The organism is Streptomyces sp. NPDC001507, assembly GCF_042894765.1.
Taxonomy (GTDB): Bacteria; Actinomycetota; Actinomycetes; order Streptomycetales; family Streptomycetaceae; genus Streptomyces.
Genome location: NZ_JBIAVV010000002.1, coordinates 283580 through 397491, shown reverse-complemented (window position 1 = coordinate 397491; position 113912 = coordinate 283580). Strand labels below are relative to the sequence as shown.

Genomic DNA, 113912 nt, shown 5'->3' with positions numbered 1-113912 from the left:
GGGGGTGCCGGGGGGCCCCCCGGGGCGGGGGCCCCGGGGGGGGGGGGGGGGGGGGGGGGCGGGGGGGGGGGGGGGGGGGGGGGGGGGGGGGGGGGGCCGGCCCCCCGCCCCCGTGTTTGGGGGGGGGGGGGGCACCCCCGCGACCAGCCACGACGGCGCGACCGCCGGACGACAACCGGCAGCGGCAGACCTAGCCCTCGTACTTCCGGTACGAAGGATCCAGGTCCCGCACCTCGGCAGAGGCGTGCAGCACGAAGCCCTCCGGCTTCAGATGCTCCCGCAGCAGCTCCAGCGCCGCCTCCGTCAGCTGCGCCTTCGTCTCGTCGGTGCGGCCCGCCAGCAGGCCGAAGGTCACGTGGACGATGACGTGCGTCCCGTCGGCGTCGTAGCCGAAGGCGGTCTCGTCGGCGGCGCGGAACAGCGTCTTGCAGGCCTCGGGCTTGGCCGCCGCGATCTCGACCACGGCACGGTGCAGGGCCGTGGCGAAACCCCGCCGGTCGAAGGCGGGGTCCGCCGTGGCGGTGTAGTCGACGGTGATCTGCGGCATCTGCGCTCCTGTTCTACGGCTACTGAGGTCCAGCCTAGTTCGCCAGGCTCAGCGCGAGGAGTGCGACGTCGTCCTCGCGGTCCCGGCCGAAGCAGGCCAGTAGGGTGTCGCACAGGGCCTCCAGGCCGGGCAGGGCGCCGCCGGCGGCGGCCCGGAGGTGCTCCATGGAGACCGTGAGGTCGGTGCCGCGGGTCTCGATGAGGCCGTCGGTGACCATGAGGAGCCGGTCGGTGGGTTCGAGGACCAGCTCGGTGGGCGGCGGATGCGGCAGGCCCACCCCGAGCAGCGGACCGGACGCCTTCACGTACTCCGCGCTGCCGTCGTCGCCCAGTATCAGCGGCGGGATGTGCCCGGCGTTGGCGACGCGGGTGCGCCCGGTCGCCGGGTCGATCAGGGCCAGGCAGACGGTCGCCGTGACGTCGGCGTGGTAGTGCTGGAGCAGCCGGTCGAGGCGGTCGGCGAGGGCGGCCGGGTCGCTCTCGATGAGGCAGTAGGCGCGCAGCGCGTGCCGCAGTTCCACCATGACGGTGGCCGCGTCCAGCGAGTGCCCCACGACGTCCCCGACCGCGGTGAGCACCCCGTCGCCGACCCGCAGCGCGGCGTAGAAGTCGCCGCCGATCTCGGTCTCCTGGGAGGCGGGCTCGTACCGTACCGCTATGTCGACGCCCGGCAGTTCGGGAAGCTGGTGCGGGCGGGGCAGGAAGCTGTGCTGGAGGGTGAGCGCGACGTGCCGCTCCACCTGGTACATGAGCAGCGGCTCGGCGGCGAGCGCGGTGGCCTGGGCCAGCTGGGCCAGCAGCGCCTCGTTCTCGGGGTCGACCCTGCGCTGCCCGCGGGTGGGAGTGGCCACGCAGACCGGCACCTTGCCGTCCTGGGTGAGGACCAGCGTCAGCCGGGCGTCGTGCTCCACACCGGGCCGGAAGAACCCGGTGGGCCACAGCGGCGTCGGCACGGTGGTGATCCGGACCCCGGACTGCCCGCGGGTGAGCCGCCGCAGCAGACCGGCCACGTCCCGGTGGGCGCCCTCGTCGGGCAGGGCGAGGGAGGTGCGCTCCCGGTACAGGCCGCGGTACAGCTCGTCGTCCTGGTCGACGACGAAGACGGCGGCGGGGCTGCCGAGGAGGCGGGCGGCGCCGTCCGCGGCGGCGTCGGCCAGTTCCTGCAGCGAGCGGGCCGACTGGATGGTGACGATCGTCTCCGACAGCAGTTTCAGCCGCCGTACCAGCGCCTGGTCGTCGGCGCGGAGCCGGGCGGCGCGCACCGCGGCCCGGACCGCCGCCTCGATCTCCTCCGGCTCGGCGGGCACCGTCAGATACGCCTCGGCTCCCGTGTCGAGGCCCGGGCAGCGGTCCGCCGGGGGGACCCGGAGGGCCGAGAAGTGCACGACGGGCAGTGCGGCCATGTGCGGCCGCTCCTTGAGCCGGCGGCACAGCTCGAAGCCGCTCATGTCCGGCAGGTTCACGTCGACGAGGGCGACGTCGGGCAGGGCACCCTTGCGCAGCCGTACGTCGAGTTCGGCGAGCGCCTGTCGGCCGTCGGCGACCGCGACGACCTGATGACCGGCCCGGCGCAGGACGGTGCCCAGCGCGTACCGGCTCGCGGGCTCGTCGTCCACGACCAGCACGGTCGTGTCTGTCAGCTTGCCGTTGACGTCCATTCTCCCAGCCCCTGGACAACACCGGTGGGGCAGTACCCGGTTTCGGGCCCGCCCCACCAACGTAAGGCCTCGGTCACGTGGTCCGCGAGAACACCGCCACCGTACGCCCCGGAACCTCGAACGTACCCGTTTCCCGGTCGTACGATGCCGACTTGACGACGGAGTCCGCCCCCGACGCCTGCACCGGGTGCAACCGGTAACCGGTTCCGGCCAGGGTGCCCACCCGCTGCTCCTGCCGCTCGGGGCTCGCGTTGAACACCACGACGAGGTCGCCGAGTTCCATGGTGATCACGCCGGGCGTCTCGTCCTTCCCGGACAGCGGGAAGGAGAGCCTCGACTGCACCTGCGCGGCCGTGCCGAGCGAGAACGCCTTGTCGGTGGTACGGATCCTCAGCAGGTCCCGGTAGGCGGCCGAGGCCCCGTCGATCTGCGGGCACCCGACCTTCACCGAGGTCAGCAGCGGCTTGGCGTAGGACCACTTGGACTGGTTGTCGGCGGCCGTCGGCAGCCCGCGGCCGAAGCCGTTGCCGTCGGCGCAGTTCCAGTGGATGGCGTTGAACCAGTCGCCGCTGTCGAAGGAGTTGCGGTCCAGGGACTTGGAGCGCAGCAGGTCGGTGCCGGCCTGGGAGAGCGAGGGCCCCTGCGAGAGGGCGGCCGTGGCCATCGCCAGGACCTGCATCCGGGCCCGGTCGGACGCGGAGGTGCCGGCCGGCAGTTTGTACGCCAGCGCGTCGAACAGCGATTCGTTGTCGTGTGCGTCGACGTAGGCGAGGGCGTCGCCGGGCGCGTCGGCGTATCCGGCGGGCGAGCCGTTGTAGTCGATCTCCGCGCCGGTGACCTCCTTGCCGTCGCTGTCGGTGAACCTGTACTTGGCGAGGTTGCCGGTCAGCCCGACCTTGATCAGGTCCTGGTAGTGCAGGAGGCGGGCCTTCTGCTCCGCCTCGGTGCCGTTGGCCGTCGAGGAGTTGGGGTCGGTGTAGAGGCCGGAGGCGAAGCCCTGGATGCCGGGGTCGTTATCGAAGGGGCTGCCGCCGCGTACGGCGTCCCGGGCCCGGTCGGAGAAGGTGGCGATGCCGGTGCCGGCCATGTTCTGCTGGGTGGCCTGCACGAACCGGGCGTCGTTGGCGACCTCGCCGAAGTTCCAGCCCTCCCCGTACAGGATGATCTTCTTGCCGTCGACGCCGTCCTTCTTCAGGGTGAGCGCGTCGAGCGCCTTGCGGACGGCGAGGATGTTGGCCTTCGGGTGGTGGCCCATCAGGTCGAAGCGGAACCCGTCGACCTTGTACTCCTTCGCCCAGGTGACGATCGAGTCCACCACCAGCTTGCCCATCATGGCGTTCTCGGGCGCGGTGTTGGCGCAGCAGGTGCTGTTGGCGACGCTGCCGTCGGCGAGCAGCCGCTGGTAGTAGCCGGGCACGATCTGGTCGAGGACGCTGGTGTCCGCCTCGCCGCCGGCCGCGGTGTGGTTGTAGACGACGTCCATGACGACCCGCAGCCCGTCCTGGTTGAGCGACTTGACCATCTTCCGGAACTGCACGGTACGCGCGGTGCCGTCCGGGTCGGTGGCGTACGAGCCCTCGGGGACCGTGAAGTGGTAGGGGTCGTAGCCCCAGTTGTAGGCGTCCTTCGCGGCCACCGCGGAGACACAGGCCTGCTGCTGCTCCGAGTCGGCCGGGTAGGAGGCGAGGTCGCAGTCGGGGCTCGCCTGGTCGGCCTTCTTCTCGGGCACGGTCGCGAAGTCGAAGACCGGGAGCAGATGGACGTACGAGGTCCCGGACTTGGCGAGCGCCTTGAGGTGCCTGGAGCCGTCGCTGTTCTTGTCGGTGAAGGCGAGGTACGTCCCCCGGTCGGCGGCCGGGACCGTGGCGTCCGCCACCGAGAAGTCCCGGACGTGCAGCTCCTGGATCTGCGCGTCCCTCATCGGGACGGCCTTGGGCTTGGTGTACGTCGACCAGCCGCCCGGCGCGAGGGACTTGTCGTTCAGGTCGACGACGAGGCTGCGCCGAGAGTTCGCGGTGAGGGCGACCGAGTAGGGGTCGGTGACCGTGTTGGTGACGATCTTCCGGACGCTGGGCGCCCAGACCTTCACCACGTACCGGTAGGGCTTGTTCTTCCACGACGCGGGTCCGGTGACGGACCAGACGCCGGTGGCGGGGTCGCGGTGCATCGTCTTCGGCGTGCCGTCGAGTTCGAGGGCGACGGACTGCGCGGTCGGCGCCCAGACGGAGAGCGTGGGCTTTCCGTCGTGGAAGACCGGGCCGAGGTCCGCCGTCGTGGCCTTGGCGTACACGTCGTCGAGAACCCCCGCGATCTGCACACCGGTCGCGGCCAGCACCGCCCCGTTGGCGGCGCGCTGGGAGGCGACGAGCTGCCCGCGGAGCGCCTCGCGCACCCGGCCGCGGTCGCGCGGGTCGACCGACCAGGCCGTGTAGTCCTTCAGGTACGGGAACTTCGCCTTCTGCGCGTCGGTGAGGGTGGTCTTCGTCAGCCGCAGCCACCGCTCGTCGTCGCTGGTCAGGGTCCCGTCCTTGACGGCGATCGAACCGTCGTGGGAGTACACCAGCTGGGTGGAGACCGCGCCGTCGACGCCGTCCCAGGCGACCGTGTCCCGGTCGATCCAGACCGCCTTGGAGGTGGACAGGTCGAGCGCGGCCGCGCTGCCGGCCGGCTGCGGGAGCAGGTACTTCTCCTGGCCGTTCAACAGCCACACCTCGTAGCCGTCGGCCTTGAGGTCGAGTGACTGGTCGGCGGAGAGATCCTTCTCGTCGCCCTTGTGGATGATGTAGCTGAGGCTGGTGGCACCCTCGGTGAGCGGTACCTCGAAGACCGCGCCATAGGCATCAGTCTTCACCGGCTTCAGGGGGTTCGACCAGTCGGTGGGACTGGCCGCGCCCGTCCAGACGTGCAGGCCCCAGCCGTCGTAGTCCCCGTCGGCACGGTGGTAGTGGATGACGGCCTTGGTGGTGTCCTGTGCGGGGTAGGCATCGGCCGGTCTCGTCGTGCGGACGTCCGCCTTCCCCTGCTCGATCCACACCTCGCCCGTCTTGGTGACGTCGATGGAGCGGTCGGCGGAGACGTCCTTGTTGCCCTCCTTGTCGACGACGAGGAAGCCGACGTTCGTGGCGCCGGGCTTCAGCTTGACGTAGGCGAAGGCGCCGTACGCGTCCCGGCCGGTGAAGGGGTGCCCGGCGGGCCAGGTGGTCGCCTCGCCGTCGGCGAGGTCGCCCCAGGCGTACAGGCCCCAGTTGTCGTAGTCGCCGTCGGTGCGCTTGTAGTGGACGACCGCGTAGTCCCGGGAGGAGGCGGTGGGCGTCTCGGCGGCGGGCGGGGTGCCGGAGGTGCTCTCGGCGAGCGCGCCTGCGGTGTGCCCGGCGGAGTCGACGACGACCGCCTTGTAGCGCAGGGCGGTGCCGGCCGGGACGTCCTTGGCGAGGGTCTGGGTGACCTTGTAGGGGGCGTGGTCGACGGAGCCGAGGGTGGTCCACTTGCCGTTGCCGACCTGGGCGGCGAAGACGACGCGGTCGAGCTGTCCGCCGGTGACGTCCGCGGTGAGGTCGACGGTGCCGGTGGCGCCGGCGGCCGGGGCCTGGAGGGTGACCGTCGGTGCGGTGGCGGGCCTGGCGAGGGGGCCGGCCGCCTTGTAGACGACGGCGGACTCGGCGGGGACGGTGACGGTCAGCTTCGCCGAGCCGTCGGAGGTGAGGGTGCCGTCGGTGCCGTAGGCGGCCCGGTAGCGCATGCCGGCGGAACCGGTGGCGAAGGTCGCCGTCTTCGCCGTGTCGGCGTTGTTGAAGGCGACGACGTACTCCTGGCCGGTCTTCGCGTCCGTCCGGGTGAACGCGTAGACGCCGGCGCCGTCGGCCGCGTAGCGCTCGGTTTGGACCCCGTCCGCGAGGGCTGGGTTGGCCGCGCGCAGCTTGGAGAGAGCGCTGATCTGCTTGTAGAGCGGCGCACTCGTGTCGTACGAGTCGCTCGCCGCGGTCCGGTCGGTGCCGATCTCGTCGTCGTCCAGGTAGTCGGCGACCTTCGACGCGAACATGGTCTGCCGGGCGTCCTTGTCGCCACCGGAGCCGGTGAAGCCCTGCTCGTCGCCGTAGTAGACGACCGGGTTGCCGCGGCTGAGGAACATCACCTCGTTGGCGAGCCGGTCCTTGGCCAGCAGCTGCGCGTCCGTGGCCTTCGGGTTGTCCTGCTCGAGGAAGTACCCGATCCGGCCCATGTCGTGGTTGCCGAGGAAGGTGACCTGTTCGTAGGCGTTCGACTTGTCGGTCGTGTACTTGTAGTCGTCGCCGAAGACGCTCGCGAGCTTCTGCGCGCTGCCGCCCTGGGAGGCGTAGGAGCGGGCCGCGTCCTGGAAGGGGAAGTCGAGGGTCGCGTCGAGGCGGCCCTGGGTGACGTACGGGGAGGTGACGGACGTGTCCGAGGAATACGTCTCGCCGAACATGAAGAAGTTCTTACGGCCGTGCCGGGCCGCGTACCTGTCCAGCGCGGTCGCCCACTGCGTCCAGAACTCCATGTTGACGTTCTTGACGGTGTCGATCCGGAAGCCGTCGATGGCGAAGTCCTTCACCCACCGCTCGTAGATCTTCTCCATGCCGCTGACGACCTCGGGGCGCTCGGTCCACAGGTCGTCCAGGCCGGAGAAGTCGCCGTAGGTCGCGGACTCGCCTGCGAACGTCGAGTCGCCCCGGTTGTGGTACATCGTCGGGTCGTTGAGCCACGACGGCACCTTGCTGTCGCCGGCCACGGTCGGGGTGCGCGGGAAGGAGGCGGTGTCCACCGAAGGGAACTTCCTGCCGCCGGCCGCGTAGTCGGCGTCGTCGAACGGCCGCCCGTCCTTGGTCAGGTAGGGGAAGGCGCCCTTGGAGAGGTAGTCGTACGACTTCTCCTCGTAGTCGACGACGTCGGCGGTGTGGTTGGTGATGACGTCGAAGAAGACCTTCATGCCCTTGGCGTGCGCCTTGGAGATGAGGGTCTGAAGGTCCTTGTTGGTGCCGAAGTGCGGGTCGACCTGGGTGAAGTCGGTGATCCAGTACCCGTGGTAGCCGGCCGAGGCGTTGCTCCCGGTTCCCTGCACGGGCTTGTTCTTGAAGATCGGCGCCATCCAGATGGCGGTGGTGCCGAGCCCCTTGATGTAGTCGAGCCGCTTGGTCAGGCCCTTGAGGTCGCCGCCCTGGTAGAAGCCCTTGTCGGTGGGGTCATAGCCGGTGGAGAGCCGGGAGCCCGTCAGGCCGCCCTTGTCATTGCTCTTGTCACCGTTGGCGAAGCGGTCCGGCATGACGAAGTAGAACTGCTCGCGAGTGTCGTCGTGCCGGGCGGGCTCGGCGGCGAGCCTCGCGTCGGAAGGCGGCGCGGGCGGGGCGGCGGCGTGTGCGGCCAGAGGCTGCACCAGCGCGGCGGCGAGGGCGGCGACGGCGACGGCCGCGACCCGTCTGACATGTATCACTGGTGTGAACTCCTAGCGATAGCGACTCTCTTGGGTCCGACCCGGCGCGACGGTATCGCTAACGAAAGGTTTACAGCAAGAGGCTTGAAACTCACAGCAAGAACTTTCACGAGGCGTATTGACGCGATATCTCAACTGGCCCACGCTCCAGGGTTGTTGAAGCCTGTCCCTCTTGCTTCGGAGCCGCACATGACCGGACACCGACCCACGGGTGCCTTCAGACGCACGGCCGTCGCGATCGCTGCGGGCGCCCTGGCACTCGCGGGCGTCGTCGCCCTGCCGGCCACCGCCGCGCAGGCGGACACCACCGCCAAGGGCGACGTGATCGCCAACCTCTGGGAATGGAACTGGAACTCGATCGCGTCCGAGTGCACGAACGTGCTCGGCCCGGCCGGGTACGGCGCGGTGCAGGTCGCCCCGCCGTCCGAATCCCTCAAGCAGTCCAGCTACTACTGGTGGGACGTCTACCAGCCCTACTCGTACACCCTGAACAGCCGCTTCGGGACGGCGACGCAGTTCGCGGCGATGGTCACCGCCTGCCACAGCGCGGGCGTGAAGGTCTACACCGACGCGGTCATCAACCACACGGCCGCGCAGACCGGCACCGGCTACGACGGTACGACGATCACCAACAAGTACGACACCCCGGACTGGGACCCGGGCGACTACCACACCTCCGCCGACTGCCCCACCTCCGACCTGACCATCCAGGACTACTCGAACCTCACCCAGGTTCAGAACTGCGAACTGCTGGGCCTGCCCGACCTCAAGACCGGCGCCGACAACGTCCGTTCGGGCCTCGCCGCCTTCCTCAACAAGCAGATCGCGCTCGGCGTAGACGGTTTCCGGGTGGACTCGGCCAAGCACATCCCGGCCACCGACCTGGCGGCCATCGTCGCCAAGCTGAACACCACCACGTCCGGCGCGGCGCCGTACGTCTTCGACGAGGTCTACCCGGGCTCCACCCCGCAGCCCAGCGACTACTACGGCTCCGGCGACGTCCTCGACTTCACCTACGCGAGCAAGCTGAAGTCGGCCTTCCAGGGCAACGTCAGCGACCTGTCGTCGATCGAGAGCAGCGGCATCCTGCCCGCCGCGAACTCGGTGTCCTTCGTGACCAACCACGACACCGAGCGCAACGGGCTGCACATGTCGTACAAGGACGGCGACACCTACAAGCTGGCGAACCTCTTCGAGCTCGCCTACAAGTGGGCGACGCCGACGGTCTACGCCAGCTGGGAGTGGACGCAGAGCGACCAGGCGCCGCCGAACTCGTCCGGCTTCGTCACGGACACGGACTGCTCGGACGGCGACTGGTACTGCCTGGACCGGGACACCTCGGTCGTCGGCATGGTCGCCTGGCACAACGCGGTCGGCACCGCCGCGGTCTCCGACTGGCAGACCATGTCCTCGAACGTCATCGGCTTCGGCCGCGGCGGCGCGGGCTTCTTCGCCCTCAACAACGGTACGAGCAGCGCCACCTACACCTTCACCACGGGGATGGCGGACGGCACGTACTCCGACGTCGTCTCCGGCGGCGCCACCAGGGTCACCGTCTCCGGCGGCAGCGCGTCGATCACCATCCCGGCGAAGAGCGCGGTCGCCTTCTACAACTCCTCCTACACCTGCACGGTGGGCTGCGACGACACGGGCGGCGGCAGCTCCGGCGACACGGTGAGCGCCACCTTCGACGAGTACGCGTCGACCACCTCAGGCACGAACGTGTACGTCGTCGGCTCCCTCTCGGCACTGGGCGGCTGGGACACCTCGAAGGCGGTCCGGCTCTCCTCCTCCGGATACCCGGTCTGGTCGGGTGAGGTGAGCGTCCCGGTCAACACGTCGTTCGAGTACAAATACATCAAGAAGGACGCGTCCGGGAACGTCACCTGGGAGTCCAACGCCAACCGGTCGGCCACGGCCACCACGTCGGCGCTCTCCCTCGACAACTCCTGGAACGTGGCGAACGCCGACGCCACGGACGTCACCTTCGACGAGTACGCCACCACCGACTACGGCACCAACGTCTACGTCGTCGGCTCCGTCGCCTCCCTCGGCTCCTGGAACACCGCCGACGCGATCCCGCTGTCCTCGGAGTCGTACCCGACGTGGAGCAAGCTGGTGATCGTCCCGAAGAGCACCGCCTTCACCTACAAGTACATCAAGAAGGACAGCTCCGGGAACGTGACCTGGGAGTCGGGCACGAACCGGTCGTACACGACGGGCACCTCGTCCGGCTACACCACCAGCGACACCTGGAAGTAGTCCAGGAAAGATTCCGGCGGCACGGCGCGAACAAATCCGCGGTGTCGTGCATCGAACCTCGTGTAAGGCACCAGAGGACGGCACGGGGCGCAGACCACGCCCCGTGCCTCACGACACGAGTGGAGCGTCGTCGCCGTGAACGAAGACCTGAACACCCACAGCACCGACACCGCCGGGTCCGCGGGCAGGCACCGTGCCCGCCGCGGGATCGGCCGCGCCAAGCTCGCCGGAGGCGCGGCCGCCCTCGCCGGTCTGGGCCTCGTCTGGGCGGGCACCGCCAACGCGGCGACCCCGGCCGCCGCCAATGCCACGCCCACCTGCTCCGCCGCCGCGCTCAAGGCCACCTTCGGCCAAGGGCTCGCCGGCGGCATGAACCACCAGGGTGTGGTCATCAGGCTGCGCAACCTCAGCGGGAAGACCTGTGCGCTGCGCGGCTACCCGGGCCTGGGCCTGGAGAACTCCAAGCACAAGGCGATCACGACCCACACGCACTGGGGCAACACCTGGTACGCCAAGGACCCCGGCAAGAAGACCCTCGTCCTCAAGGACGGCCAGAGCGCCGAGGCCGTCGTCGCCTGGACCCACGCCAACACCGGCACGTCGGGCGCGGTGCACGCCTCCTACCTGGAGATCACGCCGCCCGCCTCGACCCAGCACAAGACGCTGGCGTTCCCCCAGTGGGTCGACCACGCCGACCTCTCCGTGACCGCGCTGGCCAGGCACATCAACGTCACGGACTGACGTCCCGCCCCGTGGAGGGCGGCGCCTACGCCCCGGCCCCGCCGTCCACCTGCAGAATCGCACCTGACACGAAGGAGGCCCGGTCGCTCAGGAGCCAGGCGGCGGCCTCGGCGATCTCCTCGGGGGCGGCCATGCGGCGCAGGGGCGACACGGACTCTATGTGGTCGATGACGCCGGGGGTGGCCGCCTCCCAGTCGCGGATCATCTCGGTGAGCGTGCCGCCGGGGGCCACCGCGTTGACGCGGATGCCCTCGGGGCCGTAGGTGGCGGCGGCCGACTCGGTGAGGCTGTTGACGGCGCGCTTCAGGGCGCCGTAGACGGGCAGGACGGGGTTGGCGCGCAGACTGCCGATGGACGAGTTGTTGACGATGGCGCCGGTGCCGGCGGTCACGCGGATGGCGTGGATCTCGGCGGTCATGGCCAGCCAGACGCCCTTGAGGTTGACGGCGGTGAGGTGGTCGAACTCGGCCTCGGGGAGTTCGTCCAGGGGGCCGGGGTGGTGCTGGCCGATCGCGCCGTTGTTGAAGGCGACGTCGAGGCGGCCGTACACCTCCACCGTGCGGTCGACGGCGGCGCGGACGCTCGCCGCGTCGGCCACGTCGCAGACCGTGTAGTCCGCGGTGCCGCCGGCCGCGCGGATCTCCTCGGTCACCGTCTTGAGCTGGTCCTCCGTGCGGGCCGCCAGCAGCACCCGGGCGCCCTCGCGGGCGAAGAGCCGGGCCGCGGCGGCGCCGATGCCGCGTCCGGCGCCGCTGATGAAGGCGACCTTGCCGCTCAGAAGGCCGGGGCCGGCCGTGTCCGCCGTGTTCGCTGTGTTCACTGTGTTCTCCATGGCTTCGAGCCTGCGTCCGGGCGCGGGGCCCATCCAGGCACCGGCGGTACCTGGATGGGGTCGGGCGGCCGACGCACACTGGACGCGTGGACAGGCAAGAACTCGCAGCTTTCCTGCGCAGCCGACGTGAGCGGATCTCCCCCGCCGAGGTGGGGCTGCCGCGCGGTCCGCGCCGCCGGACGCCGGGGCTGCGGCGCGAGGAGGTGGCGCAGCTGGCGTTCATCTCGACGGAGTACTACACGCGTCTCGAGCAGGCGCGGGGGCCGCGGCCCTCGCGTGAGGTGCTGGGCGGCCTGGCGCGGGCGCTGCGGCTGTCCGACGCCGAGCGCGGGCATCTGCACCATCTCGCCGGGGCGCCGCCGGGGCCGCCCCCCGGGCCCTCGCGCGAGGTCCGGCAGAGCCTGCTCGACCTGCTGCGCAGGCTTCCGCAGGCCGCCGCGTTCGTGACGTCGGCGACCTTCGAGGTGCTGGCGTGGAACGATCTGGCGGCCGCCCTCATGGAGGACTTCTCGGCGCTGCCCCCGCGCGACCGCAACCTGATGCGCCGCGCCTTCCTCACCCCGCGCCCCGCGGGCAGCAGGCTGTACGGGGTGTCTGACGTGGACGCCTTCGCCCGGCACTCGGCGCAGCGCCTGCGGGCCACGGCCGGCCGGTATCCGGACTCACCCGAGGTGACCGGCCTGGTGGCCGAACTCCTCGCCGGGAGCGAGGAGTTCAGGCAACTGTGGGAGCTGCACGACGTGTCCGCCGAGCCCACCCTGGTCAAGACCTTCCGGCACCCGGTGGTGGGCCCGGTCACCGTCAACTGCGACGCGCTCGACATCACCGACCGGGACCAGCAGGTCGTGATCTACACCGCGACCCCGGGCTCACGGTCCGAGGAGGCGCTGCGGCTGCTGTCGGTGATCGGCACCCAGCGGATGGATCCTCAGCAGGTGGACTTCCCGGCGTAGATCGCGAGGGCGGTGTTCGAGCCCAGGGTGGCGGTGAACTGACCGCTCGAACTGACCGTCACCGACGTGTTCGCCTGCACGTTGCAGTACGTCCCGGCCGGCAGCGACGTCTGGTAGGTCCGGGTCAGCGAGCCCGACTCGTGGTTGATGGCGACGTACCCCTTGGCGCCCCGCCCGAAGGCGATCGCGTCGGCTCCGTCGTCCCACCAGTTCGTCATCGCCTGGCCGCGCACCGCGTTGCGGAAGGCGACCATGCGGATGATCTCCGGCCAGGCGTGCTGGCACTTCCAGCCGTCCTGCCAGCAGGCGTTGACGACACCGTTGTTGGGCGGGCCCGCGTCGGCGTCCGACCACTCGTAGCCGGAGTTGATGTCCGGGGCTCCGTACGGGTAGGCGAGCATGAAGACGTTGGCGAGGGTGTAGTTGGCGCCGTCCTTGTAGTTCAGCGTGGAGCCGTTGCGCTCGGTGTCGTGGTTGTCGACGAAGACCCCGGCGACCGAGCTGCTCATGTACCCCCAGCCCTCGCCGTAGTTCTTCAGGTAGGCGAGGTTCTCGTCGTTGAAGACGCGCTTGAGGTCGTAGGCGTACCGGAACTCCTGGACGTCCCCGTTGCCGGTGTACTCGGTGGGCTGGACGGCCTCGCCCGCGCCGTAGATGACCTCCTGCTTCCAGTACACGGAGGGGTTGGTCAGCCGGGTCTTGATGTTGGCGAGGTCCTCGGCCGGGATGTGCTTGGCCGCGTCGATCCGGAAGCCGTCGACCCCCAGACTCAGCAGGTCGTTCATGTAGCCGGCGATGGTCTTGCGGACGTACTCCTCGCCGGTGTCCAGGTCGGCGAGGCCGACGAGTTCGCAGTGCTGGACGTTCCAGCGGTCGGCGTAGTTGGAGACGGGCGAGGTGCAGTCGTCGAAGTCGTAGGAGGAGTACAGGCCGGGGTAGTTGTACTTCGTGTACGACGAGCCGCCGGTGCCGGTGCCGCTGCCCGCGGACATGTGGTTGATGACGGTGTCGACGACCACCTTCACACCGGCCGCGTGGCAGGTGTTCACCATGTTCTGGAAGGAGGCGCGGTCACCGAGTCTGCCCGCGATCTTGTACGACACCGGTTGGTACGACGTCCACCACTGCGAGCCCTGTATGTGCTCGGCGGGCGGGGAGACCTGGACGTATCCGTAGCCCGCGGGGCCGAGGGTGCTGGTGCACTCCTTGGCGACCGAGCCGTAGTTCCACTCGAAGAGGACGGCGGTGACGTCCTTCGTGCCGGGCGGGGAGGCCGACGCGACGGACGGGGTCATGACAACGCTACAGGCGGCCAGCGCCAGTGCGGCGGAGAGTGTCTTACGTGCCATGTGGGGTTCCTTCACCATTGAAGGCTCTTGCAGAAACGTTGCTGAAACCTTGCGGTTGCGCAGATGTTAAGGGCCCGCTCCCCGGATGGGTAGCGGGCCCTCAGAAGTTGCTGCAAGAAGTTACCGATTGACGCCCCGTCAGGCGGCCTTCCGGCGCTGGCCGGACGCTGGTCAGGCGGTGGTCCACCACACGGTGGTGTCGGCCGGCAGCTTCGCCTCGCCGTCCGCCTCGGTCAGTTCGCCGCTGGCCAGCAGCACCCTGCCGTACGCCGGAGTCGTCACCGACTCCCCGCTCGTGTTCGCGACGCACACGAACTCCCCGCGCCGGAAGGCGAGGACGCCTTCCGGGGCGCGCAGCCACTCCACCGCGTCGCCCGCGCCGAGGTCGGCCTGCTCACGCCGGACGCGCAGCGCGCCGCGGTACAGCTCCAGGGTGGACCCGGCCACCCCGGTCTGCGCCTCGATGCTCAGCTCGCCCCAGCTCGCAGGCTGCGGCAGCCAGCTGCCCCCGGACCCGAAGCCGTACGACGAGCCCTCCCGCGTCCACGGGATCGGCACCCGGCACCCGTCCCGGAAGCCGTCCTGACCCGCGCCCCGGAAGTACGCGGGGTCCTGGCGGACCTCGTCGGGCAGGTCCACGACGTCCGGGAGGCCCAGCTCCTCGCCCTGGTAGACGTAGGCCGAGCCGGGCAGCGCGAGCATCAGCAGAGTGGCCGCCCGGGCCCGGCGCAGACCCAGTTCCCGGTCGCCGGCCGTGCGGATCTGGGTGCCGAGGCCGGGCGGGTTGGCGAAGCGGGTCGCGTGCCGGGTGACGTCGTGGTTGGACAGCACCCAGGTCGCCGGGGCGCCGACCGGACGCATGGCTTCCAGGGTGCGGTCGATGACGGCCCGCAGCTCCTTCGCGTCCCAGTCGGTGCTCAGGTACTGGAAGTTGAACGCCTGGTGGAGCTCGTCCGGGCGGACGTAGTTCGCGGTGCGCTCGACCGTCGGCGTCCAGGCCTCGGCGACGAAGATCCGCTCGCCGGCGTACTCGTCGAGCACGTGCCGCCACTGCCGGTAGACGTCGTGGACGCCGTCCTGGTCGAAGAACGGCATGACATCGTTGCCCAGCAGCTTGAGCTGGTCGGCGCCGCCGAGGTCCGGCAGCCCCTCGGCCTTCACCAGGCCGTGGGCGACGTCGATGCGGAAGCCGTCCACTCCCATGTCCAGCCAGAACCGCAGGATGGAGCGGAACTCGTCGCCGACGGCCGGGTGTTCCCAGTTGAAGTCGGGCTGCTCCGGGGCGAAGAGGTGGAGGTACCACTCGCCGTCGGCCACCCGCGTCCACGCCGGGCCGCCGAAGATGGACTCCCAGTCGTTGGGCGGGAGTTCGCCGTTCTCGCCCTTGCCCGGCCGGAAGTGGTAGCGGTCCCGCGACGGCGAGCCGGGGCCCTCCGCCAGCGCCCGCTTGAACCACTCGTGCTGGTCCGAGGAGTGGTTGGGCACGAGGTCGACGATGATCCTGAGGCCCAGCGCGTGCGCGTCCCGGATGAGCGCGTCCGCGTCCAGCAGGTTGCCGAACATGGGGTCCACGGCCCGGTAGTCGGCGACGTCGTAGCCGGCGTCGGCCTGCGGGGAGGCGTAGAACGGGCTGAGCCACACGGCGTCGACACCGAGGTCACGCAGGTACGGGAGTCTGGAGCGCACGCCCTCCAGGTCCCCCATCCCGTCGCCGTTGCTGTCGGCGAAGCTGCGCGGATAGACCTGGTAGATCACCGCGTCCCGCCACCAGTCGCGGCGACGGGCGACGGTGACGGTGGCGGGGGCCGGTGCGGCGGATGGCTGCTGGCTCATGGCGTCCTTGATGCGTCGTAACTGGGTCATCGGGTCAGAGGTGGGTGTTGAGGCGGCCGTGGTCACAGCGGGGTCGGATGGAGACCACGGCCGCCTGCCCGCGCGTTCGGGCACGCGGGAGTTGCAGCGCCCCGTAAGGGGCGCGGGGAACTGCGCGACCAGCCACGACGGCGCCGCAGACGAAAGACGGCGGAGGCGGCTTTTCGGCGACCGGCGTCAGCCCTTGGTGCCGCCCGCGGTGAGGCCGGTCACCAGGTTCTTCTGCACGAGGTAGAAGAACACGGCCACCGGTATCGCGATCAGCACCGCCGTCGCGGTCATCAGGTTCCGCTGCGCGTCGTGCTCGCTGATGAAGCTCTGCAGCCCCACCGCGAACGTGTACTTGTCGTCACTGAGCATGAACGTCGACGCGAACGCGACCTCGCCGAACGCGGTGAGGAAGTTGTAGAACGCGGCGACCGCGAGGCCGGGCTTGGCGAGCGGCAGGATCAGCCGGCCGAACGTGCCGAACGGCGAGAGCCCGTCGACGCGGCCGGCCTCGTCGATCTCGAAGGGGATCGTGTCGAAGTAGCCCTTGAGCAGCCAGGCCGTGTACGGCACCACCGTCGTGCAGTAGACGAGGATCAGGCCGAGGTAGCTGTCGATGAGGCCGAGCCGCGACATGATCTGGTACATCGGCACGATCAGCACGGCGATCGGGAACATCTGGGTCACCAGCAGCAGCCACATGAACTTCCGGTAGCCCGGGAAGCGCATGCGGGAGACCGCGTAGCCGGTGGTGGAGGCGAGGATCAGGCCGATGACCGTGGTACCGCCGACGACGATCATCGTCGTCCTGAACCAGTCCCAGAACCCGGTGTGCTGGAGGACGAAGGAGTAGTTGCTCAGCGTCATCTTGTGCCAGATGCCGCCCGGGTGCAGGTAGTCGTCCTTGTCGGGGCCGAGGGAGAGGAAGATCAGCCAGCCGACCGGGAAGAACGCGACGAGGCTCGCGACCCCCAGGACGCCGTGGATGACGGCGCTGCCGAGCGGGCCGCGCTCGCCCCTGCCGCGGACTCGGGGGGTGGTCGTCACGGGGGCCTCCTCGGCGACCTGGGCGGAGGTCTGGACAGTGGTCGTGGTCATGGGAACTCCTGCCTCAGATCGCGAGCTGCTGGTCGTTGCGGTTGAGCCAGCGGCGGTAGAAGGAGGTGAAGACGATCAGGATGGCCAGCAGCAGCATGCCGTAGGCGGCGGACTGGGCGAAGTCACGCGGCTGCTGTCCGAAGCCGAGGTAGTAGGCCCAGGTCACGAGGATCTGCGCGTCGGGGGCGGTGTCGCCGAAGAGCAGGAAGATGACCGCGAACTGGTTGAACGTCCAGATGATGCCGAGGAGGACGACGGTCGAGCTGACGGACCTGAGGCCCGGCAGGGTGACGTACCGGAAGCGCTGCCAGGCGCTCGCGCCGTCCATCTCGGCGGCCTCGTAGAGCGTGCCGTCGATGGCCTGGAGGCCGCCGAGCAGCGAGAGCATCATGAAGGGCACACCGCACCAGGTGTTGACGAGGATCGCGGCGGCCCGCTGCCAGAACGTGTCCTCCAGCCATGCCGGTTGCGGCAGATGGAGGAAGTGCAGGGTCGCGTTGACGATGCCGCCGTCGGCGAGCATGAACCGCCAGCCGAAGACGGTGACGAAGGTCGGCACCGCCCACGGCAGGACCAGGACCATGCGGTAGAAGGTGCGGCCGCGGAACTTCTCGTTGAGCAGCAGGGCGAGGCCGAGGCCGATCGTGTAGTGCAGGGTGACGCAGAGCGCGGTCCAGACGATCGTCCAGATGAAGTGGGACCAGAAGCGGTCGTAGGACGTCGGGCCGAACAGGATGTCCTTGTAGTTGCCCAGGCCGATGAACTTGTAGGTGGCGTCGATGTGGTTGACGCCGATGGTGCGGGCGGTGTTGAGGCTGTTGGCGTCCGTCAACGTCAGGTAGAAGCCGTACACCAACGGGTAGATGACGAGGGCCCCGAGGACGATGGCGACGGGGGCGATCATCGCGTAGGCGTACCAGTACTTCTGGTAGCTGTTCTTCAGCCGCTGGCCCAGCCCGGGGCGGGGCGCGCGGTCACCGTGGCGTTTGCCGGTCGCGCGGTCGATGGCGACTGTCATGGTTCGACACCTTCTGGTCTTCCGGGATCTGGCTGGGCACAGGCCGGTGGCCGCCGGACCCCCTCCGTGTCCCGGGGGAGGTCCGGCGGCCGTCAGCGGCTTACTTGCTGAAGTCGGGGACGAGCTTCTCGATCCCGAGTTCGGCGGTGCTCAGGCCCTTGTCCAGGGATTCCTTGCCACCGGCGATCTTGGTCAGCTCGGTGCCGACCGGGCCCCACAGGGAGGAGTACTCGGCGAGCGCCGGGCGCGGCTGGGCGGAGGAGAGGACGGCCTGGTAGCCGGCGATGCCCGGGTCGGCCTTGACCTCGGCGGTGTAGGCGTCGGAGCGGGTCGGCAGGGTGGAGTTCTTCAGGGCGATCTCCGTCTGCGTCTTCGCGGAGGTCATGAAGGCGACGAACTTCTCGGCCGCGGCCTGGTGGGCCTTGTCGCTGCCGGCGTAGACCGAGAGGTTGTGGCCGCCGGTCGGGGCGCCCGCCTTGCCGGTGGAGCCGGCCGGGACGGTGGCGATGCCGAGGTTGGACTTGTCGCTGAACGCGGAGCCCTTGTAGAAGTTGGTGATCTCCCAGGGACCCTCGATGGTCATGGCCACCTTGCCGTTGACGAAGGCGTCCTGGCGGTGGGCGTAGGCGTCGGCGGTGACGTCCGCCTTGTGCAGGCCCTTGCCGGAGTAGAGGTCCAGCCAGGTCTGGTAGCCCTTCTTGGCCGCCGCCGAGGTGATGGTGATCTTCTTGGCGGAGGCGTCGACCATGTCGGTGCCCTCGCCGTAGAGGAAGGGCTGCGTGTAGTACGCGGCCTCGGGGCCCCAGTAGCCGGTGGTCCCGGCCTTGTCCTGGATCTTGGCGGCGTCGGCCTTGACCTCGTCCCAGCTGGTGGGGGCGGCGGTGATGCCGGCCTTCTTGAAGAGCGCCTTGTTGTATACGAGCGCGAGGGTGTCGGTGACCAGCGGGACGCCGTAGGTCTTGCCCTCGTACTGGGCCTGGGTGATCAGGCTGGACTGGAACTTGTCCTTGTCGGCGAGGGCGGCGGTGCCGTCCAGCGGCACGAAGTAGCCGGCCTTGGCGAAGGCGGGGGTCCAGCCGACCTCGGAGCGCAGCACGTCGGGGGCGCCCTTGCCGGACTGGGCGGCCGTGTCGAACTTGTTCTGCGCCTGGTCGAACTGGACGTCGACGTAGTTGACCTTGATGTCCTTGTTCGCGGCTTCGAACTCCTTGACCAAGGCCTTGTACGTCGGCGACTCGTTGGTGGCGTTGGAGGTGTCCCACCAGGTGATGGTGACCGGGCCGTCCGACTTGCTGTCGCTTCCGCTGCCGCCGCACGCCGTCGCCGTGAGGGCGAGGGACGCCACCAGCGCGGAGGCCGCTATGCCACGCCGCATGAGTTCTCCTTGAGGGTTAAGCCCGAGTGATGCGGGGGCGGTCCCGTCCACCGTCCCGCTGTCGTGCCGACTGCGCCGTTGCTGCGGCGGCCGGGCGTCAGGGAACGTAACAGCGATGTAAGCCTTGCGAAAGACCTTGCAGCAAAAAAGTGCAAGGGATCTCCGAAGTTATCCGGGCGTGACCTGTCGGCGACCGCCGTGAGACGCTTGTTTACGGGGGTAGAGCGCTACGGCGGCCACTTGTGCAAGACTCTGCAAGCTCTTGCCGTCATGTTTCAGTAGGGAGTGCGATGACGCAGCAGCCCACAGCGGGCCGCCCCCCAGGCCGCATCAGGCGCTCGATCGGTGTGCAAGGGGACATACGGCCGGTACAGTCCAGTGCCGTGACCACACGGCTTGCCGACATCGCAGCGCAGGCGGGGGTGAGCGAGGCGACGGTGAGCCGGGTCCTGAACGGGAAGCCGGGCGTCGCCGCCACCACCCGCCAGTCCGTGCTCGCCGCCCTGGACGTCCTCGGCTACGAGCGTCCGGTCCGGCTGCGGCAGCGCAGCGAGGGCCTGGTGGGCCTGATCACGCCGGAGCTGGAGAACCCGATATTCCCGGCCCTCGCGCAGGTCATCGGGCAGGCGCTGACCCGGCAGGGCTACACCCCCGTGCTCGCCACCCAGACCCCGGGCGGGTCCACGGAGGACGAGCTGACCGAGATGCTGGTGGACCGCGGGGTCGCCGGCATCATCTACGTCTCGGGCCTTCACGCGGACACCACCGCCGACATGCAGCGCTACGAGCGGCTGCGGGCGCAGGGCGTGCCGTACGTCCTGGTGGACGGTTTCTCGCCGAAGGTGCAGGCGCCGTTCATCTCACCCGACGACCGCGCGGCGATGACGCTGGCCGTCACCCACCTCGTCTCCCTCGGCCACACGCGTGTCGGGCTCGCTCTCGGCCCGAAGCGGTTCGTGCCCGTGCAGCGCAAGATCGAGGGGTTCGTGCGGGCGATGCAGGACCAGCTGGGCCTGCCGGCGGACACCATCGAGTCCGACCTCGTCCAGCACTCCCTCTACACCCTGGAGGGCGGCCAGGCGGCCACCACGGCGCTCATCGACCGGGGCTGCACGGCGATAGTGTGCGCGAGCGACATGATGGCGCTCGGCGCGATACGGGCGGTACGGCAGCGCGGCCTCGACGTCCCCCGGGACGTGTCCGTCGTCGGCTTCGACGACTCCCCCCTCATCGCGTTCACCGACCCGCCGCTCACCACGATCCGCAAGCCGGTGCCGGCGATGGGCCAGGCCGCGGTGCGCACCCTGCTGGAGGAGATCGGCGGTACCCCGGCTCCGCACAGCGAGTTCGTTTTCATGCCGGAATTGGTGGTACGCGGTTCCACGGCGGCAGTACCTGGGAAGTAGTCGCCACGCCGTAGAACATGCACCGTGAACCCAACCTTGGGATGATCTGTCGACAACGTCTTTTCTGGCAGACTCTGTGCCTATGAGTGACTCGACCGTGACAGAGCCGGAAGGTCGCGCACAACAGACCCTTCCGCGGACCGTCACGGGCGAGGGAGAACAGGGGTTCCTGGGTCGGCTGCGGACGCCGCGGCGGCCCCGGCTCTGGTTCGAGATCCTGCTGATCGCGGTGAGTTACTGGACCTACTCGCTGATCCGCAACGCGGTCCCGGAGCAGAAGGCGCAGGCGCTGCGCAACGCCGGCTGGATCTGGAAGGCCGAGCAGCGGCTGGGGGTCGCCGTCGAGGCCTCGGTCAACCATGCCGTGAACTCGGTGAATTGGCTGATCGTCGGCATGAACTACTACTACGCGACGCTGCACTTCGTGGTGACGCTGGGCGTCCTGGTGTGGCTCTACCGCAGCCACCCCGGCCGGTACGCGGCGGCCCGCCTCGCCCTCTTCGCGACGACCGGCGTGGCCCTTCTCGGCTACTACCTGTTCCCGCTCGCCCCGCCCCGTCTGATGAACGGCGGCCGCTTCGTCGACACGGTGACGGTCCACCACACCTGGGGCTCGATGGCCTCCGGCGACCTCAAGCACATGTCCAACCAGTACGCCGCGATGCCGTCCATGCACATCGGCTGGTCCCTGTGGTGCGGCCTGACGGTCTTCGCCCTCGCCTCGGTCCCCTGGGCCCGCCTCCTCGGCCTCCTCTACCCCACCGCCACCCTCCTCGTCATCGTCGCCACCGCCAACCACTTCTGGCTCGACGCGGTGGGCGGCGCCCTCTGCCTCACCTTCGGCTTCACAGCGGTACGCCTGTGGTACGGCGCCCTCCCGTACACCCTGCCCCGGCAGCCGACGGGGGTGACCTTGCTGCGGAGCCCCGCGGGCGGCTGAGACGGGGGCCTGCGGGCGGCTGGCCGGGGCGCCTGGGTCCGGGACGCATGGCCGGTTCGGCACCGCCGACCTCCACGGCTGTGGCTGAGCGCCGCTGCGGCGGAGAGGAGAGCGCCGTCGGCTCAAGAACGACCGACACATCACAAGCGGCCTCGACTCAGGACCGCCTCCGGATCAGAACCGCCTCCGGCCCAGCGCTGCTGCCGCCCGAAGCCACCTCCAGCCCGGCGCTACTGTCGGCGCAGAGCGACTACCAGCCCCCTCCACCCGCCGCAACGGCGCCCAGCCACGACGGCGGAACCCGGCGATGCCCGGCCCCACTCAACCCAGCCAAGCCTCACCACCCCCGCCTCAGAAACCCCGCCGCCCCCCCTTCCCCCGCCGCGACGGTGCTCAGACACGACGGTGGAACCCGGCGGTGCCGAAACGCCCTCAGCCCGCTGGCGGCTCACTCTCCCCGGTGCACGACGTGCCCCCCGGTCACCGTCAGTCGTACGGGTGCCTCGGCGAGTTCGTCCGCCGGGACCACCACCGGGTCCAGGGCGAACGCCGTCAGGTCGGCGCGGTGGCCCGGGGTGATGCGGCCTGCCGTCGGCGCCTCGCCTGCCGCTCGGGCCGCGTGGGTGGTGCAGCCCTCCAGGGCCTCGAGGCCGGTGAGGCCCGGGGCGCCGGACGCGGCGCCGCGGGGGGCGCGGGCCGTGGCCAGGACGGCGCGGACGTCGTAGTGGGCGATGGGCCAGTCCGAGCCGAGGGTGACCGTCGCGCCCGCGTCGCGGAGGTCGCGCAGGCGCCAGGCGTGGGCGGCGCGGTCGGTGCCGAGGCGGCGCGACCACTCGTCGGTGCCGTCGGCCCGGGTGTACGCCGTGTGCGGCGGCTGCATCGACGCGGCCACCCCCAGCTCGGCGAACCGCGGCAGCAGCGCGTCCGGCGCCGTCTCGATGTGCTCGACGCGGTGCCGGCCGGCCGCGCCCGGCCCCAGCCCCGCCACCACGTCCAGGACATGCCGTACCGCCGCGTCCCCGATCGCGTGCGTGGCCGTGCGCACCCCGGCCGCGTGCAGGTGCCGTACGGCGGCGGCGTAGGCGTCCGGGTCGGGCCAGAACGCCGCCGTGCCCTGCCCGTGGCAGTCCGCGTGCTCCAGCCAGGCGGTGCCGCCCTCCACGGTCCCGTCCATGAAGAACTTGACCCCGTCGACCGTCCAGTGCCGGCCGCCCCGCCCCTGGGCCGCGACCAGTTCCGCCAGCCCGGCCTCGTCGACCCCCGGCATGCACCAGGGCGCGAAGCGCAGCCGCAGGGGCAGCACGGTCTCCTCGGCCACCGCCGCGACCAGCTCCGGGTCCCCCGCGTCCATGACGTGCGCCCCGGTCAGCCCGGTGGCCGCCATCGCGGCGAGCAGTTCGACCAGGCGGGCCCGGCGGGCGGCGTACGAGGGGCGGGGCATCGCCCGCTCGACCAGCTGCATCGCCGCGTGCTCCACGAGGTGCCCGGTGGGGCGGCCGGCGGGGTCGCAGACGACCTCCGACCGCTGGGAGAAGGCCCGCGCGCCCGTGACCCCCGCCGCGGCCAGTGCCGCGCCGGAGGCGAGGGCGGAGTGGCCGTCGTAGAGGCGGAGGAAGGCGGGCGCGCCGCCGAGCACGTCCTCGACGAGCGCGCGGTCGACGGGCCGGCCCTCGAACGCGTTGTGGTCGAGACCGAACCCGATCACCCAGCCGTCGGTCCGTTCGGCCCCGGCCAGCGCCGCCCGCAGGCCCGCCAGGTCGCTCACGCCCGACAGGTCGGCGCCGGTCGCCATGTCCAGGCCCCACACCGGGTGACTGTGCGCGTCCACCAGGCCGGGCACCAGGTGCGCGCCGTCCAGCGCCACGACCTCGGTGCCGGGCCCCCGCCAGTCGCGTACGTCCCGCTCGTCGCCGACGGCGGCGATCACCCCGTCGCGCACGGCGACGGCGGTGGCGTGCGGCCGGGCGGGGTCGAGGGTGCGGACCTCGGCACCGGTCAGGATCAGGTCGGGGTGGGCGGTCGACACGCGGTGAACTCCTTCTTGCGTACGGTCATTCGGTCGGCTCGGACGCGAAGTCCGCGTACACCGCGGGCCGTTCGCGGCGCAGCCACCACGCGAGGCCGAGGCCCGCGACGAAGACGGCCGGGGCGATGACGATCAGCAGGGTGTTGACCGTGCTGGACGCCCCGGTGAACAGGTCGATGTGGGTGATGACGAGGCCTATGGCGGTGGCGAGGAGTACCGCGGCGACGGTCGGGGCGACCACGGTGCGCAGGGTGCCCTCCTCGTGCCGTACCCGCCGGAAGTAGCAGGGCACCGCGATCGCGGCGAGCAGCTGGAGCGCGAACAGGCCGATCATTCCCGGGGTGTTGACCCACAGCAGCAGCTGGTCGTACGGGTCCGCGCCCGCCGCCCAGAAGGCGAGCACGACCGCGAAGCCGAGGACGGTCTGGGCGGTGCCTGCCAGGTACGGGGAGCGGTGGCGCGGGTGGATCCTGCCCAGGGACCTGGGCAGCACCCCCTCCTCGGCGAGGGCGAGGACGTAGCGGTTGATCGCGTTGTGGAAGGCGAGGAGGGAGGCGATGATGCTGGTCACGATGAAGACGTGCATCAGGTCGGCCGCCCAGCCGCCCACGTAGCCGGTGATGGCGGTGAAGAAGAGCCCGCCGGGGTCCTTGGCGGCGGCCGCGACGACGTCCTGGTCGCCGAAGGCCTGGATGATGATCCACACCATGAAGGCGTAGAAGAGGCCGAGGAAGGCGACGGCCACGTAGGTGGCGCGCGGGACCGTGCGGTTCGGGTCGCGGGCCTCGCGGCGGTAGATGACGGTCGACTCGAAGCCGGTGAAGGCGGCGAAGGCGAAGGCCAGGACGACGGCCGTGCCGGAGACGAACACGTGGTGCGGGGCGAAGGAGGCGCCGGACAGGCCGTGCGCGCCGCCCTTCACCAGTACGCCGCCGGCGAGCAGGACGAGGATGCCGGTCTCGGCGACCAGCAGCACGCCGAGCAGCTTGGCGCCGAACTCGATGGAGCGGTAGCCGCCGTAGCCGATGAGGAGGAGGCCGGCCAGGGCGATCGGCAGCCAGGGGACGTCGACGCCGAAGAGGGCCTTCGCGGTGTCCCGCCCTGCGCTGCCGAGCAGGCCGTAGACGCCGATCTCCATGCCGTTGTAGCCGACGAGGGCGAGCAGGGCCGCGCCGATGCCGACGGGGCGGCCGAGGCCGCGGGTGATGTACGCGTAGAAGGCGCCGCCGCTCCTGACGTGCCGGCTCATGGTGGTGAAGCCGACGGCGAAGACGGCGAGGGTGATGCCGGCGATGAGGTAGCCGGCGGGGGCGCCGATGCCGCCGAGCAGGACGGCGAGGGGGGCGACGCCGGCCATCACGGTGAGCGGGGCGGCGGCGGAGATGACGAAGAAGGCGATGTCGGCGGTGCCGAGCGAGCCGGAGCGGAGCGTGGCCACGGCGGGTGGCGTGCTCTCCTCGCGAGCGGTGACGGACATGGGGAGGGAGCCCTTCGAGCGCGACGGACGGGAGGGTTCCGGGCGTGCGGGATGACCGGCGCTACCAGGGCAGGAGCTGCCCCGGACCCGTAAATCTAAAGCCTTTCGGTTTTGGCAATGTAGCCTCCTCCTGGACATCCGGGAAGACCCGTTTCACACCTCCGGGGGAGAACAGACCCATGGGACGGCCGCGCACCCCGCTCCTCGACCGGGAGCGGATCACCACGACCGCGCTGCAACTCGTGGACGAGCAGGGCGACTTCAGCGTCCCGCAGATCGCGAAGCGGCTCGGCACCCAGGCCGGTTCCCTGTATCACCATGTGGACGGCCGGGACGGCATCGTCGAGCTGCTGCGCGAACGGGTCGCGGCCGCGATCGACCCTGCGACCCTCGACCTGTCCCCCTGGGACACCGCGGTGGAGTCCTGGGCCCGCTCCTACCGGGCCGCGTTCGCCGCCCACCCGCGGGCGATCCCGCTCCTGATGACCTCGCCGGTGCGGGCGCCCCGGGTCCTGGAGCAGTACGAGCGCGCGGTCACGGTGCTGCTGACGGCGGGCTTCGCCGCGGCGGACGTGATGCCCCTGCTGATCGCCCTGGAGAACCTGGTGCTCGGCTCGGCGCTGGACCTCGCGGCCCCGGAGACGATGTGGGAGCTGACCGACCGGACCCCGACCCCGCACCTGGCCCAGGCCCTGGCGGCGGTGGGGGACGGCAGGGCGGACCGCGCGTTCGAGGTGGGCCTGACGGGTCTCATGAACCACGCCCGGATCCTGCTCCGGCAGATGCCCTAGCAGACCGCACGTATCGCGGGCGTATCGAAAAACGCATACGCCGCCGCAACGCACCTCCGGGTCCCATGGACGGCGTGAACCGAAACGCGATCTTCCTCGGCCTGGCGGCCGTCGGCGTGACGGGCGCCGCGTTCGTCCTGCGTCGGCCGCTCCTGATGTCCGCCCCGAGGTGCATGGCCGGGCAGTGGCACGGCTGCCTCGACACGTTCAACGGCGTGGTGCTCATGACGCTGGTCACGCTGCCGCTCGCCGCGCTGGTGGCATGGGCGCTGGCGCACCGCCGCCGTGCCGCCGGTCACGGGTCGGCGTGGCGGACGTCGCTGGCCGAGGTGGGCATGGTGCACGGCACGGTGCCGTTCGTGTGGCTGACCATGATGCCGGGCGGGCCGGCCACCGCCCCGGCCCGGGTGAGCCTCGTACCGCTGCGGGACCTGGTCACCATGGGAACGCTCGGGATCGTCGGCAACCTGCTGGTCTTCGCCTCGCTGGGGTTCTTCGCCCCGATGCGGTTCGCGGCGCTGGCCTCCGCGCCGCGGATCCTGGCGCTCGGGGCGGGCTGTTCGGCGCTGGTGGAGACCGCGCAGTACGTGTTCCGCCTGGACCGGGTGTCCTCCGTGGACGACGTCCTGGTCAACGCCGTCGGTGCCCTGCTGGCCGGGCTGGCGTCGCGCCCCTGGTGGCGTACGGCGATACCGGCGCGGCCGGACCGGCCGAGCGGCGCGCTGACGCCGACGAGCTGAGTCACCCGCCGCGGCCCGTGTCCCGTCCTGCCTACGCTGGGTACACCGTGAACAGACGCCCGAACCTCAGCGCCCGCCTGAAGCTCACCCTCAGCTACGCCGGCTTCCTCCTCGTCGCCGGCGTTCTCCTGCTGGCCGTGATGTGGGTGTTCGTGCTGCGCTGGGTGCCGGACGACGACGTCAGGTCCATCCAGAAGAGGTTCGGCGCCGTGATCATCGTCGGGCCCAAGCGCTCCGACCTCCTGAACGGCTTCGCCCCCGCCGCGGCCACCGCACTGGCCTTCCTGCTCCTCTTCGGCCTGCTGGGCGGCTGGATCCTCGCGGGCCGGATGCTGGCGCCCCTCACCCGGATCGCGGCCGCGGCCCGGATGGCGTCGGGCGGATCGCTCTCGCACCGGATTCGCATGACGGGCCCCAGGGACGAGTTCCGGGAACTCGCCGACGTGTTCGACACCATGCTCGAACGACTGGAGTCCCACGTCGGCGAACAGCAGCGGTTCGCCGCGAACGCCTCGCACGAGCTGCGCACCCCGCTGGCCGTCTCCCGCGCGCTCCTCGACGCCGCCCGCGCCGACCCCACGCGGGACCGGGACGAGCTCGTCGAACGCCTGCGCACCGTCAACACGCGGGCGATCGACCTCACCGAGGCCCTCCTGCTGCTCAGCCGCGCCGACGGCGGGCGCTTCGGCCGCGAGCCCGTCGACCTCTCCCTTCTCGCCGAGGAGGCCGCCGAGACGCTGCTCCCCCTCGCCGAGAAGCGCGGGATCGCGCTCGACGTCACCGGCGAGCCGGCCCACACGGTCGGCTCGGCCGCGCTCCTCCTGCGGATGGTGGCGAACCTCGTCCAGAACGCCGTCGTCCACAACCTCCCCGCCGGCGGCACCGTGACGGTGCACACCGAACGGCGGCACGGCACGAGCGTGCTGCGGGTCGAGAACACGGGCCGTCCGCTGCCGCCGGACCTGGTGCCGACCCTCACCGAACCCTTCCAGCGCGGCACGGAACGCGTCCGCACCGACGAGCACGCCGGTGCCGGCCTCGGGCTGGCCATCGTGCACAGCGTCGTCCGGGCGCACGACGGCACCCTCGACCTGGCGCCGCGCCCGGCCGGCGGCCTCCTCGTCACCGTCCGGCTGCCCGGCTCCGGCTCGGCGGCCGCCGAGCCCCGTCAGGCGCCGTAGAAGAGCTCCTCCACGACGGCCCGCGCCCTGCGCGTGGTCCGCCGGTACGCGTCGAGCATGTCCCCGGCGTGCCCGTCCCCGTACCCCAGGTACCGCCCCACGGCAGCGAGTTCGCGGCTCTCGGTGGGGAAGGTGTCGCCGGCCCGCCCGCGCACCAGCATCACGGCGTTGCGCACCCGTGTCGCCAGCACCCAGGCCTCGTCGAGTATCGCGGCCTCCTCGGTCCCCAGCAGGTCCGCCGCGCGGGCCGCGGCCAGTGCCTGCCGGGTCCGCGTGGTGCGCAGCCCCGGCTCGGCCCAGCCGTGCCGCAGCTGGAGCAGCTGCACCGTCCACTCCACGTCGGAGAGGCCGCCCGGCCCGAGCTTGGTGTGCAGCTTCGGGTCGGCGCCCCGCGGCAGCCGCTCGGACTCCATCCGGGCCTTCAGCCGCCTGATCTCGCGCACCGCGTCCTCGCCGAGCCCCTCCGCCGGGTACCTGAGCGGGTCGACCAGCTCGATGAACCGGCGCCCCAGATCCTCGTCCCCGGCGACCGGTTCGGCGCGCAGCAGGGCCTGCGACTCCCACACCAGCGACCAGCGGCGGTAGTACGCCTCGTAGGACTTGAGGGTGCGAACCAGCGGCCCGGACTTGCCCTCGGGGCGCAGGTCCGCGTCGATGAGCAGCGGCGGGTCGGCGCTGGGGATCTGCAGGAGCCGGCGCATCTCGGCGACGACCTTGTTGGCCGCGTCGGCGGCCTCGCGCTCGGCCACGCCCTCCCGCGGCTCGTGCACGAACAGGACGTCGGCGTCGGAGCCGTAGCCCAGTTCGTGGCCGCCGAACCGGCCCATGCCGATCATGACGAACCGGGTCGGCAGGGTGTCCCCCCAGCCGTCCCTGACCACCGCGCGCAGGGTTCCCGCGAGCGTCGCGGCCGTCAGGTCGGAGACGGCGCCGCCGACCCGGTCGACGAGGGCGCCCTGGTCGGCCTCGACGGGCTTGGTGTCGGTGCCGTAGGAGTCCACGATGTCGGCGGCGGCCGTCCGGAACAGCTCGCGGCGGCGCACGCCACGGGCCGCCCGCACCCCGTCCTCGGCGTTGTCGGCGCGGCCGGCGGCGGCGAGGATCTCCTGCTCCAGCTGGGCGCGGCCGCGCGGCTCCAGGCCGCCCCCGTCGCCGTCGCCGAGCAGGGCCACCGCCTCCGGGGCGCGCATCAGCAGGTCGGGGGCGAGGCGGCCGGCGGACAGCACGCGGGCGAGGTTCTCGGCGGCGGCCCCCTCGTCCCTGAGCAGCCGCAGGTACCAGGGGGTCTTGCCGAGGGCGTCGGAGACCTTGCGGAAGTTCAGCAGGCCCGCGTCCGGGTCGGCGGAGTCGGCGAACCAGCCGAGCAGGACGGGCAGCAGGGTGCGCTGGATGGCGGACTTGCGGGTGACGCCGGAGGCGAGGGCCTCCAGGTGGCGCAGGGCGGCGGCGGGGTCGGCGTAGCCGAGCGCCTCGAGGCGCTCCCGGGCGGCTTCCGCGCTCAGCCGGGTTTCGCCGGGGGCGAGTTGGGCGACGGCGTCGAGCAGCGGGCGGTAGAAGAGCTTCTCGTGCAGCCGCCGTACGACGCCGGTGTGCTGCTTCCACTCTCGGATCAGCTCGGTCACCGGCTCGGTGCGCAGGCCGAGCGAGCGGCCGAGGCGGCGCAGGTCGGCCTCGTCCTCGGGGACCAGGTGGGTGCGGCGCAGCCGGTAGAGCTGGATGCGGTGCTCCATGGAGCGCAGGAAGCGGTAGGCGTCGTCGAGCTGGACGGCGTCGGCGCGGCCCACGTAGCCGCCGGCGGCGAGGGCCTGGAGGGCGTCGAGGGTGGTGCCGGAGCGCAGCGTGGCGTCGGTGCGGCCGTGCACCAGCTGGAGGAGCTGCACGGCGAACTCGACGTCCCTGAGGCCGCCGGGGCCGAGCTTCAGCTCGCGGTCGACCTCGGCGGCGGGGATGTTCTCGACGACCCTGCGCCGCATCTTCTGCACGTCGGCGACGAAGTTGTCGCGCTCGGCGGCCTTCCAGACCATGGGTCCGAGCGCGGCGACGTACTCCTGCCCGAGGTCGGCGTCGCCGGCGACCGGGCGGGCCTTGAGCAGGGCCTGGAACTCCCAGGTCTTGGCCCAGCGCTGGTAGTAGGCGAGGTGGCTGCTGAGGGTGCGCACGAGGGGGCCGTTGCGGCCCTCGGGGCGGAGGTTGGCGTCGACGGGCCAGATCGACCCCTCCACGGTGGTCTCGGAGCAGATCCGCATCATGTGCGAGGCGAGCCTGGTGGCGGACCGCAGCGCCTTGGCCTCGTCGGCGCCTTCCGCGGCCTCGCCGACGAAGATGACGTCGACGTCGGAGACGTAGTTCAGCTCGTGGCCGCCGCACTTGCCCATGGCGATCACCGCGAGCCGGCAGGCGGCGGCGTCCTCGGGCGCGGCGGCCTCGGCGAGGGCGAGGGCGGCGCGCAGGGTGGCGGTGGCGAGGTCGGCGAGCTCGGCGGCGGTCTGGGCGACGTCCGTCGTGCCGCACACGTCCCTGGCGGCGATGGACAGCAGGCAGCGCCGGTAGGCGACGCGCAGGGCCACCGGATCGGCGGCCTCGGCGAGCCCGCGTTCGAACTCCGCGACGCCCGGGTGCAGGTCGCGGGGCTCGTAGGTGACCAGGACCTCCCAGTCGCGCGGGTGCCGGGCGAGGTGGTCGGCGAGGGCGGCGGAGGCCCCGAGGACGCCGAGCAGGCGGTCCCGCAGCGGCTTGGCCGCTATCAGGGTGTCGAGCAGCTCCCGGCGGGCGGTGGGGCCTGGCTGGGCCTCCAGGAGCCGTACCAGGCCGTGCAGGGCGAGGTCGGGGTCGGCGGTGGCGCCGAGGGCCTCGAGGAGCACCGGGTCGTCGCGTACGGCGGCCAGCTCGACGCTGTCCAGCAGCCGCTCGGCGGCCGAGGCATCGGTGAAGCCGTGCCGCAGCAGTCGCGTGAAGGTACTGCTCCTGCGCCCCGGCGTCATGTGCGGCCTCCCCTTGGGATCACGATCATGCTGGCCAGACGAGCCTAGCCGGATCGGCCGCGGCCGGCTTCGGCCGCGCGGTCGGTGGGACACGGCGGCCGCCCGGCGGACGGGGTGCTGCGCTGCTGCGGCAGCCGGGCCGTGAGCAGGTCCGCCATCGTCCGTGCCGCCCGTACGGCGCTGTCCGCGCAGCAGTTGTTGAACAGGACGTGGACCTCTTCGGCCTGCTCGGCAAGGGCCCGCACGCGCGGCAGCCACTCCGTGAGCTCGGGGACGGTGTAGGTGTGGCGGAAGCGGTCCTCCTTGGTGCCGGTGCCCCAGTGGGGGCTGCGTCCGTGGAAGCGGACGACCGCCAGCCGGGGGGTGGTGACCTGGGCCGTCGGAGGGAGGGAGCCGGGCAGGCCCGGGGCCGTGTCCACGGCCACGGCGGTGGCGTCCAGGTCCCGCAGGAACGCCGTCGTACGCTCGCCGCGCCACCAGGCGGGGTCGCGGAACTCCACCGCGAAGGGCCAGTCACGGGCGCGCTCCCGGGCGGCCCGCACGAACGCCTCCGCGTCGGGTCCGGGAGTCAGGGAGGGCGGATACTGGAAGAGGAGGGTGCCCAGGCGGCCGGATCGTCGCAGGGGGTCGACGGCCTCGGCGTAGCGGGCCCAGACCTCCGCGCGCAGGCCTTCGTCACGGGGGCGGCCGCGCAGGTCGGCGGGGAGCGCGGCCGGGCGGGTCGGGTGGCCGGTGAGGAGGGAGAACGCCTTGACGTCGAAGCGGAAGCCGGCCGGGGTGCGGTCCGCCCACAGCCGGGTGGTGCGGGCGGACGGGAGGGCGTAGTAGGGGGAGTCGGCCTCGGCTACGGGGAATTGGCCGGCGTAGTGCCGCAGCCGGCCTTCCGGATCGCGCCGGCCGGGCGGGTACCAGCCGCTCGCCACCAGGGCGCGGTCGGTCCAGCCACAGGTGCCCACGAGGATGCGTGCCATGGGGGCGCAAGTACCCGGCGTTCACCGGCTCTTCACCCCCGGGGTCGGATTCCGTGAGCCATGGGAGTCTTGGCGTGTGCATGCTCTGTCCGCACCGCCAGTCCTTCTTCTCCGTCCTCTCCCCCGGAGGTTGATGTGTCCGGCAGTTCCGCACGTTCCGGGATGCTGCGCCGTGCTCGTACGGCGATGGCGTCCGCCACCGCCTTCACCGCGGCCGCGGTCGGCCTGTGGACCGGGCTCGGCGGCGCGTCCGCGCACGCCGCGAGTGCCGTACCGACCCCGGACCACGTGATCGTCGTGGTCTTCGAGAACCACGCCTACAGCCAGGTCATCGGCTCCTCCAGCGCCCCGTACATCAACTCGCTGGCCACCGGCGGCGCCAACCTGACCCAGATGTACGCCGAGACCCACCCGAGCCAGCCCAACTACTTCGCCCTGTTCTCCGGCTCCACCCAGGGCATCACCGACGACAGCTGCTACACCCCCGGCTTCTCCTCGGCGGCGAACCTGGCCTCCGAGCAGCTCGCGGCCGGCCGCACCTGGGCCAGCTACAACGAGAGCCTGCCCAGCCAGGGTTCGACCACGTGCAGCAGCGGCAACTACGCGCGCAAGCACAACCCGTGGTTCGGCTTCAGCAACGTGCCGACCTCGACCGCGAAGACGTTCGCCCAGTTCCCGACCGACTACTCCACCCTCCCCCAGCTGTCCTTCGTGACCCCCAACCTGTGCAGCGACATGCACGACTGCTCGGTGTCCACCGGCGACACCTGGCTGAAGAACAACCTGGGCGCGTACGCCACCTGGGCGAAGACCCACAACAGCCTCCTCGTCGTCACCATGGACGAGGACAACCGCCTGGCGGGCAACCGGATCCCGACCGTCCTGTACGGCCAGCCGGTCGCCGCGGGCTCGTCCTCGGCCACCACGTACGACCACTACGACCTGCTGCGCACCCTGGAGGACAGCCAGGGCCTGAGCGCGCACGCGGGCAACGCGGCGTCCTCGTCCGACATCACCGGGATCTGGGCGTCCTGACGTGTACGTAGCGGACAGCCGCGCGAGCACTCCGGCGACGGCGTCCGTGGAAGGTACCGCCCGGCCCCCGCGGGCCGGGCGGTACCGCTCCACGATCGCGCCCACCGTCCTCGCCCTCGGCACGGTCAGCCTGGTCACGGACGTCTCCTCCGAGATGGTCACGGCGGTCCTCCCGCTGTACCTGGTGGCGGGCCTCGGCCTGTCCCCGCTGGGGTTCGGCCTCCTCGACGGCGTCTACAACGGCTTCTCGGCGGTCGTACGCCTGGTCGGCGGCCACCTGGCCGACCGCGGCGGCGGCCGGCACAAGTGGGTGGCGGGCGCGGGCTACGCCCTGTCGGCCCTGTGCAAACCCCTGCTGCTGATCGCCCACTCCCTCACCCCCATCGGCCTGATCCTGGCGGCCGACCGCACCGGCAAGGGCCTGCGCACCGCGCCCCGGGACGCGCTGATCTCGCTCTCCAGCACCCCGGAGACCCGGGGCCGCGCCTTCGGCGTGCACCGCGCCATGGACACGGCGGGCGCGCTGCTCGGCCCCCTGGCCGCGTTCCTGATCCTGCGGGCGACCGTGGACGGCTACGACGCCGTCTTCACGGTCAGCTTCTGCGTGGCGGTCCTGGGCGTGCTGATCCTCGTCCTGTTCGTACCGGGCGGCGGCCGTACCGAGGCGGCCACGTCCGCTGCCCGCCCCACCCTGCGCGCGGCCCTCGGCCTCCTCTCCCACCGCGACCTGCGCCGCATCACCGTCTGCGCCCTGCTCCTGGGCCTCGCGACGGTCAGCGACTCCTTCGTCTACCTGCTGCTGCAGCGCCGGCTCGGCGTCCCGGACCGCTGGTTCGCCCTGCTCCCGCTCGGCACGGCGGCCGCGTTCCTCCTGCTGGCCGTCCCGCTGGGCCGCCTCGCGGACCGCTGGGGCCGCTGGCGCGTCTTCCTGGCCGGACACGGCGCCCTGCTCCTGGCCTACGCCCTGCTGCTCACGTCCTGGCACGGCTCGGCCCTGCCCTACGCGGTGCTGGCCCTGCACGGCACGTTCTACGCGGCGACCGACGGCGTCCTGATGGCGGCCGCCTCCGACAGCGTCCCCGAGGCGCTGCGCTCGTCCGGCCTGGCACTGGTCCAGACGGGCCAGGCGGCGGCGCGGTTCGCCTGCTCGCTGGGGTTCGGGGCGGCCTGGACGCTGTGGGGCGACCGTACGGCGCTGAGCGTGTCGGCGGTGGCCCTGGCGGTGTGCGCGGTGTACGCCCTCACCCTCCGCCCCTCCCGGAAGGCCGCCGCATGACCCTGCGCTCCCGCCTCCTGATCCTCCTCTTGGCGCTCGCGGTTCTCGCGGCAGTGGCCCTGGCCTCCGTCCTGCACGCCTCCGCGCGGGCGGAGCGCCGCGACCACACCCAGGCCGGCGGCCCGAAGGTCACCCCGGGGACGGTGACCCTCACGGCCCCCGGTCGCCTGGTCTTCCGCAACATGGCCTGGGGCCCGCACCGCGACGAACTGACCACGGTCCCCGCCGGCGCCCCCGCCGGCCCGCGCACCTCCTCCGGCGTGAAATGCCTCCGCTTCTACGCCGCCGCGGGCACCGGCGTCTGCCTCCAGGCGGTCCACGGCCCGGTCTCGGACACCTACCGCGCCCTGATCCTGGACGCGCACCTCAAGAAGCGGGCCCACTACGACGTGCCGGGCATCCCGTCCCGCGCCCGCGTCTCCCCCACCGGGCACTACGCGGCCTGGACGGCGTTCGTGGGCGGCGACTCGTACGCGGGCACGAACTTCTCGACCCGCACGGCGATCGCCGACACCCGCACCGGCGCCCTGATTCCCTCCCTGGAGGCGTTCCGCATCGTCAGGGACGGCCGTCCGTACCAGTCCTCGGACGTCAACTTCTGGGGCGTGACGTTTGCGCCCGACGACCGCACCTTCTACGCGACCCTGGCGACGAAGGGCTCGACCTACCTGGTCCGGGGCGACCTGCGCACCCGCACGCTCACCACCCTCCACCCGAACGTGGAATGCCCGTCGCTCTCCCCCGACGGCACCCGTATCGCGTACAAGAAGCGGGTGCCGGGCCTGCCGAAGGACGCGCCCTGGCGCCTGTACGTCCTCGACCTCCGTACGATGCGCGAGACCCCGCTCGCCGAGACCCGCAGCGTCGACGACCAGGCGGTGTGGAAGGACTCGCACACCGTCGTCTACGCCCTGCCGGGCGACTACGGGGCGGACCTGTACCAGGTCCCGGCGGACGGCACGGGCACGGCGCGGCGGATCAGCGTCTCGGCGGTGTCACCGGCATACCTGGGCTGACACCGCTCCCGTTGTCGCCGATTCCCTTCCGATGTCCATTCCGATTTCCGGAATAACGGGAATGGGGGGCATGCGACCATGGGTTGGTTGTGGCAGGAACAGCAGCAGCCGAGCACCGGAGCACGACGTGAGCGCAGCCCCGATCACGACATCCGTGGTCGACACCTTGCGGGCCTGGCGCCGCTACGCGCCGGGGCCGCTGCGGCTGGCCGGGCCGCTCCTGCTGATCGTCGCGATCCCGGTGGCGGACGTGTTCCTGCCGCCGGACATCCACCTGGCCCACCTCCTCGTCGTCGCCGTGGCGGTCACCGCGGTCGGCAGCGGGCCGCGTGCCACCGCGCTGATCGGGGCGCTGGCGGTCGTCTCCCTGGTCTGCGCCGGACTGGAGCGGCGGACTCTGTCCACGGAGAGCGTCCTCGTCGAACTCGCCGCCCTGCTGGCCGTCTGCGTCTTCCTCGTCCTCTTCACCCGGCTGCGCGACCGCAGGGAGCTGGAGCTCCTGCGGGCCCGCTCGGTGTCCGACGCGGCACAACGGGTCGTCCTGCGGCCGTTGCCGAAGCAGGCCGGACCCGTCTCCCTCGCCTCGCACTACCGCAGCGCCGAGGCGGACACGGCCATCGGCGGCGACCTGTACGCCGCCGCCCGGGTCCCCGGCTGCACGCGGCTGCTCATCGGGGACGTCCGGGGCAAGGGGCTTCCCTCGATCAGCGACACGGCGATCGTGCTGGGCGCCTTCCGTGCCGCCGCACACCGCCGGATCCCGCTGACGGAACTGGTCGCCTACATCGAGGACGCAGTCCGGTGGGGGCTCGCGGAGTTCTCGGAGCCCAACGAGGACCCCGCCGAGCGCTTCGTGACCGCCGCCGTCATGGACATCCCGGACGACGAGCCCGTGGTGCACCTGGTCAGCTGCGGGCACCCGCCGCCCCTCCTGCTGCGGGGCCGCACCAGGTCGGCGCTGGCGCTGGCGGTCCCGGAGCCGTCGCCCCCGCTCGGCCTCGGCGTATGGCCGGCCGGCGTGGACTGCGCGGAGAGCGCCGGCGGCTGCTACACATCGGCGACCTTCCCGTTCGAGTACGGCCACCGGCTGCTCCTGTACACGGACGGCGTCAGCGAGGCCCGGAACACGGACGGCGACTTCTACCCGCTCGCCGAGCGCGCCACGGCCTGGGCGGACCAGGCACCCGGCCCGCTCGTCGAACAGCTCGCGACGGACGTCCGCGCGTACACGGGCGGCCGCCTCGAAGACGACCTGGCCATGATCGTCCTCCAGCGCGACGGGACGGCCTCCTGACGAGCGCCGCACCCCCGCCCGCGGCTACCCGCGCCTACAGCACCGGCAGGTTCTTCCGCAGCTCGAACGCGGTCACCTCGGAGCGGTACTCCTCCCACTCCTGGCGCTTGTTGCGCAGGAAGAAGTCGAAGACGTGTTCGCCGAGGGTGTCGGCGACCAGGTCGCTGTTCTCCATGAGGGTGAGGGCCTCGCCGAGGTTCTGCGGGAGGGGCTCGATGCCCATGGCGCGGCGCTCGGCGTTGGAGAGGGCCCAGACGTCGTCCTCGGCGCCCGGCGGGAGCTCGTAGCCCTCCTCGATGCCCTTGAGGCCGGCGGCCAGGAGGACGGCGTAGGCCAGGTACGGGTTGGCGCCGGAGTCGATGGAACGGACCTCGACGCGCGCCGAGCCGGTCTTGCCGGGCTTGTACATCGGGACGCGGACCAGGGCGCTGCGGTTGTTGTGGCCCCAGCAGATGTAGGAGGGGGCCTCGCCGCCCGCGCCGGCCGTGCGCTCGGAGCCGCCCCAGATGCGCTTGTAGGAGTTCACCCACTGGTTGGTGACCGCGGAGATCTCGGCGGCGTGCTTGAGCAGGCCGGCGATGAAGGAGCGGCCGACCTTGGAGAGCTGGAACTCCGCGCCCGACTCGTAGAACGCGTTGCGGTCGCCCTCGAAGAGGGAGAGGTGGGTGTGCATGCCGGAGCCGGGGTGCTCGGAGAACGGCTTCGGCATGAAGGTCGCCTGGACGCCCTGCTCCAGCGCGACCTGCTTCATGACGAGGCGGAACGTCATGATGTTGTCCGCCGTGGAGAGCGCGTCGGCGTAGCGCAGGTCGATCTCCTGCTGGCCGGGGGCGCCCTCGTGGTGGGAGAACTCGACGGAGATGCCCATCGACTCCAGCATGGTGATCGCCTGGCGGCGGAAGTCCATGCCGACGTTGGTGGGCGTGTGGTCGAAGTAGCCCGAGTTGTCGGCCGGGGTCGGGCGGGAGCCGTCCAGCGGGCGGTCCTTCAGGAGGAAGAACTCGATCTCGGGGTGGGTGTAGAAGGTGAAGCCGAGGTCGGAGGTGCGGGCCAGGGCGCGCTTCAGGACGTACCGGGGGTCCGCGAAGGACGGGGAGCCGTCCGGCATGAGGATGTCGCAGAACATGCGGGCCGTGCCGGGGGTCTCCGCGCGCCACGGGAGGACCTGGAAGGTGGACGGGTCCGGCTTGGCGATCATGTCGGACTCGTAGACGCGGGCGAAGCCCTCGATGGCGGAGCCGTCGAAGCCGATGCCCTCGTCGAAGGCCTGTTCAAGCTCGGCCGGGGCCACGGCGACGGACTTGAGGAAGCCCAGCACGTCCGTGAACCACAGGCGTACGAACCGGATGTCGCGCTCCTCCAAGGTCCGGAGCACGAACTCCTGCTGCTTGTCCATCTTCCGCTTCCCCATCCTTGCTGGTCAGGCCGCCTGTCTTCCTGTCGCGCAGGAGGCGGTCGGGCACCTGAGCATCACACCACAACAGCATTTCACGCGCGTTGCGCACCTTGATCGCGCCGGCGACCTCGGTCTGAACGGCTCTCGTCCGGCAGGTGTCCTGCCCTGCCGCCCATCTTGCCTGCTCGGACCGACATCCGTAATGGCCGATCCGGTTTCCCGGGCGTCAGGCCGGTGACCGACACCACGGCACCTCGCCCCGGTCACCACCAAGGGCGTGGCCCCGGCCGGCATGAGAGGGGCCGGCCACTCCCGGAGGAAGTGGCCGGCCCCGCGTCGGACGGACGGGATCAGCTCAGGCCGAGGTCGGACAGCGCGGTCGTCCAGTCCGTGACGATCGCGTCCTGGGCGTCGGCGAGGGTGACGGTGCCGGCGCAGACGGCCTTCTTGAGCTTGTTCTCGACGGTGTCCTTGTTGGCGGCGGTCTTGGTGCCGTACTCCGGCTCGGGCCAGAGGTTGAGCTCGCTCTTGGGGGCGCCGCCGAGTTCGAGGGGGACGAAGTGGTCCTCCTCGTAGTCGGAGGTGCTGGTGTCCGTGTAGCCGTACTCGACGATCTGCTTCTTCTTCAGCGCGGTGGTGTAGGAGCTGGACGGCCGGACGGTCGCGGTCCATCCGGAGACGCAGATGGTGGAGTCGATGGTGGACTGGGTGACGTCCGGGTTGAAGTCGCCGGGCTGGCAGCTGGGGTCGGGCAGGGGGAGGTAGCCCTGGCTGCAGCTCTGCGCGTGCGCGGTGCCGGCGGCGACCGTGAGGCCGGCGGCGGCCAGGGCGAGGGAGGAGAGGGCGGTGACCAGGGAGCGGGATATTCGGGGCATGGGGGATCTCCCGGTGGGGGTGCCCGGCAGGGATTCCGGGCGGTCGTGAGCATGACAGCACCGGAGTCATCTATGCGGGTAGAGCCCTTTGTCGGCCGCGGGGATCCCTTTGTTGAACGTTTGAACGTGGCGGGGCGTACGGAGGGCAACCCATGGCCCGCGCTTGGTTGCGGGCCGATAGCCGGGCCGGCGGCCGAGCCGAGGGGGCACGAGGTGGCACCCCTCCGTCATTCAAATTATCGGTTTCCTGTCGGACCCCGGTCTTTACAGGACTTTCCTGTGCCCTGCCTACGGCTGACCCCATCTCCCCCATTACGATCAGCAGGCCTCACCCTCCACGTCGCTTTCCCCCAAGAAGGACACGGCCCATGGCTACCGCCAAGAAGAGCACCACCGCCGCCCGCAAGGCACGTATAGAGGAGATGCGGCGGGCCGAGCAGGCGCGTGAGCGGCGCAACCGGTTCCTGACGATCGGCGCGAGCGTCGTGGTCGTCGCCGGTCTCGTCGTCGGCGGTGTGGTGCTGGTCAACTCGCAGTCGGCCAAGAGCGACAGCGCGAGCGACGCGAAGGGCGGCTCCGGGGACTCCGGGCACTTCGTCACCGGCAGCGACGGCGTGCGGACCTGGACGGGCAAGCTGTCCCGCACCCACGTCACGGGGACCGTGAAGTACCCGATGCACCCGCCGGTCGGCGGCAACCACAACCCGGTGTGGCTGAACTGCAACGGCAACGTCTACACCAAGGCCGTGAAGGACGAGAACGCCGTGCACGCCCTGGAGCACGGCGCGGTCTGGGTGACGTACACCGACAAGGCGCAGAAGTCGGACGTGGACAAGCTGGCGGCGAAGGTGAAGGCGACCCCGTACTCGCTGATGAGCCCGTACGCGAACCAGACCTCGCCGATCGAACTGTCGGCGTGGGGGCACCAGTTGAGCGTGACGAGCGCGGACGACCCGAAGGTCGGCACGTTCTTCGAGACGTACGTGCAGGGCAAGCAGACCCCGGAGCCGGGAGCCTCCTGCACCGGCGGGACGATGTGACGTGAAAAAGCACATCGGCTGGGTCGCCGGGGCGACGGCCGCGGTGCTCGTCGCGGCCGGCGCCATCACCTACGCGGTGGCCGAGGACGGCGACGGCGGTGGCGGCAGCGGTCTGAAGGTCCCGAGCGCGGACGGGGCGGACGCCGGGTTCGCGCGGGACATGGCGGTCCACCACCAGCAGGCCGTGGAGATGTCGTACATCATCCGCGACCGCACGACGAACACCGAGGTGCGGCGGCTCGCCTACGACATCGCGCAGACGCAGGCCAACCAGCGCGGCATGCTGCTGGGCTGGCTGACCCTGTGGGACCTGCCGAAGGTGTCGGCGAAGCCGCCGATGTCGTGGATGGGCATGGGCGACATGCCCGAGCGCGGGGACGGTTCGCTGATGCCGGGCATGGCGACCGACACCGAGCTGAAGAAGCTGGGGACCCTGAACGGCAAGCAGGCGGAGATCTTCTACCTCCAGCTGATGACGGACCACCACAAGGGCGGCATCCACATGGCCGAGGGGTGCGTGGCCAAGTGCACCGTCGCGGTGGAGAAGAGCCTCGCCCAGGGCATGGTGGACGCGCAGCAGTCGGAGCTGACGACCATGAAGCAGATGCTGACGGAGCGGGGCGCGAAGCCGCGCGACTGAATCCCCTTGCACAGTGGGCGATTTGTCGACATAACGGCACCGCAAGCATTCAACAACAATCGCAACCGATCTGTAATGTTCTGCGCGCCGTCGAAACACGACCAAAAGCCCCTAATCAACGCCCACTTGGGACTTCCTTGGGTTTCTCATTCCCCTGGCATGAACAGTTCACCGAAAGAGTGACGTCGACCGTGTGATCCATTCACGGGCCGTTCCGCCGCAGGCCTCCTGGTGATCACGGATGACCGACCACTCCATGCGTCGAACCGCATAGCAGGGGGCAGTATGAGATCCAACCGTGCCAAGGTGCGGGCCAGCGTGAGCTTGGCAGCGACACTGCCGATGATCGCCGGCGCGCTCGCACTCGGCATACCCGCGGCGCACGCCGCGGACAGCCCGGCCCGTGACAGCCTGAAGGGCACCAAGCCCACCTGGGCCACGGCCAAGGCGGACAAGGGCGCCACCTCGAACAGCGCCCAGATCAATGCCAGGGTCTACCTGGCCGGCCAGGACGCCAAGGGCCTCGCGGCCTACGCGAAGGCGGTGTCCGACCCCAGCTCGCCGCTCTACGGCAAGTACCTGAGCGCCAAGCAGGTCCAGGCCCGCTACGGGGCCACCAAGGCCCAGGTGAAGGCCGTCAAGGCCTGGCTGACCGCGTCCGGCCTGAAGGTCACCGAGGTCACCCAGCACTACATCGCCGTCTCCGGCGACGTGTCCGCCGCCGAGAAGGCGTTCGGCACCCAGCTGCACAACTTCGCCAAGGGCTCCAAGACCTACCGCGCCCCGGCGACCACGGCGACCGTGCCGGCCTCCGTCAGCGACGCCGTCCTGACCGTCACAGGCCTGGACAACGCGCCGCACAAGGCGACCCACGACGACACGCTGCCGCCCCCCGGTGCCGTGTTCAAGAACTCCGGGCCGTTCTCCTCGTACTTCGGCTCGAACATCGCGAGCACGCTGCCGGACGCGTACGGCACGAAGATCCCGTACGCCGTCGAGGGCTACACCGGCAAGCAGCTGCGGGCCGCCTACGGCGCCGGCGACTACACCGGCAAGCACGTGCGCGTCGCGATCACCGACGCGTTCGCCTCGCCGACCATCGCCTTCGACGCCGGCACCTACGCCAAGGCGCACGGCGACGCCTCGTGGAAGACGAGCCAGCTGCACCAGGTGCTGCCGGCGAACTACACGAACACCGGCGCCGACGAGTGCGACGCCTCCGGCTGGTACGGCGAGGAGACCCTCGACGTCGAGGCCGTGCACGCGGTCGCGCCGGACGCCGACGTCACCTACGTGGGCGCCGCGTCCTGCCAGGACAGCGACCTGCTGGACGCGCTCGGCAAGGTCGTCGACAACCACCTCGCCGACATCGTCTCCAACTCCTGGGGCGACATCGAGGGCAACGAGACCCCGGACATCGCGGCCGCCTACGACCAGGTCTTCCAGCTGGGCGCGGTGCAGGGCATCGGCTTCTACTTCTCCTCCGGTGACAACGGCGACGAGGTCGCCAACACCAAGACGAAGCAGGTCGACACCCCGGCCAACTCCGCCTGGGTGACCGCGGTCGGCGGTACCTCCCTCGCCGTCGGCAAGGGCGACACGTACCTGTGGGAGACCGGCTGGGGCACCGAGAAGGCCTCGCTGTCGGCCGACGGCAAGAGCTGGACCAACTTCCCCGGCGCCTTCACCTCGGGCGCGGGCGGCGGCACCAGCAAGACGGTGAACGAGCCGTACTACCAGAAGGGCGTCGTCCCGGACTCCCTCGCGAAGGCCAACAGCAGCACCGGCAACCGCGTGGTCCCGGACATCTCGGCGATCGCCGACCCCAACACCGGCTTCAAGGTCGGCCAGACCCAGACCCAGGCGGACGGCACCGAGGCGTACAGCGAGTACCGCATCGGCGGCACGTCGCTGGCCGCGCCGGTCATCGCCGCGGTCCAGGCCCTCGCCCAGGAGGCGCGCGGCGGCCAGGCGATCGGTTTCGCCAACCCGCTGATCTACTCCAAGTACGGGACGAAGGTCTACCACGACGTCACGGACAAGCCGACCGGCAAGGACCTCGCGGTCGCCCGCGTCGACTTCGCCAACGGCTACGACGCCACCAACGGCCTGCTGACCTCGGTCCGCAGCCTCGGCAAGGACAGCTCCCTGTCCGCGGTCAAGGGCTACGACGACGTCACCGGCGTCGGCACCCCGGCCAACGGCTACGTCGCGTCGTACAAGCCGGCGAAGGCGCACCGCAAGCACTGACCCGCTGCACGGCGGCTCGGCCGACGAAGGGGCGTGGGGTCCTGACGGACCTCACGCCCCTTCGTGTTGCGGCGACGGCGGCGACCTGAAGCCTGGTCGTCGGCACATGACCGCCACGCGAACACGTTCAACCGCACGAGCCCGGCAAAAGGGTATGAAGCGTGCAAACTGGCGCGGTAGCCGATAGTGGATCTGCAGGAGGAAATGCCATGGCAGACAAGCCCAGCATCGTCTTCGCCCACGGACTCTGGGCGGACGGGTCGTGCTTCAGCAAGCTGATCCCCGCGCTCCAGGCCGAAGGGCACGAGGTCTTCGCCTCTCAGCACGGCCTCGACTCGCTCGAAAGCGACGTCGCGTGCGTCAACTTCACGCTCAACCACGTCCCCGGCCCGATCGTGCTGGTCGGTCACTCGTACGGCGGGACCCTGATCACCAAGGCGGGCACCCACGACCGCGTCGGCGCTCTGGTGTACATCGCCGCGCTCGCCCCGGACGAGGACGAGACGTCCCAGGAGCAGCAGGACAAGTTCCCGCGCACATCCATCTTCGAGCACGTGGAGGTCGTCGACGGCCGCGTGTGGCTCAAGCCCTCGGGCCTCCCGCACTTCTGCGGCGACCTCCCGGAAGCCGAGCAGAAGCTCGTCCTGGCGACGGGCGCCGTGCCGGTGGCGGACCTGTTCGACCAGCAGGTTCCCGGCACCGCCTGGCGGACGAAGCCGAGCTGGTACATCGTCGCCAACAACGACCACACCGTGCACCCCGACCTGGAGCGGTCCGCCGCCGAGCGCATGGGGGCCAAGACCCGTGCCGTGGACAGCAGCCACGTTCCCATGCTCTCGCATCCCGACCTCGTCCTCGACGTGATCCGTGAGGCCGCGAAGTCCCTCGAGGCCTGAGCCGACCCGGTCGGGCGCGCGCCATGCGGTCGGCTTCCAGGACCGCCCGGGCGAAGGCCGGGGCGCCTCCTGCGGAACGTTGTGACCGACGCCCTTGAGCGTGCGGTGGACGAACGGGCCCGTGTCCTTGTCGCGGTAGGAGGCGTGGCCGCCGGTCGCGCCCGCGCCGACGGCCTTGCCGAAGGCCCGCCTGTCCCTCATCCGGGAGCCTCCTGTCGTGTCCGAGCAAGGCGGAACCCGCAGTCAGTCGTAGGTGCGGGCCGGCCGGCCCGCCGCCGGACCCGGCCGGGGCGCGCGGTGCGCGGTGGCGGGCGGTGCGTCAGGAGTGCACGGTTTCGGCGGGCTCCGGGACGTGCGAGGCGACCACCCGTACGTGAGCCGTCGGCGGGGCATCCTGCCGACGGTCCACCGCGTACGCCACGCTCGCCACGCCCAGGCCGAGGACGGCGAGGGCCGCGCCCGCGATCGCCGGGGAGGTGAGGCCGAAGCCGGCGGCGAGGGCGACGCCGCCGATCCAGGCGCCGCCGGCGTTGGCGAGGTTGAAGGCGGCCTGGTTGGCGGAGGAGGCCAGGGACGGGCCGGCGGAGGCGCGTTCCATGACCATCAGCTGGAGCGGCGAGCCGGTGATGAACGCGGCGACGCCCAGCAGGACGACGGCGAGGGCCGCGCTCCACTCCGTTCGCATCAGGACCGGGAAGAGCAGCAGTACCGCGACCATCGACACCAGGCCGCCGAAGAGCGTGCCGCGCATCGCGTGGTCGGCGAGGCGGCCGCCGACCAGGTTGCCGATGGTGGCGCCGACGCCGAAGAGGGCGAGGAGCAGGGTGACGTCCGAGTCGGCGTAACCGGCGGCGTCCGTCAGCATCGGTGTGATGTAGCTGTACGCGGAGAAGAGGGCGCCGAAGCCGACGACCGTGGTGGCAAGGGCCAGCCAGACCGGGAGGGAGCGCAGGGCGGTGAGTTCGCCGCGCAGGCCGGAGGCGGGGGCGTGCGTGGGGTGGATCAGGAAGAACACCGCGGCCATCGCCGCGACGCCGATGAGGCTCACGCCCAGGAAGGTCGCCCGCCAGCCGAGGTGCTGGCCCATGAGGGTGGCCACCGGGACGCCCGCGATGTTGGCGACGGTCAGGCCCATGAACATCAGGGAGACCGAGCGGGCCTTGCGCTCCGGTGCCACCAGGCCGGTGGCGACGACCGCGCCGACGCCGAAGAAGGCACCGTGCGGGAGGCCGCTGAGGAAGCGGGCGGCGAGCAGGGAGTCGTAGCCGGGGGCCAGGGCCGAGAGCGCGTTGCCCGCGACGAACAGGGCCATCAGGGAGATGAGGACCCTGCGGCGGGGCAGGCGGGCGGTGAGGGCGGCCAGGAGCGGGGCGCCGATGACGACGCCGAGGGCGTACGCCGAGACCAGGTGGCCCGCGGTGGGGATCGAGATGTGGAGGTCGTCGGCGACGTCGGGCAGCAGGCCCATCATCACGAATTCGGTGGTGCCGAGACCAAAAGCGCCGACGGCCAGGGCGAGCAGGGCCAGAGGCATGAAGGGCTTTGCCTTTCGGGGAGCAGGGTTCCGTGCGTTCTAAGTTCAGCTACGGAACAAAGTGTCCCAGCCCAAGTATTCCGCCAGGTTACGGCGCAGTGTCCGATTGTCCTTACAAAGCCACCAGCAAGTCGCTGACCAGGGATTTTTACGATCCCGATGTGTTCAGGTTCACACGTGCCGCGATCGGGAGGTGGTCGCTGCCGGTCCTCGCGAGGGTCCACGAGCTCTCCGGCTCCACGCCCTTGACCATGATCTGGTCGATGCGGGCCATCGGGAACGCGGCCGGCCAGCTGAACCCGAAGCCGCTGCCCGCCGCGCCCTGCGTGGAGCGCATCTGCGAGGTGACGCCGTTGAGGGAGCGGTCGTTCATCGTGCCGTTGAGGTCGCCGAGGAGGATCACCCGGGGCAGCGTCTCGTCGGCGATGGCCTCGCCCAGCGCGTCCGCGCTCGTGTCACGCTGCCGGGCGGTGAAGCCGGCGTTCATCTTGACGCGCACGGACGGGAGATGGGCGACGTAGACGGCGAGGGGACCGTCCGGGGTGGCGACCGTGGCACGCATCGCGCGCGTCCAGCCGAGCTTGATGTCGACGGCCTTCACGCCGGTGAGCCGGTACTTGCTCCACAGGCCGACGGTGCCCTCGACCGCGTGGTACTTGTACGTCGACGCCAGCGCTTTCTCGTACGTCGGTACGGCCGTCGCCGTCAGCTCCTCCAGGGCGAGCACGTCGGCGCCCGAGGAGGCGAGCCGGGTGGCCGTACCGGTCGGGTCGGGGTTGCCGGCGTTGACGTTGTGCGTGGCCACCATGAAGTCGCCGCCGGTGCCCTGCTTGTCGGTGAGCAGCCCGCCGAACATGTTCAGCCAGACGATCACCGGGAGGAGGACGGCGATCAGCGCGGTCGCCGACTTGCGCAGGATGCCGACCAGGAGCAGGACCGGGATCAGCAGGCCCAGCCAGGGCAGGAAGGTCTCGGTGAGACTGCCCAGGTTGCCGACGGCGTTGGGGATGCGGGAGTGCAGCAGCATCACTCCGGCGAGGAGCAGCGCCACCACGGCGGTGACGATGCCCCGGCGCCAGATGCGCGGATCGTTTCGCCAGCCCTTCAGCAGCCGTTCCACCAGGCGTCGGAACCGGTCTCCCCGACGCTCGGGTCCCGAGCCGCCGTTGTCCGTCTCCGTCATGTACGCCTGCTGCGCCATACGCCTGCCTCACAACCTGCCGTGCACACCGTCGTCCCCCGGTTACGACCCTAGGGGATGATCGGCTCCTCTCCCGCCGTCACATGACGGCCGTACGGAAGAGGATGACGAACAAGCCGAGGGGAGGGGTTCCGGTTACCGGCGGGTCGGCGGGGTCTGTGACGAAACGCGAACACTGCTACGGCGACGGGACGGGGCCCAGGCCCGCCAGCACCTCGTCGACGATCTGTTCGGCCAGGCCCTCGGGGAGTTCCGCGTCCGGACGCAGGATGGCCCTGAGCAGCATCGGTCCGGTGAACATGTCGTTGGCCAGGTCGACGTCGATGTCGGCGCGGAGTTCGCCGTTGCGCTGGCCCCTGCGCAGCACTTCCTTGCCGAGTTCACGCCGGGGGTTGACGACGTTGGTGTGGTAGGCGTTCCAGATGCGGGGGCTGCTCTTCATCTGGGCGTACACGTTGTGCAGGATGGCCGACGAACGGTTCATCAGGCCGCGCTGCCGCAGCGATTCGAGCAGCACCACGAGGTCGTCGCGCATGGAGGTGCCGGGGAGTTCGGGGTCTGGGGGCTCGGCGGCGCGCATGACGTCGACGAAGAGCTCCTCCTTGCCGTTCCAGCGGCGGTAGATGGTGGCCTTGCCGACGCCGGCGGTCCGGGCGATTCTCTCGATGGAGAGCTCGGCGAGCGGCACGCCGTCCTCCAGGAGCTTCATCACGCCTTCCAGGATGGCGAACTCCACCGCTTCGCTGCGGGGGCGGCCGCGGGCCGGAGTGATGGACCGCGGTCCGCTGTCGGCAAGCGTCACGTCGTACCGTCCTCTCAGTGCACTGGCTGCGGGAATTCTCCCGCAGCCGAAGCCTCCCCCCGTGGTCGCCACGAGGTTCTCCCCGTGGCTCCGGGGTGTCCCCCGGTCTCCCCCGTGGTTCCCGCCGGTGCCGGCCGGTCCGTTCAGTCGTTCATCAGGTCTTCAGGTCAGCAGGTCAGCAGTCATCGGTTCGATCATTCAGTCGTTCCGTAGTCCATGGTCACTCCGCCGCCACGACCAGTTCCTGCTCCCGGTCGCCCTCCTGGCCGGCCGGCGGCTTGCCCGGCAGGAAGAGGGTCACGACCACGGCGCCGATCAGCGCGACGCCCGCACCGCACAGGGCGGTGGTGTGCATGGCGTGCAGGAAGGCGTCGTTGGCGGGGGTGACCAGGGCCTTGCCCTGTGCGCCGAGCTTCGAGGCGACGCCGAGCGTGGCCTCGATGGACTCGCCGGCCGTCTCGCGCAGCCCGCGCGGCAGAGCGCCGAGCTTGCCCTCGATGCCGTTGCGGTACGACGTCGAGAGCACCGAGCCGAGCACGGCGATGCCGAGGGCGCCGCCGACCTGGCGGAAGGTGTTGCTGAGCGCGGAGGCGGAACCGGCCTTCTCGCGGGGCAGGGCCTGCATGATGACGACCGACGTCGGCGTCATGATGTGCGCCATGCCGGTGCCCATCAGGAAGAAGACGACCTCCAGGATCCAGATCGGGGTGTCCGCCTCGAAGGTGGCGAAGGCGCCGAGGGTGGCGGCGATCAGCACCAGGCCGCCCGCGGTGGTGGCCTTGTTGCCGAACCGCTCCACGACCAGCCGGGCCCGCGGCGCGAAGATCATCTGCGCGGCGGCCAGCGGGAGCAGCAGCAGACCGGACTGCAGCGGCGAGTAGCCGCGCACGCTCTGGGTGTAGAAGACGGAGAAGAAGGTCACGCCCATCAGCGCGAAGAAGACCAGCGCGATGGCGGCCATCGCGGCCGAGAAGACCTTGTTCTTGAAGTAGGTGACGTCCAGCGACGGGTGGTCGCTGCGCTTCTCGAAGATCACGAAGCCGGCCAGGACCGCGACGCCCGCGAAGATGGTGACCAGCACCTTGGTGTCGGTGAAGTCGGCGAGCTCGCCGCCCTTGATGATGCCGTAGACCAGCAGGACCAGGCCGACGACGGAGAGCACCACGCCGACGGGGTCGAGGCGGCCGGGGCGCGGGTCGCGGGAGTCGGGAACCAGCCAGAACATCAGGGCGAGCGCGATGATCACGATCGGTACGTTGATGAGGAAGACCGAGCCCCACCAGAAGTGGTCGAGCAGCACACCGCCGGTGATCGGGCCGATGGCGATGGCGAGGCCGACGCCGCCGGCCCAGATGCCGATTGCCTTCGGCTGCTCCTGGCGCTCGAAGACGTTCATCAGGACGGCGAGGGTGGCGGGCATCACGAAGGCCGCGCCGAGGGCCATCAGGGCGCGGAAGGCGATCAGCTGGTCAGCGGAGCCGGACTCGGCGGCGAGGGCCGAGCCGACACCGAAGACCACGAGGCCGCCGATGAGCACCTTCTTGCGGCCGAGGCGGTCGCCGACGAGGCCGGCGGTGAAGAGCAGGCCGGCGAAGACGAGGGTGTAGGCGTTGATCGCCCACTCCAGCTGGCTCTGGGTGGCGCCGAGGCCGACCGGGGCCGGAGTGGAGATGGTCTTGACGGCGACGTTCAGGATCGAGTTGTCGAGCACCACGATCAGCAGGCTCAACATGAGCACGCCGAGGATCGCCCAGCGGCGCCGGTGCACCGCCTCGGGTATGCGCGAGCCGGGTGGAGCGTGGTCGGCAGGAGTTGTCATGAGGACGAGCCTATGACCATTTCAATACGGCACCGTCTCGTATCTGAATTCCTTTACCCGGGCTTTATGGAACGCGACAAGGCGGGCCGGGGCGGACGGTGACCGACGGATCACACGGGGGCCCTCTGGCCGACGGCGGCACGAAGTGCCACCATGAGAGGGATCCGGGGACGCCGTCAGGGTGCCTCGAGATGACTGAAGGAGCCGTTGTCATGACGCAGCTTTCGGCTGCCCAGACCGTGCAGAACAGCCCCTCCGACGGCAGCAGGGCGCTGTACGGGGGGAAGGGCACGCGCCGCATCACGGTTCGCGACATCGCCCTCGCCAAGGAACGCGGCGAGAAGTGGCCCATGCTCACCGCGTACGACGCGATGACCGCCTCCGTCTTCGACGAGTCCGGCATCCCGGTGCTGCTGGTGGGCGACTCGGCCGGCAACTGTCACCTGGGCTACGAGTCGACGGTCCCGGTGACCCTCGACGAGATGACGATGCTGTCGGCGGCCGTGGTCCGCGGCACCCAGCGTGCGCTGATCGTCGGCGACCTCCCCTTCGGCTCCTACCAGGAGGGTCCGGTGCAGGCGCTGCGCTCGGCGACCCGGCTGGTGAAGGAGGCCGGTGTCGGCGCGGTCAAGCTGGAGGGCGGCGAGCGGTCGCACGAACAGATCCGGCTGCTCGTCGAGTCCGGCATCCCGGTGATGGCGCACATCGGCCTGACCCCGCAGTCCGTCAACGCCATGGGCTACCGCGTGCAGGGCCGCGGCGAGGAGGCCGCCCAGCAACTGCTGCGCGACGCCAAGTCGGTCCAGGACGCGGGCGCGTTCGCGGTCGTACTCGAACTGGTCCCGGCGGAGCTCGCCGCCGAGGTGACCCGGGTGCTGCACATCCCGACCGTCGGCATCGGCGCCGGTCCCGAGACCGACGCCCAGGTCCTGGTCTGGACGGACATGCTCGGCCTGACCTCGGGCCGGGTCCCGAAGTTCGTCAAGAAGTACGCGAACCTGCGCGAGGTCATGGGCAACGCGGCCCGGGCCTACGCCGAGGACGTCGTCGGCGGAACGTTCCCGCTGGAGGAGCACTCCGTCCACTGAGCGCTCCGCTGGATCAGCCGTGACGCGCCGCCTTTCGTCTGCGGCACCGTCCTGGCCGGTCGCGCAGTTCCCGCCCCCCTTACGGGGCGCTGCACAGAGCCACTGCGGAAACACCAAGGACAGCCCGCCGATCTTCCCCCGTCGGCGGGCTGTCCCGTGTCCTGGTGGACTTCACCGGACGCGGTGGACGACACCGGACGCGGTGGACTTCACCGGACGCGCTGGAGAGAATGGCCGCCCACAACACGTCAAGACTTCTGCCCGGTGACGGAGTCGGCGCGGGGCGCGTGTCCCCTCCCCGCGCCAGCACTGGACGGTTCCAGACGGAGACCACGGGTCGGTACATCCGGACACCGACGACCCAGGTGGGCCGTCCCGCCCGGCAGCGAACAGGACTCGCCGTGCCCGCGGCGAACTACCGTGCCCTGCTGCGCACCCCGGGTGCCGCGGCCTTCTTCCTCGCGGCGTCGTTCGGACGCGTCGGCGTCGCGATGACCGGCCTCAGCGTCATCTGGCTGGTCCACTCCCGCACCGGCACCTTCACCTCGGCCGGCCTGGTCGGCGGCTGCTTCGCGGTGGCCGAGGCGCTCGGGGCGCCCCAGGTGGCCCGGCTCGTGGACCGGTTCGGGCAGACCCGGGTGCTGCCGCCCGTCCTGCTCGCCCACGCCCTCGCGGTCGCCCTCCTGGTGTCGCTGGTCGCCGTCGGCGCCCCCGCCGCCCTGCTGGCCCTGGGCGGTGCGCTGGCCGGCGCCGGCCTTCCCCAGCTCGGCGCGATGTCCGCGGCACGCTGGGCGGCGCTGCTGCGCTCCGGCCGGGCGGCGGAACTGCCCAGCGCCTTCGCCCTGGAGTCCGTCAGCAACGAGGCCGGCTACCTGCTGGGCCCGGCGCTGGTCAGCTCTCTCGCCGCGGCCGGACATCCCGTGGCCGGCACCGTGCTGGCCACCGCCCTGTCGGTGGCCGGGGGGCTGGTCCTCGCGGCGCAGCACGGCAGCGCGCCCCCGCCGTCGACCGCCGGCCCGACGGCCGACGGCGACCCGGCGGCCACCCGCGCGGACCGGTCGTCGCTGCGCGGCGAGGTCGTCCTGCTGATGGGGCTCAGCCTCGCCGTCGGCGTGTTCTTCGGGGCCATGCAGGTGTCGGTGACCGCCTTCACCGTGGCGCACGGCGCGCCGGGTGCCGCGACGCGGGTCCTGGCCGTCTCCGGTTGCAGCGGGCTGCTGTCCGGATGGCTGTACGGGAGACGCCGGTGGCGTACCGCGCCCCGGGTGCAGTTGCCGGCCGCGGCCGGTGCGCTGATGCTCGGCACCCTGCTGCTGCTCACGGTCGACTCGCCGCTCGGGCTCGGGCTGGTCGTCGTACTGACCGGTGCCGCGATCCCGCCCCTGCTGGTGCTCTTCTCCGTGCTGACCCAGTCGATCGTCCACCAGACCGTCCTGACCAGGGCGTTCTCCTGGCTCGGCGCCGCGAGCGCGGCGGGCTCGGCCGCCGGGGCGACGCTCTCCGGCCGGGCGATCGACGCGTTCGGGCCGTCCGGTGGCTTCGCGGTCACCGCCGTTGCCGCCGCCGCACTGGCCCTCCAGGGCCTCGCCGGCCTGCACCTGCTGCGCACGCCGGAGGAGGAGCCTGAGTGAGCTGTCGACGCTGTGCCGGTGGGCTGTCGGCGGACCGTCGGCCGGTGTCGGCGGCCTGTCGGTGGTTTGTCGGTGGGGCCTGGCACCGTACTTTCCATGACGCGAATCGACAACAACGCCGTGTCCGTACGGGGGCTGGTGAAGCACTACGGCGACACCAAGGCACTCGACGGAGTTGATCTGGACGTGCGCCAGGGCACCGTGATGGGTGTGCTCGGGCCGAACGGGGCCGGCAAGACCACCCTGGTGCGGATCCTGTCCACGCTGCTGCAGCCCGACGCGGGAGAGGCGACCGTCGCCGGGTACGACGTGCTGCGCCAGCCCCGCCAGCTGCGCCGGGTGATCGGGCTGACCGGGCAGTACGCCTCCGTGGACGAGAAGCTGCCGGGCTGGGAGAACCTGTACATGATCGGGCGGCTGCTCGACCTGTCGCGGAAGGACGCGCGGGCCCGGGCCGACGAGCTGCTGGAGCGGTTCTCGCTGACGGATGCCGCGAAGCGGCCGGCGAGCACGTACTCCGGTGGCATGCGCCGCCGGCTCGACCTCGCCGCCTCGATGATCGGGCACCCCCAGGTGCTGTTCCTCGACGAGCCCACCACCGGTCTCGACCCGCGCACCCGCAACGAGGTGTGGGACGAGGTCAAGGCCATGGTCGGCGACGGGGTGACCGTGCTGCTGACCACCCAGTACATGGAGGAGGCCGAGCAGCTCGCCTCCGAGCTGACCGTCGTGGACCGCGGGAAGGTCATCGCGAACGGCAGGGTGGAGGAGCTGAAGGCGAAGGTCGGCGGGCGGACGCTGCGGGTGCGGCCCGTGGACCCGCTCCAGGTCCGGCCGCTCGCCGCCATGATCGACGAGCTGGGGATCACCGGGCTCGCCGGTACCACCGTGGACGCGGACAACGGCACGCTGCTGGTGCCGATCCTCAGCGACGAGCAGCTGACCGCCGTGGTCGGCGCCGTCACCGCCCGCGGTATCACCATCAGCTCCATCGTCACCGAACTGCCCAGCCTGGACGAGGTGTTCCTGTCCCTCACCGGCCACCGCGCCAGTGCCCCGCAGGACGCCGAGCCCGCCGACGACCGTCAGGAGGTCGCCGTATGAGCGCCACGACCGCCACCGCCACCGCGCCCGCCACCGACGTCCGGATCCCGCTGCGCGGGCACCTCCGGCACACCGGGGCCCTGATCCGCCGCAACCTGCTGTGGATCCGCCAGGACCCCGAGTCGATGTTCGACGCCCTGCTGATGCCGGTCGTCTTCACGCTGCTGTTCGTGTACGTCTTCGGCGGCTCGATCGGGCAGGCGCTCGGCGGCGGCCAGGACGGCTACGTCCAGTACGTCATCCCGGGCATGATCGCGATGATGAGCATGACGCTCTCGCAGGGCGTCGGCACCGGGTTCAGCCAGGACTTCAACTCCGGTGTGATGGACCGGTTCCGGTCGCTGCCGATCGGGCGCGGCTCGGTGCTGTTCGCGAAGATCTCGGTGGAACTGGCGCGGATGCTGTTCGCGACCGCCGTGCTGATGATCGTCGCCGTGCTCGTCGGGTTCCACATCCACCACTGGGCCGGGCTGTTCGCCGCCGTGGGCCTGTCCGCGGTGTTCGCCTCCTCGATCATGTGGGTGTTCCTCACCCTGGGCGTGATCCTGAAGAACGCCCAGTCCGTGCAGGCCATGGGGTTCCTGGTGCTGTTCCCGCTGCAGTTCGGCTCGTCGATCTTCGCGCCGACGAAGTCGATGCCGGGCTGGCTGCAGGCCTTCACCGACTACAACCCGCTGTCCACGCTCGCCGACGCGGCGCGCGGGCTGATGGTCGGCGGCCCGGTCGCCCACGACCTGTGGGTCACGCTGGCCTGGTCGGTGGGGATCACGGCGGTGGCGGCACCGTACGCGATCCACCGGTTCCGGACGAAGAGCTGACGTTCGCCGGGAAGTTCACCCGGCCGGCGTCAGAGCAGGGCGGTGGCCTCCGCGCGGGAGAGGCCACCGCCCTCGGCGTACGCGGCCCGGTAGGCCGTGTCGTCGGCGAGGGCGGCCCGGACCGTGGCCTCCGACCGGTCCCGCGCCGTGCGCTCCAGGCCGACCTGGACATGGCCGGGCGGCAGCAGGGCGTCGGCGGCGCCCAGGCAGCGGGCCGCGTCCAGCGCGCGCACGCCGCCGTCGAGGCCGGCCAGGGAGACCGCGGCGACGGTCAGGCAGACGGACGGCAGATGCGGGGTGATGGCCTCGCTCAGCGGGTCGGTGGCGAGCCGCAGCGCGTTGCGCACCCTGCCCAGGGCCTCCGCGTGCAGGCCGTCGAGGGCGTCCACCCACGCCTCCTGGGTGAGGATCAGGGCGTCGAAGACGACGAAGTGGGAGATCTTGAACTCGCTGCGCAGCAGCCGGACCTGCTCGCGGGCCTCGGGAACGCGGTCGCTCAGCAGGAGCCAGGTGATGAGGAAGAGCCGGGCGGCGGGCATCGACTCGTTGTGCACGCCCTCGTTGTCGGCGATGACCTGGCGCAGCAGCCGCTCCCCGCGCTCGGTGTCGCCCGACTCGATCAGCACACTGCCCAGGCGGGCGTGGAGCACGGCGGCCTGGGCGCGGGCGCCGAGCCGGCCGACCCGTTCGATGGCGGCCTCGTAGTCGGCGGCCGCCGCCCGGTAGTCGCCCCTTCGCTCCCGGGCCTCGGCGCGCCCGGAGAAGGCCTCGGCGGTGCCCCAGTCGTCCCCGAGGCGCCGGAAGATCTCCAGTGCCTCGTCGGCGTCCCGGGTGGCGTCGCCCGCCCAGGCGGCCCGGTTGGCCAGCAGGTTGGCGCGCATGGCGAGGCTCCCGGCCAGCTCCCACTCGTAGCCGGGCGTCTCGCGGCAGGTGCGGACGGCGGCGTCGAGGATCTCGCGCAACCGGTCCATGCCGCCGGTCAGCATCACGGCGAAGAACCAGAACATGCCCGGCGCCCGGCAGGTCTGCGGCATACCGGGTTCGTAGACCTCGGTGACCGCGCGCAGCTTCGCCTGCGCCTCGGGCGTCTGCCAGACGTCCAACTCGGTGTCCATGCAGGCCAGATGCGCCAGGTGCAGGCCGCGCCGGGCCTCGGCGAGGAGCTCTCCGGTGTACGGCGGCGGGGTGTCGGTGCAGCGCTGCCACACCGGCTCGGCCGGGCGCAGCGGCGCGGCGAACGGGTCGGGGCCGAGGGCGATGACGTCGGCGCACCAGGTGCGGGTCTCGATCCGCTGGTCGTGCATCTGCCAGTACCAGAACAGCGAGTGCAGCAGGCACAGCGCCTCGTGCTCGTCCCGCAGGGCGATGGCGTGCCGCAGCGCGGTGCGCAGGTTCTCGTACTCCAGCTGGAACCGGGCTATGGCGGCGCGCTGGCCGGGGCCGCGCAGCAACGGCTCGTTGGTACGGGCGAGTTCGCGGTAGTAGGTGAGGTGGGCACGCTCGGCGGCGGCACGCTCGCCGCTCTCGTCGAGGCGCTCGCCGGCGTACTCGGAGACGGTCTCCAGAAGCCGGTAGCGCATCCCGCCGCCCGCGGCCTCGCCCGAAGGGGCGGCCACCACCAGGGACTTGTCGACCAGGGAGCCGAGCGCGTCGAGGGCGGCGGGGCCGCAGACGGCCTCGGCGGCGGCCAGGTCGCAGCCGCCCGCGAAGAGGGAGAGGCGGCCGAGGACGGCGCGTTCGCCGGCGTCCAGCAGGTCCCAGGACCAGTCGACGACCGCGCGCAGGGTCTGCTGGCGGGGCAGCACCGTGCGGCTGCCGGAGGTGAGGAGCAGGAAGCGGTCGTCCAGCCGGTCGGCGATCTGGCGTGGGGTGAGCATCCGCAGCCGGGCCGCGGCCAGTTCGATGGCGAGGGGCAGCCCGTCCAGGCGGCGGCAGATCTCGGCGCAGGCCGCCGCGGTCTCGTCGTCGGCGTCCACCGTGAAGCCGGGGCGGGCCGCGGCGCCCCGCTCGGCGAGCAGCCGCAGCGCCACCGGCTCGGGCAGCGGCTCCACCGGGCGCAGCACCTCCCCCGGTACGCCGAGGGGTTCGCGGCTGGTGGCCAGGATCGTCAGGTCCGGGCAGCGCTCCAGGAGCCGGGCCGCCAGGTCGGCCGCCGCGTCGACGACGTGTTCGCAGTTGTCGAGGACGAGCACCATCCGGCGCCGGGCGCAGTGTTCGACGAGCCGCTCGACCGGGTCGTCGTGCCGGTCGGCGGCGGCCCGCATGGTCTCGGCGCCGCCGCCGTACAGCACGGCCTGGCGGGCGCCGAGCGCGCTGAGCACGGCCTCGGGGACGCCGGCCGGGTCGTCGACGGGGGCCAGCTCGGCCAGCCAGACGCCGTCCCGGGCGGCGTGCCCGACGGTCTCGGCGGCCTCCTGCGAGAGCCGGGTCTTGCCGGCCCCGCCGGGTCCGAGCAGGGTGACGAGCCGGGCTCTGGCGAGGTCGCCCTGGATGGCCTCGATGTCGGCCTCGCGCCCGACGAAGGAGGTGAGCCGGGCGCGCAGGTTGCCGGGCCGGGCCGGTGCGTCGGCCGGGGGTGCCGGGTCGAGGAGCTCACCGTGCAGGGCCCGCAGCTCGGGTCCCGGGTCGGAGCCGAGGCGGTCGGCGAGGAGGTGGCGTACGTCGTCGTAGGCGGCCAGCGCCTCGGCGGTGCGGCCGGTGCCGTGCAGGGCGCGCAGGCGCAGCGCCTGGAGGGGTTCGTCCAGGGGGTGGGCGTCGCACAGGGCGGTCAGCTCGGGCAGGGACTGCTCCGCCTGCCCGAGGGCGAGGGCGGCGGTGTGCCGGGCACGTAGTGCGTCCAGGCGGCGGACCTCGACGCGGGCCGCCTCGGCGGTGCGGTCGGGCAGGTCGGCCAGGGCCGGGCCGTGCCACAGGGCGAGGGCGTCGTCGAGGACGGTGGCCGCCTTGGCGGGGTCGCCGTCGGCGAGGGCGCGCAGGCCTTCGCCGGTGAGCCGCTCGAAGCGGTGCAGGTCGACGTCGTCGGGGGCGGCGGCGAGCCGGTAGCCGCCGTCGGTGGAGACGACCGCGGCCGCGCCGAGCGCCCTGCGCAGCCGGCCGACCAGCGCCTGCAGCGCCCCGCCGGCGTCGGCCGGCGGCTCGTCGCCCCACACCTCGTCGACGAGCAGCCCGGCGGGCACCGCGCGGCCGGGCCGCAGCGCCAGCACGGTCAGCAGGGCACGCAGCCGTGCCCCGCCCACGGGGACGGCCGTGCCGTCGGGGCGGAGTGCCTGGGTGGTGCCGAGGATCGCGTAGCGCACGGGGTCCATTGTCCCTGGGGACGTCAGGAGCGGTCACGGGGTTTCGCCGGCAGGGTGTCGGGGCCGGCACGGGAGCGCCGGGTGGCTCCGCACGGGGACTTCAGGGGCGGCGGGCGGGCCTCCCCGATGCCGTCAGGAGCCGACGGGCCTCCCCGTGCCGTCAGAGGCCGTCGGGCCTCCCGATGCCGTGAGGTGCGCAGGACGTGCCCGGTGTCCGGGGCGTCGAGTGTGACGAGGGCACCGCAGGTGCGGCGGACCCGCCGCAGGCCCTGCACCGTGCCGAGGTCCACCTCCCCGAACCACCTCGGGCAGTTGTCGGCGGGCTCCGGCGTGACGGTTCCGGGCACCGCTTCCAGGCCGCGCCCCGTGCCCTGGATCACGACTCCCGCTCCGTTCCCCTTCCCGTCCCCCTCCCCCTTGCTCTTCCCCTTCCCCTTCCCCGGCGGCAGCGGGTCGGCCCGGCGGAAGCGGTACTCCTCGTGGACCAGGGCGACGGCATGGACGCGGCCGGTGGTCGGCCGGTCGGGTCCGCCGTGGTTCTCCACCCAGGCCTCGGCGCCGTACCCGGCGTTCTCCCGCCGGGCCGCGGCCCCGTAGGCGACGAGTTTCCAGGCGACCTCGTCGCCGACGGAGAACGGCGTACCGCAGCACTCCATCTGCCAGTCCTCGTAGAACACCTTCAGCAGGGGCATGGCCCCAGGCTCCAGGAACCGGACGGCCGTCGCGAGACGTTTTCCTCTGTGCCAAGAGGTATTTCCCCTGCACCCGAGGCGTTTTCGCCCCCCGCCAGGTACGGTCGGACCCGCGCCGACCACCCCAGTCCTCCAGGAGCCCCGCAGATGACCGCCACCACCACCCGCCCCAGTGACCGGCGGATCAGTCCCGTGTTCGTCGGGATCCTCGCCGTCACCGCGGTCACCGGGTGGGCCACCTGGTCCGGGTTCGCGGAACAGCCCGGGGTCGCCGTGTTCCTGTTCGTGACGGCGGCCTGGATCGTCTCCCTCTGCCTGCACGAGTACGCGCACGCGCGCACCGCCCTGCACAGCGGCGACATCACGGTGGGCGCGAAGGGCTACCTGACCCTGAACCCGCTGAAGTACACGCACGCCCTGCTGAGCATCGTGCTCCCGGTGCTGTTCGTGATCATGGGCGGGATCGGCCTGCCGGGCGGTGCGGTCTTCATCGAGCGCAGCCGGATCCGGGGCCGCTGGCGGCACAGCCTCATCTCCGCCGCCGGTCCGCTGACCAACGTGCTGTTCGCCGCCGTCTGCACCGCCCCCTTCTGGCTGGACGCCCTGGACGGCGTCCCGCGCGACTTCCGCTTCGCGCTCGCCTTCCTCGCCCTGCTCCAGGTCACGGCCGCGATCCTGAACTTCCTTCCGGTGCCGGGGCTGGACGGCTACGGCGTGGTCGAGCCGTGGCTGTCGTACAGCATCAAGCGCCAGGTGGAGCCGTTCGCCCCGTTCGGCCTGCTCTTCGTGTTCGCGCTGCTGTGGGTGCCGTCGATCAACAGCGCGTTCTTCGACGTGATCGACGCGCTGCTGCGCCACCTGGGCGTCGACGACTTCTCCCAGTACTGCGGTCAGCAGCTCTACCGCTTCTGGCAGGGGCCGAACGACTTCTGCTCCGTCAGCCAGTAGCGGCGGCGGTCAGGCCGACAGCGGGAACTCCTCGCCCAGTTCCCGGAACACCGCCGTGTTGAGGGCGAAGGCCCGCTTGCACTCGGCGACGACGCGCTGCTTCTCCAGGTCGTCGGCGTCCACCGCGTCCAGCAGTTCGCGGTAACCCCGCTTGAAGGCGGCCGGGTTGGCGATGTCGTCGAAGACGTAGAACCGGACGCCGTCGCCCTTGCGCTGGAAGCCCCAGGTCCGCTCGGCCTTGTCACGGATGATCTGGCCGCCGGAGAGGTCGCCGAGGTAGCGGGTGTAGTGGTGGGCGACGTAGCCGGCGGGCCAGCGCTCGGCGCACTCCCGCACCCGTGCCGCGTACTCCTCCGTCGCCGGCAGCGCCGTGAGTCCGGTCCGCCACCCGGCCCCGCGCAGGTGCGCCAGGTCCCGCTCCAGCGCGGCCAGCCGGAACAGCTCGGGCCGCACGAACGGCCCGGCCACCGGGTCCGACGCCAGCCGCCCGGCCGCGCCCTCCAGCGCGTCGTACACGAACCACAGCTGCTCGGTGTAGCGGGCGTAGGCCGCCACGCCGAGCCGGCCGCCCAGCAGGTCGCTCATGAACGTCGAGGTCTCCGCCTCCACGTGCTGCTCGTGGGACGCGGTGCGGATGACCGTCGCGAAGGAGTCCATGGGCAACATCCTTTAAGGTAAGCCTTACCTAAGTCAATGTTCTTGCCGACGCTTCGTCGGCAAAGTTACCGACACCGTGTCGGCAAAAGCGTACCGGAAAAGGGCCCGCCCTCCGAGGGGAGGGCGGGCCCGGCGGCAGCGGGGGTGGTCACGGCAGGGTCAGGATCTCCGCGCCGGTGTCCGTCACCACCAGCGTGTGCTCGAACTGCGCGGTACGCCTGCGGTCCTTGGTGACGACGGTCCAGCCGTCGTCCCACATGTCGTACTCGTGCGTCCCGAGCGTGAGCATCGGCTCGATCGTGAAGGTCATCCCGGGCTGCATCACCGTCGTCGCGTGCGGGCTGTCGTAGTGCGGGATGATCAGCCCCGAGTGGAACGACGAGTTGATGCCGTGGCCGGTGAAGTCCCGCACCACCCCGTACCCGAAGCGCTTCGCGTACGACTCGATGACCCGGCCGATGATGTTGATCTGCCGGCCCGGCCGGACCGCCTTGATCGCCCGGTTCAGGGACTCCCGGGTCCGCTCCACAAGGAGCCGGCTCTCCTCGTCCACGTCCCCGACCAGGTAGGTGGCGTTGTTGTCGCCGTGCACCCCGCCGATGTACGCGGTCACGTCCAGGTTGACGATGTCACCGTCCTGGAGCACCGTCGAGTCCGGAATGCCGTGGCAGATGACCTCGTTGACGCTGGTGCACAGGGACTTGGGGAAGCCGCGGTAGCCGAGCGTGGACGGGTAGGCCCCGTGGTCGCACATGTACGCGTGCGCAACCCTGTCGAGTTCGTCCGTCGTCACACCCGGCGCGATGATCTTGGCGGCCTCCTCCATCGCCTGCGCGGCGATACGGCCGGCGATCCGCATCGCCTCGATGGTCTCCGGGGTCTGCACCTCCGGCCCGGTGTACGGGGTCGGCGCGGGTTTGCCGACGTACTCGGGGCGGCGGATGTTTCCGGGTACCGAACGGGTGGGAGAGAGCTCCCCTGGTACGAGCAGCGACTGGCCAGACATGCCAGCGAGTCTAACCAGCGGGCATGGGGGAACATGTGGATGGCGAAAGGAGCCGGTCATGGCCCTGTTCAAGAAGCGGACCGTTGCGAAGGCGGGCGAGTGGTACTACTGCCTGCAGCATCAGAAAGTCGAGGAGGGACCCGAGTGCCCCGCCAAGGACCGGTTCGGCCCTTACGCCACCCGTGCGGAGGCCGAGCACGCCATGGAGATCGCGCGGGAGCGCAACCTCCAGTGGGAGAACGACCCGCGGTGGCACGACGCCCCCGCGGGGGACTCGTCCGACGAGGGCTGAGCAGTAGGGCTGATCAGGGGGCTTGATCAGGATGGCTGGGCGGGGTCGGCCGCGAGGCCGGGCGCGGATCCGGCGGTGCGCCGGGCGCGCAGTCGTACGGCGTGTTCGTTCGTCTGCGCGTCGTAGGACATCAGAGCGGGCAGGCACAGGGCCAGCAGGCCGACCGCGCCGGTGCAGAACAGGCCGCCCGCGCCGACGGACGCCCGTACGCCGAGCCATCCGGCCATGGACCCGGAGCGGACCTGGCCGAGGGTGGGGCCCACCGAGTACGACAGCAGTTCGATCCCGGCGAGGCGGCCGCGCAGCTCGTCGGGGATCGTCTGGTTCCACATCGCGGCCCGGAAGATCCCGCTGACCATGTCGCAGCCGCCGGCGACGGCGAGGAGGAGCAGGACCAGCCATACGTTCGCCACGGCGCCGGCGGCGGCGATCGCGAGGCCCCACAGCGCGGCCGACAGCACCACCATCCGCCCGTGCCTGCGCACCCGTGAGGTCCAGCCGCTGACCAGGCCCACGAGGAGCGAACCGGCCGGGATGCTCGCGTACATCAGGCCGAGCGACCAGTCCGCGTCCAGTTCGTCGGCGAGGAAGGGCAGCACGGCGAGCGGCATCGCCAGGAACATCGCCGCGAGGTCGACCGCGTAGGTGCCGAGGAGTTCCTTGCGGTTCCAGGCGTAGCGGGCGCCCTCGGCGATCGAGCGGAGGGAGGGCTTCGCGGCCTCGTGGGACGCCGGGGACGGCGCGACGCCGACGACCAGGGCGACGGAGACGACGAACGTGACGAGGTCGGCGCCGTACGCCCAGCCGAGGCCCGCGTAGGCCACGACCAGGCCGGCGACGGCGGGGCCCGCGACGCCGCCGACCGTCCAGCGAAAGGAGTTGAGGGCGGCCGCGGCCGGGAGGTCGTCGTGGGCGACGATCCTCGGCAGCAGGGAGTCGAGGGCGGGGCGCTGGACCGAGACGAGGGCCGCGGACAGGGCCGCGACCGCGTACAGCGGCCAGACCGCCGGGTGCGGCAGCAGCGCGTTGGCCAGCAGGCCCGCGCTGAGCAGTCCCTGAGCGGCCTCGGTCCGGACGATCAGGGCGCGCTTGTCGAGGGCGTCGGCGAGGGCGCCGCCGTAGAGGCCGAAGAGGATGAGCGGGAGCAGTTCGACAGCGCCGATGGCGCCTACGGCGGCCGCGGAACCGGTGAGGTCCTTGATCTGCACCGGGAGCGCGACGAACGTCAGGAAACTCCCGAAGCTGCTGATCAGACCGGAGACCCACAGCCGCCGGAAGTCGGCGGAGGCCTTCCAGGGGGCTAGGTCGGGGAGGAGACTCACGCTGGCCCATGCTGATCGCTGCGCTCGGCGGGAGCAAACGCTTTTCGCCCGTTCCCCGCGCCCCTGACGGGGCGCGTTGGTGCAGCGCCCCCGAAGGGGCGCGGGGAACTGCGCGAGCAACCACTACGCGCCTGCAGCCGACATCCGTGGCGCGGGTGCCGCCTCCGCTCCCCCACGCTTCCGTCGCAGCCGAGGTCCCGTGCCTTCTACGGTGCTGCCGAAGGCAGTTCGGTCGGCCGAGTCGGCCGAGTCGGGTGGGCGGGTGGGCGGAAAATCACCAAGGCGTCGGAGGCGGGGCCGTCACGGTCTCCGCGAGGCGGGCGAGGCGGTCTCGGAAGCGGCGACGGCCTCGTGGGGAGGGGCCGTTCTCGCCGGTTGCGGCGCTGACGAGGTGCTGGACGGTGTCCAGGTCGAGTTCCGCGGTCTCGGGGACGGTGAGGGTCTCGTGGGCCATGGCGGTGAGCGCGTCGTCGACGGTGGCGAGGGTCAGGACCGTCACGCCGGCCCGGCGGGCGGTGTGGACCCGCTCCAGGAGGGGTCCGGCGTCTCCCGGCGCCACCACGAGCAGGGTCTCACCCCGGCGGGCCGCCTCGATGCGGCCGGGGCCGACCGCGAGGTGCGCCGGGTCGGTGGGGCGGGCGTCGTGCCGTACGAGGGTCGGCGCCAGTTCCGGCGTACCGGACCACGCCGCCTCGTCCACGAGGTGCGCGGCGAGATGCCACGGCTCGTACTCCGGCGTACCGACCAGGAGCAGTCCCCCGCCGTGCGTCACCACGGAACCCCGCAGCGCGCCCGCGAATCTCCGGGTCGCGGTCAACCACTCGGTCCCGGCGAGCACTTCGCGCAACAACGCGACCCGTACGGCGTCCATGCCCCCGCATACTGCCGCAATCGGACACTCGTGACGTGGAGTTCACCCCGAATTCGCCCGACCCGGGGAGGAGGCGGCCCATGAGTGACGCAGAAGCAAGCATTCCCTTTCGCGCGGGCAAAGAGGGTTACGCCAGTTTCCGGATCCCGGCGGTGGTGGTCTCCCGGGCGGGCACCGTGCTCGCCTTCTGCGAGGGGAGAGTCGACTCCGCTGCCGACCACGGGCACATCGACGTGGTGCTGAAGAGGTCGACGGACGGCGGGCGCACCTGGGGGCCGCTCCAGGTGGCGGCGGACAACGGGACCGATCTCGCCGGCAACCCCGCCCCCGTCGTCCTCGACACCGGCCGCATCCTGCTCGTGCACGTGCGCAGCGCCGCCTCCGCCACCGAGGACGCCATCCTGCGCGGGCAGGTGTCCGACGCCGACGGGCGGCGGGTGTGGGTGCAGCACAGTGACGACGACGGCGTGACGTGGTCCGCGCCGGTGGAGATCACCCGGTCCGTGAAGAAGGCCGGGTGGCGGTGGTACGCCACCACACCCGGGCACGCGCTCCAGTTGCGTTCGGGACGGGTCGTCGTGGCCGCCAACCACACCCTGCCGCCCACCGGCACGGACAACGGCACCGAAGGCAAGTACAACAGCGGGCACTGCCTGCTCAGCGACGACCACGGGGCGACCTGGTACCTCGGCTACGTGGACGAGAACACCGACGGGTACATCAACGTCAACGAGACCACCGCAGCCGAACTGCCCGACGGGCGCGTCTACTTCAACACGCGCAACGATTCACCGGCGCCGGGGAACAGGGCCGACGCCCACTCGGCGGACGGCGGTCGCACGCTGGTGAAGCCCTTCCGGCCGCAGGCCGGGCTGACCGCACCCGTCTGCCAGGCCGCCGTGCTCCAACTCCGCGATCCCGACGCGCTGCTGTACTCCGGGCCGGGCGATCCGGCGGCCCGCGCCCTGATGACGGTCCGCGCCTCCGCCGACGGCGGCACCACCTGGCGGCCCGTGTACACGGTCGACGGGCTGCCCGCGGCCTACTCCGACCTGGCCCGGGTCGACGCGGCCACCGTCGGGCTGCTGTACGAGACGGGCGACTTCAGCGCGTACACCACGATCACGTTCCGCCGGGTGCCCGTGAACCGGCTCACCTGACCGGGCCTTGCCGGGTACCGCCGCCGGCCCGGACGTAGAGTCGGCCCATGACCTCTACCGACAGTGCACAGCAGCCGGGGGCCGACAAGGCCCCCGCCCCCGCCAAGGATCCCTGGGACCTGCCCGACGTCTCCGGTCTGGTCGTGGGTGTGCTCGGCGGCACCGGCCCGCAGGGCAAGGGCCTCGCCTACCGGCTGGCGCGGGCCGGCCAGAAGGTGATCATCGGCTCGCGGGCCGCCGAGCGCGCGCAGGCCGCCGCCGACGAGCTCGGGCACGGTGTCGAGGGCGCCGACAACGCCGAGTGCGCGCGCCGCAGCGACCTCGTGATCGTCGCCGTGCCGTGGGACGGGCACGGCAAGACGCTGGAGTCACTGCGCGGGGAACTGGCCGGCAAGCTGGTCGTGGACTGCGTCAACCCGCTCGGCTTCGACAAGAAGGGTGCCTACGCGCTGAAGCCGGAGGAGGGCAGCGCGGCGGAGCAGGCCGCGGCGCTGCTGCCGGACTCGCGGGTCACGGCCGCCTTCCACCACCTCTCCGCGGTGCTGCTCCAGGACCCGGAGATCGAGGAGATCGACACCGACGTGATGGTGCTCGGCGAGGTGCGGGCCGACGTCGAGATCGTGCAGGCGCTGGCCGGCCGGATCCCGGGTATGCGCGGCGTCTTCGCGGGCCGGCTGCGCAACGCCCACCAGGTGGAGTCCCTGGTCGCGAACCTGATCTCGGTCAACCGCCGCTACAAGGCACACGCCGGGCTCCGGGTCACCGACGTCTGAGCGGATGGGGGACACTGGTGGCTGCCACCGGTGTCCCCCACGTCTTCGGCAAGACGTCTTCGGAAAGCGATCGACTCCTATGCCCCGCCTCGCCCTCTACGCCCTGATCGTCTGCGTCCTCGCCCTCGTCGCCGCCGTCGTCTCCTTCGTCCAGGGCAGCTGGCCGATCGGCGTGGTCTGGGTGCTGCTGACGGGGCTGTCGTCCAACATGACCTGGTACTACGTACGGCGCGGCCGTCAGGAGAAGTCGGTCACCGGCTGATCACCGGCCGGTGACCGGCTGCCTCTCCGGGCCCTCCAGGAGGACCCGCCCGCCGATCTCCACCCAGCCGTACGGCTGCGGTGCGGTCAGGATCTGCGAACCCCGGCCCTGGGTGATGTTCAGGGCCCGGCCCAGCTCGGCGGTCAGCAGCAGGGCCGCCGCCCCGGTCGCCTCGTCCTCGTCGATGCCGTCGTCGCGGCCGGGGAAGGCACGGGCGCGGACCCGCCCGGCCGACTCGTCCTCCCAGGCCCAGGCGTAGATCCACTCCCCCGGCGCGGGCACCGGCAGCGCGTCGACCTCCGCGGCCTCGGCGTACTGGCGCAGGGTGCGCGGCGGGACCCACTCCGGGAGCGCCTCGATCCAGCTGAACTCCCCGTCCAGCCGGGCCCCGACGACGCCGGCCGGGGTGACCAGTTCGGGCACGTCCAGCAGCCACGCCGTGCCGACGCAGGGGTGTCCGGCGAACGGCAGGCGCAGGGTGGGGGTGTAGATGTCGACGACCCCGCGCTCGGGGTCGTCGACGAACACGGTCTCGCTGAACCCGAGCTTCGCCGCCAGCGCCTGCCGGTCCTCCCGGCGGGGCAGCACGGAGCCGTCCCGGACGACGCCCAGTTCGTTGCCGTAGCCGCCGTTCGCCGCGCAGAAGACACGCAGCACGTCGTAATCAGTCACAGCGGCATTGAAGCACTCACGGCCCCGCTCCCCCCTCGGCGTCCTCACCGCCCTCCTCGGCAGCCCGGTCAACTTCCGGCTCCTACGCGGGACACGACGCCGGCAAGGGGGCTGGGCACGGCGTTGCCGTCCGCGACATCGCTCACGTCTCTCCGCCGCGACGACGCCGAGCCACGACGGCGTGATCCGGCGGTGCCGAACCGCCCGGCCGGATCTCGCCGTTGCCGGTGCCGGTCGGCCGCCGGGCGCGGCACCGTCGTGGCCGCTCGCGCAGTTCCCCGCGCCCTTTACGGAGCGCGTGGCGATGTCGTCCACGACCACCGGAGTCGCCACTTGACCTTCCCTTTACTCATCCATGGCATTCTCTTTAGGTCATCGATATCAAGCCGTGTCTGTGATCTTTCCGTGTCTGGCGCATCACCACCCCGCCCGGGTATGAGTGAGGTAAGCCTCAGGTAAGTTAGGCCAGCCTCACCACACCGTCCCCAGCTTGGAGAGCCTGCATGCGTGCCGTCCGACTCACCGTCACCGCCGCCGCCACCGTGGCCGCCTTGACCGCCCTCTCGGCCTGCACCGCGAAGAGCGACGCCAAGGGCGACGGCGCGATCCAGGTCACCGCCGCCGACTCCACGTGCGAGACGTCGGCGAAGTCGGTCCCGGCGGGGCACGTCACGCTCGCCATCGAGAACACGGGGGCGAAGGCCACCGAGGTCGAGATCCTCTTCCCGGACGACCGGATCGTCTCCGAGAAGGAGAACATCGGGCCGGGGACCAAGTACACGCTGACCGCCGAGGTGAAGGCGGGGTCGTACGAGATAGCCTGCCGGCCGGGGATGAAGGGGCACGGTGTCCGGCAGAAGCTGACCGTCACCGGCTCCGGCGCCGTCGCCGAGCGCGACCCGAAGCTGGACGCGGCCGTCGCCGCCTACCGCGAGTACGCCCAGGAGCAGGCCGACGCGACGATCCCGAAGGTGCAGACGTTCGTCGACGCCGTCAAGGCCGGGAACATCGAGGCCGCCAAGGACGCGTACGCCCCCTCCCGGGTCGGCTGGGAGACCACCGAGCCGATCGCCGAGTCGTTCGGGGACATCGACCCCAAGACGGACACCCGCGTCAACGACCTGGAGAAGGGCCAGAAGTGGACCGGCTGGCACGCGCTGGAGAAGGCGCTGTGGCAGGACAAGAAGGTCGGCGCCGAGCAGAAGGCCCTCGCCGATGAGCTGCTCACCGATCTGAAGGACTGGCAGCAGCGGGTCGGCAAGGCCGAGATCACCCCGACCTCCATGGCCAACGGCGCCAAGGAACTCCTCGACGAGGTCGCCACCGGCAAGGTCACCGGCGAGGAGGACCGCTACTCGCACACCGACCTGAGCGACTTCAAGGGCAACGTCGACGGCGCGCAGAAGGCGTACGAACTGCTCAAGCCGGTCGCGCGGCAGAACGACGCGGCGCTCGTCACCGAACTGGACAAGCAGTTCGCGGCGCTGGACACGCTGCTCGACAAGTACCGCACGGACAAGACCTCCGACGGCTTCGTCTCGTACGACACGGTCACCGACGCGCAGCGCAAGGAGCTGTCCGACGCGGTCAACGCCCTCGCCGAGCCGCTGTCCAAGCTCGCCGCGGCCGTGGTCAAGTAAGGAGCGGGACATGGGTGACAAAGCCACTCCGTCGCGTCGGGCGGTCATCGGCTGGGGCGGCGCCGGACTCGCGCTGGGCGCCGCCGTGGCCGGGGGCGCGGTGGCCGCGGCCGAGGCCGGCGGCGACGACGCCGGGCCCGCCACCGCCGTCGCGTTCCACGGCGCCAACCAGGCCGGTATCGCCACCCCGGTCCAGGACCGGCTGCACTTCGCCGCCTTCGACGTGAAGACCGACGACCGGGCCGAGTTCGTGCAGTTGCTGAAGGACTGGACGGCCGCGGCCCGGCGGATGACCGCGGGCAGGGCCGTCGGCGAGGGCGCGTACGGCGGGCTCGCCGAGGCGCCCCCGGACGACACCGGTGAGGCCCTCGGGCTCAGTCCGTCCCGGCTGACGCTGACGATCGGCTTCGGGCCGTCCTTCTTCGAGAGGTTCGGGCTCGGCGGACAGCGGCCCGCCGCGCTCGTCGAACTGCCGCAGTTCCCCGGGGACAACCTCGACGCCTCCCGCACCGGCGGCGACCTGTGCATCCAGGCCTGCGCCGACGATCCGCAGGTCGCGGTGCACGCCGTCCGCAACCTCGCCCGGATCGGCTTCGGCAAGGTCGCCATCCGCTGGTCCCAGCTCGGCTTCGGGAAGACCTCGTCCACGACCCCGGACGCCCAGACGCCCCGCAACCTCATGGGGTTCAAGGACGGCACCCGCAACATCGCGGGCACCGAGACCGACCGGCTGAAGAAGTTCGTGTGGGTCGGGGACGGGGACGGGCCCGGATGGATGAGCGGAGGGTCGTATCTCGTCGCCCGGCGGATCCGCATGAACATCGAGACCTGGGACCGGACCTCGCTCCAGGAGCAGGAGGACGTGTTCGGCCGGGACAAGGGCGAGGGCGCCCCGGTCGGCAGGGCCAAGGAGCACGACGAGCCGTTCCTGAAGGCCATGAAACCCGACGCCCACGTGCGGCTCGCGCACCCGGACTCCAACGGCGGCATCACCATCCTGCGCCGCGGCTACTCCTTCACCGACGGGACGGACGGGCTCGGGCGGCTCGACGCCGGGCTGTTCTTCCTGGCCTACATGCGTGACGTCGGCAAGGGGTTCATCCCGCTCCAGCGCAGGCTGGCGGCGTCCGACGCGCTCAACGAGTACATCCAGCACGTGGGTTCGGCGGTCTTCGCGGTCCCGCCCGGCGTCCGGGACAAGGACGACTGGTGGGGCCGGACGCTGTTCTCCGAATCCTCCGAGTCCTCCAAGGGGGCGTGATCCGTGTTCTCCAACTACCTGATCGGTCTGCGCGAAGGCCTCGAGGCCTCGCTCGTCGTCTGCATCCTCATCGCCTACCTGGTCAAGACCGGGCGCACGGACGCCCTGAAGCCGATCTGGATCGGCATCGCGGTGGCGGTGCTGATCGCCATGGGCTTCGGGTGCGCGCTCGAATTCGGTTCCCAGGAGCTGACGTTCGAGGCGCAGGAGGCACTCGGCGGGTCCCTGTCCATCGTCGCGGTGGGCCTGGTGACCTGGATGGTGTTCTGGATGCGCCGCACCGCCCGGCACCTCAAGGCGGAGCTGCACGGCAAGCTGGACGCGGCCCTCGCGATGGGTACCGGCGCGCTGGTCGCCACCGCCTTCCTCGCCGTCGGCCGGGAAGGCCTCGAAACCGCGCTGTTCGTGTGGGCCTCCGTGCACGCGGCCAGCGACGGCACCCCGCGCCCCCTGATCGGCGTGGCGCTCGGCCTGGCCAGCGCCGTGTTCCTCGGCTGGCTGTTCTACCGGGGCGCCCTGCGGATCAACCTCGCGAAGTTCTTCACGTGGACCGGCGGCATGCTGGTCGTGGTCGCGGCGGGCGTGCTCGCGTACGGCTTCCACGACCTGCAGGAGGCCGACTGGATCCCGGGCCTGACCAGCCAGGCCTTCGACATCAGCGGCACCATTCCGCCGGACAGCTGGTACGGAACGCTGCTGAAGGGCGTGTTCAACTTCCAGCCGGACCCGACCGTGCTCCAGGTCACGGTGTGGCTGCTGTACCTGGTCCCGACACTCGCACTCTTCTTCGCCCCGGTAGGGTTCGGCTCCGGGAAGGGGAAGGTGAAGGCACCTGATGACGCACCTGAGGACGCATCTGCGGACGCACCTGACGAACAGGGATCGCGCGCCTCGACGGCTCCGCAGACTCCGCCGGCGTGATCGGAACGCGCTCATAGCGGTCTCGCTGACCGCCCTGTCGCTGACGGCGAGCGGTTGCGTGGTGGTGCACGGGGAGCGCGAGGTGCTCCCCACCACCACCCGCGCCGAAGCCGCCAAGGCGCTCCGGCAGTTCACGGACGCCTACAACAAGGCCGACAAGGCCTACGACGGCTCCCTGGACGCGGATCACACGACCGGCGCCCTCGCCGACATCGACTCCGCGCGCCTGAAGGCCGGGCACGTCAACAGCCCGGCCGGCAACTCCGCCCACTCGGCGCTGGAGTTCGACGACGTCACGTACACCATCCCGAAGAAGGCCGGCTGGCCGCGCTGGTTCCTCGCCGACGCGCACGGCAACAAGGGCGGCGACGAACGCTGGCTGCTGGTCTTCACCCGCAACAGCCTCGACCAGCCGTTCCAGGTGGCCTACCTGACACTGGTCGCGCCGGACGCCGTACCGAAGTTCACCACCGACAAGGACGGCTGGGCCGAGGACGTACCGGCGAACAGCGCTCAGTTCGCCGTCGCCCCGGGCGACCTGAGCCGGGACTACGCCACGTACCTGAAGAGCGGCGGCACCGCCTTCGCGGACGGCCCGCACACCAGCGGCTGGCGCACGGACCGCAAGAAGTCCACCAAGCCGGGCCTGGCCACCCAGTACATCGACGAGCCGCTCACCGACGGCGACTACGCGCCGCTCGCCCTGCGCACCACCGACGGCGGGGCGGTGGTGTTCTTCACCACCCGCTACTACGCCAAGGAGACGGCGGCCGCGGGCACCTCCGTGCCGGCCCCGAACCTCAGCGTCAAGGCCCTCACCAAGGGCGAGATCAAGCAGTCCCTGACCATGCAGTTCGTCTCCAACCAGGTCGCCCTGGACCCGGCCGGCACCGGCAAGGTCTCGATCCTGGGCCGCATCCAGGGCCTGACCTCGGCCCAGGGGTCCTGACGTCGGCGCCGCAGCCGACCGACGACCGACGCCTCTACCAGACCGCACCCACCTGATCGGCCTCCTCGCCCGCGTACCGGCCGCAGGCATCCGTGAGGATCTCCAGCAGGCTCAGCGGGTCGGGCAGCGCGTGCTCGGGCCCGCGTACCCAGTGCACCCGCAGGTCGCCGTCGCCGCCGGGCAGCCTGGCGGGCGGCACGAGGACGTAGGAGCCCCGGCAGTGCCAGCGCAGCCCCGGGTGTTCGTCCATGGTCTCGGGGCGGCAGTCCAGCTCGCAGGGCCACCACTCGTCCTCGTCCTCGGGGGTGCCGCGGGTGAGGGTGAAGAAGAGCAGGCGGCCGTCGTCGCTCTCGGCGACCGGGCCGACCTCGACGCCGTTCGCGAGCAGCCGTTCCAGGGCCTGCCGGCCGGGCTCCAGGGGCACGTCCAGGACGTCGTGGGTCATGCCGGTCGCGGTGATGAAGTTGGCCTGCGGCTGGTGCCGGGCCCAGCGCTCGATCTGGGCGCGGTCGGTGGTGGACTGCGTCTGCCACGCGAACGACACCGGATGCCGGGCCGGGGTGGGACAGCCGACGCGGTCGCAGGAGCAGCCGTAGCCGGGGGCGGGGTGCGCGGCGGGCGCCAGCGGAAGGCCCGCGTCGGCGGCGGCGAGCAGCAGCGCCGCGCGGCCCGGGTCGTCGGCGCTGGCCGCCTGCTCGGGGCGGCGGCCGCGGAGCCACTGGGAGAGTCTGCCCTGCAGGCCGCTCGGGCCGCCGAACCTCGCGCTCATCTTTCGCCTCGCCTCCCTGTGGTCCGGCCAGGATGCCTTATGGTCCCGTCTGGGCGTGAAGCGGGGGGTACGAGAGCTGTGTCACCCGGGCGGCCACGGGTCGCCCCAGTCCGCGTCCCGGGCCGCCTTGTACAGGTCGCCGTGGCGCTTGGTGACCGTCGTGCGGCGCAGCTGTTCGTCGGTCTCGCACAGGTCGAGCAGGACCTGGCCCTTGCGGATCTGGGGGCGGCGGACCACCCGGGCCGGTGCCGGGGCGGGCGGGAAGCGGGTGGCGGCCACGTAGCTGAACTTCTCGTCCTCGTAGGGCAGGGAGCCGCCCTTGACCTGGCGGTGCAGGGAGGAGCGGCTGACCCGGGCGGAGAAGTGGCACCAGTCGGTGCCGGGGGCGATCGGGCAGGCGGCGCTGTGCGGGCAGGGGGCGGCGACGTGGAGGCCGGCGGCGATCAGGCGGTCGCGGGCCTCGATGATCCGGGCGTAGCCCGCGGGGGTGCCCGCCTCGACGATGACGACGGCCTGCGCGGCGGCCGCGGCGGCGTCGACGAGGGCGGCGCGGCCGGCCTCGTCGAGTTCGTTGAGGACGTAGGACACCGTGACGAGATCAGTGCTCTCGATGGTGAGCGCCGCTCCGATCCGGGAGCGCTGCCACTTGGCGTCCTGCAGTGCCGGGTTCGCCGCGGCGATCTCCCGGCCGAGGGCGAGCGCCGGCTCGGCCCAGTCGAGGACCGTCACCGGCCGTGCGCCCGCCCAGGTGTCGGTCACCGCCCAGGTCGCCGCGCCCGTCCCGCCGCCGACGTCCACATGACTGCCCGGCGCCCACCCCTGCGGTACCGCGTCGGCGAAGGCCGCCAGCGCGGACCGTACCGCCTCGAAGGTCGCCGGCATCCGGTACGCCGCGTACGCCACCACGTCCGCCCGGTCCCGCAGGATCGGTGCGTCGGTCGGGGTGGCCCCGCGGTAGCTGGCGATCAGCCGCTCGACGGCTGAGGCCGCCTGCTTCGGGGGGAGGCCGTCGAGCAGGTCGGAGAGCGCGGCGCGGAGCCGGTCGGCCGGTGGGCCGCCGGAAGGGGTGGGCTGGTTCACCCGGCGATTGTATGGACAGCCCTGGCGAGGCGGGTCGCCGCCGCCGCCCGGGGTGCGCTGTCGCCGGGGCGGCGGCGCGGGTGCACGGTGTTGGCGAGCAGCACGAGGAACGTGTCCGTGGCCCGGTCCAGCACCAGGCTGGTCCCGGTGAACCCGGTGTGGCCCGCCGCCCCCTGTCCGGCCAGCTCGCCCATGAACCACGGCTGGTCCACCAGGAAGCCCAGGCCGGGCGGGGCCAGCAGCAGGTCCACGAAGTCGGGGCCGAGGATCCGCGCCGGGCCGTAGGCGCCGCCCGCGAGCAGTGCCCTGCAGAAGATCGCCAGGTCCCGGCCGGTGGAGAAGAGACCGGCGTGCCCGGCCACCCCGCCCAGCGCCCAGGCGTTCTCGTCGTGCACGACGCCCCGCAGCATCCCGCGGTCCGCCTTGGCCCACGGCCGCCGCTGGTCCTCGGTGGCCGCCGCGCCGGGGCAGGGGCCGAAGTCGGTGGCGGTCATGCCGAGCGGCCGGGTGATGCCGTCGCGGACCAGGACGTCGAGGGGACGGCCGGTGATCCGCTCCAGGACCTGCTGGAGGAGGAGCAGGTTCAGGTCCGAGTAGCGGTAGGCGCCGGGGGCGCTGGTCGGGGCCTCCGCGCGGAGCAGGTCGAGGCGGGCCGCGTGGTCGGGACAGTCGTAGAACGGAAGTTCGGGGCGCAGGCCTGAGGTGTGGGTGAGGAGCTGGCGGACGGTGATGCCGTGGGCGGCGGCCCCGTGGAAGTCGGGGAGGTAGGCGCCGACCCGGGCGTCGATGCCGAGGGTGCCGCGCTCCAGCTGCTGCACGGCGGCGACCGCGGTGAACAGTTTGGTGAGGGAGGCGACGTCGAAGGGGGTGTCGACGGTCGCCGGGACCCGGGCGGCGGGCAGCAGTTCGACACCGGCGTCGGCCTCGGGGTCGTACGCGGACCAGCGCACGGCCCAGCCGGCGGCCTCCTGCACGGCGATCACGGGTCCGCGTCCGGCGACCACGACGGCCCCGGCCGCCCAGGGCCGCTCACCGGTGGTGAGGTCGTGCACTTCGCGGACGAGGTGCCTGAGTTCCGCGGGGTCGAGCCCGGCCCGTTCCGGTGTCTCGACGCGCAGTCTCGGTACGCTCAGCTCCCTGCTCCCTCCGTCCTCGCACGGGTGTTCCCACGTGCTGCCCAGGGACGGCACATTCCCACGAAGCAGGCCAGTGCCACCAGTGCCCCCGCCAGTTGGACGATCGCCATGGGCACGGCGGTTCTCTCCCCGGCGACCCCGACCAGCGGCGAGGCGACCGCGCCGACCAGGAACGAGGAGGTCCCGAGCAGCGCGGACGCGGACCCGGCCGCGCGCCGGGTGCGCAGCAGGGCGAGGGACTGGGCGTTGGGCAGGGTGAAGCCCATCGCGGACATCAGGACGAAGAGGGCGGCGGCGACCGGAGTGAGGCCGACCGGGCCGAGGGCGCCGGTCGACATCAGCAGCAGGGCGGTCGCCGCGAGCACGGTCACTCCCAGGCCCGCGCCCAGCACCTTGTCCAGGCTGACCCGGCCGACCAGCACCTTCCCGTTGACCTGTCCGGCGATCACAAGACCGACCGAGTTGAGGCCGAAGAGGAGGGAGAAGGTCTGCGGGGAGGCGCCGTAGATCTCCTGGATGACGAACGGGGACGCGGATATGTAGGCGAAGAGGGCCGCGAAGGCGAAGCCGCCGGCGAGCATGTAGCCGGTGAAGGGCAGGTCGGCGAGGAGGCTCCGCATGGCGCGGACGGCGGCGGACGCTCCCCCGGCGTGCCGGTCGGCCGGCGGCAGCGTCTCCGGGAGCCGCACCCACACCAGTACGGCGAGCAGCGTCCCGACGGCCGTGAGGACGACGAAGACGCCCCGCCAGTCCGTCGCCCGCAGGATCTGCCCGCCGATCAGCGGGGCGACGACCGGGGCGACACCGGAGACCAGCATCAGGGTGGAGAAGAAGCGGGCCATGGCGACCCCGTCGTAGAGGTCGCGTACGACGGCCCGCGCGATGACGATGCCGGCCGCGCCCGCGAGGCCCTGGGCGAGCCGGAAGGCGACCAGGGTCTCCACGTCCGGCGCGACGGCGCACAGCGCGGTGGCGACGACGTAGACGGCGAGGCCGGCCAGCAGCGGGCGGCGGCGCCCCCAGCGGTCGCTCATCGGGCCGACGACCAGCTGCCCGAGGGCCATCCCGGCGAGGCAGGCGGTGAGGGTGAGCTGGACGGTCGCGGCGGGGGCGCCGAGGGAGCGGGTGACCTCCGGCAGGGACGGGAGGTACATGTCCATGGCCAGCGGGGGCGTCGCGGTGAGTCCGCCGAGGAGCAGGACGAGGAGGAGGCCGGCGCGGCGGGTGGCGGCGGGGGCGGGAGCCGGGCCGGAGCGGCCGGCGGCTCCCCGCGGTGCGGGTACGGCGGCGTCACGGGCGTTCGCGGTGTCCTGGGCGTTCGCGGTGTCCTGGGCGTCCGGTGTCGGTGGCGCCGGCTGCTCGGGCATGTGTCCTCTGTCCCCCCGTCTTCGTGGGTCTCGCGGTCCGGTCGGCTGTTGCTGGACCCCGTCGGCCCCCGCATATGCTCTCAGCTCGTACAGACTGCCGGGAAACACGTGAGCGAGGGTGGGCGGCCGGGATGGGTGAGCAGAGCGTGCGGTGGGGGATCCTGGCGACGGGCGGGATCGCGGCCGCGTTCGCGGCTGACCTGGTCGATCTGCCCGACGCGGAGATCGTGGCCGTGGCCTCGCGGTCCCCGGAGTCGGCGGAGGGGTTCGCGGAGCGGTTCGGGATCGGGCGGGCGTACGGGGACTGGGAGTCGCTGGCCCGCGACGAGGACGTCGACATCGTGTACGTCGCCACTCCGCACTCGGCGCACCGGGCGGCCGCCGGGCTGTGCCTGACGGCTGGGCGGAACGTGCTGTGCGAGAAGCCGTTCACGCTCAACGCCCGCGAGGCCGGAGAACTGGTCGCGCTGTCGAAGGAGCACGGCCGCTTCCTGATGGAGGCGATGTGGATGTACTGCCATCCGCTGGTCCGGCGGCTGACGGCGCTGGTCGCGGACGGGGCGATCGGCGAGGTGCGGACCGTGCAGGCGGACTTCGGCCTGGAGGGGCCGTTCCCGCCGGCGCACCGGCTGCGGAACCGGCTGCTCGGCGGGGGCGCGCTGCTCGACCTGGGGGTGTACCCGGTGTCGTTCGCGCACCTGCTGCTCGGTGAGCCGGACGGCATGTCGGCGCGAGCGGTGCTCTCGGAGGAGGGCGTCGATCTCCAGACGGGTGCACTGCTCTCCTGGGAGAGCGGCGCTCTCGCCTCGGTGCACTGCTCCATCGTCGGAGGCACCGGCACCACGGCCTCGGTCACCGGCTCGCAGGGCCGGATCGACATCCCGAACGGCTTCTTCAACCCCGACCGCTTCGTACTGCACCGCGACGGCCGCGACCCCGAGGAGTTCGCCCTGACCCCGGAGGACGGCCCGCGCAACACCTTCCGCCACGAGGCCAGGGAGGCCATGCGCGCGGTCCGCGCCGGCGACCAGGAGTCCCCCCTCGTCCCCCACGACAGCACCCTCGCGGTCATGCGCACCCTGGACGGCCTGCGGGAGCTGATCGGGGTCCGCTACCCGGACGAGGCGTAGGACGCCCCGGACGTGACAGCGCCCCGCGCCTCTGGCGCCCCCGAAGGGGCGCTGGGGTCCCCCCGGCCGAAGGCTGGGGGAGGAACCGCGCGACCAGCCACGACGGCGCCGCGGACAACCGACACCCCGGACAACGCGGCCCTCCCCAGCGGAGCGCCTACGCTGCGACTCCATGGATGACAAGCAACCAAAGATCGCGGTCGTCACCGGCGCCGGTTCCGGCATCGGCCGCGCCGTGGCCACGGAACTGCTGCGCTCCGGCTGGTCGGTGGCGCTCGCCGGACGGCGCACCGCGCGGCTGGAGGAGACGGCGGCGCTGGCACCCGACGGCGCCTCCCTCGCCGTACGGACCGACGTCTCGGAACCCGACGACGTGGCCGAGCTGTTCGCCGCCGCCGTGGACCGGTTCGGACGGGTGGACCTGCTGTTCAACAACGCGGGGACGTTCGGCCCGGGCGGGGTGGCCGTGGAGGACCTGCCCTACGAGGCGTGGCGGCACGTGGTGGACACCAACCTCAACGGGGCGTTCCTGTGCGCGCAGGCGGCGTTCCGGCAGATGAAGGAGCAGGAGCCGCAGGGCGGCCGGATCATCAACAACGGGTCCGTCTCGGCGCACGCGCCCCGCCCGCACTCCGCCGCCTACACCGCGACCAAGCACGCGCTGACGGGGCTCACCAAGTCCCTGTCCCTCGACGGGCGGCCGTACGGCATCGCGGTCGGGCAGATCGACATCGGCAACGCGGCGACGGACATGACGGCCCGGATGGAGACCGGCGCGCTGCAGGCGAACGGGGTGATCGCCCCGGAACCGGTGATGGACGTGGCGGACGTGGCGCGGACCGTGCGGCACATGGCCGAGCTGCCGTTGGCGGCGAACGTGCAGTTCGCGACGGTGCTGGCTACGGCGATGCCGTACGTGGGCCGGGGCTGAACCGCCGTTCAGTCGGACAATCCACAACCTGCACAAGCGGAATGTCGACGTCCGCGGTATTGCGGCCGGTAACGGGCCTATGCTCAACTCTCCTCCACCAGAACTTCACAGTTGGGGCTCTGGCATTCCGTAGACCGTCGGCCACACCGAGGGGGGAGGCGGCAGCCGTTCCACCGGACCGGGGTGGGGGTGGACCCGCACGGGACCGCGGGTACGCACCGGTGGGTGGAGCGGCTGCCGCGTGACGTCAGCCCGCCGTCGGACCGGCCGGATCTGCCGGTGTGTCGACCGAGTCGGGGCCGGCCGCGGCACCGGCCGCCCGGCGGCGCCGACGGCGCAGCGCCCATGCCCCGGCGCCCAGCAGCCCGAATGTCACCGCCCCGCCCTCCGCGACCCGCCACGGCGACGGTCCCGACGATCCCGAACCGGCGGCCCCCGTCCCGGCCGCCCCGGCGATCCCCTTCGCCGACGGACTCGCGCTCGCCCCGCCCTCGCTCAGCGGATCGACCAGCGCGCCCACGGACTGCGCCGAACTCCCCTTCCCGAAGCCCCAGTCGAGGAGCGCGGCGGTCTGCTCGTACACGGCGTTGGTGGCGGGGTCCGGGTGCATCACGGTGACCAGCAGGGTGCGGCCGTCCCGGGTGGCACCGCCGGTGAAGGTGTTGCCGGCGTGGCTGGTGTAGCCGTTCTTGACGCCGAACAGGCCCTTGTAGACGTCCAGCCCCCAGGCGCCGGTGAGCAGGCGGTCGGTGTTCTGGATCTGGAAGGTCTTCTTGCCGCCCGCCGGGAAGTTCGCGGTCCGCGTGCCGCAGTACCCGCGGAAGTCGTCGTCCTTCAGCCCGTGCCGGGCGAAGAGGGTCAGGTCGTACGCCGACGACAGCTGGCCGGGGTGGTCGAAGCCGTCGGGGCTGACCACATGGGTGTCGAGGGCCTGCAGGTCGGCCGCCTTGGCCTGCATCTCGGCGACGGTCTTCGCGATCCCGCCGTTCATGTGGGAGAGCACGTGCACGGCGTCGTTGCCGGAGCGCAGGAAGACGCCCTGCCACAGCTGCTCGACGGTGTAGGTGAGGCCGGGCTTGATGCCGACCAGGCTGGAGCCGGCCGGGACGTCGGAGATGTCGGAGTCCTTGACCTTGTACCGCTCGGTCCGCTCGAACTTCTTCAGCACGGTGTCCGCGAACAGCATCTTCAGGGTGGAGGCGGGCGCCAGCCGCTGGTGCGCGTTGTACGAGGCGAGCACCTCACCGCTGTCGCAGTCGGCGAGCAGCCAGGCGCGGGCGGTGATCTTCTTCGGCAGGCCGGTGGCACCGCTCACCTGTACGCCCCCGTGGGCCAGCCGCTCTCCGCCTACGACGGTGGCGGCGGAGGCGGCGGAGGCAGGGGGCGCCGCGGACACGGGAAGGGCAGCGGCCGTCAGTCCGAGGACGGCACGCCTGGTCAGCCGAGAGGAATCGCGCACCCCGGGACCGTACACCGGACCCGACAGGGCTTTGCCGGGTGGACCCTCTCCCCGGCATATGAATTTGCTGTCTTATGAAAGTTTGCTAAGACATCCCGGTTTCTCAGCTCTGACACATCTTTTACCCAGGGCTGCTCAAAGGTTCCTCCCTAGCTTGAGCCCGCGCCCACAGCGGGCGCCAAGAACCTTCGAGGAACGGGATGTTTGGCATCTATCTCAAGCGCGAGCTGGGCCGCAGAAAGAAGGCGGCCCTGGTCATCGCTCTGGGTCTGGCGCTCGGTATCGCGCTGGTCATCACGGTCAACTCGGTGTCGGCCGGCATGACCCAGGCGCAGGACAAGGTCCTCAAGTCGCTGTACGGCCTGGGGACCGACATGACGGTCACCAAGGCCCGTACGGCCCCGACCTCGGGCAGCTCCGGCGGCCCGAACTTCAAGTTCGACGCCAAGTCCAGCAGCAGCTCCACGCAGAGTTCGGACCGGGTGCAGACTCAGGGCGGTCAGGCCCTGAAGTCGTCCCTGGTCACCAAGGTCGCCGGCCAGAAGGGCGTGGAGAGCGCGGTCGGAGCGCTCTCCCTCAACGTCACCAAGGTCGACGGCTCCTTCACCCAGGGCAAGGCGAAGTCCTCCACCAGCAGCAGCGGCAGCAGCGGCCAGGGCGGCCCCGGCGGGGGCAGCAGCAGCTCGGGCGGCGCGCCGCAGGTTCAGGGCGGCGGCGCCAACTTCAACGTCAACAGCTACTCCGTGGTCGGCGTCGACGTGGCCCACCAGGGCCTCGGCCCGCTGTCCACCATGAAGGTCACCTCGGGCAAGACCTTCACCACCGCGCAGACCGGCTCGAAGGTCGCGGTGGTCAGCAAGTCGTACGCCAAGGAGAAGAAGTACAAGGTCGGCTCGACCTTCAAGATCTCCGGCACCAAGTTCACCGTCATCGGCATCGCCACCCCGGACAGCAGCGAGTCCGACACCGACGTCTTCGTCCCGCTGAAGGTCGCGCAGACCCTCGGCGACGCCAAGAACCAGGTCACCACGATCTACGTCAAGGCGACCGACTCCAAGCAGATCTCCACCGTGAAGAAGGAGATCACCGCCAACATCTCCGGTACGACGGTCACCACCTCCGCCGACCTGGCGTCCACCGTCTCCGGTTCCCTGTCCACCGCCTCCAGCCTGGCGACCAGCGTCGGCAAGTGGCTGTCCATCGCGGTCCTCGCGGCGGCCTTCCTGGTGGCGGCCCTGCTGACCTCCTCCGCGGTGTCCCGCCGGGTGCGTGAGTTCGGCACCCTGAAGGCGCTCGGCTGGCCGTCCCGCAACGTCACCCGCCAGGTGGTCGGCGAGTCCATCGTGAACGGCCTGATCGGCGGCGCCCTCGGCATCGCCCTCGGCGTCGGCGCGGCCTACGCGGTCACCGCGATCAGCCCGAAGCTCACCGCCCAGCTGGGCAACACCGGCGGTGGCGGCGTGGGCGGCGGCCCGGGCGGCGGCGGCCCCGGCCGGCAGGCCTCCCAGAACACCCTGGAGATCGCGCTGTCGGCACCGGTCTCCCTCACCACCATCGCCCTCGCGGTCGGCCTCGCGGTCACCGGCGGTCTGATCGCCGGCGCGATGGGCGGCTGGCGCGCCTCCCGGATGCGCCCGGCCGACGCCCTGCGCAGCGTCTCGTAACCCCCCGCCCCCTCTGAGCCGGGGCGCCGCTTCCACTCCCCCCAGGACGCGGCGCCCCCACCCCCTTACGCCTCTCACGCCTCTCACGGCAGAGCACCCAGTGGAGAACCCATGTACAGACTCACCGGAGTCACCAAGCGCTACACGCGGGGCAAGGAGACGGTCGAGGCGCTGCGCGGCGTCGACCTGACCATCGAGGACGGCGACCAGCTCGTCATCCAGGGCCCGACCGGCGGCGGCAAGTCGACCCTGCTCCAGATGATCGGCGGCCTGGACCGCCCGACCGAGGGCAGCGTCCTGCTGGACGACGTCGACCTCGCCAAGGTCAGCGAGACCAAGCTCACCCGGCTGCGCGCCGAGAAGATCGGCATCATCTTCCAGGCGTTCAACCTGATCCCGACGCTCACCGCCCAGGAGAACGTCGAGACCGCCCTCGTCCCGCTCGGCGTCAAGCCGGCCGAGCGTCGGGAGCGCGCGGCGGAGGCGCTGCGTTCGGTGGGCCTCGGCGAGCGCCTCGGGCACGCCCCGTCCGAGCTCTCCGGCGGCCAGCAGCAGCGCGTCGCGATCGCCCGCGCGCTGGTGAAGAAGCCGAAGGTACTGCTCGCCGACGAGCCGACCGGCAACCTCGACGAGGGCACCCGCGACGACATCATGGCCCTCCTCGAAGGTCTGTGGCACGAGTACGGGCTGACCTTCATCATGGTCACCCACGACTCCTCCATCGCGCGCCGCGCCCCGCGCCTGGCCACCATCAAGGCCGGCCAGATCACCCTCACCGAGCAGGGCGGCGGCCGGCGGCACGCGCAGCAGGCGGCCGGCTACGGGGATCAGCCGCAGCAGGCGGCCGGTTATGGGCATCAACCGCAACAGGCGGCCGGGTACGCGGATCAGCCGCAGCAGGCGGGCTTCGGCCAGCAGCCGTACGTGCAGCAGCAGTACGGCGGCGGCCAGGGTTACTGACCGCCGTCGCTGAGCGGCGCGGGGCCGTTCACCGCCCGAGGAGCCGGTCGATCTCGGCCAGCTGCCCGGCGGTGAGCGGCCCCTTCGCGAGGGCGCCCGCGTTCTGCTCGGCCTGGGCGACGGACCGGAATCCGGGGATGGGGACCGTGCGCGGGCTGCGCGCCCAGATCCAGCCGAGGGCGCCCTGGGCGAGGGTCCGCCCGTCGCTGGTGAGGACGGAACGCAGGGCCTCGATCCGCTCGACCCACGCGGGATCGGCCCCGTCCCCGTCCCCGAAGCCGGGCAGCCAGGCCGGCGGCCTGCTGCGGATGTCGCCGGCCGCGGCCCCCGCGCGCCGCCCGCCCAGCAACCCCATGGCGAGCGGGCTCCGGTTGATCGCGGCGAGGTCGAACTTCTCCGCCGTGTCCAGGAGTTGCGGCGCGTCCTGGAGCACGTTCAGGGTGTGCTGCACGGCCGCGCAGTGCGGCCCTTCGGCGAAGACGGCGGCGCGGGCCGGGTCGTCGGTGCTCCAGCCGTAGGCCCGGATCAGTCCCTCGCCGACCAGTTCCTCGCAGGCGTCCCGGAGTTCGGCGGCGCGGGCCGGGTCGGCGTCGGAGAGGTGGAGCTGGTAGAGGTCGACGTGGTCGGTGCCGAGGCGGCGCAGGGAGGCGGTCAGGGCGCGGCGGACGTAGGCCGGGGAGTCGTCGTGGCCGGTGAGGGTGCGGGTCTCCTCGTCGAAGACGTTGCCCCACTTGGTGGCGACGACGACCTCGTCCCGGCGCCTGCCGAGGGCACGGCCGAGGACGCGCTCGCTGTGGCCGGCGCCGTAGGTGTCGGCGGTGTCGAAGAAGGTGATGCCGAGGTCGAGGGCGCGCTGGACGGCCCGTACGGACTCCTCGTCGTCGACCTTGCCCCAGCCGAGCGGCTGCCCGGTGGCGTCCTGCCACTCACCGCCGATGGCCCAGCAGCCGAAGCCGAGCGCGCTGACACGGATGCCGGAACGGCCCAGGGTCCTGGTGGTGCTGTCGGTTTCCATGCACGGGACGCTAGGAGTTGGAGCGCACACGAGGGCAAGGGGTTTCCCGGTCTGTTTCCGCGCCCGCCGGGTTTCTACGCCTGCCCGGTCTCGAAGCGGGAGATGCGGCCGTCGTCCTCGACCGTGAAGTCCCAGCGGGTGACCATCTCGCCCCAGGTGTCGTTGCGGTAGTGGGCGAGCAGGGAGCGGCCGCCGTTGGACTCGTTGTCGACGTCGATGTGGCCGTGGGAGGAGAAGATCTCCCGGTCGATCCAGTCGTCGAGGTTCCGGTCGGAGCCGTCGTCCGCCATGGTCGCGTCCGAGGTGAGGAGCTGCACGAGGCCCTCGCGATCGCTGGCGTTGACGGCGGTGACGAAGGCGCGGACCGCCGGGTCGCTGAGCTTGGCTGTCTTGATCGTCATGTCAGTCAGCGTCACACCGGTCCCTGCGGGCCGCCACCCGCCCGCCACCCGAACGGCCGCGCGGACGGGCCGAGCGGATGTGCCGGGTGCGACGGTGGAGGCCGTGACCGGCGCCCGGCGCCCGGAGCCGGCGGGCGCGGCGGGCGGCGGAGGGACAGCAGGAGGCGCTGTTCGAGTAGAGGAGAAGGGGAGCAGAGGAGAGAAGAGAAGTGGGCAAGGAGGGAAGGGGAGTAGCCGCGGGGTGGGGCGGGGCAGGCTAGGGGCCATGACCGAACAGCGGACACCGTCCTGCGATCCAGACGGCCTGTGGAGTTCCATCGAGGACCTCTGGACCTGGCTGGACGCCAACCGGAGGCACGGCGGCGAGACCGCCCTCGTGCTGCGCATGCTCAAGCTCACGGAGGAGGTCGGCGAGGTCGCCCAGGCGGTGATCGGAGCGACCGGCCAGAACCCCCGCAAAGGCGTCACCCACACCTGGGAGGACGTGCAGGGCGAGCTGTGCGACGTGGTGATCACGGCCCTGGTCGCCCTGCGGACACTGACGCCGGACGCGGAGCAGGTGTTCGGACGGCATCTGGCGGGGGTGAGGGCGCGCTCGCTGGGACCGGCCGGGCCGTAGGCGCGGTGTCGAGGTGCGCGGGTGCGGGCGGGCCCGTTCGTTCAGAAGACGCCCGTCCGGATCGCGTACGCCACCGCCTGGGTGCGGTTCCTGACGTGCAGTCGCTTGACGGCCTCGTGGATGATGCCCTTGATGGTGCGTTCCGAGTAGCTCATCTTGTCGGCTATCTCGACGGTGTTCATGCCCTCGGAGAGCATCCGGAGCACCTCGATCTCCCGGACCAGGAGGCCGTCCCTGCGGGACAGGTCGGTGAGGGTCTGCTGCCGTTGCCGGTCGGCCAGTTCGGCGATCAGGTGGGCCACCAGGTCGTCGGGCATCCGGCAGCGTCCGGCGCCCGCCTCCGCGACGGCGCCGACAAGCCGGTCCAGGTTCAGGTCGTCCCGGTACAGGAAACTGGTCAGTCCGTACTCGACGGCCGGCGAGAGCTGCCGCTCGGTGATGTGGTCGGCGATCATCACGACCGGGACGGGGGTGCCGGGGGTGCGGGCGGCGTCCTGGCGCATGACACTGATCCAGTGGTCGTCCACGGCGTCCAGCAGGAGGACGGACACGTTCGCGTCGGGCAGCTCCTGCGCGGTGCGGAGTCGCACGCGTGCGCTCGACTCCAGGTAGGCGCCGACGGCGTGTTCCAGGATCGCGTCGCTCGCCCGCACTACGGCAGAGACCGGAGCGCTCAGCACGTCGCCCATTCCATCCGCTTGGTTCTCAGGCACGTTTCAGCACCTTATGGCGGCGCCGAGCCACCGGCTTACGTCAAATGACCCCATGCGGTTTCTGCCCCTGTGCGCCGATTTGATACCGGCAGCGCCTTTCGGGGCACGGGATTCGGGTGCGGGCCGGGCCGCCCCTTCGTTCTGCGTGTGTGCCCGCCGGCGCACGAGGCGCACATGTCCCGGCCGTCGAGCGAGGCATATGTGCCGGGCGGACCGGGAGCGAGTGCCGCGGCCGGGCGCCCTAGGCTTCCTCGGCCCCGGTCTCCGGCGCCTCGGGGCCGTCCGTGGCCGACAGGGTGTAGAAGACCGCCCGGCCCTGCTTGGTGCGCCGGACCCGGTTCCTGGCGACCAGGTTCTCCAGCGTCGTGCGGATCACCGTCGTCTTGATGGTGCGGCCGGGCTGAGCGGCCCTGATCGCCTCGGCGACGTCGGTCGCGGACCGCGGCTCCCGCTGCTCGGCGAGGTAGGCGTGGACGGCCTCGACCAGGCTCGGCTTCGGCTCCGGGGGGCCCTGCTTCGGGACGGTACGGCGGTTCGGCGCGGGCTCGGTCCGCTGGTGGGGTACGACGGCGTCGGTGTCGACGTCGGCTGCCGCGGAGCCGGGGGCGGAGGCGGGTACGGAGCTGGGGGCGGAGGCGGGTACGGAGCTGGGGGCGGAGGCGGATGCGGGGGCCTGCGGGGTGAGTGCCTGCTGCAGCCGCTCCAGCACCGCCCGGTTCTCCCGTACCGCGCGCAACTGCTCCTCCAGGGCGGCGATCTCGGTGGCGAGGCGGTCCTGTTCCTGGGCGTTGATCTCGAGGTCCCGCGCGATCCGCGCGCTGTACTCGGACGCCAGCTCGGTGCCGGGTGACTCGGACATACGGTCGGACCTCTCCTCGATGTGCTCCGCGCGGGGACGCCGATGTGCTCCGCGCGGTGAACAGCGTACGCACACGGGAGGTCCCACGGGCATGACTCGGGCCGCAGGTGTCTCAACCGGCGGCGGTGGCCCGTGCGATGAGGTCGACGACCGCGCCGGGCCGTGACACATGGCCGGCCGGGGCCGCTGCGCCGTGCCCACCGCACGAGGCCGTGCCCCGTGCCGTACCGGCGGGACGGCCCCGGTCGCCCTTACGGACGTACGCGCCCGCCCGTCCGTCGATGTGACGCACACCACTGCGGCACGTCCGAACTTTCGGTGCCGGTCCCCCATCCAGTCGCTGAGCCCGCCCCGACCATGATGGGAAACTGCTGCATGTCCTCTCCCAAGCCACCGGCCGCGGAAGGCGGCGAACACCTCTCCGGTCCCGGCCGGCTCGTCGGGCGTTCGGCTGAACTGGCGCTTCTCGACATGTTCTTCGGTTCCGCGGCGGTACGCGGCCGGGCGCTGATGCTGACCGGTGAGGCGGGGGTCGGGAAGTCCGCCCTCCTCGACGCGGCGGCGCGGCGGGCGCAGGACAAGGCGTTCCAGGTGCTGCGGGTGACGGGCTCGCAGGTCGAGGCGGGTGTCGGGTTCGCCGCGCTGGACCAGATCCTGCGGCCGCTCACGGCGGAGATCGCCGAACTGGCCCCGTGGCAGGCGCGGACGCTGCGGACGCTGCGGGCGGTGCGCGGGGTGCCGGACGGGCGGCAGGCCGAACTCCTCGCCGTCGCTGGCTCGGTGCAGGTCCTGCTGTCCCGGAAGGCCGCGCGCGGCGGGCCGGTGGCGATCGTGATCGACGACGTGGCGTGGCTCGACCGGCCCAGTGCCGTCGTGCTGGGGACCGTCGCCCGCTGCACCCACGGCGCACCGGTGGCGCTGCTGGCGGCGTGCCGGACCGGTGACGAGTCCTTTCTGAGCGGTACCGGGATTCCGGCGCACGAGGTCAGACCGCTGGACGAGACGGCCGCGCACGAGCTGGTGGCCGGGCGGTTCCCGGCAATGGCGCCCCGGGTGCGGCAGCGGCTGGTCGCGGAGGCGGCCGGCAATCCGCTGGCCCTGCTGGAGCTGCCGGCCACCCTGGACGAGGCGCAACGGCAGGAACGCGGGCCGCTGCCGGCCGTACTGCCGCTGCCCGAGCGGCTGAAGAAGGTCTTCGCCGTGCGGGTCGAGGCCCTGCCGGAGCCCACCAGGGAGCTGCTGCTGCTCGCCGTGCTCGACGGTTCGGGCGGGCTGCACATCCTGGAACGGGCGTTGGGCGGCGGCGATGTGCTGGCCGAGCTGGGCCCGGCCGAGCAGGCGGGCCTGGTGCGGGTCGATACGGCCACCGGCCGGCTGGCCTTCCGGCACCCGCTGACCCGGTCGGCGGTGATGGAGCTGTCGACGGCGGCGGAGCGGCGGCGCGGACACCTGGCGCTGGCCCGGGAGTTCCCGGCGGGGTCCGAGCACCGGGCCCGGCACCTGGCCGACGCCGCGGTCGGCCCGGACGACGAGGTGGCCGCCCTGCTGCACGAGGTGGCCTACCGGACGCTGCGCCGCGGCGACGCCGTCGGCGCCGTCGGCACCCTGCTGCGCGCCGCCGACCTGAGCGGCACCGGCCCGGCCCGGGGACGGCTGCTGGCCGAGGCGGCCTGCCTGGGCGCCAACGTCACCGGTGACCTCCGCAACGTCCACGCGCTGCTCGGCAGCGCCCGGCTCGCGGACCCGGCGGGCAGCGGTTCGCTCGCCGCCGCGACCGCCGCCGCCAGCCGGCTCGTCAACGGCGAGGGCGACGTGGACACCGCCCACCGGCTGCTGACGGGCGCGATCCGCGACCATGCGGCGGGGCCGCGCGGGACGGGCGCGATCCGCGACCAAGCCGCGGGGCCGCGCGGGACGGGCACGATCCGCGACCATGCCACGGGGCCGCGCGGGACGGGCGCGATCCGCGACCATGCCACGGGGCCGCGCGGGGCCGGCGTCGACATCCTCGACGAGGCGCTGCTCACCCTGCTCGTGATGTGCTTCCACAGCGGCAGGCCGGAGCTGTGGAAGGTCTTCGACGCCGAGGTGGCCAAGGCCCAGGTGCGCTCCCCCGACGACCTGCTGTGCGTGCTGCGCTCGGCCTTCGGCGACCCCGCGCACGCGGCGCGGGCCGTCCTGGAGCTCCTCGACGGCCTGGTCACGGAGCTGCACCGGGAGACCGACCCGCGGCGCATCGTCCGTACCGCCGTCGCCGCCGCGTACGTCGACCGGCTGCCCGGCTGCCGCAGCGCGCTGCGCCGGGTCGTCGACGACGGCAGGAACGGCGGCGCCGTCACCCTGGCCATCGAGGCGTTGTTCCTGCTCGCCAACGACGCCTACCTCAGCGGCCAGTGGGGCGACCTGCCGAAGCTCACCGAGGAGGGCCTGCGCTGGTGCGCCCGGTACGACTACCGTCTGACGGCGCAGCCGGGCCGTTTCCTGCGGGGCCTGCTGGCGGCCGCCCAGGGCGACACCGCGACCGCCCGGAGGACCGCCGACCGGCTGGTGGCCTGGGGGAACCCGCGCGGGCTCGGCCTGCTGCGGGCGTACGCGGCGCACATCCGGGCGCTGTCCGCGCTCGGCGAGGCGGACTTCGAGAGCGCCTACCGCCACCTGCGGTCGGTGATCACCCCCGGTGAGATCCCGGCCCACCTGCCGCACGCCCTGTGGCTCTTCCTGGACTTCGCCGAGGCCGCGGCCCGCACCGGCCGGCACGGCGAGGCGGCCGCGCACGTGGCGGCCGTACGCGGGACCGGGATCCCCGCCGTCTCGCCGCGGCTGGCGATGATGACCGACGCCGCCGAGGCCGTCGCCACCCCGGACGCCGTCGACCACGAACTGTTCCGGCGGGCCGTCGACACCCCGGACGCGGAGCGCTGGCCCTTCGAGTGGGCGCGGATCCGGCTGGCCTACGGCGAGCGGCTGCGCCGGGCGCGGGCGGGTGCCGAGGCCCGGGGTCATCTGGACGCCGCGCTCGGCACGTTCCGGCGGCTCGGGGCCGGGCCGTGGAGCGCGCGGGCCGCCAACGAGCTGCGGGCCAGCGGCATTCCCGTCGGCGTCCCGGCCGCCGGCACCGCGGCCTCCGGCGCCGGCCGGCCCGCGCCGCTGACCCCGCAGGAGCTGCAGGTCGCGCGGCTGGCCGCCACGGGCCTCACCAACAAGCAGATCGCCGCCCGGCTCTTCCTGTCCCCGCGCACGGTGGCCGGGCACCTGAGCAACGCGTTCCCGAAGCTGAACGTCACCTCCCGCGCGGGCCTGCGCGACGCGCTCACCGGCCTGGCCCCGGAACGGACCGCCTCAACCGGCCGTGAAGTGAACCAGCCGTGAACCGGCCATGAGCCGTCAGGAGGCCGGCGCGGTGCTGCCGGCCTTCTCCCGGCGGACCGGTTCCCCGGCCGCGTCGAGCATCATCCGGCGCGCCTCGGCCCGGCCGGCCCGGACCCGTTGTCCGGCATCGGCGTGCGGGGCGTCCGCGGTGGCGGCGAGCGCGACGGCGAGCTTGGCCCGCCCCTGGCTGAGCCGGCTGCGCACGGTGCCCACCGGGATCCCGCAGGCGGAGGCGATCTGCTCGTACGAGGCGTCCTCCGCGGTGAAGTAGCGCAGTACCAGCGGCATGCGCAGCACCGGGGAGAGTTCCGCCAGCGCCGCCCAGAGCCAGTCCCGCACCGCGTTGCGCTCCAGCCACTGCTCCGGGCCGGCGTCCTGGGACGGCAGGGGCAGCTCGTCCATCGGCTGCACCAGGGCGGAGTACCGCAGCACGGACCGGCTCGCGTTGCGCACGATCATGCGCAGCCAGGCGCCGACCGCCGCCGGGTCCCGCACGTCCCCGATCCGCAGCAGCGCGGTCAGCGCCGCGTCCTGCAGCACGTCGTCGACGTCCGCCACCCGGCCCAGCACGCTCAGCGCGACCGCCCGCATCCCCGGCCGGTGCCGCTCCAGGAGCACCCCCAGCGCGGTGACCTCGCCCTCCTGGGCGGCCCGCGTCAGCACCGCGTCCTCGACACGCATGCCCTCGACACGCGTGCCCTCGGCGCCTTCCCGAACCATGGGATCCCTCTCCTGCCCGGCCGGGGCGTAAGCCACGAAGCCCACGATGTGCACCCTCGAATCAACATTCCAACTCTGACATGTGGAACGTAGAAGCCACGGCAACGACATGTCAATAGAGGAATGTGAGATGGCACCTGTCACTACTGGAATACGCGAGTTAGGGTTGCGGGCATGAGCCTTCGTCACGCCCTCTTGGGTCTGCTCGTCTTCCGCCCCGGCAGCGGCTACGACCTGCTGAAGATCTTCAACACCTCGCTCGGCCACGTCTGGCCGGCCGGGCAGAGCCAGATCTACGGCGAGCTGACCAGGCTGGACGCCACAGGTCTGATCACGGTCACCGACGAGGGCCCGCAGGGCCGCAAGCAGTACGCGCTGACCCCCGAGGGGCACGCGGAGGCACGGCGCTGGCTGGCCGGGACGGAGGAGCACCGGCCACGGCGCAACCCGATGCTCCTGCAGACGTTCTTCCTCGGCCTGCTGCCCGCCGAGGAGGCGGCGGCGCGGCTCCTGCGCCACGCGGACACCGCGACCGGGGAGCACGCCGAGCTGGTGGCGCTGCGCGACTCCGGGGCCTGGGACCGGGACGCGATGAGCGAGTGCGGCCGGCTCGTCCTGGAGTACGGCGTCCGCCAGCGGGCCATGGAGCAGGAGTGGGCCCGCTGGGCGGCCGAGCGGCTGCGCGAGGGGCGCCCCCGCGCACCTGCCGCCTAGAGCTCGCCGTCTTCGAGCTCGCCGCCTCCGAGCTTGCCGTCTCCGAGCTTGCCGCCTAGGGGCTGTCCAGCCCCTCCAGCGCGTCACGCAGGGCGGCGCGGGAGGTGACGCCGAGTTTGGGGAAGGCCTGGTAGAGGTGGGTCGAGACGGTGCGGGGGGAGAGGAAGAGCCGCTCCGCTATCTGCTTGTTGGTCAGGCCCGCGGCCGCCAGGCCCGCGATCTCCCGTTGCTGCGGTGTCAGCGTCGGCAGGTTCCGGGCCCGCACCGGGGTGCCGCAGGCCCGCAGCTCCGCGTCGGCCCGCTCCGCCCACGGGCGGGCGCCGAGCCGCCGGAAGGTCTCTGCGGCGGCCGCGAGCTGTTCCCGCGCCGGGACCGGCGCCCGGCCGCGGCGCAGCCGTTCGCCGTAGTGGAGCCGGATGCGGGCGTGGTCGAAGGGCCAGCGCCCGGCGCCCTCGACGGCCAGCGCCCGGTCGAACCCGTCGGCCGCCGCCGCACCGCTCCCGGCGGCCAGCGCGGCCGAGGCGAGCAGCACCATGTTCAGCCGCGGTGACCCCGCGTCGAGCCCCGCGTCCCGGGCCGCCCGGACGTGCGCGAGGGCCTCCGCGCTGCGGCCGGTGCGCACCGCGGCCTCCGCCAGGTCGAGGATCGCCCACAGCGCGTGCCCGGCGAACGGCGCGAACGTCCCGGGCGGCGAGATCGTGCACACGTGCCGGTAGGCCGCCTCGAAGTCGCCCTGCGACAGGGCGATCAGCGTCCTGGCGTGGGCGGCGTAGCAGCGCACGGCGTGGCCGCGGCGGGAGCCGGCCCACTGGTCCATCTGGTCGGCGTACCCGTGCGCGGTCGCGAAGTCACCGCAGACCGCGGCAGTGCAGGCCAGCACGAACTTGCCGGTCCAGGACCGCAGCGGGTAGTCGAGCTCCTCGCACCAGCGCAGGCCCTGCCGGGCCACCTGCCGCAGTTGCCGCCACTGGCCGGTGAACCAGGCGTGGCTGCCCCACAGGAACGAGGCCTGGATCGCCGGGAAGATGTTCTCGCCGCCGGCCCCGCCGCGCGCCGTGAGCAGCAGCGGCTCCTCGATGGCGCCGAGCCGGTCCGCGTAGGCGCCGGCCGTGGCGATCCGTACGATCCGCACCGGGTCCGGGGTGCCGGGCAGCGCCCGGACGGCGGCGTCGAGGCGGGCCCAGTCCGCGGGGCGGGCCCGGGCCGGGTCGCCGAAGGTGGTCCGCATCAGCCGCAGGGTGTCCGGGAGCGAGACGCACTTCGCCAGCGCCGCGTCGAAGTCCGCCCACAGCTCCCCCCGGCCGGCGTGCACGCACACCATGAACCAGGTGCTCAGCGCTTCGAGCAGCGTGCCGTCGGAGAGGTCGTAGGGCTCGGGCTGCAGGGCGATCGCGCCGAACAGCAGGCGGTGCGCGGTGTCGAGGTCGCCGTAGCTGTTGAGGAGATGCAGCGCGGCGGCCACCGCGACCGCCGGGGACTCCGCGTCCGGGGCGGCCTGCCGGGCGTCGTCGAGCAGCCGGGGCACGTCACGCACGCTGCCGGTGAGGTTCGCGCCGACGTAGGCCGCCTTGGCCAGCCGGCGGGCGTGTCCGGGGCCCGCCGGGCTGAGTTCGGCGGCGCGCACCAGGGCCGCGACCGCGTTCGGGCCGTCACCGCGGTGGGCGCTCGTCTCGGCGGCGTCCTCCAGCAGGGCGGCGATCTGCTCGTCGGGCTCGACGGCGGCCTGCGCCAGGTGCCAGGCCCGCTGCTCGGGCACCCCGTGCCAGGCGTCGGCGAGCGCGCGGTGCACGTTCCGCCGCTGGTCGCTGGTGGACAGTTCCACCACGGCCGAGCGGATGAGCGGGTGCCGGAAGGCCAGCCGCCCGGTCGTGTCGTCGACGCGGACGAGCCGCGCGCGTTCGGCCGGCGCCAGCTGCTTCAGGGCGCTTTGCCCGGCCACCGCCCGGCGTACGACCAGCAGGTTGCCGCTGCCCTCCAGCGCGGCCACCAGCAGCAGGTGCCGGGTGCCGGGCGGCAGCGTGCCGATGCGGGCGGCGAAGGTCCACTGGAGCCGCTCGGTCAGCGGCAGGTGGGCCGGCAGGGCCTGGGACGCGGTGCGCTGGGACTCGCTGAGCGCGGCCGGGAGTTCCAGCAGCGCCAGCGGGTTGCCCTCGGCGGCGGCGATCAGCCGCCGCCGGACCCGCTCCGCGAGCGCGGGGAAGCGGCGGCCGAGCAGCTCGCCCGCCGCGGCCTCGCCCAACGGGCCCAGTTCGTGCGGCGCCAGCCCGCTGTGGTCGAAGAAGCTCTCCTCGCCGGGCCGGGCCGCGCAGACCAGCCCCGTGCCGGTGCCGGCGAGCCGGCGCGCCACCAGCCCAAGAACGACGGCGCTGGCCCGGTCCAGCCACTGGGCGTCGTCCAGCACGAGCAGCGTGGGCCGGTCACGGGAGAGCTCCGCGGCGAGCGCCACCACGGCGTCGGCGACCGCGTCGGATCCGGGCGCCGCGCCCCGCACGAAACCGAGGGCCCCGGCGAGCACGGGTGTCCGCGCCGTCCTCGACCGGATCCCGGGCACCGACGTCAGCAGCTGCTGCAACGCGCCGTAACTCGCCTGCGCCCGGTACTGCACCCCCGCGGCCTCCAGCACCCGCAGCCCCGCGGCCTCGGCCCGGCGGACGGCGGCGGCGAGCAGCGCGCTCTTGCCGACCCCGGGGTCCCCCCGCAGCATCAGCGAGCCGCCACCGCCCGGCCGCGCCAGCCCGGCCAGGAATCCGTCCAGCCGCTCCAACTCGGCCTCCCGACCGACCAGGGGCTCTTCACCGCGCGGGCCCGGCCAGGGCTCTCCACCGCGCGGGCCCGGCAGAGGCTCTTCACCGCGCGGGCCCGGCAGAGGCTCTTCACCGCGCGGGCCCGGCAGAGGCTCTTCGCCGCGCGGGCCCGGCAGGAGTTCCTCGCCGTGCGAAGGGTGCCCGGCGGCCCGGGGGACGGTCATGCGCGGCCTCCGGCCCGGCGGGCCGGCGTGCCGACCGGCGTGCCCGGCCGTGCGCCGGGCCGCGTTCCGCACTGCGTGCCCGGCCGACCGCCGGGCCGCGGGGACAACCCCAACTCCCGTGGCAGCGCGGCGCGTTCGCACACGCCTGTGCCTGTGCCTGTGCGGGTGCCGGTGCGAGTGCGGCCGCCGTACGACGGGACCCGACGAGCCGTCAACACGGCGTCAGAACTGCCGGTTTCGGGCATGGCGCGCGCTCCTGACCTGGGATGCGGACGAGGACATCCCATGATGCGCGACGGTACGGCGGTCATCCACATCTTTGCGGCGGGGGTGCGCGGGGCGGCCGTCGACCTGGCGGCGGGATGCCGACCGCCCCCGCGCCGGCGGAGCTGCCGGCGCCGTACGGGAGGTGCGTCGCCGCCTCCGGCTCCGGACCGGCGTCGGCCCTCGGCTCAGTTCATGACGCGGCGGCCGGCCGGATCGTCGCCCGGATGTGCTTCATCAAAGGCTGGTCGCTCTGTTCGCTGTAGTCGCAGAGGGCGATCAGCACGTTCATCTCGGGCATGTACCCGGCCGCACAGCCGCGCGGCAGGTCGTACGGAATGGCGAGGTACCCGTTGAGCACCCGGGTGCTGCCGTCCTTGGCCGTGCTCTCGATGTCCACCGGGTCGAACTCCGCGAGGCCCCGCTCCCGCATGTCGGCCGCGTTCATGAAGACGAGGGTGCGGAGGTTCTTGATCCCCCGGTAGCGGTCGTTGTCGGAGTAGATCGTGGTGTTCCACTGGTCGTGGGAGCGCATGGTGCCGAGCGCCAGGGTCCCCGGCGCGGGTACGACGTCGGGCAGCGGCGCCGAGGAGAAGTCGGCGAGCCCGGTGGCCGTACGGAAGACCAGTTCTCGCGCGGGCTGCCGGATCCGGAACCCCAGCGGCAGCCGTACCCGCCGGTTGAAGTCCTCGAAACCGTCGAGAACCTGGGCCATCGTGTCGCGGATACGGTCGTAGTCCTCGACGTACCAGGCCCAGGGCGTGGTGCTGTCGGGAAGCGCCGCGCGGGCGATCCCGGCGATGACGGCGGGCTCGGACAGCAGGTGCGGGGAAGCCGGCTTCTTCATCCCCACGGACAGGTGCACCATGCTCATGGAGTCCTCGACCGAGGTGCTCTGGATGCCGCACCGCTGGTGGTCCTTCTCGGTACGGCCGAGGCAGGGCAGGATCAGCGCCTGCCGGCCGTGCACCAGGTGGCTGCGGTTGAGCTTGGTGCTCACCTGGACGGTGAGGTCGCAGTTGCGCAGGGCCTCGTAGGTGGCGCGGGTGTCGGGCGCCGCGAGGGCGAAGTTGCCGCCCATGCCGACGAACACCTTGACGTCGCCGCGGAGCATGGCCCGGATGGTGCCGACGGTGTCGAGCCCGTGCTCCCGGGGCGGGTCGATCTCGCACACCGTGGCGAGCCGGTCCAGGAACTGGCCGGTCGGCCGGTGATCGATGCCGCAGGTCCGGTTGCCCTGCACGTTGCTGTGCCCACGCACCGGCGAGGGCCCGGCACCCTCCCGCCCGAGGTTGCCGCGCAGCAACAGTACGTTGACGATCTCCCGCACGGTGTCGACCCCGTGCTCGTGCTGACTGACACCGAGGCACCAGCTGATGATGGAACGGTCGGCGTCCCGGTAGATCCGGGCCGCACGGAGGATGTCGGCGCGGCTGACGCCGGACTGCCGCTCGATCTCCTCCCAGGAGGTGGCCTCGCACACCTTCCGGTAGTCCTCGAACCCGCTCGTGTACCGGTCGATGAACTCCTGGTCGAGTGACTTGGGGTCGGCCGTGGCCTGGTCGAGGACGGCCTTGGAGATCCCGCGCATCAGCGCCATGTCACCGCCGACGCGCACCTGGAGGTTGAGGGTGCCGGTGCGGGTGGAGTGGCAGGCCGCCATGTCGACGAAGTCGTGCGGGATGATCGTCCGCCGCGAGGCCGCCTCGATCAGCGGGTTGACGTGCACGATCTGGGCACCGCGTTTGTAGGCGGCAGCGAGGGCGGTGAGCATGCGGGGCGCGTTCGACGCGGCGTTCACGCCCATGATGAAGAGCGCGTCGGTGGCGTCCCAGTCCTGCAGGTCGACGGTCCCCTTCCCGGTCCCCAGCGAGGCGGCGAGGGCCCGCCCGCTGGCCTCGTGACACATGTTGGAGCAGTCTGGAAGGTTGTTCGTCCCCAGCTCGCGGGCCATGAGCTGGTACAGGAAGGTGGCCTCGTTCCCGAGCCGCCCGGAGGTGTAGAAGGACGCCTGATTCGGACTGTCCAGCCCCCGCAACGCCCGCCCGACCAGGTCGAACGCGTCCCGCCAGCGGATCGGCACGTAGTGGTCCGAGTCGGGGTCGTAGACCATCGGCTCGGTCAGCCGCCCCTGGTCCTCCAGCGCGAAGTCACTCCATTCGGCCAGCTCGCCGACGGAGTGCGCGGCGAAGAACTCCCGCCCGACCCGCTTCCGGGTCATCTCCCACGTGACGTGCTTGACCCCGTTCTCACAGAGATCGAGCCGCAGCCCCTTCGTATCATCGGGCCAGGCACACCCGGGACAGTCGAACCCCCCGTTCTCGTGGTTCATCTTCATGATCGCCCGGGGCCCCTCGACGAGCGCCCGCTCCCTCACCAGAAACTTGCTCACGCTTTTGGCAGCGCCCCAGCCTGCGGCGGGATGGTGATACGGATGAAAGAACGGCTCCCCGTCGGCCCTGGGCCCCACCCGCTCCTCGACCGCCCCCGGTTGCCCCGGCTCCGCCGGCCGCATCCGCTTCTGCTCGTCGTGTGAGGTACTCACGGCTCTCACCCTTCGCCGGCGCGGGGAGCACACCGCCGGGGTCAGCGGCGTCTTTCTCATGCTAGGCAGGGTGGTGGGGGGAGGCGAGGCGATCTAGGAGGGGCCCGGCTGCGGCCCCGGCCCCGCTTCGGGCGGGTCGCGGGCGCCGATCAGCAGGCTCGCCCGCACGCCGCTCCTGCAACCAGGGTTCGGTATCGAGTACGGCGGGAGCGCCTCGTGACCGTGGCTCTGTCAGTGGGTCGGACTTCAATGGGCTCATGACCGTTCACGACGCCACCGCGACGCTGCCGGACATCCGCCCCCTGCAGCACGTATGCCGTTCCATCGCCTTGGCCGAGGCCGTGTTGAACCCCGAGGGCTACCGGTACTACTCCTACGACGCGCACTGGTCGGAGACGGAGGAGGTCTTCTCGATGCGAAACGGGAGCGGGGACGAGTACGACGTCGTCTTCTCCCCCGTCGGCGCGTACCTACGCGGATTCGACCACGAGTCACCGATGAGCCCGTACGTCGACGGCGCGGTCTGGCCCGGGATCCTCGACTCGGTTCCTGAGGCCTTCGCCGCACAGGTCGACGAGCCCGCCTTCACGGACGATGGCATACCCAGTGTCACCTTCTGCCTGTGGCGTGGAACAGGCGACCGGGAATGGCACGCCGGCCGCATCGACTTCCCCGGTGGCCACCCGGACCCCGACGGCTCCGGTTGGATGCTCAGCCTGCTGATGAACCCCGGTCCGGGGGTGTTCCGGTCGTTCGCCGAGGACTACTACGAGCGGCCCGTCGACCTCGAAGCCGTCCGCCATGTCTTCGAGGAACGGCCACTGACGCCCGAGATCGTCGCCCGCCTGAATCCCCTCGCTTCCTTTGCAGACGTCTCGAAGGAAGCCGAGCTGATGGGGTATCCGGTGGCACCGGTCCGCACGTCTTCCTGACCCGTTCCGCCTGCCGCATCTGGCCGATCGAACGGCGTCCTCCTCTCGTCCGGTGTCGTCGACGAGCCGGAAAGGACCAGAAGTGCGGGAATGGACCTGGCCCTTCCCGGTCGCCGCTAAATGATCGGCCGTGCGGCACCCGGCCCCGACAGGGGCCGACAGTCCCTTCCTGGGTCCGTCGACAGGGCCGAACGGCCCTACTTCGCGCCGCCGGGCGGCAGACCCACCGATCGCTTTACGAACCCATGACGAGCCCAAAAGGTTCTACGGAATCCCCTCGTCCGTATGTCTCTGCGTGCGGGATCCGATGAACCGGATCAGGAGACACGGTGCTCGTTTCACGGAAGGCGGCGGGAACTCTCTTCGTGGGTGGTGCGCTCAGCTTCACCCTCGGCTCCCTCCTCTACCCCGCCATGCTCGGAGTCCAGAAGGTCAGCAGCGCACCCGAACGGGTCATCGCCACCCCGGCGACCGGACCGTTGACGGAAGCAGACCGCGGTTTCGTGGTCGCGGTCCGCTCGGCCGGACTGTGGGAGTACCCCGTCGGCCAGAAGGCGTCGAGGAAGGGGACGACGACGGCGGTCAGGAACGCCGGGGAGCAGTTGGTCGCCGGGGATGCCTCGTTGGACGCGGCCTGCCGCAACGTCGCCAGTCAGTTGGGCATCGCGCTGCCCGACCAGCCCTCGCCGCAACAGCAGGGCTTCGAGTCCCGGTTGAACAAGGAGAGCGGCAAGCAGTTCGACACGGACCTGGCCACCACCGTGCGCGCGACGAACGGCCAGCTCCTCACCACGATCGCGAGCATCCGCAGCACCACGAGGAACTCGCTGGTCCGGGCGCTGGCCGACCAGGCCAACGCCACCGTCCTGGACCACATCACGGCCGTGGAGTCGACCGGCCTGGTCGACTTCGGCCAGGCCCTCGCTCAGGAGACCAGCTCACCTGGTCTTCCGGCCAAGGACCTGACCCCGCCGCCCGCGGTCGCGGGCCAGCCGCAGACCGTCCTCACACCGCCGGCGAACAGCACGGTGTCGGCGAGTCCGACGATGGGGTGAGAGGGGAGCCGGGCCGAGCCTCCCCTGCCGACCGGACGGCCGACGTCACCTCTCGAGCCCGTCCGGTCCGGCACCCTCGGACCGATAACTACACACCGCGTGTATACATGACGTGTATAGTGCCGAGACATGGCTTCCGCAATCGCCTTCCGGCGCGACGCCCCCGTCACCGTCCTCACCGCGGCCACCGCCTTCGGACTGCTGCTGGGGTGGGCGACGTACGGCCTGCACGGCACGACGCCCCTGCTGGACCGCGCGACCAACTCGACGTCCACCTGGATCATCTGGACCGCCGCGGCCGGCGCCCTGATCCGGAACCGACAACTCGCCGTCTGGGGCGGAGCGTTGATGATGCTCGCCACCTGCGGTGGCTACTACACGGCGTCCACGCTCGGCGGCACCTTCGGGAGCGGCGGGCTCGGAACCGCCGCCGTGTGGTCGATGGCGGGACTCGCCGGAGGGCCCCTGCTGGGATGGGCCGGGTGGACGGTACGGCGAGGACAGGGGGACGTAAGGGCGGTGGCCGGGGCGGTCATCCCGATGGTGGTGCTGGGCGAGGGCCTCTGGTTCGGGCTGGTTCTCCACTACTGGGACGACGCGACCGTCTTCCTGACCGTCGGCGCGCTGCTCACCGCCCTTCTGACCGCCTACCTGGCGCGCGCCGGGGTGCGGCGCTACTGGCTGTGCCCCGTTCTCGCTCCCGTGGGCGGTCTCGTCTTCCACCTTGCCGAGAAGGGCATCCTCAACGGCCTGCTCGGATCGGTCTGACGCGAGGTGCCGGGCGGTGCAGCCGGGGCGGTGCAGCCGGGCCGACCGCGGCCTCCACCGAACTCGGCAGCACGGCGGCGTCCACCCACGACATCCACTCAGGCTTGTGCGCCCAGATCGAGGCCACCGCGTACCCGGCGGAGCCGATGCCCTGGAAGCACTCCTGCACCCGGCCGGACCGCCGGGGCTCAGCGGAATGAACCCGGTCACCGATTGTTGAAAGCGGTATGAAGAAGATCGGGTTCCTGTCCTTCGGGCACTGGACGCCATCGCCGCACTCGCAGACGCGCTCCGCCTCGGACTCCCTGCTGCAGGCGATCGACCTCGCGGTCGCCGCGGAGGAGCTGGGGGCGGACGGCGCCTACTTCCGCGTCCACCACTTCGCCCGCCAGCACGCTTCCCCGTTCCCCCTGCTCGCCGCGATCGGTGCGCGCACCAGTCGGATCGAGATCGGCACCGGTGTGATCGACATGCGCTACGAGAACCCCCTGTACATGGCGGAGGACGCGGGCGCGGCCGACCTGATCTCGGGCGGCCGGCTCCAGCTCGGCCTCAGCCGGGGGTCACCGGAACAGGTCGTCGACGGCTGGCGGCACTTCGGTTACCGGCCGCCGGAGGGCGGGACCGACGCCGACCTCGCCCGCGCACACACCGAGGAACTGCTCGACGTGCTCAGGGGTGAGGGATTCGCCCAGCCCGACCCCCGGCCGATGTTCGCCAACCCGCCGGGTCTGCTGCGCATCGAACCGCACTCCGAGGGCCTGCGGGACCGGATCTGGTGGGGTTCCGGTTCGAACGCCACCGCGGCCTGGGCCGCCGGGCTCGGGATGAACCTGCAGAGCTCGACCCTCAAGGACGACGAGAGCGGCGAGCCACTCCACGTTCAGCAGCGCAAGCAGATCGAGGCGTACCACGAGGCGTGGCGCGCCGCGGGGCACACCCGTTCCCCCCGGGTGTCGGTCAGCCGCAGCATCTTCCCGCTCGTCGACGACCGGGACCGCGCGTACTTCGGTGGGGACCGCGACTCGACGGACCAGATCGGCTACATCGATCCCAGCACCCGCAGCATCTTCGGCCGGTCCTACGCCGCGGAGCCCGACGTGCTCGTCAAGCAGCTGGCCGAGGACGAGGCCGTCGCGGCCGCCGACACACTGCTGCTCACGGTGCCCAACCAGCTCGGCGTCGAGTACAACGCGCATGTCGTCGGCAGCATCCTGACGCACGTCGCGCCGGAACTCGGCTGGCGCTGACGACCGGCACCACGGCAGGTGCCGCCAGGGGAATCGGCGTCCGGTGCGGACGCGCCTGACCCGGGCGGCATCTTCGCCCCCGGCGTGATGCGGCAGCCGGACACCCACGTCTACATCACGGGACGCCGCAAGGAGACCCTCGACAAGGCCGCCGAGCAGATCGGCGGCTCTACGCCACCGTCGCCGACGCCGGACACCGCATCGACGTCCTGTTCGCCAACGTCGGCGGCGGCGAGTTCGCTCCCCTCGACCAGATGACCGAGGAGCACTACGACACCACCTTCGACAGCCATGTGAAGGGCACCGTCTTCACCGTCCAGAAGGCGCTCCCCCACCTGGTCGACGGCGCCTCCAAGGCCGCCATCCGCGCCTTCTCCCGCACCTGGGCCAACGAACTGAGCGGACGCGGCATCCGCGTCAACACCATCTCGCCCGGCCCCATCACCACCCCGGCCTCAACGGTCTCGCCGCGGACGAAGCAGGGGCGGCGCAGCTGCGGGAGACCCTCGCCGGCACCGTGCCCCTGGGCCGCATGGGCCGCCCGGAGGAGGTCGCCGACCTCGCACTCATCCTTGCCACCGGCCAGTCCAGCTTCATCACCGGCACCGACATCTTCATCGACGGCGGCGCCAAGCAGGTGTAGCCCGGTCTACCCGCCGGCCCTCACTCGGGGCGTCGGCGGTGGCGTTCGCGCGACGGTCTTCGGACACGGGGGCCGTACCAGTCCAGGCACAGGACGGTGGCGTCGTCCTGCGGATGGCCGTCCCAGGCGTCGGTGACCGCGGTGGCCAGAGTACGCACGACCTCGCGCGGGTGCTCGGCGGCGGTGTCACGGATGAGGCCGGGGAGGTCGACCTTCTTCGCCTGGCGTTCCTGCATGCCGTCGGTGTGCAGCACGAGCCGGTCACCGGGGCGCAGGTCCAAGTCCTGCACCCGGTACGGTCCGTTGTGCGTGGGGACGCCGAACGGCAGGTTCACCGCCAGACGCAGTTCTTCGACCGTGCCGTCGCGCAGCCGCAGGGGCCAGGGGTGGCCGGCGTTGACGAGCTGGAAGCTCGTGCCGTCCAGGGCGATGCGCAGCAACTGCCCGGTGGCGAAGGTCTGTCGGCCGTGAGCGAGGAGGGCCTCGTGGGTCCGGCGGGCCTGTTCGGCGAGGTCGCACCCGGAACGGCGGGCGCCGCGGGAGGCATTGACCAGGAGAGTGGCCATGAGTGCGGCGCTGACGTCGTGGCCCATGGCGTCGGTGACGGACAGGTGCAGGGTGTCGTGGTCAAGGGTGTAGTCGTACGTGTCACCGGCGATGTCGGCGGCCGGGACCAGGGCGCCGGCGAGCGCGAACTCCGGGGCCTCGCAGGACGGGGCGGAGGGCAGCAGCTGGCGCTGGATCTCCGCGGCCAGGCTGACGGAGGTCGTGCGGTTGCCCCAGTGGTAGAGGTCGGTGAAGCGGCGGTCGGTGACGATGATGTACGCCAGCGCGTGCGCGGCCTCCTCGATCTGCTCCAGCACTTCCCGAGTGGCCTCGGAGAGGAACAGCTCCAGGACGCCGATGGCGTCACCGCGGTTGGTGACGGGGGTGAGCACCCTGTGCCCGCGCTCGCCCTCCGGCACCCGCACCGTCCGCTGGACGCGCAGGACCTCGTCGTAGACGCTGTCGTCGAAGGGGACCTCTTCGGCGCGACGCTCCTGGGGCGTGGCGGCCTCCTCGCTCACCCGCAACAGACGTCGGCCGACGACGTCGACGAACAGGAACGACACGTATCGGGCACCGAACCGCTCGCGCAGATCGTCGGCCACGACATCGAGAGAGCGCACCGGCGCGGCGTCCTCCGCCGCTGCCAGCACCTCAGCCAGGGCGATCCGATCGCGTGCCACATCAGCCTCCTTCTCGGTAGAGAACCCGTTTTCCCGCTGACACGCCGGACACGGCCCCGCTGTGACCCACGCCTCACACACGGGCATGCGCAGGGAGGCGGAACACGGGTGCGCACGTGCCGGGTCCTGAGGCTCGCCGGACGGCTCTGGGCCCGTCGGCTCGACCGACGAAAGGCGGCCACCGACCAGTACCTTCTTCGCTCGGCGGAGACCACAGACAGCAGACGAGGCGTGCTGTACGCCGAGGAGTGCGACTGCAACGCTGTGACCTGCTCAAACGTAGGGCGAAGGTACCTGCGTGGCTACCTTGACGGATACGTAGAGATCGGGTTCGGACGACCGCTCAATGCGCTCGCGTTCCGGAGGTGGTGATCCTCGGGGACCTGGTCATGTACGAGGTGGTCTACGACGATGACGGTAACGCGGCAGGCGCCAACCGCTTCACCGAGCGATCACTGATCCGGGAGACGTCTCTCGGATTCGACAGGCTCTACGAGCGCGGTGAGGGTTTCCACGACTTCTTCGACCGGGAGATCGCCCCGCTTGCCCCGCCCCAGGAGTCCGGCACTCAGACGGGTTCTGCCGGTTCGCGCTGACCGGCAGGGCGGGAGAGTCTGAAGCGAGGCAGGGGTGCGCGGTCTGCCCTCCACGCTCGAACCGTCCGAGCGAGGTTCACAGCTTCTATGACTCGTACCAGAATCACGTACCGGTGCGGTACCATTTTCCAGTACCACTAGGAAAGAGGTGCCGCTGATGACCATAAGCGCCAGCGAGGCCCGCAAGGACCTCTTCCCCCTCATCAAGCGCGTCAACGACGACCACACCCCCGTGCGTATCAGCTCCAAGAGCGGCGACGCGGTTCTGATGTCCGCCGAGGACTACGACTCCTGGCAGGAGACCGTCTACCTGCTGCGCTCTCCCGCCAACGCGCGCAGCCTCATGGAAGCCGTCGCCCGGGACAGGGCCGGCGAGGCCGTGGTCACCAGGACCATGACAGAGCTGGAAGAACTGGCGGGTGACGGGTGAGGAGCGTCCACTTCGACCCGGCCGCATGGGAGGACTTCCTGTTCTGGCTCGGCTCGGACCGCGCCATGGCCCGCAGGATCACCCGGCTGATCGGCGAGATCCAGCGCACCCCTTTCACCGGCATCGGCAAGCCGGAACCCCTGAAGGGTGACCTGTCGGGCTACTGGTCACGCCGGATCGACGACGAGCACCGGCTCGTGTACCGGGTGGACGAGAAGGAAGTCAAGATCCTCAAGGCCCGCTACCACTACTGAGGCCACCGCTCAGCTCTGCGGCGAACGCCCTGCCACGTCATCCGCCGGGCGGGGTGCGGAGCACGCCGTCACGCTAGCCGCCTGACGAACGCCGCTGCCACAAAGGAACGCGCTCATGACCACGCTCACCGACACACCGGCGGGGCCGCTCATCCCCATGCCGTACAGGAACCCCCGCCGCTGTCCGTGTCGCCGTCGCCCGACGCCGACACGGACAGCGAGGGCTGACGGGCTCGCACCGCACCCCGGCCTCCCATAGGCATAGGTGAGCGCTAGGAGGAGTGAGGCTTCTCCGGCTCGTCGGCGGTGTCATTCGCGCCGTGGTGTTCAGCGTGCGCTGTCGCGAAAGACCCTTGGTCCTCCACGACTTCCACGACCTCGCCGTCCACGACTTCCCCGTCCCACGCCCGGTGCGACGGATCCGCCAGTGGCAGGCTGGAGAGGTGCTTCCTGAGCCTCTTGGCCATCGGGAGGTAGGTCGCGAAAGTGACACCGGAGACAGCGGCCCCTACGAGAGGGATGGCCTTCGAGACGGTCTTCGCGAAGGACTGCTCAGACGCCCGAAGGGCCAGGGAAACATCGGCTGGGAGAAGCAGGCCGACTCCGCCCTCGCCGGGCTCCGCACCCCGGCCGAGCGCGCCTTCGCCGAACCCGGGCGCTGGGGACACGTGTGCTCGACCTGTTGCGGATCAGCCCGAACCGCACCACCGGCGCGCTTCACGCCCTTCTCATGATCACATAAAAGCGATCTTCACTCGCAGGAGGGCAGATCGGAAACGCTCAGTACAAGCGCTGCGGTGAGGATCTGCGGTGGCTTCGTCGACATCAGCTGCTGCTGGTCGAGCAGTGCGAGACGCTTTCGAAGCCGCACATCGAGCTCGACAGCCTTGCGGTGGAGGCTCTCAGAGGACTCCTTGGGCTTCTCACCCCTCCGTTCCTTCTCCGAGGCCGCCGCAGCATCGAGGAGCAGCCGCTCGCTCTCCGAGGTCAGACGCTTGGTCACCAGTTCCCGGGTCTTGGTCAACTCTGCCAGGCGACGGGGCTGGACCTCGGCCAGGTATTCGGGAAGCTGATTGGCGATGATCCAGCTGGTTGCCTTGTCCTCGGCGTCTGCGAGCCAGGGAAGTCCGCATGTTATGTCGGTCGCCGCGCCGTTGGGCGCCGCGGCACAGTCGAGGTAGGGCGCGGGGCCGGCTGGATGCACGGTGCCGTGGCTGTCGACGTAGGCGTAGGCGAACCGTCGGGCCACCGACTCACCGGTGGCATCCGCGACCTCTTCGACAACCCCGACGAGGAGGTGCGGTTCTTCGAGGGTGGCCGAGACGAGGACGGTGCCCTGGTTAAGGGTGCCCCCGAAGTTCCGGATGGTTTCGTCCATGACGGCGTCGTGCAGCGGGTGACCGGGGGCGAGCAGGTCGGCGCGGGCGCGGCCGTCAGGCTGGACGTAGCTGAGGTCGAAGGTGACGTGGTCGTACTTGGTGGCAATCGGTCCGTTGCCTGCTGATCGGATGTGCTGGGGCACGTTGGCTATCTCGTACCGCCCCTGTTGGCGCTTGACGATCCGACCTCCGAGCCGGGTGAAGGCGTCCGTGAAGGTCGATTCGATGTAGTGCGGCTGAAGACGTCGGGCGCGGGCATCGTCCATCGCGGCACGCAGGGCGCGAAGATCGGCATCCGAGAGGTGCTCCGAAGCGAGCGCACGCTCGTCCAGAAGGCCCTTGAGGCCGTCTCCGACGGTGGTGTCGATGACCTCGTGCATCCTCTTCTTGACATCTGCCTGCTCCCCGTACTGGATGGCATCGAGCAGCAAGTCTCGCAGCGGGGTCTCGGCGAACGCCTCTCCCAGGACATCGAAGACCTTCCCGCCGTACGTCTCACGCATCTGGTCGAGCTTCTCCAGCAGGCGCGTGAAAACCTCGCCCTCGCGCGTGTTGGAGGCGACGAGGTTCCAGAGCCGGCAGACCTCCTCCTGGCCGATGCGGTGGATGCGGCCGAAGCGCTGCTCAATGCGGTTGGGGTTCCAGGGCAGGTCGTAGTTGACCATCAGGTGTGCGGCCTGCAGGTTGAGTCCCTCGCCGGCGGCGTCGGTGGCCAGCAGGATCTGAACGTCACGGTTCTTGGTGAACTCCTCGGTGATCTGCCGCCGTTCGGCACGGCGTACGCCGCCGTGTATAGCCTTGACGGCATCGGGCTTGCCCAGAAGCAACCCGATCTTGCCCTGCAGATATTGCAAGGTGTCGCGGTGCTCAGTGAAGATGATGAGTTTCCGAGGCCGGCCGTTGGCGTCTGTCACCAGCGTGTGGTCTCGGAGGAGCGCGGACAGCTCGGTCCACTTGCGGTCCGTACCTGCCTCTCGGACCCGCTGCGCCGTCTTCACCAACGCCCTCAGCTCGATGAGCTCGACGTTGAGCTCCTCGACTGTCTGCGCCGCCGTCGCAGCATCGAGCAGTTCCTCCTCGGTCTCCTCGATCTCTTCGGCATCGAGGTCGCCGTTGTCGAAGTCGGCGAGGTCGATGGCGGGCAGGCTCTCGCGAAAGGTGCCGTTGAGGATCTCCTGCTTCTTGCGCTCCAGGCGCTCGGTACGCCGCACGAGGCTCTTGTAGATCGCCTCGGGGCTGGAGGCCAGGCGTCGCTGCAGAACAGTAAGTGCGAAACCGACAGTGTTCTTGCGTTTGCCACCGATGCGGTCGGCGCGGTTCATCCCCTCGCGGACATAGTGGGTGACGTCCTCGTAGAGGTCGTACTCGAGCGCCGTGAGCTCGTAGGGGACGGTCTCCGCGAGGCGCTCGGGGAAGAGCTTCCTGCCCTCGAAGGTAAGCAGGTCCTCCTTGATCATGCGCCGCATGATCCCGCTGACGTCGGCGCTCCTCTTCTGCCTGCCCTCGAATCTGTCACGGTCCAGCAGCGTGAGGAAAAGCTGGAAGTCCTCCTCCTTTCCCGAGTGCGGGGTCGCTGTCATCAGGAGCAGGTGGCGAGTGATCTCGCCGAACATCTCGCCAAGCTGGAACCGTTTGGTCTTCTCCACCTTGCCACCGAAGTAGTGGCCACCCATGCGGTGCGCCTCGTCAACGACGATCAGGTCCCACTCCGTCTCCTGGAGCTGCGCCTTCAGTTGCTCGTTACGAGAGAGCTGGTCCATGCGGGCGATCAGAAGCGGGTTGGTCTCGAAGACGTTGAGATTGAGCTGGGAGTCGAGGAGCTGGTTCGTGAGCAGGTCGAAGCGGAGGCCGAACTTGAAGAAGAGCTCGTCCTGCCACTGATCGACCAACCCTCCCGGAGCCACGATGAGGCACCGCTTGACGTCGTCGCGGAGCAGGAGCTCCTTGATATAGAGCCCGGCCATGATCGTCTTTCCCGCGCCCGGATCGTCGGCGAGCAGGAAGCGCAACGGTGTACGGGGCATGAGCTCGCCATACACGGCGCGGATCTGGTGCGGGAGCGGCTGAACGTCACTGGTCGCCACAGCGAGCATCGGGTCGAACAGACCGGCCAGTGAGATCCGCTGGGCCTCGGCGACCAGCTTGAAGTCACTTGCGTTCGCGTCGAAGGCGCGGCTGCCGCTGCGGGCGACGCTCAGCTCGTCCTCATCCTTCCGGAAGACGACCCGCTGGTCGAGACCGCCCGCGGAGGTCTTGTAGGTCAGCTCGAGCGCGTTCGCACCGTGCCACTGGGCGGCGATGACCGTGACGACCTCCGCCGGTATGAGTCCGTCGATCCGCAGACCCGGCTTGAGCTCCTCGAGCAGCACCTGCAGAACCTCCTGGTGGGCAGCCTGTGAACGCTACTCGGACGTTCCGGCAATTTCGTGATCCCGTCGACTTCGTCAACCGGGGTCGCTAATCTTCGCAGAGGTCGTGCGAGTCGGCAGGGGCAATGGAGCGAGAAGAACGTCAGCACCTTCGTGGTGTGGTGGAGCAAGTCAGCGGGTGGCGCAAGCTCGCGGCGAGGATCATCGAGCAACGTGAGCCTGTCGAGGCGGCGGCGGAAGAAGCCGCCAGGCAGCTCCTCGGCCGAGTGGCTTCCCTCGGGACCGGAACCACCAGCGCATGGCGCGTACTTCAGGTCTCGCCGTCCGATGTCGACCTGGTGACCTCCCTGGCCAGCCGTCAGGCGCTTCCGTCGCTCACGACCAATGCCCAGCAGGGCATCCACCAGTTGACCAACGACGCCGGCCGGGCGCTGACGGCTGTCCGGGCGATGTTCGGCGCCCGCAGGATATTGTCGGGCAAAAGCCGCAAGGGCGAAGCAGAGCAAGCTGCGGCATACCTGATATCTCTCCACGAGCAGGTTACGAGCACCCCACTCATAACCGAGTTGGAGAGCCTGGCAGCATGGGACAGGAAAGCTGTCCCCGCAGTCGGGCTCTCGGCCATCCTCGATGACACGGTCGGCTTCGCCCCTCTCCTCGGCGGTCGAGCCGAACTCGTCGGGCGGCATGAACTGGACGTCGCCGGGGCCGCGATCAGCGCGATCGATCAGGCCCTTCAGCGCGAGGACGAGTCCAGAACGGCAGTCAATGCCGCCGGCAATGCCGTCCGACAGGCCGAGACTCGCAAGATGGTCGCCGAAATGCCCGTTGAGCGGCTCAAGGACGCGACCAGCGGCCAACTGCGCATCACGGCGCTGAACGATGCCGGGATCAGGAACGTGCAGCAGGTCCTCGACCAGAAATCACGGATTCGGTCGCTCCCCGGAGTGGGCGAGACAACAGGCAACCGGATGGTCGGCGCCGCACGGACCATCTGGCAGACCACACTGGACGAGATGCCGGTCCGGATCGACATCAAGAACCGATCCGGCGAGACCACGAAGCTCCTCAAGACGATGAAGGTTTGGGCAGCGGCACGCTCGATCCACAGCGTCACAGCCGACCTCGCTGCCGCCGACGCGGTTCGGCCGCTCCTTCAAAGCCTTCATTCCAAGACCTCTCACGTGGTTCTCGTCCCCCAGGCTCGGACCGTCGCCGAGTTGCGTACCGCGCTGGCGGCCGTCGAGCGTCGCGGGGCGATGCTCAACGGCGGGGACGACGCCGCAGGCGGTGATCCTTGGGAGGATTTCATCGCCCGCCCGGCCGACTACTACGCGATGCTCGCGGAGCTCGGATTCCTGGCCGATGACGCCGAGAAGAGCCACGGCGACCTACCGACCGAAATCGTCGAGGCGGTCAGGGAACTCAAGCTCGACACCAGTCATCTGAAGGCGTCCCTGCGCGGGTACCAGTCATTCGGTGCCCGCTTCGCAATCGTGCAACGGAAGGTCATCATCGGCGACGAGATGGGGCTGGGAAAGACGGTCGAGTCACTCGCCGTACTCGCCCACTTGCGCGCCAAGGGCTCCTCACACTTCCTGGTCGTGAGCCCAGCCGCTGTCGTGACCAACTGGGTGCGCGAAGTCCAGGCCAAGTCCGATCTGCGCGCGTATCGGCTGCACGGGCCCGGTCGCGACGACGCGCTGAAGTCCTGGATCCGCAACGGTGGAGTCGCTGTCACCACCTACGACATCCTCGGTTGGCTGGAAGGCCGGATCCCCGAACGCGCCGAACTTGCGTGCCTGGTGTTCGACGAAGCGCACTACATCAAGAATCCGGACGCCCAGCGAACCCGGCGCTCCACGGCTCTGATCAAGAGCTCGGAGCGAGCGATCCTGCTGACCGGCACCCCTCTGGAGAACCGGATCGAGGAATTCCGCAATCTCGTCGGCTACCTCCGGCCAGACCTGTCGATCAGCGCCTCGGAAATCGCTCCTCGCCAGTTCCGGAAACAGGTGGCACCGGCCTACCTGAGACGCAACCAGGAAGACGTCCTCACAGAGCTCCCGGAGCGGTTCGAAGTCGACGAGTGGATGCCGATGTCCAGCGCCGACGAGCAGCACTACCGAGCGGCTGTCATCGAAGGCAACTTCATGGCCATGCGCCAGGCCGCGCTACGCGCCGGCGCCAAGTCCGAGAAGATGCGGCGCCTCATCGACATCGTCCAGGAGGCAGAGGACAACGAGCGCAAGGTGCTGGTCTTCTCGTACTTCCGTGACGTCCTCGATGAAGTGGCGTCGGTCCTTCCGGGAAAGGTGTTCGGGCCCCTTACCGGCTCCGTTCCCGCCGCGAAGCGACAGAGCATGGTTGATGAGTTCTCCCAAGCCCGCCACGGGGCAGTCCTCGTCGCGCAGATCGTGGCAGGCGGCGTCGGTCTGAACATTCAGTCGGCATCGGTCGTCGTGATCTGCGAGCCCCAGCTCAAGCCGACGACTGAATGGCAAGCCATCGGCCGCTCCCACAGGATGGGGCAACTGGAGTCGGTACAAGTACATCGCCTTCTCTCCGAAGAAGGCGTCGACCAGCGCATCATTGAGATCCTGGCGCGCAAGAACCAACTCTTCGCGGAATTTGCCCGCGTCTCCGAAACCGCCGACAGCGCCCCGGAAGCGTTCGATATCACGGACGCTGAGCTGGCACGGGAGATCGTGGCGGCGGAGCGCGAGCGCCTACTCACGGGCGGCTGACAAACGCGGGACAGGGAGCCGGCCACAGCCGACCGTCCGGGCGCCCCCAAGATCGGAAAGGCCGCTCGTAGCGGCAGACGAGTCGGGCTGTACGCCGGGTTCTGTGCCCCGGTCCCTCGCGGGAGCCGGGGTGACGGCCATCCATCTAGGGCCGGTGTTGCCACCGGCCTCGTGCGGTCTACCCGGGGGCTCGGGCGGGCAGCCCTCGAACGTCCCCGCAGAGCGCCTTTTACCGCGCTCCTCTTGACCTTGCTCCGGGTGGGGTTTACCTAGCTGCCCAGGTCGCCCTGGGCACTGGTGGTCTCTTACACCACCGTTTCACCCTTACCGGGGACCGAGGTCCCCGGCGGTCTGCTTTCTGTGGCACTGTCCCGCGAGTCGCCTCGGGTGGCCGTTAGCCACCACCCTGCCCTGTGGAGCCCGGACGTTCCTCGGGAAGCCCCCCGTCAAGGGGACTCCACGCGGCCGTCCGCCCGGCTCGTCTGCCGTGTGGACCATGTTACCGGGCGGGACGGCCTCTTCGGTGCCGAGGCCATCGTCGCCAGCACCGAGCCTGTGAGGATCAGCGCGAAGGAGACGGCGATCGTGGGGGTGAAGCTCTCGCCCAGGAAGAGGGCGCCCGCCGCCACCGCCACCGCCGGGTTGACGTACGTGATCACCGTGGAGCGGGTCGGGCCTATCTCCTTGATGAGCTCCAGGAACGCCACGAAGGCCACCGCCGTGCAGAGGACGCCCAGGGCGAGGAGGGAGAGCAAAGCGTTCGTGGAGGGCATCGCGGTCGGCCAGGTGGCCGCGGCCGCCGGGGCGTAGACCAGGGTCGCCAGGGTCAGGCACGGTGCTATCAGCTGCAGCGTCGGGACGTCCTTCAGGCGGCGGGCCGCTATCAGGGGTGCCGTCGCGTAGCCGATCACCGTCAACAGGACTTCTCCCAGCGAGCGGGCGTCGCCGCCGGTCAGGTGGGGGATGGTGAGGACCGCCACGCCGGCCAGGCCGATCAGGAGGCCGGCGATCCGGCGTCCGCCCAGGTGTTCGCGCTCGCCGCCGAAGTAGCGCGCCGCCACCACGCCGACGATCGGTACGCCCGCTATCAGCAGGCCCGCCGTGGAGCTGGAGAGGTGGCGTTCGGCGTCCGTGAGGGTGAACCAGGGGCCCATGATCTCTATGCACGCGAAGGCCAGCATCGGGCGCCAATGGGTGCGGAGGGTCAGGAACAGGCCGCCCTGGCGGATCGCCAGGGGGAGGAGGAGCAGTGCGCCCACGGCACATCGCGCGAACACCACCGTCGACGGGGACACCTCGTCCACCGCCACCTTGATCATCAGATAGGGGATGCCCCAGATCACTCCCATGAGGGAGAACAGGAACCAGCCGCGTGCAGTCATACGGAGAGCTTGGCCGTCAGTACCGTCCGGCGTCTTGAACGCTGTTGCGGTACGCCGCCGGGGTCACCCCCAGCACCCGCCGGAACCAGCGGGTCAGGTGGGCCTGGTCGGCGAAGCCCACCAGGGTCGCCGCCTCCGCCGGGCGCAGGCCCGAATCCAGGAGGGCGCGGGCCCGGGTCACCCGGTACTGGGCCAGCCAGGCGTACGGCGGGACGCCCATCGTCGTTCGGAAGGCCCGCAGGAGCTGGTAGCGGGAGAGGCCCAGGTCGGCCGCCAGGTCGGCGAGCGACGGCGGGCAGGTCAGCTCGTCGGCCAGGCGGTCCCGGACCAGCAGGGAGATGCCGTGCGCTCCGGGGACCCGGTCGGTCACCGGCCGTGCCGTGGAGTGGCGGCGGGAGAGGGCCGTCAGCAGCCAGGGGAGACGGGATTCGGCTTCCAGGGGGTCGGGGCAGGCGGCCAGTTCGGTGTGGGTCCGGCGGAAGGCCGCGGCCAGCTCGGGGTCGTCGAGGACGGGGTCCCTGAAGTGCGGCACGGCGTCCAGGGTCCCGTCCGCCAGCAGGGCCGGGTCCGCGTACAGGGCGCGGTAGGCGTAGCCGTCGGTCGGGGTGGCCGGGCCGCCCGTGTGCATCTCGCCGGGGGCCAGGACGACGATCGAACCGGGGCCGGTGCTGATGTGACCGCCCCGGTAGTCGATGACCTCGGAGCCGCCGACGCACACCCCGATGGTGAACTCGGCGTGCGCGTGCGGGGCGTAGGTGTGCCGTTCGAAATTCGCCGTCAGCAGGTCGAGCGCCGGGCCGCACCGGCCCAGCCTCGCCCTCGTCCACCGTGCCTGTTCAGCCACGTTCGCACCCCCTCGCGCTAAGGGTGCAACGCCCGCACTCCCCGTTTCCATGCCGCGTCCAGGTCGGCGTCCTCCGGAAAGCGGCCGTGGATCTCCAGGACCACCATGCCGTGGGCGAACGCCCAGGTGGCGCGGGCCAGGTCCCGGTCGCCGCCGCAGGCCCGCAGGAGCGGGAGGGCGGCCCGGTCCTCCAGGCCGTCCGGCAGCAGGGTGCGTGGCAGGGGGCGTTCCGTGGCCAGGCAGTAGAGGTGAGGGTGGGCCAGGGCGTAGGCGCGGTACGCCTCGGCCAGGGCCTCCAGGGAGCCGGGGTGCCGGGACGCGGCCGCCTCCAGTGCCGCCGCCGACTCCTCCAGCATCTGCGCGGTCAGTTCGACCTCCACGGCGTGCTTGTCGGGGAAGTGCTTGTAGAGCGACGGCGCCTTGATGCCGAGGCGGTCGGCGATCGTGCGCATGGTGAGGACGGCGGGTCCGGACTCCTCCAGCAGCTCCCGGGCCGCCACCACGATCTCCCGCGCCCTCGGCGTCAGCCGGTCGGCCGCGCCGGTCGCGTCGGCCGCGTCAGAACCGCCGGTCGCGGCGGCCGCCTCAAAACGGTCGGTCGCGTCAGTCACGCTGGAAGCCCTCCTTGGTCCGCAATCCGTACCCGAAGGCGCGATCGTACGAGATGTGGGCCAGCCAGCCGCAGAGCGCCGCGAACGCCGGGGGCCAGGAGAAGACGGGCTGCACCGCGTACGCCGTCAGCAGCCCGAGCGGCACCAGCGCCCGGTGCATCGCGTTGTAGTACGGCACCGCGCGGGGCGGCAGCTGGCCCTTGGCCATCGTGGGCGCCTCGTCGAGGGCGACCAGGAACGTGAGGTCCGGGAGGATCAGGAAGAGCAGGGCCAGGGTGCCGGCGAGCCAGCCGTGGTTCACGCCCTCCAGGATCGCGAACGCCGTCCAGAACAGGGCAGCGGCCAGCCAGGCGGTGCGGCGGGCCACCGCGGTGGCGGTGCGGAGGGAGGGGGTGACGTTCGTGGTGCTGGTCATGGCTGCCTCCAGGGGGCAATGCAAACTAGCTAACGTCGTTAGCCACGATCGACGGTAAGGCTAACCGCGTTAGCCGTCAAGTCCGCCGATCTCGGCACCCTCCGCGGTCATCCCACCATCCGCTCCAGCGCGTCGAACGCCGCCGCCATCCGCTCCCGGTGGTCCTCGACGATCTCCGCGAACGGGTCGCCCGCCAGCTGACGGCTCACCGAGGTGACGCACACCGAGCGGTACGCGGCCACCGTCACCGCCGCCACCAGCTCCGGGTCGGCGAGCCCGGCCTCGGCGAGCGCTCCGGCCAGTGCCCGTTCCACCTCCTCGACCGCCTCACGGGCCCGGGCCCGCAGCGCCGGCGAGTCGGCGACGACCGGCCAGAATCCCCCGAAGTTCTCCCCCACCCCGCCCAGCGGATGCCGCGCGTCGATGAACCGGAAGGCCAGGCGGCGCAGCGCCGCGAGCGGGGCCTCGCCGGGCGCGCGGTCCCGCACCGCACCGGCGAAGGCCGCGACGGCCTCCGGGATGCGGTCGAGGAACAGGTCCTCCTTGCGCGGGAAGTAGTTGAACACGGTCATCGCCGACACCCCGGCCGCCCGCGCGACCTCCGCGACCGTCACGCGGTCGAAGCCGTGCTCCCGGAACATCACCGTCGCGACGTTCGAGATGCGCTGCCGCGTCTCCCGCTTCTTGCGCTCCCGCAGGGACTCCCTCGGGCCGACCGGCCTGTTTTCATCGATCACGAGAAAACTATAGCGGCTCGAAAGTTTTAGTGACTACAGTTAAAGCATGAGCGAAAGCATGGCGACTACAGACGGCAAGAACGACAAGAACGGCGTGGACTACGACGTGGTGGTGGCCGGCGGCGGGCCCGTCGGGCTCTTCCTCGCCGGCGAGCTGCGGCTCGGCGGGGCGAAGGTGCTGGTCGTGGAGCGGCTGGCCGAGGTGGACGAGACCATCAAGGCGGGCGGCATCAACACGGCCGGCGCGGTGAGCCTCTACCGGCGCGGGCTGCTGCCCGAGCTCGCGGCGGCCTGGGAGCGGAACCGATGGCGGATGCGGGCCTTCCTCGGGGACCAGGACCGGGAGCGGAAGCAGGGAGCCGGCGCGGCCGACGCGCCCCGGACTCCCCCGAAGTTCGCCGGGCACTTCGCCGGGATCATGATGCGCGGCGAGCTGTTCGACGACTCCGACCCGGCGTTCGCCGACATCGGCCCCGCCGACGGCGTCGGCCTCGGCGTGCCGCAGGTGGAGTTGGAGCGGATCCTGGGCGCCCGCGCCGAAGGGCTCGGCGTCGAGGTCCGCCGGGGCGTGGCGCTGACCGGCTTCGACGCCGGCGACGAGGGAGTCGTCGTACACCTCGGGAGCGGCGGAGACGTCCGCGCCGGCTGGCTCGTCGGCTGCGACGGCGGGCGGAGCACCGTCCGCAAGCTCGCCGGGATCGACTTCCCCGGCACCGAGCCGGAGATCACCGGCTATCAGGCGGTCGTCGAGATGAGCGGGGGCGAGCGGCTCGGGGTCGGCTGGAACACCACCGACGTGGGCACGTACGTCAACGGGCCCTTTCCCGGCCGGATCCTCACCGTCGAGTTCGACGGGCCGCCCGCCGACCGCTCCGCTCCCGTCACCGCGGGGGAGTTGCAAGCCGCCCTGCGCCGGGTGTCAGGCGTGGCCGACGTGACCATCCACGAGGTGCACTCCTCGACCCGGTTCACCGACAACGCCCGGCAGGCGAGCGCCTACCGCAAGTGCCGGGTGCTGCTCGCGGGGGACGCGGCGCACGTGCACTCGCCGTTCGGCGGGCAGGGGCTCAACCTCGGGCTCGGCGACGCCATGAACCTCGGCTGGAAGCTGGCCGCCGTGGTGCGCGGGACGGCCCCCGACTCGCTCCTCGACAGCTACACCGCCGAACGGCACCCGATCGGCGCCTGGGTGCTGGACTGGACCCGCGCCCAGATCGCCGTGATGCGCCCGGACCGGCACGCCCGCGCGCTGCGCCGGGTGGTCACCGACCTCGCGCTGACGACGACCGGGACGACGTACCTCGTCCAGCAGATCTCCGGCGTCTGGCAGCACTACGACCTGCCCGGCGAGCACCAGCTCACCGGACGGAGCGCCCCGGACCTGGAACTCTCCGACGGCACCCGGCTCGGCGACCACCTGCACCACGGCCGCGCCCTGCTCCTCGACCTCGCCGACGACCCGAAGCTGCGCGCCCGCGCGGAGGGGTACGGCGACCGGGT

89 protein-coding genes, 1 other RNA gene and 3 pseudogenes (1 of these 93 cut by a window edge) are annotated in these 113912 nt (G+C 71.4%); 46 read left to right on the top strand and 47 right to left on the bottom strand.

The features are described from left to right. Positions 1-190: 190 nt before the first annotated feature. The 3 genes from ACFY0K_RS07940 to pulA form a co-directional block, all read right to left on the bottom strand. The gene (locus ACFY0K_RS07940) at positions 191-547 is read right to left on the bottom strand and encodes a 5-carboxymethyl-2-hydroxymuconate Delta-isomerase (RefSeq protein WP_390639113.1); all 357 of its coding nucleotides are present in this window, start codon (positions 545-547) and stop codon (positions 191-193) included. Positions 548-581: 34 nt separating this feature from the next. Next, positions 582-2204, bottom strand: coding sequence for a SpoIIE family protein phosphatase (locus ACFY0K_RS07935; protein ID WP_390639112.1), 1623 nt, complete (start codon positions 2202-2204; stop codon positions 582-584). A 73-nt stretch (positions 2205-2277) separates the two neighbouring features. Then, positions 2278-7650 (bottom strand): pullulanase-type alpha-1,6-glucosidase, encoded by a 5373-nt coding sequence (gene pulA / locus ACFY0K_RS07930; RefSeq protein WP_390639111.1) that lies wholly within the window; start codon positions 7648-7650, stop codon positions 2278-2280. Positions 7651-7839: 189 nt separating this feature from the next. Here pulA and ACFY0K_RS07925 point away from each other — a divergent pair, with 189 nt between their 5' ends. Continuing rightward, positions 7840-9912 (top strand): carbohydrate-binding module family 20 domain-containing protein, encoded by a 2073-nt coding sequence (locus ACFY0K_RS07925; RefSeq protein ID WP_390639110.1) that lies wholly within the window; start codon positions 7840-7842, stop codon positions 9910-9912. Between the two features lie 135 nt (positions 9913-10047). Next, positions 10048-10653, top strand: coding sequence for a DUF4232 domain-containing protein (locus ACFY0K_RS07920; RefSeq protein WP_390639109.1), 606 nt, complete (start codon positions 10048-10050; stop codon positions 10651-10653). A 25-nt stretch (positions 10654-10678) separates the two neighbouring features. Here ACFY0K_RS07920 and ACFY0K_RS07915 read toward each other — a convergent pair whose 3' ends face one another. Further along, positions 10679-11485 carry an SDR family NAD(P)-dependent oxidoreductase gene (locus tag ACFY0K_RS07915; RefSeq protein WP_390639108.1) on the bottom strand — a complete coding sequence of 269 codons (807 nt, stop codon included), beginning with the start codon at positions 11483-11485 and terminating at the stop codon, positions 10679-10681. An 86-nt stretch (positions 11486-11571) separates the two neighbouring features. Here ACFY0K_RS07915 and ACFY0K_RS07910 point away from each other — a divergent pair, with 86 nt between their 5' ends. Beyond that, entirely contained in the window at positions 11572-12438 is an 867-nt protein-coding gene (locus ACFY0K_RS07910) for a helix-turn-helix transcriptional regulator (protein ID WP_390639107.1), read from the top strand. Here ACFY0K_RS07910 and ACFY0K_RS07905 read toward each other — a convergent pair. The 5 genes from ACFY0K_RS07905 to ACFY0K_RS07885 all read right to left on the bottom strand — a co-directional run bounded on the left by ACFY0K_RS07905 (position 12414) and on the right by ACFY0K_RS07885 (position 19138). Further along, positions 12414-13787, bottom strand: a complete 1374-nt coding sequence (locus tag ACFY0K_RS07905; protein WP_390639106.1) for an alpha-amylase family protein — start codon at positions 13785-13787, stop codon at positions 12414-12416. The two genes, ACFY0K_RS07910 and ACFY0K_RS07905, sit on opposite strands and share 25 nt — an antisense overlap. A 171-nt stretch (positions 13788-13958) precedes the next feature. Beyond that, positions 13959-15620: a glycoside hydrolase family 13 protein gene (locus ACFY0K_RS07900; RefSeq protein WP_390639105.1), complete on the bottom strand. Its 1662-nt coding sequence runs from the start codon at positions 15618-15620 to the stop codon at positions 13959-13961. Positions 15621-15836: 216 nt separating this feature from the next. Beyond that, positions 15837-16745 carry a sugar ABC transporter permease gene (locus ACFY0K_RS07895; protein WP_390639104.1) on the bottom strand — a complete coding sequence of 303 codons (909 nt, stop codon included), beginning with the start codon at positions 16743-16745 and terminating at the stop codon, positions 15837-15839. A gap of 13 nt (positions 16746-16758) precedes the next feature. After that, positions 16759-17763, bottom strand: a complete 1005-nt coding sequence (locus tag ACFY0K_RS07890) for a carbohydrate ABC transporter permease (protein ID WP_390639103.1) — start codon at positions 17761-17763, stop codon at positions 16759-16761. Between the two features lie 100 nt (positions 17764-17863). Next, positions 17864-19138 (bottom strand): extracellular solute-binding protein, encoded by a 1275-nt coding sequence (locus tag ACFY0K_RS07885; protein ID WP_390639102.1) that lies wholly within the window; start codon positions 19136-19138, stop codon positions 17864-17866. Between the two features lie 383 nt (positions 19139-19521). Between ACFY0K_RS07885 and ACFY0K_RS07880 the strand changes: the two genes are divergently transcribed. Then, a complete protein-coding gene (locus ACFY0K_RS07880; protein ID WP_351954608.1) occupies positions 19522-20544 on the top strand; it encodes a LacI family DNA-binding transcriptional regulator in 1023 nt (340 codons plus the stop codon). A gap of 82 nt (positions 20545-20626) precedes the next feature. Continuing rightward, positions 20627-21484: a phosphatase PAP2 family protein gene (locus tag ACFY0K_RS07875; RefSeq protein WP_390639101.1), complete on the top strand. Its 858-nt coding sequence runs from the start codon at positions 20627-20629 to the stop codon at positions 21482-21484. Between the two features lie 448 nt (positions 21485-21932). Here ACFY0K_RS07875 and ACFY0K_RS07870 read toward each other — a convergent pair whose 3' ends face one another. After that, positions 21933-23510, bottom strand: coding sequence for an amidohydrolase (locus ACFY0K_RS07870; protein ID WP_390639100.1), 1578 nt, complete (start codon positions 23508-23510; stop codon positions 21933-21935). 25 nt (positions 23511-23535) lie between these two features. After that, positions 23536-24987, bottom strand: coding sequence for an APC family permease (locus tag ACFY0K_RS07865; RefSeq protein WP_390639099.1), 1452 nt, complete (start codon positions 24985-24987; stop codon positions 23536-23538). A gap of 179 nt (positions 24988-25166) precedes the next feature. Here ACFY0K_RS07865 and ACFY0K_RS07860 point away from each other — a divergent pair, with 179 nt between their 5' ends. The 3 genes from ACFY0K_RS07860 (at position 25167) to ACFY0K_RS07850 (ending at position 27699) form a co-directional block, all read left to right on the top strand. Then, positions 25167-25778 carry a TetR/AcrR family transcriptional regulator gene (locus ACFY0K_RS07860; protein ID WP_390639098.1) on the top strand — a complete coding sequence of 204 codons (612 nt, stop codon included), beginning with the start codon at positions 25167-25169 and terminating at the stop codon, positions 25776-25778. Between the two features lie 65 nt (positions 25779-25843). Continuing rightward, the gene (locus ACFY0K_RS07855; protein ID WP_390639097.1) at positions 25844-26518 is read left to right on the top strand and encodes a VanZ family protein; all 675 of its coding nucleotides are present in this window, start codon (positions 25844-25846) and stop codon (positions 26516-26518) included. A 47-nt stretch (positions 26519-26565) separates the two neighbouring features. Beyond that, positions 26566-27699 carry a sensor histidine kinase gene (locus ACFY0K_RS07850; protein ID WP_390639096.1) on the top strand — a complete coding sequence of 378 codons (1134 nt, stop codon included), beginning with the start codon at positions 26566-26568 and terminating at the stop codon, positions 27697-27699. Here ACFY0K_RS07850 and ACFY0K_RS07845 read toward each other — a convergent pair. After that, a complete protein-coding gene (locus ACFY0K_RS07845; protein WP_390639095.1) occupies positions 27687-30680 on the bottom strand; it encodes a bifunctional [glutamine synthetase] adenylyltransferase/[glutamine synthetase]-adenylyl-L-tyrosine phosphorylase in 2994 nt (997 codons plus the stop codon). The two genes, ACFY0K_RS07850 and ACFY0K_RS07845, sit on opposite strands and share 13 nt — an antisense overlap. Positions 30681-30724: 44 nt before the next feature. Continuing rightward, the gene (locus ACFY0K_RS07840) at positions 30725-31651 is read right to left on the bottom strand and encodes a DUF72 domain-containing protein (RefSeq protein ID WP_351954614.1); all 927 of its coding nucleotides are present in this window, start codon (positions 31649-31651) and stop codon (positions 30725-30727) included. Positions 31652-31813: 162 nt separating this feature from the next. Here ACFY0K_RS07840 and ACFY0K_RS07835 point away from each other — a divergent pair, with 162 nt between their 5' ends. The 4 genes from ACFY0K_RS07835 to ACFY0K_RS07820 all read left to right on the top strand — a co-directional run bounded on the left by ACFY0K_RS07835 (position 31814) and on the right by ACFY0K_RS07820 (position 36272). Continuing rightward, positions 31814-32686, top strand: coding sequence for an alkaline phosphatase family protein (locus ACFY0K_RS07835; RefSeq protein ID WP_390639463.1), 873 nt, complete (start codon positions 31814-31816; stop codon positions 32684-32686). A gap of 1 nt (position 32687) precedes the next feature. Further along, positions 32688-33962 (top strand): MFS transporter, encoded by a 1275-nt coding sequence (locus ACFY0K_RS07830; RefSeq protein ID WP_390639094.1) that lies wholly within the window; start codon positions 32688-32690, stop codon positions 33960-33962. Next, on the top strand, positions 33959-34978 hold the full coding sequence (locus tag ACFY0K_RS07825; protein WP_390639093.1) for a TolB family protein: 1020 nt from the start codon (positions 33959-33961) through the stop codon (positions 34976-34978). Before ACFY0K_RS07830 ends, ACFY0K_RS07825 begins: the two co-directional genes overlap by 4 nt. A gap of 127 nt (positions 34979-35105) precedes the next feature. Next, positions 35106-36272, top strand: coding sequence for a PP2C family protein-serine/threonine phosphatase (locus ACFY0K_RS07820; protein ID WP_390639092.1), 1167 nt, complete (start codon positions 35106-35108; stop codon positions 36270-36272). 34 nt (positions 36273-36306) lie between these two features. Here ACFY0K_RS07820 and glnA read toward each other — a convergent pair whose 3' ends face one another. Next, entirely contained in the window at positions 36307-37668 is a 1362-nt protein-coding gene (gene glnA / locus ACFY0K_RS07815; protein WP_093503759.1) for a type I glutamate--ammonia ligase, read from the bottom strand. 350 nt (positions 37669-38018) lie between these two features. Beyond that, a complete protein-coding gene (locus tag ACFY0K_RS07810) occupies positions 38019-38543 on the bottom strand; it encodes a hypothetical protein (RefSeq protein WP_382722712.1) in 525 nt (174 codons plus the stop codon). A gap of 368 nt (positions 38544-38911) precedes the next feature. Between ACFY0K_RS07810 and ACFY0K_RS07805 the strand changes: the two genes are divergently transcribed. The 4 genes from ACFY0K_RS07805 to ACFY0K_RS07790 all read left to right on the top strand — a co-directional run bounded on the left by ACFY0K_RS07805 (position 38912) and on the right by ACFY0K_RS07790 (position 43369). Continuing rightward, complete coding sequence (locus ACFY0K_RS07805) at positions 38912-39583, top strand: DUF3105 domain-containing protein (RefSeq protein ID WP_390639091.1); 672 nt, start codon at positions 38912-38914, stop codon at positions 39581-39583. 1 nt (position 39584) lies between these two features. Further along, positions 39585-40223, top strand: a complete 639-nt coding sequence (locus tag ACFY0K_RS07800) for a DUF305 domain-containing protein (protein WP_390639090.1) — start codon at positions 39585-39587, stop codon at positions 40221-40223. A 285-nt stretch (positions 40224-40508) separates the two neighbouring features. Continuing rightward, positions 40509-42473 (top strand): protease pro-enzyme activation domain-containing protein, encoded by a 1965-nt coding sequence (locus tag ACFY0K_RS07795; protein WP_390639088.1) that lies wholly within the window; start codon positions 40509-40511, stop codon positions 42471-42473. 209 nt (positions 42474-42682) lie between these two features. Beyond that, positions 42683-43369, top strand: a complete 687-nt coding sequence (locus tag ACFY0K_RS07790) for an alpha/beta hydrolase (protein ID WP_390639087.1) — start codon at positions 42683-42685, stop codon at positions 43367-43369. A 319-nt stretch (positions 43370-43688) separates the two neighbouring features. Here the strand turns inward: ACFY0K_RS07790 and ACFY0K_RS07785 are convergent, their stop codons facing one another. The 4 genes from ACFY0K_RS07785 to ACFY0K_RS07770 form a co-directional block, all read right to left on the bottom strand. Beyond that, the gene (locus ACFY0K_RS07785) at positions 43689-44903 is read right to left on the bottom strand and encodes an MFS transporter (protein ID WP_390639086.1); all 1215 of its coding nucleotides are present in this window, start codon (positions 44901-44903) and stop codon (positions 43689-43691) included. Between the two features lie 148 nt (positions 44904-45051). Next, positions 45052-46104 (bottom strand): endonuclease/exonuclease/phosphatase family protein, encoded by a 1053-nt coding sequence (locus ACFY0K_RS07780; RefSeq protein ID WP_390639085.1) that lies wholly within the window; start codon positions 46102-46104, stop codon positions 45052-45054. 178 nt (positions 46105-46282) lie between these two features. After that, positions 46283-46906, bottom strand: a complete 624-nt coding sequence (locus tag ACFY0K_RS07775; protein WP_351954625.1) for a TetR/AcrR family transcriptional regulator — start codon at positions 46904-46906, stop codon at positions 46283-46285. 220 nt (positions 46907-47126) lie between these two features. Continuing rightward, the gene (locus ACFY0K_RS07770; RefSeq protein WP_390639084.1) at positions 47127-48725 is read right to left on the bottom strand and encodes an MFS transporter; all 1599 of its coding nucleotides are present in this window, start codon (positions 48723-48725) and stop codon (positions 47127-47129) included. A 212-nt stretch (positions 48726-48937) separates the two neighbouring features. Between ACFY0K_RS07770 and panB the strand changes: the two genes are divergently transcribed. The 4 genes from panB (at position 48938) to ACFY0K_RS07750 (ending at position 53366) form a co-directional block, all read left to right on the top strand. Further along, positions 48938-49813: a 3-methyl-2-oxobutanoate hydroxymethyltransferase gene (gene panB / locus ACFY0K_RS07765; RefSeq protein WP_390639083.1), complete on the top strand. Its 876-nt coding sequence runs from the start codon at positions 48938-48940 to the stop codon at positions 49811-49813. Positions 49814-50214: 401 nt separating this feature from the next. Beyond that, positions 50215-51444 (top strand): MFS transporter, encoded by a 1230-nt coding sequence (locus ACFY0K_RS07760; RefSeq protein WP_390639082.1) that lies wholly within the window; start codon positions 50215-50217, stop codon positions 51442-51444. A gap of 96 nt (positions 51445-51540) precedes the next feature. Further along, positions 51541-52548, top strand: a complete 1008-nt coding sequence (locus ACFY0K_RS07755; protein ID WP_390639081.1) for an ATP-binding cassette domain-containing protein — start codon at positions 51541-51543, stop codon at positions 52546-52548. Further along, entirely contained in the window at positions 52545-53366 is an 822-nt protein-coding gene (locus ACFY0K_RS07750; protein WP_390639080.1) for an ABC transporter permease, read from the top strand. Before ACFY0K_RS07755 ends, ACFY0K_RS07750 begins: the two co-directional genes overlap by 4 nt. 29 nt (positions 53367-53395) lie before the next feature. Here the strand turns inward: ACFY0K_RS07750 and ACFY0K_RS07745 are convergent, their stop codons facing one another. After that, on the bottom strand, positions 53396-56671 hold the full coding sequence (locus ACFY0K_RS07745) for a BTAD domain-containing putative transcriptional regulator (protein WP_390639079.1): 3276 nt from the start codon (positions 56669-56671) through the stop codon (positions 53396-53398). Positions 56672-56685: 14 nt separating this feature from the next. Further along, positions 56686-57354, bottom strand: a complete 669-nt coding sequence (locus ACFY0K_RS07740) for a DUF6578 domain-containing protein (RefSeq protein ID WP_390639078.1) — start codon at positions 57352-57354, stop codon at positions 56686-56688. Positions 57355-57501: 147 nt separating this feature from the next. Between ACFY0K_RS07740 and ACFY0K_RS07735 the strand changes: the two genes are divergently transcribed. Then, positions 57502-58302, top strand: a complete 801-nt coding sequence (locus ACFY0K_RS07735) for a site-2 protease family protein (protein WP_382722675.1) — start codon at positions 57502-57504, stop codon at positions 58300-58302. A 9-nt stretch (positions 58303-58311) separates the two neighbouring features. Here ACFY0K_RS07735 and ACFY0K_RS07730 read toward each other — a convergent pair whose 3' ends face one another. Both ACFY0K_RS07730 and map read right to left on the bottom strand, forming a co-directional pair. Continuing rightward, positions 58312-58959, bottom strand: coding sequence for a heme oxygenase (biliverdin-producing) (locus tag ACFY0K_RS07730; protein WP_390639077.1), 648 nt, complete (start codon positions 58957-58959; stop codon positions 58312-58314). 148 nt (positions 58960-59107) lie between these two features. After that, positions 59108-59965 (bottom strand): type I methionyl aminopeptidase, encoded by an 858-nt coding sequence (gene map, locus ACFY0K_RS07725; RefSeq protein ID WP_390639076.1) that lies wholly within the window; start codon positions 59963-59965, stop codon positions 59108-59110. Positions 59966-60023: 58 nt separating this feature from the next. Between map and ACFY0K_RS07720 the strand changes: the two genes are divergently transcribed. Next, on the top strand, positions 60024-60257 hold the full coding sequence (locus ACFY0K_RS07720) for a hypothetical protein (RefSeq protein ID WP_352353839.1): 234 nt from the start codon (positions 60024-60026) through the stop codon (positions 60255-60257). A 26-nt stretch (positions 60258-60283) separates the two neighbouring features. Here the strand turns inward: ACFY0K_RS07720 and ACFY0K_RS07715 are convergent, their stop codons facing one another. After that, positions 60284-61579: an MFS transporter gene (locus tag ACFY0K_RS07715; protein WP_390639075.1), complete on the bottom strand. Its 1296-nt coding sequence runs from the start codon at positions 61577-61579 to the stop codon at positions 60284-60286. Between the two features lie 274 nt (positions 61580-61853). Next, positions 61854-62450, bottom strand: a complete 597-nt coding sequence (locus tag ACFY0K_RS07710) for a hypothetical protein (protein WP_390639074.1) — start codon at positions 62448-62450, stop codon at positions 61854-61856. Positions 62451-62530: 80 nt separating this feature from the next. On the opposite strand from ACFY0K_RS07710, the gene ACFY0K_RS07705 reads away from it, so the two are divergent. From ACFY0K_RS07705 to ACFY0K_RS07695, 3 genes are all read left to right on the top strand, one after another. Continuing rightward, the gene (locus ACFY0K_RS07705; protein ID WP_390639073.1) at positions 62531-63610 is read left to right on the top strand and encodes an exo-alpha-sialidase; all 1080 of its coding nucleotides are present in this window, start codon (positions 62531-62533) and stop codon (positions 63608-63610) included. 47 nt (positions 63611-63657) lie between these two features. Next, positions 63658-64383, top strand: coding sequence for an NADPH-dependent F420 reductase (gene npdG, locus ACFY0K_RS07700; protein ID WP_390639072.1), 726 nt, complete (start codon positions 63658-63660; stop codon positions 64381-64383). 79 nt (positions 64384-64462) lie between these two features. Next, positions 64463-64645: a hypothetical protein gene (locus ACFY0K_RS07695; RefSeq protein WP_352353829.1), complete on the top strand. Its 183-nt coding sequence runs from the start codon at positions 64463-64465 to the stop codon at positions 64643-64645. Here the strand turns inward: ACFY0K_RS07695 and ACFY0K_RS07690 are convergent, their stop codons facing one another. Next, positions 64646-65317 carry a PhzF family phenazine biosynthesis protein gene (locus ACFY0K_RS07690; protein ID WP_390639071.1) on the bottom strand — a complete coding sequence of 224 codons (672 nt, stop codon included), beginning with the start codon at positions 65315-65317 and terminating at the stop codon, positions 64646-64648. A 503-nt stretch (positions 65318-65820) separates the two neighbouring features. Between ACFY0K_RS07690 and efeO the strand changes: the two genes are divergently transcribed. The 4 genes from efeO to ACFY0K_RS07670 are packed head-to-tail and all read left to right on the top strand — an operon-like array spanning position 65821 to position 70088. Beyond that, a complete protein-coding gene (gene efeO, locus ACFY0K_RS07685; protein WP_390639070.1) occupies positions 65821-66957 on the top strand; it encodes an iron uptake system protein EfeO in 1137 nt (378 codons plus the stop codon). Between the two features lie 10 nt (positions 66958-66967). Beyond that, positions 66968-68218, top strand: a complete 1251-nt coding sequence (gene efeB, locus ACFY0K_RS07680) for an iron uptake transporter deferrochelatase/peroxidase subunit (protein ID WP_390639069.1) — start codon at positions 66968-66970, stop codon at positions 68216-68218. A 3-nt stretch (positions 68219-68221) separates the two neighbouring features. Then, entirely contained in the window at positions 68222-69139 is a 918-nt protein-coding gene (efeU, locus tag ACFY0K_RS07675) for an iron uptake transporter permease EfeU (protein WP_390639068.1), read from the top strand. After that, a complete protein-coding gene (locus ACFY0K_RS07670; protein WP_390639067.1) occupies positions 69054-70088 on the top strand; it encodes a hypothetical protein in 1035 nt (344 codons plus the stop codon). Before efeU ends, ACFY0K_RS07670 begins: the two co-directional genes overlap by 86 nt. Before the next feature lie 34 nt (positions 70089-70122). On the opposite strand, the gene ACFY0K_RS07665 is transcribed toward ACFY0K_RS07670, so the two are convergent. The 4 genes from ACFY0K_RS07665 to ACFY0K_RS07650 all read right to left on the bottom strand — a co-directional run bounded on the left by ACFY0K_RS07665 (position 70123) and on the right by ACFY0K_RS07650 (position 74440). After that, positions 70123-70857, bottom strand: coding sequence for a bifunctional DNA primase/polymerase (locus tag ACFY0K_RS07665; RefSeq protein ID WP_390639066.1), 735 nt, complete (start codon positions 70855-70857; stop codon positions 70123-70125). An 81-nt stretch (positions 70858-70938) separates the two neighbouring features. Further along, the gene (locus tag ACFY0K_RS07660; RefSeq protein WP_390639065.1) at positions 70939-71937 is read right to left on the bottom strand and encodes a small ribosomal subunit Rsm22 family protein; all 999 of its coding nucleotides are present in this window, start codon (positions 71935-71937) and stop codon (positions 70939-70941) included. Next, positions 71934-73127, bottom strand: a complete 1194-nt coding sequence (locus ACFY0K_RS07655) for a serine hydrolase domain-containing protein (protein ID WP_390639064.1) — start codon at positions 73125-73127, stop codon at positions 71934-71936. The genes ACFY0K_RS07660 and ACFY0K_RS07655 overlap by 4 nt, the downstream gene beginning before the upstream one ends. After that, positions 73067-74440: a multidrug effflux MFS transporter gene (locus tag ACFY0K_RS07650; protein WP_390639063.1), complete on the bottom strand. Its 1374-nt coding sequence runs from the start codon at positions 74438-74440 to the stop codon at positions 73067-73069. The genes ACFY0K_RS07655 and ACFY0K_RS07650 overlap by 61 nt, the downstream gene beginning before the upstream one ends. A gap of 131 nt (positions 74441-74571) precedes the next feature. Here ACFY0K_RS07650 and ACFY0K_RS07645 point away from each other — a divergent pair, with 131 nt between their 5' ends. Together ACFY0K_RS07645 and ACFY0K_RS07640 are read left to right on the top strand one after the other, a co-directional pair. Continuing rightward, entirely contained in the window at positions 74572-75570 is a 999-nt protein-coding gene (locus ACFY0K_RS07645) for a Gfo/Idh/MocA family protein (protein WP_390639062.1), read from the top strand. A gap of 172 nt (positions 75571-75742) precedes the next feature. Continuing rightward, positions 75743-76501: an SDR family oxidoreductase gene (locus tag ACFY0K_RS07640; protein WP_390639061.1), complete on the top strand. Its 759-nt coding sequence runs from the start codon at positions 75743-75745 to the stop codon at positions 76499-76501. A 247-nt stretch (positions 76502-76748) separates the two neighbouring features. On the opposite strand, the gene ACFY0K_RS07635 is transcribed toward ACFY0K_RS07640, so the two are convergent. After that, positions 76749-77960: a D-alanyl-D-alanine carboxypeptidase family protein gene (locus tag ACFY0K_RS07635; RefSeq protein ID WP_390639060.1), complete on the bottom strand. Its 1212-nt coding sequence runs from the start codon at positions 77958-77960 to the stop codon at positions 76749-76751. A 200-nt stretch (positions 77961-78160) separates the two neighbouring features. Between ACFY0K_RS07635 and ACFY0K_RS07630 the strand changes: the two genes are divergently transcribed. After that, entirely contained in the window at positions 78161-79624 is a 1464-nt protein-coding gene (locus tag ACFY0K_RS07630) for an ABC transporter permease (protein ID WP_390639059.1), read from the top strand. Between the two features lie 111 nt (positions 79625-79735). After that, positions 79736-80422, top strand: a pseudogene (locus ACFY0K_RS07625) (ABC transporter ATP-binding protein); the annotation flags it as partial. A 190-nt stretch (positions 80423-80612) separates the two neighbouring features. On the opposite strand, the gene ACFY0K_RS07620 reads toward ACFY0K_RS07625, so the two are convergent. Next, the gene (locus ACFY0K_RS07620; RefSeq protein WP_390639058.1) at positions 80613-81599 is read right to left on the bottom strand and encodes an aldo/keto reductase; all 987 of its coding nucleotides are present in this window, start codon (positions 81597-81599) and stop codon (positions 80613-80615) included. 74 nt (positions 81600-81673) lie between these two features. Then, complete coding sequence (locus ACFY0K_RS07615) at positions 81674-82000, bottom strand: nuclear transport factor 2 family protein (RefSeq protein ID WP_352353799.1); 327 nt, start codon at positions 81998-82000, stop codon at positions 81674-81676. A 265-nt stretch (positions 82001-82265) separates the two neighbouring features. Between ACFY0K_RS07615 and ACFY0K_RS07610 the strand changes: the two genes are divergently transcribed. Continuing rightward, positions 82266-82619, top strand: a complete 354-nt coding sequence (locus tag ACFY0K_RS07610; RefSeq protein ID WP_390639057.1) for a MazG-like family protein — start codon at positions 82266-82268, stop codon at positions 82617-82619. A gap of 41 nt (positions 82620-82660) precedes the next feature. Here the strand turns inward: ACFY0K_RS07610 and ACFY0K_RS07605 are convergent, their stop codons facing one another. Together ACFY0K_RS07605 and ACFY0K_RS07600 are read right to left on the bottom strand one after the other, a co-directional pair. After that, the gene (locus tag ACFY0K_RS07605; RefSeq protein WP_390639056.1) at positions 82661-83332 is read right to left on the bottom strand and encodes a LuxR C-terminal-related transcriptional regulator; all 672 of its coding nucleotides are present in this window, start codon (positions 83330-83332) and stop codon (positions 82661-82663) included. Between the two features lie 241 nt (positions 83333-83573). Beyond that, entirely contained in the window at positions 83574-84191 is a 618-nt protein-coding gene (locus ACFY0K_RS07600; protein WP_390639055.1) for a hypothetical protein, read from the bottom strand. A gap of 375 nt (positions 84192-84566) precedes the next feature. On the opposite strand from ACFY0K_RS07600, the gene ACFY0K_RS07595 reads away from it, so the two are divergent. Continuing rightward, a complete protein-coding gene (locus ACFY0K_RS07595) occupies positions 84567-87560 on the top strand; it encodes an AAA family ATPase (protein ID WP_390639054.1) in 2994 nt (997 codons plus the stop codon). Positions 87561-87575: 15 nt separating this feature from the next. Here ACFY0K_RS07595 and ACFY0K_RS07590 read toward each other — a convergent pair whose 3' ends face one another. Then, positions 87576-88280 carry an RNA polymerase sigma factor gene (locus ACFY0K_RS07590; protein ID WP_390639053.1) on the bottom strand — a complete coding sequence of 235 codons (705 nt, stop codon included), beginning with the start codon at positions 88278-88280 and terminating at the stop codon, positions 87576-87578. 174 nt (positions 88281-88454) lie between these two features. Between ACFY0K_RS07590 and ACFY0K_RS07585 the strand changes: the two genes are divergently transcribed. Further along, positions 88455-88994, top strand: coding sequence for a PadR family transcriptional regulator (locus tag ACFY0K_RS07585; protein WP_390639052.1), 540 nt, complete (start codon positions 88455-88457; stop codon positions 88992-88994). A 55-nt stretch (positions 88995-89049) separates the two neighbouring features. Here ACFY0K_RS07585 and ACFY0K_RS07580 read toward each other — a convergent pair whose 3' ends face one another. Together ACFY0K_RS07580 and ACFY0K_RS07575 are read right to left on the bottom strand one after the other, a co-directional pair. Then, a complete protein-coding gene (locus tag ACFY0K_RS07580; RefSeq protein ID WP_390639462.1) occupies positions 89050-91779 on the bottom strand; it encodes an AAA family ATPase in 2730 nt (909 codons plus the stop codon). A 640-nt stretch (positions 91780-92419) separates the two neighbouring features. Further along, a complete protein-coding gene (locus ACFY0K_RS07575; protein WP_390639461.1) occupies positions 92420-94741 on the bottom strand; it encodes an FdhF/YdeP family oxidoreductase in 2322 nt (773 codons plus the stop codon). A 287-nt stretch (positions 94742-95028) separates the two neighbouring features. On the opposite strand from ACFY0K_RS07575, the gene ACFY0K_RS07570 reads away from it, so the two are divergent. From ACFY0K_RS07570 to ACFY0K_RS07550, 5 genes and pseudogenes are all read left to right on the top strand, one after another. Further along, complete coding sequence (locus ACFY0K_RS07570; RefSeq protein ID WP_390639051.1) at positions 95029-95703, top strand: hypothetical protein; 675 nt, start codon at positions 95029-95031, stop codon at positions 95701-95703. A 365-nt stretch (positions 95704-96068) separates the two neighbouring features. Then, positions 96069-96758 (top strand): DUF4142 domain-containing protein, encoded by a 690-nt coding sequence (locus ACFY0K_RS07565; protein ID WP_390639460.1) that lies wholly within the window; start codon positions 96069-96071, stop codon positions 96756-96758. A gap of 129 nt (positions 96759-96887) precedes the next feature. Then, positions 96888-97526, top strand: a complete 639-nt coding sequence (locus ACFY0K_RS07560) for a DUF6518 family protein (RefSeq protein ID WP_390639050.1) — start codon at positions 96888-96890, stop codon at positions 97524-97526. Between the two features lie 227 nt (positions 97527-97753). Then, entirely contained in the window at positions 97754-98776 is a 1023-nt protein-coding gene (locus ACFY0K_RS07555) for an LLM class flavin-dependent oxidoreductase (protein ID WP_390639049.1), read from the top strand. 69 nt (positions 98777-98845) lie between these two features. Then, a pseudogene (locus tag ACFY0K_RS07550) lies at positions 98846-99419 on the top strand (SDR family oxidoreductase). A 20-nt stretch (positions 99420-99439) separates the two neighbouring features. Here ACFY0K_RS07550 and ACFY0K_RS07545 read toward each other — a convergent pair. Continuing rightward, on the bottom strand, positions 99440-100648 hold the full coding sequence (locus ACFY0K_RS07545; RefSeq protein WP_390639048.1) for a PP2C family protein-serine/threonine phosphatase: 1209 nt from the start codon (positions 100646-100648) through the stop codon (positions 99440-99442). A gap of 314 nt (positions 100649-100962) precedes the next feature. On the opposite strand from ACFY0K_RS07545, the gene ACFY0K_RS07540 reads away from it, so the two are divergent. The 3 genes from ACFY0K_RS07540 (at position 100963) to ACFY0K_RS07530 (ending at position 101928) form a co-directional block, all read left to right on the top strand. Then, positions 100963-101244, top strand: a complete 282-nt coding sequence (locus ACFY0K_RS07540) for a DUF6879 family protein (RefSeq protein ID WP_390639459.1) — start codon at positions 100963-100965, stop codon at positions 101242-101244. A 157-nt stretch (positions 101245-101401) separates the two neighbouring features. After that, the gene (locus tag ACFY0K_RS07535) at positions 101402-101674 is read left to right on the top strand and encodes a type II toxin-antitoxin system Phd/YefM family antitoxin (protein ID WP_282702164.1); all 273 of its coding nucleotides are present in this window, start codon (positions 101402-101404) and stop codon (positions 101672-101674) included. Beyond that, positions 101671-101928: a Txe/YoeB family addiction module toxin gene (locus tag ACFY0K_RS07530; protein ID WP_093503681.1), complete on the top strand. Its 258-nt coding sequence runs from the start codon at positions 101671-101673 to the stop codon at positions 101926-101928. The genes ACFY0K_RS07535 and ACFY0K_RS07530 overlap by 4 nt, the downstream gene beginning before the upstream one ends. A gap of 272 nt (positions 101929-102200) precedes the next feature. Here ACFY0K_RS07530 and ACFY0K_RS07525 read toward each other — a convergent pair whose 3' ends face one another. Both ACFY0K_RS07525 and ACFY0K_RS07520 read right to left on the bottom strand, forming a co-directional pair. After that, the gene (locus tag ACFY0K_RS07525; protein WP_390639047.1) at positions 102201-102596 is read right to left on the bottom strand and encodes a hypothetical protein; all 396 of its coding nucleotides are present in this window, start codon (positions 102594-102596) and stop codon (positions 102201-102203) included. A gap of 83 nt (positions 102597-102679) precedes the next feature. Then, positions 102680-105676, bottom strand: coding sequence for a DEAD/DEAH box helicase (locus ACFY0K_RS07520; RefSeq protein ID WP_390639046.1), 2997 nt, complete (start codon positions 105674-105676; stop codon positions 102680-102682). A 158-nt stretch (positions 105677-105834) separates the two neighbouring features. Between ACFY0K_RS07520 and ACFY0K_RS07515 the strand changes: the two genes are divergently transcribed. After that, on the top strand, positions 105835-108423 hold the full coding sequence (locus ACFY0K_RS07515; RefSeq protein ID WP_390639045.1) for a DEAD/DEAH box helicase: 2589 nt from the start codon (positions 105835-105837) through the stop codon (positions 108421-108423). A 74-nt stretch (positions 108424-108497) separates the two neighbouring features. Here the strand turns inward: ACFY0K_RS07515 and rnpB are convergent. The 6 genes and pseudogenes from rnpB to ACFY0K_RS07485 form a co-directional block, all read right to left on the bottom strand. Next, positions 108498-108904, bottom strand: an RNA gene (gene rnpB / locus ACFY0K_RS07510) — RNase P RNA component class A. 115 nt (positions 108905-109019) lie between these two features. Continuing rightward, a pseudogene (locus ACFY0K_RS07505) lies at positions 109020-109742 on the bottom strand (DMT family transporter); the annotation flags it as partial. 79 nt (positions 109743-109821) lie between these two features. Then, a complete protein-coding gene (locus tag ACFY0K_RS07500; protein ID WP_390639044.1) occupies positions 109822-110700 on the bottom strand; it encodes an AraC family transcriptional regulator in 879 nt (292 codons plus the stop codon). Beyond that, positions 110667-111176 (bottom strand): TetR/AcrR family transcriptional regulator, encoded by a 510-nt coding sequence (locus tag ACFY0K_RS07495; protein ID WP_390639458.1) that lies wholly within the window; start codon positions 111174-111176, stop codon positions 110667-110669. Before ACFY0K_RS07495 ends, ACFY0K_RS07500 begins: the two co-directional genes overlap by 34 nt. Positions 111177-111252: 76 nt before the next feature. Further along, the gene (locus ACFY0K_RS07490; protein WP_390639043.1) at positions 111253-111675 is read right to left on the bottom strand and encodes a DUF4260 family protein; all 423 of its coding nucleotides are present in this window, start codon (positions 111673-111675) and stop codon (positions 111253-111255) included. Positions 111676-111782: 107 nt separating this feature from the next. Next, positions 111783-112409: a TetR/AcrR family transcriptional regulator gene (locus ACFY0K_RS07485; RefSeq protein WP_390639457.1), complete on the bottom strand. Its 627-nt coding sequence runs from the start codon at positions 112407-112409 to the stop codon at positions 111783-111785. 49 nt (positions 112410-112458) lie between these two features. On the opposite strand from ACFY0K_RS07485, the gene ACFY0K_RS07480 reads away from it, so the two are divergent. Further along, on the top strand, positions 112459-113912 hold the 5' portion of the coding sequence (locus tag ACFY0K_RS07480) for an FAD-dependent monooxygenase (RefSeq protein ID WP_390639042.1). The gene runs 148 nt beyond the window's last position; only the first 1454 of its 1602 coding nucleotides appear in the window; it begins with the start codon at positions 112459-112461; its stop codon lies off the right edge, out of view.

What these genes read in the sequence shown, in the direction of transcription:
- ACFY0K_RS07940 (WP_390639113.1), bottom strand. Translation starts at nt 547, where the DNA reads ATGCCGCAGATCACCGTCGACTACACCGCCACGGCGGACCCCGCCTTC.
- ACFY0K_RS07790 (WP_390639087.1), top strand. Translation starts at nt 42,683, where the DNA reads ATGGCAGACAAGCCCAGCATCGTCTTCGCCCACGGACTCTGGGCGGAC.
- ACFY0K_RS07885 (WP_390639102.1), bottom strand. Translation starts at nt 19,138, where the DNA reads ATGCGGCGTGGCATAGCGGCCTCCGCGCTGGTGGCGTCCCTCGCCCTC.
- ACFY0K_RS07620 (WP_390639058.1), bottom strand. Translation starts at nt 81,599, where the DNA reads ATGGAAACCGACAGCACCACCAGGACCCTGGGCCGTTCCGGCATCCGT.
- ACFY0K_RS07865 (WP_390639099.1), bottom strand. Translation starts at nt 24,987, where the DNA reads ATGTCCGTCACCGCTCGCGAGGAGAGCACGCCACCCGCCGTGGCCACG.
- ACFY0K_RS07695 (WP_352353829.1), top strand. Translation starts at nt 64,463, where the DNA reads ATGCCCCGCCTCGCCCTCTACGCCCTGATCGTCTGCGTCCTCGCCCTC.
- ACFY0K_RS07610 (WP_390639057.1), top strand. Translation starts at nt 82,266, where the DNA reads ATGACCGAACAGCGGACACCGTCCTGCGATCCAGACGGCCTGTGGAGT.
- ACFY0K_RS07500 (WP_390639044.1), bottom strand. Translation starts at nt 110,700, where the DNA reads ATGGAAACGGGGAGTGCGGGCGTTGCACCCTTAGCGCGAGGGGGTGCG.
- ACFY0K_RS07785 (WP_390639086.1), bottom strand. Translation starts at nt 44,903, where the DNA reads ATGCCTCTGGCCCTGCTCGCCCTGGCCGTCGGCGCTTTTGGTCTCGGC.
- ACFY0K_RS07845 (WP_390639095.1), bottom strand. Translation starts at nt 30,680, where the DNA reads ATGACGCCGGGGCGCAGGAGCAGTACCTTCACGCGACTGCTGCGGCAC.
- ACFY0K_RS07860 (WP_390639098.1), top strand. Translation starts at nt 25,167, where the DNA reads ATGGGACGGCCGCGCACCCCGCTCCTCGACCGGGAGCGGATCACCACG.
- efeO (WP_390639070.1), top strand. Translation starts at nt 65,821, where the DNA reads ATGCGTGCCGTCCGACTCACCGTCACCGCCGCCGCCACCGTGGCCGCC.
- ACFY0K_RS07535 (WP_282702164.1), top strand. Translation starts at nt 101,402, where the DNA reads ATGACCATAAGCGCCAGCGAGGCCCGCAAGGACCTCTTCCCCCTCATC.
- npdG (WP_390639072.1), top strand. Translation starts at nt 63,658, where the DNA reads ATGACCTCTACCGACAGTGCACAGCAGCCGGGGGCCGACAAGGCCCCC.
- ACFY0K_RS07795 (WP_390639088.1), top strand. Translation starts at nt 40,509, where the DNA reads ATGAGATCCAACCGTGCCAAGGTGCGGGCCAGCGTGAGCTTGGCAGCG.
- ACFY0K_RS07750 (WP_390639080.1), top strand. Translation starts at nt 52,545, where the DNA reads ATGAGCGCCACGACCGCCACCGCCACCGCGCCCGCCACCGACGTCCGG.
- ACFY0K_RS07630 (WP_390639059.1), top strand. Translation starts at nt 78,161, where the DNA reads ATGTTTGGCATCTATCTCAAGCGCGAGCTGGGCCGCAGAAAGAAGGCG.
- ACFY0K_RS07555 (WP_390639049.1), top strand. Translation starts at nt 97,754, where the DNA reads ATGAAGAAGATCGGGTTCCTGTCCTTCGGGCACTGGACGCCATCGCCG.
- ACFY0K_RS07650 (WP_390639063.1), bottom strand. Translation starts at nt 74,440, where the DNA reads ATGCCCGAGCAGCCGGCGCCACCGACACCGGACGCCCAGGACACCGCG.
- glnA (WP_093503759.1), bottom strand. Translation starts at nt 37,668, where the DNA reads ATGGACAAGCAGCAGGAGTTCGTGCTCCGGACCTTGGAGGAGCGCGAC.
- ACFY0K_RS07835 (WP_390639463.1), top strand. Translation starts at nt 31,814, where the DNA reads ATGCTGCGCCGTGCTCGTACGGCGATGGCGTCCGCCACCGCCTTCACC.
- ACFY0K_RS07640 (WP_390639061.1), top strand. Translation starts at nt 75,743, where the DNA reads ATGGATGACAAGCAACCAAAGATCGCGGTCGTCACCGGCGCCGGTTCC.
- ACFY0K_RS07935 (WP_390639112.1), bottom strand. Translation starts at nt 2,204, where the DNA reads ATGGACGTCAACGGCAAGCTGACAGACACGACCGTGCTGGTCGTGGAC.
- ACFY0K_RS07595 (WP_390639054.1), top strand. Translation starts at nt 84,567, where the DNA reads ATGTCCTCTCCCAAGCCACCGGCCGCGGAAGGCGGCGAACACCTCTCC.
- ACFY0K_RS07890 (WP_390639103.1), bottom strand. Translation starts at nt 17,763, where the DNA reads ATGACAGTCGCCATCGACCGCGCGACCGGCAAACGCCACGGTGACCGC.
- ACFY0K_RS07755 (WP_390639081.1), top strand. Translation starts at nt 51,541, where the DNA reads ATGACGCGAATCGACAACAACGCCGTGTCCGTACGGGGGCTGGTGAAG.
- ACFY0K_RS07600 (WP_390639055.1), bottom strand. Translation starts at nt 84,191, where the DNA reads ATGTCCGAGTCACCCGGCACCGAGCTGGCGTCCGAGTACAGCGCGCGG.
- ACFY0K_RS07780 (WP_390639085.1), bottom strand. Translation starts at nt 46,104, where the DNA reads ATGGCGCAGCAGGCGTACATGACGGAGACGGACAACGGCGGCTCGGGA.
- ACFY0K_RS07740 (WP_390639078.1), bottom strand. Translation starts at nt 57,354, where the DNA reads ATGCCCCTGCTGAAGGTGTTCTACGAGGACTGGCAGATGGAGTGCTGC.
- ACFY0K_RS07825 (WP_390639093.1), top strand. Translation starts at nt 33,959, where the DNA reads ATGACCCTGCGCTCCCGCCTCCTGATCCTCCTCTTGGCGCTCGCGGTT.
- ACFY0K_RS07925 (WP_390639110.1), top strand. Translation starts at nt 7,840, where the DNA reads ATGACCGGACACCGACCCACGGGTGCCTTCAGACGCACGGCCGTCGCG.
- ACFY0K_RS07810 (WP_382722712.1), bottom strand. Translation starts at nt 38,543, where the DNA reads ATGCCCCGAATATCCCGCTCCCTGGTCACCGCCCTCTCCTCCCTCGCC.
- ACFY0K_RS07665 (WP_390639066.1), bottom strand. Translation starts at nt 70,857, where the DNA reads ATGAGCGCGAGGTTCGGCGGCCCGAGCGGCCTGCAGGGCAGACTCTCC.
- ACFY0K_RS07905 (WP_390639106.1), bottom strand. Translation starts at nt 13,787, where the DNA reads ATGGCACGTAAGACACTCTCCGCCGCACTGGCGCTGGCCGCCTGTAGC.
- ACFY0K_RS07730 (WP_390639077.1), bottom strand. Translation starts at nt 58,959, where the DNA reads ATGGACTCCTTCGCGACGGTCATCCGCACCGCGTCCCACGAGCAGCAC.
- ACFY0K_RS07570 (WP_390639051.1), top strand. Translation starts at nt 95,029, where the DNA reads ATGACCGTTCACGACGCCACCGCGACGCTGCCGGACATCCGCCCCCTG.
- ACFY0K_RS07710 (WP_390639074.1), bottom strand. Translation starts at nt 62,450, where the DNA reads ATGGACGCCGTACGGGTCGCGTTGTTGCGCGAAGTGCTCGCCGGGACC.
- ACFY0K_RS07585 (WP_390639052.1), top strand. Translation starts at nt 88,455, where the DNA reads ATGAGCCTTCGTCACGCCCTCTTGGGTCTGCTCGTCTTCCGCCCCGGC.
- ACFY0K_RS07770 (WP_390639084.1), bottom strand. Translation starts at nt 48,725, where the DNA reads ATGACAACTCCTGCCGACCACGCTCCACCCGGCTCGCGCATACCCGAG.
- efeB (WP_390639069.1), top strand. Translation starts at nt 66,968, where the DNA reads ATGGGTGACAAAGCCACTCCGTCGCGTCGGGCGGTCATCGGCTGGGGC.
- ACFY0K_RS07575 (WP_390639461.1), bottom strand. Translation starts at nt 94,741, where the DNA reads ATGCGGCCGGCGGAGCCGGGGCAACCGGGGGCGGTCGAGGAGCGGGTG.
- ACFY0K_RS07615 (WP_352353799.1), bottom strand. Translation starts at nt 82,000, where the DNA reads ATGACGATCAAGACAGCCAAGCTCAGCGACCCGGCGGTCCGCGCCTTC.
- ACFY0K_RS07900 (WP_390639105.1), bottom strand. Translation starts at nt 15,620, where the DNA reads ATGAGCCAGCAGCCATCCGCCGCACCGGCCCCCGCCACCGTCACCGTC.
- ACFY0K_RS07915 (WP_390639108.1), bottom strand. Translation starts at nt 11,485, where the DNA reads ATGGAGAACACAGTGAACACAGCGAACACGGCGGACACGGCCGGCCCC.
- ACFY0K_RS07875 (WP_390639101.1), top strand. Translation starts at nt 20,627, where the DNA reads ATGAGTGACTCGACCGTGACAGAGCCGGAAGGTCGCGCACAACAGACC.
- ACFY0K_RS07895 (WP_390639104.1), bottom strand. Translation starts at nt 16,745, where the DNA reads ATGACCACGACCACTGTCCAGACCTCCGCCCAGGTCGCCGAGGAGGCC.
- ACFY0K_RS07855 (WP_390639097.1), top strand. Translation starts at nt 25,844, where the DNA reads ATGGACGGCGTGAACCGAAACGCGATCTTCCTCGGCCTGGCGGCCGTC.
- panB (WP_390639083.1), top strand. Translation starts at nt 48,938, where the DNA reads ATGACGCAGCTTTCGGCTGCCCAGACCGTGCAGAACAGCCCCTCCGAC.
- ACFY0K_RS07805 (WP_390639091.1), top strand. Translation starts at nt 38,912, where the DNA reads ATGGCTACCGCCAAGAAGAGCACCACCGCCGCCCGCAAGGCACGTATA.
- ACFY0K_RS07705 (WP_390639073.1), top strand. Translation starts at nt 62,531, where the DNA reads ATGAGTGACGCAGAAGCAAGCATTCCCTTTCGCGCGGGCAAAGAGGGT.
- ACFY0K_RS07645 (WP_390639062.1), top strand. Translation starts at nt 74,572, where the DNA reads ATGGGTGAGCAGAGCGTGCGGTGGGGGATCCTGGCGACGGGCGGGATC.
- ACFY0K_RS07735 (WP_382722675.1), top strand. Translation starts at nt 57,502, where the DNA reads ATGACCGCCACCACCACCCGCCCCAGTGACCGGCGGATCAGTCCCGTG.
- ACFY0K_RS07560 (WP_390639050.1), top strand. Translation starts at nt 96,888, where the DNA reads ATGGCTTCCGCAATCGCCTTCCGGCGCGACGCCCCCGTCACCGTCCTC.
- ACFY0K_RS07590 (WP_390639053.1), bottom strand. Translation starts at nt 88,280, where the DNA reads ATGGTTCGGGAAGGCGCCGAGGGCACGCGTGTCGAGGGCATGCGTGTC.
- ACFY0K_RS07720 (WP_352353839.1), top strand. Translation starts at nt 60,024, where the DNA reads ATGGCCCTGTTCAAGAAGCGGACCGTTGCGAAGGCGGGCGAGTGGTAC.
- ACFY0K_RS07670 (WP_390639067.1), top strand. Translation starts at nt 69,054, where the DNA reads ATGACGCACCTGAGGACGCATCTGCGGACGCACCTGACGAACAGGGAT.
- ACFY0K_RS07490 (WP_390639043.1), bottom strand. Translation starts at nt 111,675, where the DNA reads ATGACCAGCACCACGAACGTCACCCCCTCCCTCCGCACCGCCACCGCG.
- ACFY0K_RS07840 (WP_351954614.1), bottom strand. Translation starts at nt 31,651, where the DNA reads ATGGCACGCATCCTCGTGGGCACCTGTGGCTGGACCGACCGCGCCCTG.
- map (WP_390639076.1), bottom strand. Translation starts at nt 59,965, where the DNA reads ATGTCTGGCCAGTCGCTGCTCGTACCAGGGGAGCTCTCTCCCACCCGT.
- ACFY0K_RS07745 (WP_390639079.1), bottom strand. Translation starts at nt 56,671, where the DNA reads ATGGACCCCGTGCGCTACGCGATCCTCGGCACCACCCAGGCACTCCGC.